Raw genomic sequence first — 87,347 nt, forward strand, 5'->3', positions numbered from 1 at the left:
CGGACCGCCGTGGCGTCCTTGGGGATGCCGGGCAGGACGAGGCTGCCCGCCGCGTCGGCGGCGGCGGCCAGCCAGTCGCCGCCCGTCTTGTCGTCCAGGGCCTGCACGGCGGCGCCCACCCGCCCGCTGCGCACGTTCACGTGCACGGTGAGGTCGGTCTGCTTCTCGTCGGTCAGCGTGGACAGCAGGACCGGGTCGCTGGAGTGCGGCGCGACGGTGACGCCCTCCCCCACCGTCGACTTCAGGACACCGTCCTTGCCGTAGAGCTCGATGTCGACGACGGCGGCCGAGTCGTCCGGGTTGGTCAGGTGGACGTAGTCGGTGCGGTCGGCGGCCGTGCTGGCGCCGGGGAACCAGAACTCCGTGTCCGGCGCGGTGCAGTTGACGCCCAGCAGACCGCGTCCGGTGCCCGCCGCGACCTCGGTGGTCTCCTGCACCGCCCAGCCGGGCGCGAACTTGCCCTCGGCGGTGCCGATCAGCGCGGGCGTGTCGGCACCGGAGGTGTCACCCGTGACCGGGGTGCCGGGCTCCTTGGGCGTGAGGACCGGCTTGGCGGCCGTCTTCTTGCCCTTGCCCTTCTTGTCCTTCGTGCCCTTGCCACCGCTCGTCGCGCCGTCCGACTGCTCGGTCGCGGCCTGGAGTTCGGCCTTGCCGTCGCCCGCCGTGCCCTTGGTGAGGGGCGTGTACGAGGTGTACGACGTGTCGGCTAGGTCGGAGGCGCTGGGCTCTGGGCACAGCAACGTGGTGCGCTCCACGGGCAGTTCGGCGGCCGCCTTGGCGGTGTGCGCGCCGGAGGCGCCCGGCGCGGTGAGCGAGGCGATGCCCGTGATGGCGGCGAGGGCGGCCGTGCCGGCGATCAGGGAGAGGGTGGTGCGGTTCACTGCTGGCTCCCGTCGGGGCGCTCAGGGGCGTGCGGATGCTGCTGCTGCGCCGGGTCGTACCCGGGGTCGTAGCCCTGCTGCTGATAGGCCGTCGGGTCGTACGTCTGGTCGTACGCGCCCTGGGAGTTGCCGTAGGCGTACGGGTCGTACTGGCCTGACTGGTACGGGTCCGCCTGGTACGTCTGGTCGTACTCGCCCGCCGGGTACTGCTGGGCGCCCTGGTACTGCTCGTTGCCATAGGGGTCGTACGCGGCGCCCTGGTAACTCGCCTGGTCCCAGTCCCCGTACGACTGCTGCTGCGGGACCGCGACCGGTGTCTCCTCCTCGGCAGGGGCCGGGAACTCCTCCTCCGGCGCGCCTTCCTCGGCCTCAGTCTGGGCGCGCAGGCGGCGGGCGCGGCGGCCCTCGCCCGCGACGGCCTGGGCGGGGATCGACGGCTCCTCGGGGAGGTCGTCGTCGACGTCGCGGCGCCGGCCGGGCAGGGCCATGATCACGAGGACGACGGCGAGGGAGCCCTGCGCCCACAGCCAGGCGGTGTGGGTGACCGGGTCGTCGTAGGTGACGTCCAGCCTGCCGCCGGAGGAGCGCAGTTCGAAGCCCTGGGCCCAGCCGTCGACGGTGGTGCGGGTCAGCGGCCTGCCGTCCAGGGTTGCCGTCCAGCCCTCGGCGGCGGTGTCGGCCAGCCGCAGGACGCGGCCGTCGGCGCCGGCCGGGACGGTGGTGTGGATGTCGACGGGGCCGGCGGCCACGGGCCGCGGGGTGCCGGAGCCCGAGGCGGTCACGATCGTCGCGCGGGCGACCTCGTGGTCGACCCGCCACAGGGCGCTGCCGTCCTGCTGGCTGAGGCGGGACAGGCCCGGGGTGGCGTCCAGGACGCGGGTGACCTCGCGCGGGGCGCCCTTGTGCACCAGGACGTAGCGCACGGCGAACTTGCCGAGCTGGTCGGACTGGTCGGCGCCGGAGCCGGCGACCAGGTTGGCGACGACCTTGTCGAGCGCGCTGTTCTCGCCGTCGGCCGCGGCGGCCTCGGCGTCGCCCAGACGGGCCCCGGAGCCGCGGACCAGGGTGTATCCGACGTGGGCGGCGGAGTCGCTGTCCAGGACGAGGGTGCGGGCCTGGTCGCTGGTACCGCTCTCCTCGGCGACGAACGCGGGCACCTGTGTGGGGTCGCGTCGCTCCACCGGTCCGTCGGCGCCGCGGATCATCCAGCCCGCGGCGACCAGCAGCGGGCCGGCGAGCGAGGCGAAGGCGATCAGCGCGGCCACCGGCTGGCGCCAGCCGAAGCTCTGCTCGGCCACACGCGCGCGTGCGCCGTCGGCGCCGAGTGCGGCGGCGGCGAGCAGGGCGATGCCGTAGACGAGGGTGGCCGGGCCGGCCCAGGTGGACCGGTTGGACAGCACGGCGAAGACCAGACCCACCAGGGCGACCGCCCAGGCCGCCCGGATCGCGGACTGGCGTTCCGAGCGCATCAGGGCGGCCAGCGCGGCCAGCACGACGCCGATGAGCATCAGCCCGTCGACCGTGCCGGGCCCGCCGGGGCTCATGCCGAGCAGGTCGAGCGCGGTGGCGGCCGAGGGGCCGTAGCCGAGCCCGGCCTCCTTGAAGAAGCCGAACGGCAGCAGCGTCAGGGACCAGGGCGCGAGCACCAGGAGGGGCGAGCCGAGCTGGGCCAGGAAGCGCAGGCCGTAGGCGGTGATGTCGGCGCGGCGCAGCACCAGTACCGCGATGCCGAGGATCAGCGCGATCGGCCACACGATCGGCGTGAAGGCCGTGGTGATGGTCAGCAGCAGTGCGTACGCCCAGGTGGCGCGCCAGCTGCCGCGGGCTCCCGAGGCGTTCGTGACACCGCTCGCGGCGACGCCCGCGCGCGCGATGAGCGGCAGCAGGACGGCGAGGACGGCGGTGCCGATGCGGCCGCCGGCGAGCGCGCCGGTGGCGGCGGGCAGGAAGGCGTAGACCACGGCCGCCCACGCGCGCAGCAGGCGCGACTCGACGAGCGGGCGGGAGGCGAAGTAGGCGGTGAAGCCCGCCAGGGGCACCGAGCCGACGAGCAGGACCGTCACCGCGAGTCCGGTCGAGCCGAACAGCACGGAGGCCAGCGCCGCCACGATCGCCAGGTACGGCGGCGCGGACGGGGTTCCACCGGCGCCGACGGCGTGCCAGGAGTCGGTGTAGCGCGACCACAGTTCACCGGCGTCGGCCGGGGCGGGCAGCAGGGCGCCGCCCGCGAGGGCGCCGCCGCCGAGCAGGGCGCGGCAGGCGACGAGGGAGACGAACAGCAGCACCAGGAAGAGCATCGGGCCGGGCTTGCGGGCGATGCGCTTGAGCCGGGCGAACTGCTCGATCTCCAGGAAGTCGGCGTCGTCCCCGCCCGGCCCGGACTCGACGGCGCCGCCGTGCCGTCCGGCGCCGGAGGTGGCGTCGGCGTCGGAGTCGCTGAAGAAGTTGCCGGCGACCTGTTCGATGGTGGCGCGCACGGTCGCGCCGGGCGGCGGGAACAGGGCGCGCAGTTCTCCCTTGTCGATCTGCGGGGCGCCGCGTCTGCGCCGGCCGGCGATGATCCGCTCGGGCCGCAGCAGGGTGCCCAGCAGGCCGCGGATCTCGTCGACGGCCTGTCCGGGGACCTTGCCGACGAGATAGGCGAGGGTGCGCAGGAGCGTGCCGAACACGACGCGCAGCAGCACCCACGGCAGGACGGCTGTGCGCGAGTTGACGAACAGGGTGTAGACGGCGCCGGCCTTGTCGACCATGTGCGGGGAGGCGGCGCTGCGGCCCACGCAGTCGACGGTGCGGCGTTCCCGGGAGGCGGCCTCGGCGTGCCGTACGACCGCCTCGGGGGCGATCAGGACGCGCTGCCCGGCGGCGGTGGCGCGCCAGCACAGGTCGACGTCGTCGCGCATCAGCGGCAGCCGCTTGTCGAAACCGCCGAGCCGCTCGAAGACATCGCGCCGGATCAGCATGCCGGCGGTGGACACCGACAGCACCGGGCGGACGTGGTCGTGCTGGCCCTGGTCCTGCTCGCGGCGGTCAAGGCCGGTCCAGCGGCGGCCGGAGTGGGCGATGGAGACACCGACCTCCAGCAGCTGCCTTCTGTCGTACCAGCCGCGCAGTTTGGGGCCGACGACCGCCACGTCGTCGCGGCCGAGCTCCAGTTCGTTCTCCACGACCCGCAGCAGCTGGGCCAGGGCGTCGGGGTCCGGGGCGCAGTCGTCGTGCAGCAGCCACAGCCACTGGACCGGCTCCCCGTGGGGCAGTTCCGGCATGTCGTAGGCGTCGTCGCGCCAGGTGCGCGTGACGGGGTCCCAGCCGCTCGGCCGCTTCAGGTACGGCAGCTCCTCCGGGGTCAGCACGGGCGCGGTCCGCACCGCCTCCTCGACGGCCTGGCCGAAGCCGGTGCGGCGGGCGAGGTGCAGCACGCGGTCGGCGCCGAGGGCCTCGGTGACCAGCTGGGCGGAGGCGTCCGCGCTGCCGGTGTCGGCCGCCACCACGTTCTGGACGGGGCGCTCCTGGCCGAGCAGCCCGGCGAGCGCGTCGGGCAGCCAGCGGGCGCCGTCGTGGGAGACGAGCACCGCCGTCACCACGTGACGCGGGAACTCTGGAGTGGCAGCGGAGTCGTGGGCTGCCGTGTGGCTGTGCACGGACATCGAGGTACGGGCCCCGGTTCGATGGACTGCGGTGGACGTCTGTGGCCCTTGGGGGCGGCGAGGCGTCTCGGACGAGCGACCACACTATCGGCTGGGCAGCAGGGCGGCCCGCCGCCTGTGGATAACCCACTTGCGACGGGCCGTTCGTTGGATGTGGAGCGGAGGGTTCGGGGTCAGACGGCCGCCTTCTTCAGCCTGCGCCGCTCGCGTTCGGACAGACCGCCCCAGATGCCGAAGCGCTCGTCGTTGGCGAGGGCGTACTCGAGGCACTCGGAGCGCACCTCGCAGGCGAGGCAGACCTTCTTGGCCTCCCGGGTGGAGCCGCCCTTCTCGGGGAAGAAGGACTCGGGGTCGGTCTGGGCGCACAGCGCGCGCTCCTGCCAGCCGAGTTCCTCGTCCGCGTCGTCGACCAGCAGTTGCTGCACCAGCTCGGTCATGTGCGCCCCTCGTCTGTCTTTCGCGTCCCCGTGATGTAGCCGTTACCGATTCCGGCTGAACGACACGAGTGAAATTACAAGTGTGCTGCTCCGGGCGAGTCAAGCCGAGATCTGCTATTGGGCCCCTTATTCACTCTGCGGAACCAAGGCCATGCGGAAAGTGTTCAAATCGGCATAAACCTTGACACGCGGACGAGGCCCGGGAGGGCCTTGGACCCATTGCGGAGCCTCTACGGGAAAGGACGCCCGGATGTTCGATCCCGTTCCACGCGCCCCACGAAGCAAACCGGATCACGTTCGGATCACGGGATCGCAACGAGGCCTGAGCGCGCGGTTGTGCGCCTTGTGTCCCGGTCCCCCTCTGAACAAACCTTTCATCACCCAGATGGACCGGATGAGGTGAAACCCGTCCCACATACCGGGTGTCGAGTTGACAGTGAAGGTGTGAACCGGTGTGCTTGTGGGCATGCTCGCGAACTTGGCACCGACCTCGATCCGCACCGCCGGGTCCCACGGTGCTGCCCGCGCTCGCTGTAGCTGTTGCTGTTCCAGCTGTTGAGCCTGCCCGATCGCTCCAGCTGAGACCGAGTCGCCCCCGCGGCTCGGTTTCGTGTTTCTCCCCCGCTGCTCGTTCCCTCTGACCTTCTTTCACCGAGGAACCACCGCACCCATGAACAGCGACAACGACCTCCAGATCGCCGGCGACATCCTCGAGGTCCCGCACCTGCTGCAGCCGCCGCGCGAGCACCCGGCCACCGTGGCCGAGTTCGTGGGTCTCGCCCGCTCCGTCGCCGCGGACCGCTCCGAGTGGGAGCACCTCGTCCGCTACGACGCCACGACCCGCTGGTACCACCGGCTGCGTACGGGCCCCGGCTACGAGGTGTGGCTGCTGTCCTGGGTGCCGGGCCAGGGCAGCGGACTGCACGACCACGGGCGTTCGTCGGGCGTGCTGACCGTGCTGGAGGGGACGCTGACCGAGCGGACCGAGCGGGGCACGCGCGCGCTGGCGGCCGGTGCGCAGCGCGTGTTCGCGCCGGGCTATGTGCACGAGGTCGTCAACGACACGCTGGAGCCGGCCATAAGCCTGCACATCTACTACCCCGGACTGACCGACATGCCGATGCACACGTCCCCGCACTGCGAGGCGCGGACCGAGCCGGCGGCGCGGACGCGTCCGGTGACTGCCTGACGCGTTGTCGTACCCGCCTGCAACACTGAGAGACATGCGCATCGTGGTTCTGGCAGGCGGCATCGGTGGTGCCCGGTTCCTGCGCGGTCTGAAGAAGGCCGCGCCGGACGCGGACATCACCGTCATCGGCAACACCGGGGACGACATCCACCTCTTCGGGCTGAAGGTCTGCCCGGACCTCGACACGGTGATGTACACGCTCGGCGGCGGCATCAACGAGGAGCAGGGCTGGGGACGGGCCGACGAGACCTTCCATCTGAAGGAGGAGCTCGGGGCGTACGGCGTCGGCCCGGAGTGGTTCGGGCTCGGCGACCGCGACTTCGCCACGCACATCGTGCGGACCCAGATGATCGGCGCCGGATATCCGCTCAGCGCGGTGACGCAGGCCCTGTGCGACCGGTGGAAGCCGGGCGTACGGCTGATCCCGATGACCGACGACCGCGTCGAGACGCACGTGGCCGTGGAGGTGGACGGGGAGCGCAAGGCGGTCCACTTCCAGGAGTACTGGGTGCGGCTGCGGGCCTCGGTGCCGGCCGAGGCGGTGGTGCCGGTGGGCGCCGAGCAGGCGAAGCCGGCGCCGGGTGTACTGGAGGCGATCGCCGAGGCGGACGTCGTGCTGTTCCCGCCGTCCAACCCGGTCGTGTCGGTGGGCACCATCCTCGCCGTGCCCGGCATCCGGGAGGCGATCGCCGACGCCGGGGTACCGGTCGTGGGCCTGTCCCCCATCGTCGGGGACGCGCCCGTGCGGGGCATGGCCGACAAGGTGCTCGCGGCCGTGGGAGTGGAGTCGAGTGCCGCGGCGGTGGCCGAGCACTACGGCTCCGGACTGCTCGACGGCTGGCTCGTCGACACCCGGGACGCGGACGCCGTGCAGCGCGTGGAGTCGGCGGGCATCCGGTGCCGCGCGGTGCCGCTGATGATGACCGACGTGGACGCGACCGCGCGGATGGCGCGGGAGGCGCTGACGCTGGCCGAGGAGGTGCGGGAGTCTTGAGCGCAGCGTCTGCCGACGGGTACCGCGTCTGGGCCGTGCCGGGACTGCCCGAGGTGCAGCGCGGGGACGACCTCGCCAAGCTGATCGCAGACACCGAGCCGGGGCTGGCCGACGGGGACGTGCTGCTGATCACCTCGAAGATCGTCTCCAAGGCCGAGGGGCGCCTCGTCGCGGCCGACGACCGGGAGGCGGCGATCGACGCCGAGACCGTGCGGGTCGTGGCGCGGCGCGGGGCGCTCCGGATCGTCGAGAACCGGCAGGGCCTGGTCATGGCCGCGGCCGGGGTCGACGCCTCCAACACCCCCGCGGGCACCGTGCTCCTGCTGCCCGAGGACCCCGACGCCTCCGCCCGAGCGATCCGCGACGGCCTGCGGGACGCCCTCGGCGTGCGGGTGGGCGTCGTCGTCACGGACACCTTCGGGCGGCCCTGGCGCTCCGGTCTCACCGATGTCGCGATCGGCACCGCCGGGGTGCGGGTGCTGGACGATCTGCGCGGGGGCACGGACGCGCACGGCAATCCGCTGGGCGCGACCGTCGTGGCCACGGCCGACGAACTCGCCGCCGCCGGCGACCTGGTCAAGGGCAAGGCGGCCGGCAGGCCGGTCGCCGTCGTGCGCGGGCTGCCGCATGTCGTGGCCGACGAGCACGGGGAGGGGGCGCGGGCCATGGTGCGCGGCGCGCGCGACGACATGTTCCGGCTGGGGACCTCGGAGGCGGTACGGGAGGCGGTGGCCCAGCGGCGTACCGTACGGGCCTTCACCGACGAGCCCGTCGACCCCGGGGCGGTGCGGCGGGCGGTCGCGCTGGCGGTCACCGCGCCGGCGCCGCATCACACAACGCCGTGGCGGTTCGTGCTGCTGGAGTCCGAGGAGTCACGGGTCCGGCTGCTGGACGCCATGCGGGAGGCGTGGATCAGTGATCTGCGGCGCGACGGCAAGAGCGAGGAGTCCATCGCCAAGCGGGTGCGGCGCGGCGACGTGCTGCGCAACGCGCCGTATCTGGTCGTGCCGTGCCTGGTGATGGACGGGTCGCACACGTACGGGGACGCGCGGCGGGACGCGGCCGAGCGGGAGATGTTCGTGGTCGCCGCGGGCGCCGGCGTGCAGAACTTCCTGGTCGCGCTGGCCGGGGAGCGGCTGGGTTCGGCATGGGTGTCGTCCACGATGTTCTGCCGGGACGTGGTGCGCGAGGTGCTGGGACTGCCCGAGGGCTGGGACCCGATGGGAGCGGTGGCGATCGGACATCCGGCGGAGGAACCGAGGCCCCGGCCGGCCCGGGAGGCGGACGCTTTCATCGAGGTGCGGTGAGGGGCGCGTGACTGCGCCTACCCTCGTGGGGACACCCAGGGACCTCTAGGACAACTTTCGTGGCAGGACGGTTTTCTCCGCGGCCCACTCGTACGACCGTGCGGGGCGGGCATGTCGGCGTGCCCGCGGGGGTGCCCCGGCAGGCCGAGGCGGGCGGACGGGTACGGACCGTGGTGCCCGACGGGCCGCTCGACCTCGGGCTGGTGCTGGGGCCGCTGCGGCGCGGGCCCGGCGATCCGACGTTCCGGGCCATGCCCGACGGGTCGGTGTGGCGGGCCACCCTCACGCCCCTCGGGCCCGGGACGCTGCGGGTCTCCGTGGCGGGCGGGGCCGTGCGCGGGGAGGCCTGGGGGTCCGGCGCCGAGTGGCTGCTGGACCGGTTGCCCGAGCTGCTGGGCGGTGCCGACGAGCCGGAGGCGTTCGTGCCCCGGCACCGGGTCGTGGCGTCGGCGTGGCACCGGCGGCGGGGGCTGCGGCTGACGCGGACCGGGCTGGTGCTCGAGTCGTTGATCCCGTCCGTGCTGGAGCAGAAGGTCACGACCGACGAGGCGTATCGGGCGTGGCGGTCGCTGGTGCGGAAGTTCGGGGAGCCGGCACCCGGGCCCGCGGCCGGGGGGCGGCTGTGGGTGATGCCGGCTCCGCGGACATGGGCGTTGATCCCGTCGTGGGAGTGGCATCGGGCGGGCGTCGACAACAAGAGGGCGTCGACCATCCTGCGCGCTGTTCGGGTCGCGGGACGGCTGGAGGAGGCCGTCGGGATGTCGCCCGAGAAGGCGCAGGCGCGGTTGGAGGTCGTGCCGGGGATCGGGCCGTGGACGTCGGCGGAGGTCGTGCAGCGCAGTCATGGGGCGGCGGATGCGGTGACCGTGGGGGATCTGCATCTGCCGGGGATCGTGGGGTGGGCGCTTGCCGGGGATCGGGATGCGGACGACGGCGTCATGCTGAAGCTGCTGGAGCCTTATGCCGGGCAGCGGCATCGGGCCGCTCGGTTGATTCTGCTGAGTGGGCGTACGCTGGCTCGGCGGGCGCCGAAGATGCCTCGCGGGGACATCGGGAAGTTGTGAGGGGCGGTGCCGTCAGCTCCAGGTCCAGGGGGCTCCGCCCCCTGGACCCCCGTCGGCCCTGAACGGGCCTGGTCCTCAAACGCCGGACGGGCTGAATCGGCGGGCCTGCGCCCAGCCCGGACCGTCGGATCACCTGAATGAGCGGGCCCGCACCCAGCCGCACCCGGACAAGCCGAGTCGCCTGGGCCGGCGCCCAGCCGGACCGCCGGACCGGGCAAGTGATGTGCGCACGCGCCAGCCGTGCCGCGCCGCAGCTACTGGTCCGATGAGAAGCGGAGCGCTCCTGCTGGGATTCGGGCGTCGCACCAGACTCGGACTCCGTCGCGGAGTTCGTTGTCGGGGCCGATGATCGCGCCGTCGCCGATGACCGTGCCGGTGAGGACGGAGCGTTCGCCCACGCGGGCGCGGGTGCCGATGAGGGAGTCGGTGATGACCGCGCCGGGTTCGATGACGGCGCCGGGCAGGATGGTCGAGCCGAAGACGCGGGCGCCCTCGGCGACGAAGGCGCCCTCGCCGACGACCGTGCCGCCGGTCAGCTTGGCGTCGGGGGCGACCCTGGCCGTGGGCAGGACGAGGCGGTCGCCGCAGCGGCCGGGGACGGCGGGCGACGGGGCGCGGCCGAGGACCAGGTCCGCCGAGCCCCGTACGAAGGCGGCCGGGGTGCCCAGGTCCAGCCAGTAGGTGGAGTCGACCATGCCCTGGAGGTGGGCTCCGGCGGACAGCAGACCGGGGAACGTCTCGCGCTCCACCGAGACGGGGCGGCCCGCCGGGATTGTGTCGATCACCGAGCGGCGGAAGACGTACGCCCCGGCGTTGATCTGGTCGGTGACGATCTCCTCGGGGGTCTGCGGCTTCTCCAGGAAGGCGAGGACGCGGCCGGTGTCGTCGGTGGGGACCAGGCCGTAGGCGCGCGGGTCCGTGACCTTCGTCAGGTGCAGGGAGACGTCCGCTCCGGAGGTCTCGTGGGTCCGCACCAGCCGGCGGATGTCCAGCCCGGTCAGGATGTCGCCGTTGAAGATCAGCACCGGGTCGTCCGGGCCGGAGTGGAGGCGGGCGGCGACGTTGCGGATGGCGCCGCCGGTGCCCAGAGGCTCTTCTTCGGTCACGTACTCGATGTGCAGGCCCAGCGAGGAGCCGTCGCCGAAGTACGGTTCGAAGACCTCGGCCAGGTAGGAGGTGGCGAGGACGATGTGCTCCACGCCCGCCGCTCTGGCTCTCGCCAGTTGGTGTGTGAGGAAGGGGACGCCCGCCGCCCGGACCATGGGCTTCGGCGTGTGCACCGTGAGCGGACGCAGCCGCGTTCCCTTGCCGCCGACCAGGAGGATCGCTTCTGTCACCTGTCGTCTCTGCTTCCTGCCGGGACCGGCCGAAATGTCCTTCGGCCGGCCAGTGTATGCAGATCGTCGTGCGACGCCTTCGACGGCTCGGCGGTGTTTCGTGGTTCCGCCCCTCGTCCCCCGACGGCGGTGAATGCGACCCTCTGGCCCCGCCTCACCTGCCCTGGTAGCGGGCGGCGGTCGTGCGGGCGGTGCCGAGCTTGCGGTAGAGCTGCCGGCCCGGGCAGTCCGTGGCGAAACCGTCACGATGCCCGGAGATCACATTCATGAGTACGTTCTTTCCCTTTCGGTAGAGATTGCCACCGCCCGACTTCAGATATGTCTTGCCGCGCGGGTTGGCTCCGTACAGACCGAGCTTCCAGGCGGTGAGCCGGGCGATGGCCTTGAGGGCCGCAGCCGGCGGCTTCGCGGAGCCGAAGGTTCCGAGGACCGCGATCCCCATGCTGTTGGTGTTGAAACCGCGGGTGTGCGCGCCCAGTACGGGCTTGGCCACACCCCCGGCGCGGCCCTCGTAGATGCTTCCGCACTTGTCGACGAGGAAGTTGTAGCCGATGTCCCGCCAGCCCATGCTCTTGACGTGGTAGCGGTAGATACCGCGGATGACCGAGGCAGCCTGTGAACAGCGGTACCCGTTGCCGGAGGCCGTGTGGTGCACGAAGGCCGCCTTGACCTTCTTCGTGTAGACGAACCCGCGCTCGCGCAGGCTCTCGTTGGCGCCCCAGCCGCGGCGCGTGATGATGCGCGGGCGCGGCCCGATGAAGGGGTTGGCCCGCTGGACCTCCGTCAACTCGGCACCCCGCAGGGTGCGTTGTTCGCTTTCCGTCGCGGCCCTGCCCAGCGCCGGGATCTCCGTGGCACCGAGCGGGGCGAGCTCGGCGTTGGCGGCGGAGGCGGTCAGCGACCCGGCGCCGAGGCCGCGGGCGCCGAAGGCGTCTGGGGTGTCGGCCTCGATGCCGCCCCGGGCGGGCGGGGGCACGGCGCGCGGCGCCGCCTGGGAGCCGGGGTCCACCAGTTCGAGGCGGAGTCCGGCGGGGAGCGCGGCGAAGGCGGTCACGGTGCGGGTGCCGCGGGCGGTCTCGTCCGTACGGCGTTCGCCCTCGGCGCGTACGCGGACGTCGACGCCGTCGGAATCGCCCACCCACAGCGGTGCGGTGGAGCCGCGGACGTGTCCGGAGGTGCGCTCGGCGGCGTCCGGGTCGGCGTCGTCGTCGTTGTGCGTCTGCAGGTCCTGCCAGCCGGACCAGGTGCCGGTGCCGGCCACACGGGTGCGGACCTGGACGCGGCCGTGCAGCGTGACGTCCGGGTCGTCCCAGACGACACCGACGAGCGAGAAGTGCCGTACGTGGTCGCGGGACAGGCCCTGTTCGGGGACGGCCGGGCCGATGACGCGGTCGCGGGTGAGGGGGGCGAGGGGAAGGGACTGGGTGCTGCCGGGGACGGAGGAGGTGTCCTGGGCGGCCTGTCGGACCGCCGGCGGCGCGGGTCTGGCTCCGCTGTTCGCTCCGCTCGGCGACGCCGCGACCGCGGGCGGGGCGAGCGGGAGGACGAGGGCGGCCGCGCAGGTGACGCCGATCGAGGAGGCGAGGGAGGAGGCAAGGAATCCACGCATGTCCCTGATGTTGGACATGGTCATATTTGTCTGTCCATTCGGGAGCTGACGGGCCGTCGGCTGCCGTTCCGCCGAACCGGTGGTGCCACCGCGCGCCGCGCGGGGTGGTGCCCGCGTACGCTTGCGCGGGTGAACGCCACCGATCGCACCCCCGCCGACCTGCTGTCTTCCGCGCTCGCCGCCGACCCCGGACGCCCCCTGGTCACCTTCTACGACGACGCCACGGGCGAGCGTGTCGAACTGTCCGTGGCCACCTTCGCCAATTGGGTGGCCAAGACCGCGAATCTCCTCCAGGGCGACCTCGCGGCCTCGCCGGGCGACCGGGTCGCCCTGCTGCTGCCGGCGCACTGGCAGACGGCCGTGTGGTTGCTGGCGTGCGCGTCGGTGGGGGTCGTGGCGGACATGGACGGGAACGCGGGCGCGGCCGACGTGGTGGTGAGCGGGCCCGACACGCTGGAGGCCGCGCGGGCGTGCCGGGGTGAGCGGGTCGCGCTCGCGCTCCGGCCGCTGGGCGGGCGGTTCCCGCGGACCCCGGACGGCTTCGTCGACTATGCCGTCGAGGTGCCGGGGCAGGGCGACCGGTTCGCGCCGTTCGCGCCGGTGGACCCCGCGGAGCCGGCGCTGATCGTGGCCGGGCGGGAGTTCAGCGCGGCCGAGGTCGTGGAGCGGGCCCGGGAGGAGGCGACGGGGCTGGGGCTCACCGGGCCCGGCTGCCGGATCCTGTCGGGGCTGTCGTACGACACCTGGGACGGGCTGAACGCCGGGCTGTACGGGCCGCTCGCCACCGGGGGGTCCGTGGTGCTGTGCCGGAACCTGGACCGGCTGGGCGAGGAGGCTCTGGCCAGGCGGATCGAGAGCGAGCGGGTGAGCGCGGTGCGACGGGCGGACGGCGGCTGACCGTCGAGGGGCGGCCGCGGGCCGTCCGTGGCCGGTGGCGCGGCTCCTCACACCCCTGAGGTGCCGCGCTCACCCGTTCGGATCAGCCGGGCCCGCCTCCCCCATCGCTTCCGGGGCATGGTCGTAACAGCACTACGTCCGTACGGCATGAGGGGTGGGCCGGCCCGTGAGCGACACCGCAGGCACGCTCGGGCCCGGCGCCGGCGCGTCCGCCACCGGCCGGGGGCTCGCCCGGCGGCGCCGGCGGCGGTGGCTGCGCGGCGGCGGACTCGGCCTCGCACTGGCGGTCCTGGCCGCCGCCGGGGCCGGGTGGGCGGTGTACGCGAAGCTGGACGGGAACATCACGGCCGACGACGCGGCCGCCGCCGAGCTGGCGCGGTACGAGAAGGAGCGGCCCACCGCGCTCGTCAAGGACGCGCAGAACATCCTGCTGATCGGGTCGGACTCACGGTCGGGGGACGGCAACTCGCGCTACGGGCGGGACTCCGGGACGGAGCGGTCCGACACGACGATCCTGCTGCATCTTGCGGCGGGGCGGCGGACCGTCACCGCCATGTCCCTCCCGCGCGACCTGATGGTGGACGTGCCCGCCTGTCTGCGACCCGACGGGACCCGCTCCGATCCGGCGTTCACGATGTTCAACTCCGCCTTCGCCACGGGGGGTTCGGCCTGCACCATCCGGACCGTGGAGCAGCTGACGGACATCCGCGTCGACCATCACGTGGTGGTCGACTTCCAGGGCTTCAAGGAGATGGTCGACGCCGTCGACGGGGTGCGGGTGTGCCTGGCGGAGCCGATCGACGACAAGGCCGCGAGGCTGAGGCTGCCGGCCGGGCGGGTGACGCTTGACGGGGAGCAGGCCCTGGGATACGTGCGGGCGCGCAAGTCGCTCGGGGACGGCAGCGACACCGAGCGGATGGACCGTCAGCAGCAGTTCCTCGGCGCGCTGGTCAACAAGGTGCGCGGCAACGACGTACTGCTGAACCCGGTCAAGCTCTATCCCCTGCTGGACGCCGCCACGTCGTCCCTGACGACCGATCCGGCCCTGGCGAGCCTGCGCGGGCTGTACGACCTCGTGCGCGGGCTGCGTGACGTCCCCGCGGAGAATGTGCGGTTCCTCACTGTCCCCCGCGAGCCGTACGCCTACGACTCCAACCGCGACCAACTGGTGGAGCCCGAGGCGCGGAAGCTGTTCGAACGGCTGCGCGCGGACCTGCCGGTCCAGGTTGCCGGAGACGTCCCGGCCAAAGCCCCGCAGGAACTCCCGCAGGAATCTCCCGCAAAAAGCGGCAATTCGACTACCGGGAGCGAGGCACCCCAAGACCCGTACGACTACGGGGAGTACGGAAGCCGCGACGGAAAGTCCGGCGGAAACGAACCCGGGTACCCGTCGAACGGAGTTTCACCCGCGCCCACGTTCCGGGGGAACTCGGCCGCCGAGGACGCCTGTAGGTAAAGCGATCGCCAAATCACCGCACTTATGTCCGAGAAAAAGGACGAATTGCCCCGCCCTTGGGCGTGGAATTTCTCACCGTCGTCACTGGGTGCTGAACAGGGCGGATAGTGTGAGCGGTCCGGTGCATCCCGCCGCGAGGTCCGTCCTGGCGTCGAGCACTGTGAGACCGAGACCGAGCGCCTTGAGGGGGGAAGGCGCCGCGCCCCGACGGAGGATTCGGACAATCGTGGACGCGACAGGCCGTGGGCGGGCGGGCGACATCGATCCCGCAGACCAGTGGGTGCTCAATCCGAACACCGGTGAATACGAACTGCGACTGAGCACTTCCGCTCCGCAGTCGGCAGTGCCCGGTCCGCGCCGGGCGGCCTCGCGTTCCGCGGGGGGTGCCGTGCGCAGTCGTACGGCCGCCCCCGAGCGCGCGCCGGGCCGTGACGTTCCGCCGCCGCGCCGTCGTCGCGGTGTGCCCGAGGAGCCGCCGCCGGGCCGGCGCGGGCGCCGGCCGGTGAAGAAGAACAAGGCGAAGAAGGTCCTGCTGTGGACGGGCGGCACGATGGCGTTCGTGCTGGTCGCCGCCGCCGGGGGCGCCTACCTCTACATCAAGCACCTCAACGACAACATCACGGCCGTCTCCGACGACGGCGCGAGCACCGGTGGCTTCAGCAAGGGCAAGGCGATCAACATCCTGCTGATCGGCACCGACAAGCGCACCGGCAAGGGCAACACGAAGTACGGCGACAAGGACAGCGTCGGGCACGCCGACACCACGATCCTGCTGCACGTCTCCAAGGACCGCTCGAACGCGACGGCGCTGAGCATCCCGCGCGACCTGATCACCGACATCCCGGACTGCCCGACCAAGCTGGACGACGGCAGCGAGAAGGTCATCACCGGCACGGACAACGTCCGCTTCAACACCAGCCTCGGCCAGGACGACCGCACGCCCAGCTGCACCGCGCGCACGGTCACGGAGCTGACCGGGATAACGCCGGACAACTTCATGGTCGCCGACTTCAACGCGGTCAAGACGCTGACCACCGCGGTCGGCGGCGTCGACGTCTGCCTCGGCAAGGACATCAACGACCCCGACTCGCACCTGAACCTGAAGAAGGGCATGCAGCACATACAGGGCGAGACCGCGCTGGCCTTCGTGCGCACCCGGCACGCGGTCGGCTTCGGCGGCGACCTGAGCCGGATCGCCCTGCAGCAGCAGTTCCTCAGCGCGCTGATGCGGAAGCTGAAGTCGAACGACACCCTCACCAACCCGTCGAAGATGCTCAAGATCGCCGAGGCGGGCACCAAGGCGCTGACGGTCGACTCCAACCTCGACAGCATCGGCAAGCTGAAGGACCTCGGCCTGGAGCTGGGCAAGCTCAACCCGAAGAACCTGACGTTCACCACCGTGCCGGTGATCGACAACCCGGCCGAGAAGGTGAAGGCAACGGTCGTGCTGAAGCCGGGCGCGGCGCAGCAGGTCTTCGACGCCATCAAGGACGACGTCTCCTTCACCGCCGTCAAGGCGCAGAAGAAGAAGGAGGCGGCCGCCGTCGCCGCCCGCCTCAAGGGCAGCAAGTCCGCCGCCTCCGAGGTGCGGGTGCGCATCCTCAACGGCGGGGCGGACGCGGGCAGCGCGCAGGCCGAACTCAGCTACCTGCAGAACGACGCGGGCGTGCTGAAGTCCGAGAACGCGGGCAACGCGGACGCCTCCCAGGCGAAGACCAGCCTCGAGTACGCCCCCGACCAGGCCGACCAGGCCCGCCGGCTGGCCGCCATCCTCGGTCTGTCCGGCTCGGCGATGAAGCCGGGCAAGAGCGTGACCAACGACCAGGGGCTGCCGACGATGACGCTGACCCTGGGCAAGGACTTCCCGGGGGCGGGGGAGAAGTTCACCGCGCCGTCCAAGGCGCCGGACGTCGACAAGACGACGGCCGACAAGGTTGAGTGCGCCAAGTGACCTGACGGGCCTGTCGTGCGTCTAACAGGACGCATGGCAGGCCCGTTTGACGGCGCAAGGGTGGGGAGGACGGGGAATGACGCAGAGCAGTGTGCGTGGGGAGGGAACGCGACCGGGGGTTCGGCCGGCTTTCGGCGGCCAGGAGACCGCCGAGGGCGCGGACGGCTCGGGCAGATCGGGGACGGGGGCCACGGGGGCGGGCGGGCACCGCAGGGGCGGGCCGCGGCGGGGACGGCGGGTGCTGCGCTGGTCGGCGGTCACCCTGTCGGTGCTGATACTCGGCACGGCCGGCGCCGGTTACCTGTACTACGAGCACCTCAACGGCAACATCCACAAGGGCGAGCGCAGCAGCGGCGACGCCAAGGCGCTGAAGGCCAAGGCGAACGCGGCCGGGCAGACACCGCTGAACATCCTGCTGATCGGTTCGGACAGCCGCAACTCCGACGAGAACGTCAAGCTGGGCGGCGCCAAGTACGACCGCGGCAGCCCGCCGCTGGGCGATGTGCAGATGCTGATCCACCTCTCCGCGGACCGCAAGAGCGCCGCGATGGTGAGCATCCCGCGGGACACCCGCGTCGACATCCCCAAGTGCACCGACCCCAAGACCGGCAAGGTCTACCCGCCGACCAACCGCATCATCAACGAGTCGCTGGCCCGCGGCGGCGCCGGCTGCACGCTGGCCACCTGGGAGAACCTCACCGGGGTCTACATCGACCACTGGATGACGATCGACTTCTCGGGCGTGGTGCGCATGGCCGACGCCATCGGCGGCGTCGACGTGTGCGTCAAGCAGAACGTGTGGGACCACCCGACGGCCGCGGTGCCCGGCGGTTCCGGACTGAAGCTGACGGAGGGCACCCACAAGGTCCAGGGCAAGCAGGCCCTGCAGTGGCTGCGCACCCGGCACGCCTGGGGCAGCGACCTGATGCGGGCCCGCGCCCAGCACATGTACCTGAACTCGATGATCCGCAAGCTGAAGGGCCAGAACGTCTTCACCGACACCGGCCGGCTGATGGACCTGGCCGAGGCGGCCACCAAGTCGCTGTCGGTGTCCGAGGAGATCGGCACCGTGAAGAAGCTGTACGACCTGGGCACGCAGCTGAAGTCGGTGCCCACCGACCGCATCACCTCGGTGACGATGCCCAACGTCCAGGACCCGCAGAACCCCGACCACGTGGTGCCGAGCGGCGCGAGCGCCGACCGGCTGTGGCAGATGCTCCGCGACGACGTGCCCCTCGACGACAAGGGCAAGGCGTCGGGCTCGAAGAAGCCGTCCGCCAAGTCCGAGGCCACCAAGGCCCCTTCGGCCCCCGACGCCCAGATCGGCGTTCTCGTGCAGAACGCCACCCGCAGCTCCACGCTGGGCCCGGTCAGCGGGCGCGCGGGCGTCATCGCCCAGGAGCTGGTGGCGAAAGGGTTCACCAGGGCGTCCAAGGACGCCTCGGCCGGCCTGGCCGAGGACGCCACCATCGTGCGCTACCCGAGCGCCGACCTGGAGGGCGACGCCCAGCGGGTCGCCAAGTCGCTGGGCATACCCCTGAGTTCGGTGAAGCGGTCCACGGACGTCTCCGGCGTCACCGTCGTCGTCGGCGCCGACTGGCGCACCGGCACGGCGTATCCGAAGCAGTCCGCGCCCAAGGCGGGTCAACTGCCCAGCGGCACCGACGCCATCAACGGCTCGGACAAGAGCCAGTGCATGGACGTGTACGCGCCCTACCGCTGGTAGCGGCCTCGGCTTCCGCGCCGAACCGGTTGAGGCCCCAGGGCAACCTCTCGGGCCCGTCGTATGTCTCCAGGACGTACGGCGGGCCCGTGCCGTGGGGACGGCGGGTGCGCCGACCGGGATTCACATGGTGACCCACAGCTGAAACCAAGCTGTCTGCAGAATGATGAGGCGCGCTCACGTCCGAGGGCCCGGGGCGCAGGGGTGGGAAAGGACAGGGAGTTGCCGCAGAGCAGCGTTCCCGCGGTCGAGGACACGATGTCCCTCGCGCCGCGGGGCACAGACGTACGTCCCGGAGGTCGCCACGACGGTGGTGGCCGCGGGCGCCGCAGACGCCGGATACTGCGCTGGTCGGCGACGGTCCTGGCGGTGGTGATAGTCGGCACGGCGGGCGCCGGCTACCTCTACTACCAGCACCTCAACGACAATCTCCGCAAGGACGACCTCAACATCGGGGACGAGAAGGACCGCGCGGCCGCGCCGAAGGCCAACTCCGCGGGACAGACCCCGCTGAACATCCTGCTGATCGGCTCCGACGCCCGCGACTCCAAGGAGAACCAGAAGCTCGGCGGCGCGAAGGACACGTACAACACCGCCCCGCGCGCGGACGTCCAGATGCTGCTGCATGTCTCCGCCGACCGCAGTGACATGTCGGTCGTGAGCATGCCCCGCGACACCCTGGTCGACATCCCCGAGTGCACCGACCCGGACACCGACAAGACGTACGCCGCGTCCACCTCGACGATGACCAACGCGTCCCTGGAACGCGGCGGCCCCGGCTGCACGGTGGCCACCTGGGAGAAGCTCACCGACATCCACATCGACCACTTCGTCATGGTCGACTTCGCGGGCGTGGTCTCCATGGCGGACGCCGTGGGCGGCGTCCCGGTCTGCGTGGACGCCGACATCTACTCGCACACCTCCTCCGGCCACGGCTCGGGCCTGAAGCTGAAGAAGGGCACCACGTCCGTCCAGGGCAGGCAGGCCCTGCAGTGGCTGCGCACCCGCTACGGCTTCGAGGACGGCAGCGACATCGCGCGCACCAAGGCCCAGCACATGTACATGAACTCGATGGTCCGCCAACTGCGCGCCAACGCCACGCTCAGCAACCCGGGCAAGCTGCGCGCGCTCGCCGAGACCGCCACCGAGGCGCTGACAGTGGACGACGGCCTCGGCAGCGTCGCCAAGCTCTACGACCTGAGCAAGGAGCTGAAGAAGGTCCCCACCGAGCGCATCACCATGACGACGATGCCCTGGGTGTACTCCTCCGACGGCAACCGGGTTCTGCCCAAGCCCACCGACGCGGCGAAGCTGTTCCGGCTGGTGCGCGAGGACATCGCGCTGGACGGCAAGGACAAGAAGAAGACCCCGACGGCCACGCCCACCGCGGAGCCCGCCGACACCGACGACAAGATCGCCGTACAGGTGCAGAACGGCACGCGCACCAGCACCCTCGCCCCGGTGAGCGGGCGGGCGGGCGCGGTCGCCGGGCTGCTCGTCGGCAAGGGCTTCGAGGAGGCCGTGGCGGACTCCTCCACGCTGACCGGCCGGGACGAGACGGTGATCCGCTACCCGAGCGCCGACCTGGAGGGCGACGCCCAGCGGGTCGCCAAGGCGCTCGGCATCCCGGCCGACCAGGTGAAGAAGTCCACGGACGTCGACGGCGTCACCCTGGTCGTCGGCGCCGACTGGCGCTCCGGCAGCAAATACACCCCGGCGGAGGACGACGACACGACCCCGGAGTCGGCGAGCGCCCTCAACGGCGCGGACACCAAGGCCTGTATGCACGTCGACCCGGACTACACCTGGTAGTCCGGGTCGCGGCAGGGCTCGCGGGGGTTCAGTCGGCGGTGAGCACCGCGGGCCGCCGTGACGCGATGACCTTCCTGGCCAGCGACTTCGGGCTGGTCAGGAAGCCCCAGCCCCAGCACATGTGCATGGTGGCGAGGGCCACCGGGATCTGCAGCCGGGCCTTCAGCGGCAGCCCCTTGCCCGCCGGAATCGACCCGAGGACGATCGCCGCGAGGTAGCCGCCGGGGACGACGAAGCCCCAGGGCGTCACCAGGGCGCCCACCAGGACGCCCGCCGCGATCGCGAGGACCGCTGTCGGCGGGGCCAGGTAGCGCAGGTTGATGGAGCCCTCGTGGTAGCGGGCGACGACGTGCCGCCAGCGGCCGTAGTCCTTGTACTGCTTGGCCAGCGCCTTCACGCTCGGCCGCGGTCGGTACGACACCCGCAGCTCCGGCGAGAACCAGATCAGCCCGCCGGCCTCCCGGATGCGGAAGTTCAGCTCCCAGTCCTGGGCCCGGATGAACTCCTCGTTGTATCCGCCCTGCCGCTCCAGCGCCTCGCGCCGGAAGACCCCGAGGTAGACCGTCTCGGCCTGCTGCGCCTCGCCGCCCGTGTGGAAGGCGGCGTTGCCGACGCCGATCTTCGAGGTCATCGCGGCGGCGACGGCGTGCTCCCAGTCGTTCTCGCCCTCGGCGTGCATGATGCCGCCGACGTTCTGCGCGCCGGTCTCCTGCAGCAGCCGTACGGCGGTGGCGATGTAGTTCGGCGAGAGCATGCCGTGGCCGTCGACACGGACCACGATCGGGTGCCGGGAGGCCTTGATCGCCGCGTTGAGGGCGGCGGGGGTGCGGCCGGTGGGATTGGGGACGGTGTGGACGCGCGGGTCCTCCCGTACGAGCTCGGCGGCGATCTCGTCCGTGCGGTCCGTGGACGGACCGAGGGCGATGACGACCTCCATCTCGCCGGCGTACTCCTGCGCGAGGATCGCTTGGACGGCTCCGCGCAGATGCCGTTCCTCGTCGAGGACGGGCATGATCACAGATACGGCGGGGAGCTGCACGTCGGAATTGGCGTTCATCGGTGCTCACGTTACCGCGAACGGGGGACAGCTCCGCGCCCCGCCGGGGCGGCGGACCGGGCCGCAGATCGTATCGGCCTACGGTGCTCACGATCCCACGTACGGCCGTAGCCCGGAGGTGTCCCCCATGCCCACGCAGCCCCGGTCCGCCGCCCCCGCCCGCCCGCAGCGCCGCACCCGGCCGCATCGCACCCCGCAGCAGCGCGGCGGCGGCGCACCGCGGCCCCCGGTGCGCCGCAAGAAGCCGCGCTGGGCCATGCGGGCAGTGACGACCCTCTCCGTCGTCGTCCTCGCCTCGGCCGGGATCGGGCACGCGGTGGTCACCAGCCTCGACGCGGACATCGCCCGCGTGGACCCCTTCAAGGACATGAAGAACCGCCCGCGGGCCGGAAACGGCATGAACGTCCTGCTGGTCGGCACGGACGGCCGCGACCGGATCACCACGCAGGAGAGGCAGCAGTACCACCTGGGCGGCGCGCCCTGCCACTGCACCGACACGATGATGATCGTGCACATCTCGGAGGACCGGGAGCGGGCGAGCGTGGTCAGCCTGCCGCGCGACTCCTACGCGCAGGTGCCGAACGCCCACGGCAGGGGGACCCACCCGATCAAGCTCAACGCGGCGTACGCGGAGGGCGGCCCCAACCTCACCGTGCGGACCGTCGAGAACATGACCCACGTGAAGATCGACCACTACCTGGAGGTCGACTTCACCAGCTTCATGAGGACGGTCGACGTCCTGGGCGGGGTCAAGGTCTGCACCACCGCACCCCTCAAGGACACCTACACCGGCCTCGACCTGCCCGCCGGCACCCACACCCTGAGGGGCGGCCAGGCCCTGCAGTACGTCCGCGCCCGGCACGTCGACGGCGCCTCCGACCTGGGCCGCATGAAGCGTCAGCAGCGTTTCCTGGCCGCCCTCGTCGAACGGGCCACGTCCTCCGGGATCCTGCTGAACCCCATGAAGTTCCGGGACGTGACCCGGGCCGTGCTGGGCTCCGTACGGGCGGACAAGGGCTTCGGCACCGACGAACTCCTCGACCTCGGCCGCGCGATGCGCGACTTCTCCCCCTCCTCCTCGGAGTTCACCACGGTCCCCATCGGGCAGATGGGATACGCCGTCAAGGGCATCGGCTCGACCTTGAAGTGGGACACCGCCAAGGCCGACGCCCTGTTCGCCGACCTCCGTGACGACAAGCCCCTGACCGTGCACCGCGCCGGCGGCCCCAAGGTGGTCCGCGTGGAGATCGCGCCCCGGCAGATCCGGGTACAGGTCGAGAACGGCACCGCCACCGGAGGCCTCGGGCGGCGCGTGGACGCCGCCCTGGCCGGCGCCGGCTTCAGCACGACCCACGTGCCGGCGAACGCGGCCGACCGCAAGGTCGCCCGCACGGTCGTCGCCTACGACCCCCGGTGGGACCGCTCCGCCAGGTCACTGGCGGCCGCGCTGCCCGGCAGCGAACTGCGGGCCGTCAAGGGACTGGGACCGACGCTGAAGGTGATCGCCGGGGCCGACTTCAAGGGCGTGCGGAAGGTACGGGCGGAGGACGCGACCCAGGGCCGCTTCGAGACCGTGACCGGGGACCAGGTGGTGTGCTCGTAGCCGGGCCCGGCCCGCGGATCAGTCGTCCAGGCCCTCCGCCGCCCGCTTCTCCCGCAGCTCCATGATCGCCCGGCGGCGGGCGAGCCGGTGGGTGCGGCGGATCTGGGCCTCCTGGTAGCGGCGTCTGTCCTTCTCCGTCTCCGGGAGGACCTGCGGCACCCGGCGGGGCTTGCCGTCGGAGTCGACGGCGGCGAAGACGAGGTAGGCGGAACCGACCTGGGTGGGCGGGGTGGACTCGTTCCAGCGCTCGGCGAGGACGCGGACGCCGACCTCCATGGAGGTCCGGCCGGTCCAGTTGACCTGCGCCTTGACGTGCACCAGGTCGCCGACGCGGACCGGCTCCAGGAACGCCATCTCGTCCATGGACGCGGTCACCGCGGGCCCGCCGCTGTGCCGGCCGGCCACGGCACCCGCCGCGTCGTCGACGAGCTTCATGATCACACCGCCGTGCACCGTGCCCAGCAGGTTGGTGTCGTTGTGGGTCATGATGTGGCTGAGCGTGGTCCGGGACGCCGAGGTGGGCTTGCCCGGGATACCCGCGGTGTCCGATTCCGTGGCCGTGGCCTGGTCTGTCATGGCGTCCACCTTATGCCGACGTGACATTCGCGGACTTTGTGTTGGGTTCGCAACAGCAGTGCCCTGATTTTTCGACGACCCTTGTAAAGGGCATGCCCACTGCCTGCACACTGGGGCCCATGAACGAGTGGCCTCAGGGTTGGTCCGACGACAACCGCGACAACCGCGACAACCGGTACGGACGCGGCAGCGCCAGCGCACAGCCCGAGGGCGCGCGGGTGATGCGGCAGGTCCGGCGACCGGCCCCGGGCGCGTACGGGGGCTCCGGCCCGTCCGCGCCGCCGTACGGCGGCGGGGTGCCCCAGCAGCCGTCGTACGTGAACGGCCAGGGCCACGGCGGCTACGCCGACGATCCGGCGGCCGGCGACTACGACGGCTACAACACCGGGCAGGTGTACGGCGGGGGCGGCCACGGCGGTCCCGGCGGACCGGGTGAGGGCCGGCCGCGGCCGAACTGGCGGCGCCGTATCAAGTGGACGGCGATCACCGTCGTGACCGTGCTCGTGGTGACGTCCGTCGCCACGTACTTCTGGGCCGACTCCAAGCTGCACCGGGACGTCGACCTGTCCAAGGTCATCGACAGACCGGCGACGGGCGACGGCACGAACTACCTGATCGTCGGCTCCGACAGCCGCGCCGGGATGTCCGCCGAGGACAAGAAGAAGCTCCACACCGGCTCGGCCGAGGGCAAGCGCACGGACTCGATGATGATCCTGCACGTCGGCTCCAACGGCGACACGCTGATCTCCCTGCCGCGCGACTCGAACGTGGCGATCCCCTCGTACAAGGGATCGACCTCCGGCAAGACCTACCCGAACACGGGCCGGCAGACCAAGCTGAACGCCGCCTACGCGGAGGACGGGCCGACGCTGCTGGTCCGCACCATCGAGTACAACATGGGCCTGCACATCGACCACTACGTGGAGATCGGCTTCGCCGGCTTCGCGAAGATCGTGGACGCGGTGGGCGGCGTGACGATCGACATCGACAAGGGCTTCAAGGACAAGTACTCGGGCGCCGACTTCAAGGCGGGCAAGCAGACACTCAACGGCGAGCAGGCCCTCGCCTTCGTCCGCACACGGCACGCCTTCGCCGCCTCCGACCTGCAGCGCACCAAGAACCAGCAGAAGTTCCTGTCGGCCCTGGCCCACCAGGTGGCGACCCCGTCGACGGTCCTCAACCCCTTCAAGTTCTATCCGACGATGGGCGCGGGCCTGGACTCCCTCACCGTCGACAAGGACATGAGCCTGTGGGACCTGGCGTCCATGTTCTGGGCGATGAAGGGTGTCAGCGGCGGTGACGGCACGTCGATGAACATGCCGATCTCCGGCTCCACCGGCGGCAACCTGGTCTGGGACAAGGCGAAGGTGAAGACGCTGGTGAACGAGTTGAACAACGACCAGAAGGTCACGGTGTCGGGTGACTGACGGCAGCAACGGCAGACCGCCCCTCGGGGCGGTTCTGTGCGATGTGGACAATGTGGTCCGCTCCTTCGACTCCTCGCGCCTGCAGGCCCTGGAGCGGGCCGCGGGGATCGCCGAGGGGTCCACCAAGAAGGTGGCGTTCGCGCCGGAGACGGTCGCGCCGCTGGTGCTGGGCGAGATCACCTCGCAGGAGTGGGCGGAGTCGATCGCGGCGGGCCTCGCCGGACTGGTGCCCGACTCCGATCCGCAGACGGCGTACGAACTGGCCCTGGCGCTGCTGGAGTCGCCCTTCCACGCCGACGACGAGGTGGTGGCCCTGCTGCGCCGCGCCCGTATCCGGGTGCCGGTCGTCCTCGTCTCCAACGCGGCCCTGGAGCTGGAGGCCGACCTCGACTCCCTCGGCCTGGGCGACCTCGCCGACCACGTCGTCAACAGCGCCCGGGTGGGCCTGGCCAAGCCGGACCCCCGCATCTACCGCCTGGCTGCGGACCTGGCGGGCGTCCACCCGAGCGCTGCCTGTTCGTCGACGACAGCGAGGAGAACGTCGGCGCGGCGGCCGCCCTGGGCATGAACGCGGTGCACTACCGCGACCCGGCGGACCTGGAGCGGGCGCTGGAGCCCCTGTTCGCCTGACGCGGCGGGGGCACCCGTGGCGGGTGCCCCCTGTCACGCTCCGGTGAGGGTCACATCGTGGCGCCCGCCATGGTCCGGCACATCTGCGCGCAGCGGCGACACGCCTCGGCGCAGCGCATCATCTGGGGATCGTCCGGCATGGACATACACGCCTCGGCGCACATGTCGCAGGCCTTGGCGCACATCGCGCACATCTCGGCCGACATGGGCGAGCGGCGCATCATCATGTCCGCGCACATGCGGGTCATCTCGGAGCAGTCGATGAGCGCGCGCATGATCTGCATCTGGGCCTGACCGCCCATCTGCATGCAGGAGCTCATGGTCTCCTCGCACATGCTGTGGCACGACATGCACGCCTCGACGCAGTCCTGCATCTCCTTGGACATGGCGGCCGCGGGTCCGGTCTGGGTCATGGCTCCTCCTGGGAGGGAGAGGGGCCCGGGGCGGGCCCCGTGTGGTACCCGTCCTACGCCCGCCGGGCGCGACGCGCCATCGGGCGGACACGAACAATCCGCTACGAATCGCCCCACGGGGATGACAGAAGCCCCCGGATTCCCTCCGGGGGCTTCGTGCCGCTACGCCGATCGGCGCGAGCCGCCGGGCGTCACGGCAGGTTGCGCGCCATGACGATGCGCTGGACCTGGTTGGTGCCCTCGTAGATCTGGGTGATCTTGGCGTCGCGCATCATGCGCTCGACCGGGTAGTCGCGGGTGTAGCCGTAGCCGCCGAGGAGCTGTACCGCGTCCGTGGTGACCTCCATGGCGACGTCCGAGGCGAAGCACTTGGCCGCCGCGCCCTGGAAGGTCAGGTCGGCATCGCCGCGCTCGGAGGCGGCCGCTGCCTGGTAGGTCAGGGCGCGGGCCGCGGCGATCTTCATGGCCATGTCGGCGAGCATGAACTGGATGCCCTGGAAGTCGGCGATCGGCTTGCCGAACTGCTTGCGCTCCTGGACGTAGCCCTTGGCGTAGTCGAGGGCGCCCTGGGCGACACCGAGGGCCTGGGCGGCGATGGTGATGCGGGTGTGGTCGAGGGTCTTCATCGCCGTGGCGAAGCCGGTGCCCTCCTCGCCGATCATGCGGTCGGCGGGGATGCGGACGTTGTCGAAGTAGACCTCGCGGGTCGGGGAGCCCTTGATGCCGAGCTTCTTCTCCGGGGCGCCGAAGGAGACGCCCTCGTCGGAGCGCTCGACGACGAAGGCGGAGATGCCCTTGGAGCGCTTGGCGGGGTCGGTGACCGCCATGACCGTGTAGTACTCGGAGACGCCAGCGTTGGTGATCCAGCGCTTGACGCCGTTGAGCACCCAGTGGTCGCCGTCGCGGACGGCCTTGGTCTTCATGCCGGCCGCGTCCGAGCCCGCCTCCGGCTCGGAGAGGCAGTACGAGAACATCGCGTCGCCCTTGGCGAGCGGGCCCAGGTATTTCTTCTTCAGCTCCTCGGAGCCGGAGAGGATGACCGGCAGGGAGCCGAGCTTGTTCACGGCCGGGATGAGGGAGGAGGAGACGCAGACACGGGCGACCTCCTCGATCACGATGACCGTGGCGAGGGCGTCGGCGCCGGCGCCGCCGTACTCCTCGGGCACGTGGACGGCGGCCAGCTCGTTGGCGACGAGCGCATCGAGGGCCTCCTGCGGGAAGCGGGCCTCCTCGTCCACCGCCGCGGCGTACGGTGCGATCTTCGCCTCGGCCAGGGAGCGGACGGCGTCACGGAGCATGTCGTGCTCCTCGGACGGGCGGTACAGGTCGAAGTCAGCCGATCCGGCCAAGGTCTCTCACGCTCCAAAACGCTGCGATTGCCGACGCTAATTACCGTTAAGTAACTCAAATTTTAGAGGGCGGCTCACCGGACTGATACGTGAGCTTGGCGACAGCGGGAAAACTGCCCGGCGATCAGCCCGACTATGCTCGGCTCCGCATCGCCCACGTCCCCACTCTGGAGCATCCCATGGCCCTCAGGATCACCGTGATCGGCACCGGCTATCTCGGCGCGACGCATGCCGCCGCCATGGCGGAGCTGGGTTTCGAGGTGCTGGGGCTGGACGTGGTGCCGGAGAAGATCGCGAAGCTGGAGCGGGGCGAGGCGCCCATGTTCGAGCCCGGCCTCGAAGAACTGCTGCGCAAGCACGTCGCCGGGATCGAGGGCTCCACCGGGCGACTGCGCTTCACCATGGACTGGGCCGAGGTCGGCGCCTTCGGCGACGTGCACTTCCTGTGCATCAACACCCCGCAGAAGCACGGCGAGTACGCCTGCGACATGTCGTACGTGGAGTCCGCGTTCGCCTCTCTCGCCCCGCATCTGGCCGGTCCCGCGCTGGTCGTCGGCAAGTCGACCGTGCCGGTGGGGTCCGCCGACCGGCTGGCCCGCTACCTCGCCGAGCACGCCCCCGCCGGACAGGACGCCGAGCTGGCCTGGAACCCCGAGTTCCTGCGCGAGGGCTTCGCCGTCGAGGACACCCTGCGTCCGGACCGGATCGTGGCCGGCGTGCGCAGCGATCGGGCCGAGAAGCTGCTGCGCGAGGTGTACGCGACGCCCATCGCCGAGGGGACGCCGTTCGTCGTGACGGACTTCCCGACGGCCGAGCTGGTGAAGACCTCCGCGAACTCCTTCCTGGCCACCAAGATCTCCTTCATCAACGCGATGGCCGAGATGTGCGAGGCCTCCGGCGGCGACGTGGCCAAGCTGGCCGAGGCCATCGGGTACGACGACCGGATCGGCAAGAAGTTCCTGCGGGCGGGGATCGGGTTCGGCGGCGGCTGTCTGCCCAAGGACATCCGGGCGTTCATGGCGCGCGCCGGTGAGCTGGGCGCCGACCAGGCGCTGACGTTCCTGCGGGAGATCGACTCCATCAACATGCGCCAGCGCGGGCAGATGGTGGAGCTGGCCCGGCAGGCGCTGGGCGGCGGCCCGTTCCTGGGCAAGCGGGTCGCGGTGCTCGGCGCGACGTTCAAGCCGGACTCGGACGACGTACGCGACTCCCCCGCGCTGAACGTGGCGGGGCAGATCCACCTCCAGGGCGGCCAGGTGACCGTCTACGACCCGAAGGGCATGGACAACGCCCGCAAGGTCTTCCCCACCCTCGGTTACGCGGATTCTGCGACCGAGGCGGTGCGGGGCGCGGACGTCGTCCTGCACCTGACGGAGTGGCGGGAGTTCCGCGAGCTGGACCCGGCGGCGCTGGGCGAGGTGGCGACGGCCCGGGTGATCCTGGACGGGCGCAACGCCCTCGATCCGGCGCTGTGGCGCAAGGCGGGGTGGACGTACCGGGCGATGGGCCGGCCCACCGCGTAACCGCGCGGACGACGCCGGTTCGGCCGAGGCTCAGTCGGCCGAACCGGCGTCTTGTTGCATTCTGCCCCACCGGTGCGGGTGGTGGCCGGGGAACTACCTGGCCCGGTAGCGGCGCATCTTGGCGCGGGCCCCGCAGACCTGCATCGAGCACCAGCGGCCGCGTCCGGCGGGGCTGCGGTCGTAGTACGCCCAGTGGCAGGTGTCGGCCTCGCAGGCCTTCAGGCGCAGCCAGGTGCCCGCGATGAGGGATTCGGCCACGGCGGCGGCGACACGGGAGAGCAGCGGGCGTCCGTCGGCGGGGGTGAGGGCGGCGGAGCCGTCGGTGGCGTCGACGGTGACCCGCAGCGGGGCGGCCGCCAGCAGCTCGTCCAGGGGGACGACGCGGGTGTGCGGCGGGTGGCCGGCGTGGGCGAGCAGTGCCGCGCGCAGGGACTCGCGCAGCTCGCGGGCGGCCGGCACCTGGTCCTGGGTGAGTCCGAAGCGCGCCCGGCCGTCCTCGGTGTCGAGGGCGTCGGCTCCCGACGCGATGTCCAGCGTGTTGACCAGGGACTCGACCAGTGCGAGGCCCCCGGGCGCGGCCGATCTCTCCGTCATGACTGCACGCTACCTCCGGGAATTCCTCTTGCGACGTTACCGCCAATGGGGGAGCATGCGGTAACGGTTACTCCTTGACCGCATCTACAGGTAACACAGGAGGAAGTCATGGCCATCGCCAAGCTGGGCGCCGTCGTCCTGGACTGTCCCGACCCGAGCGCGCTCGCCGGTTTCTACGCCGAGGTGCTGGGCGGCACGGTCGAGGGGGAGGGCGACTGGGTGGACCTCACGACCCCCGACGGCCGGGCACTGGCCTTCCAGGCCTCCCCCGGCTTCGTCGCCCCCGAGTGGCCCTCGCCGGACCGCTCGCAGCAGTTCCATCTCGACCTGACCGTCGAGGACCTGGACACGGCCGAGGCCGGCGTCCTGGCGCTCGGCGCGAAGCCGCTGGACGCGGACGACCGTTCGCGCACCTTCCGTGTGTACGCCGACCCGGCAGGGCACCCGTTCTGCCTCTGTGCCTGCTGATCAGGAGGACACCATGGCCGTGGCCCGTTTCCGTTCCGTCGTGGTCGACTGCCCCGACCCGCACGCGCTGGCCGACTTCTACGCACAGGTCGTCGGCGGCACCCCGCGGGCCGAGGACGACGACTGGGTCGTCCTGCGCGTCCCGGACGGGCCGCGGCTCGCCTTCCAGCGGGCGGAGGGTTTCACTCCGCCCGAGTGGCCGCGCGCGGACCGCAACTCGCAGCAGTTCCACCTCGACTTCGACGCCGGTTCGACGTGGGAGGAGATGGACGCGGCGCACGAGCGGGTGCTGGCGCTGGGGGCGACGCCGCTGGACCTGGAGGACCGCAAGGAGAAGGACTTCCAGGTGTACGCCGACCCGGCGGGGCATCCCTTCTGCCTGTGCCGGATCGACGAGCCTTAGGCCCTGTCGGCGCCTCCGGGCAGGCGGGAATTTGACGCCAGGGCCTAAGACCCGACCTTCGCAGGACCCCCTCCGTCACCCGTCCAGGTCGGCGATCTTCGCCGTCGACGGCTCGCGGCGCTGCTGGGCGGCGCGGGCCGTGAAGTCGGCGTTGCGCAGCACGCGCTGGACGTTGCCCCAGGTCAGCAGCGCCACGTCGGGTTCGGCCCAGCCGCGGTGCAGGAGCTCGGCGATCAGCAGCGGGTAGCAGGAGGCGTCGGCGAGGTCCTGGGGGTGGGCGGTGCCGGCGTCGTAGGTGCCGGACAGGCCGACGCACTCGGGCCCGGCGATCTCGCGGACGTGATCGAGGTGGTCGGCGACGTCCCGGATCGACGGACCGGCCTGCTCCGCCGTCAGCGGCACCATGCACAGGCCCCTGGCGCCGCCGAGCTCGGCCAGCAGGTCGTCGGGGAGGTTGGCCGGGTGGGGGCGCAGGGCGCGGGCCGCGGAGCGGGTGAACAGCACCGGCGCCTTGGAGACGGCGAAGGCGCGGCGGATGGTGTCGGCGGAGGCGCCGGAGAGGTCGGCGAGCACGCCGAGCCGGTTCATCTCCCGCACGACCTCCTCGCCGAACCGCGTCAGCCCGGCCTCGCTGGCCCAGGACGCGCCCGTCAGGGTGAGGACGCGCAGCCCGAGGGAGCGCAGGGAGCGCAGGATGCCGAGGGAGTCGCCGAGGGCGGCGGCGCCCGCGGGGCCGAGCAGGACGGCGACGCGGCCGCAGTTGCGGGCGTCGGTGACCTGTCCGGCCGCGCCGGCCAGCCGCAGGCCCTCGGGGTGGGCGTGGACGACCGTCTTCACCAGGTCCAGCTGCTCCATGGTGGCTCCGACGGCCCGGTCGCCGGCCAGCCCCTCCGGCAGGTGCAGCGACCAGAACAGCGCGCCGACGTGGCCTTCCCGCAGCCGCGGCACGTCGGTGTCCACGGCGCTCTCGCCGAGCTCCAGGTCGTACCAGGGCAGATGCCTGAGCGCCCAGGGCAGACCGCTGTAGCCGTCCGCGACGGGATGCGCGGCGAGGATGGCGTGGGCCCGCTCCAGCGGAGCGCCGTCCGGGTCGGAGACGGGGGTGTACGGCTCCGCGGTCTCGAAGGGGTCCGGCAGGCCGTCGAGCTCGCCGACCTCGGTCGTCGTGTCCAGTTCGTCCTGGAGATCTGCCATGGCGGGCTCCGTACGTCATGATCGTCCCGAAGGATCCCGAAGATGTACGGTCACCGTCGCACGGAGCCGGTGGGGCTTCCTGGTGGGTGGGGCGTTCGGGGGTCGGCCGGTCCAGCGACCCCCGCCGCCGCGCCGCTTCAGCCGTCCAGTTCCCCGATCGTGGCGTTCGACGGCCCCCGCGTCCCCTGGAGCTCCCGCGCCGCGTCCTCCGCGGCGCCCAGCACCCGTACCGCGTTCTGCCAGGTCAGCTTGGCCAGGTCGGACCTGGACCAGCCGCGGTCGAGGAGCTCGGCGATCAGGTTCGGGTAGCCGGAGACGTCGTGCAACCCGTCCGGGGTGAAGGCCGTGCCGTCGTAGTCGCCGCCGATGCCGAGGTGGTCGACGCCCGCGACCTCGCGCATGTGGTCCAGGTGGTCGGCGACCGTGGAGACCGTCGCGACCGGGCGCGGGGTGCGTTCCTCGAAGGCCCGGTGGATCTTCATCGCCTCCGGGCTGGTGTCGAGGTGGTGCAGGCCGTGGGCGCGCATGTTCTCGTCGGCCGCGGCCGTCCAGTCGACGGCGGCCTGGAGGACGAACTTCGGCACGAAGGTCACCATGGCCATGCCGCCGTTGCCGGGCAGGCGTTCCAGGACGTCGTCCGGGATGTTGCGCGGATGGTCGCACACGGCCCGCGACGAGGAGTGGGAGAAGATCACCGGCGCGCTCGTGGTGTCGAGCGCGTCCCGCATCGTCGTCGCCGCCACGTGCGAGAGGTCGACGAGCATGCCGAGCCGGTTCATCTCCCGCACGACCTCACGGCCGAAGGCCGACAGCCCGCCGACGTTCGGCTCGTCGGTCGCCGAGTCCGCCCAGTCGTTGTTGTCGTTGTGGGTGAGCGTCATGTAGCGCACGCCCAGCGCGTACAACCCCCTCAGCGTGCCGAGGGAGTTGGCGATGGAGTGGCCGCCCTCGGCGCCCATCAGGGAGGCGATACGGCCCTCCCGCCGGGCCGCCTCCATGTCCGCGGCGGTCAGCGCTGGCGCCAGGTCCGCCGGGTGCCGCGCCAGCAACTGCCGTACGCAGTCGATCTGTTCCAGCGTCGCCGGCACCGCGTCCGGCAGGTCCGAGCGCACGTACACCGACCAGTACTGCGCGCCGACCCCGCCCTCGCGCAGCCGCGGGATGTCGGTGTGCAGATGCGCGTTCTGGTGTACGGCGATGTCGCGGGCGGCGAGGTCGTAGCGGACCTGCTCGCGCAGGGCCCAGGGCAGGTCGTTGTGGCCGTCGACGACCGGGAACTCGGCGAGGAGCTCCCGGGCCTGCTCCAGTGAGCTCACGGGCGTCACTTCCCGAAGCCGAAGCCGCCACCGTTGCCGTCGACCTTGGCGCGCAGGCGCTTGCCCTTCTCGGCGGCCTGGTCGTTCAGGTCCTGCTGGAAGTCGCGCATCTTCTGCAGCAGGTCCTCGTCGTGGGCGGCGAGGATGCGGGCCGCGAGCAGGCCGGCGTTGCGGGCGCCGGCGACGGAGACGGTCGCGACGGGGACACCGGCCGGCATCTGCACGATCGACAGCAGCGAGTCCATGCCGTCGAGGTACTTCAGCGGCACGGGGACGCCGATGACCGGCAGCGGGGTGACGGAGGCGAGCATGCCGGGGAGGTGGGCCGCGCCCCCGGCGCCCGCGATGATCACCTTCAGGCCCCGCTCGGCCGCCTGCTCGCCGTACGTGATCATCTCGCGCGGCATGCGGTGCGCGGAGACGACGTCGACCTCGTATGCGATCTCGAACTCGTCCAGGGCCTTGGCGGCGGCCTCCATGACGGGCCAGTCGCTGTCCGAACCCATGACGATGCCTACAACGGGGCTCATTCGGTGATCGTGCCTCTCAGGTAGCCGGCTGCGTGACGCGCGCGCTCGAGAACGTCGTCCAGGTCGTCGCCGTAGGTGTTGACGTGGCCGACCTTGCGGCCGGGCTTCACGTCCTTGCCGTACATGTGGATCTTCAGCTGGGGGTCGCGGGCCATGCAATGCAGGTACGCGGAGTACATGTCCGGGTAGTCGCCGCCGAGGACGTTGACCATGACCGTCCACTTCGCGCGCGGGCGCGGGTCGCCGAGCGGGAGGTCGAGGACGGCGCGGACGTGGTTGGCGAACTGGGAGGTGATCGCGCCGTCCTGGGTCCAGTGGCCCGAGTTGTGCGGGCGCATCGCCAGTTCGTTGACGAGGACGCGGCCGTCGCGGGTCTGGAACAGCTCCACGGCGAGATGGCCGACGACACCGAGCTCCTTGGCGATGGTCAGGGCCATCTCCTCGGCCCTGAGCGCGAGGGCCTCGTCGAGGTCGGGGGCGGGTGCGATGACCGTGTCGCAGACGCCGGCCACCTGATGGGACTCGACCACCGGGTAGGCGACGGCCTGGCCGTGCGGGGACCGGACGACGTTGGCGGCGAGCTCGCGGACGTAGTCCACCTTCTCCTCGGCCAGCACGGGGACGCCGGCGCGGAAGGGGTCCTCGGCCTCCTCCGCGCTGTCCACGACCCACACGCCCTTGCCGTCGTAACCGCCGCGGACGGTCTTGAGGACGACGGGGAAGCCGTCGCCCTCCGCCGCGAACGCGGCCACGTCGGCCGGGTCGCTGACGATCCTGTGCCGCGGGCACGGGATGCCGAGCGCGTCGAGCCTCGCGCGCATCACCCCCTTGTCCTGGGCGTGCACGAGCGCGTCGGGGCCGGGGCGCACGGGGATGCCGTCCGCCTCCAGGGCCCGCAGGTGCTCGGTGGGCACGTGCTCGTGATCGAAGGTGATCACGTCACAGCCCTGCGCAAAGGCACGCAGCGTGTCCAGGTCGCGGTAGTCGCCGACGACGACGTCGCCGACGACCTGGGCCGCGGAGTCCTGGGGAGTGTCACTGAGGAGCTTGAACCTGATGCCGAGCGGGATGCCTGACTCGTGTGTCATACGAGCGAGCTGGCCTCCGCCGACCATGCCGACTACCGGGAACGTCACGCCCCTAGGGTATCGGCCGCGCCGCGGGGACCGATTTCCGGCCGTTTCCGGAGGCTCTTACCGGGCTCTTCCCGGACTTTTCCCTCGTCTCCCCCGCTCTTGGCGACCTCTTTCCGACCTGTTTCCGACCTGTGAGCTCATGCACGGGCTATCGCCACGGGCGGTGGTTAGCATGGCTGGGTTGGCGAAAACGACGAAATACGACGGCGAGACCTACCGGATGGGAGCCTTAAGGACCATGGAACAGGGTTCCTCCGGGCTGCGAAGGCTCACTCAGGAGATCGCCAAGTTCGGGGCGGTGGGTGCGCTCGGCACCGTCGTGAACTTCGGCGTCTCCAACCTGCTGTGGCATGTGACCAGCCTGCAGGCGGTGCGCGCCAACGTGATCGCGACCGTCGTCGCCATCGGGGTCAACTATCTGGGCTTCCGCTATTTCACCTACCGCGACCGCGACAAGAGCGCCAGGGCCAGGGAACTGACGCTTTTCCTCGCGTTCAGCCTGGTGGGTCTGGTGATCGAGAACGGCGTCCTGTACGCCGCCATCTACGGTTTCGGCTGGGACAGCTCGTTGCAGCGGAACATCTTCAAGGTCGTCGGTATCGGGCTCGGGACGCTGTTCCGGTTCTGGTCGTACCGCACATGGGTGTTCAAGGCGCTGCCGGCCCGGGAGGCCGTCGCGGACGCGGAGGCCTTTCTGGAGGCCGAGGCGCAGGCGGCCTCGGCCCAGCTGGGGCGACGCAAGGCGCGACAGCGGGTCGGCTGACCCCGACTGACGGCCGCCGGGGAGCCGCACGGCACCCCAGGACTCAGCGGACCGTCGGCTCGTCGTCCGTCTGGTGCCGCTTCAGGTGCGGAGTCCGGGACAGGAACAGACCGAAGACCGGCGGCTTCGTCTGGAGCATCTCCAGGCGACCGCCGTCCGCCTCCGCGAGGTCGCGGGCCACGGCCAGGCCGATGCCGGTCGAGTTGCGGCCGCTGATGGTCCGCTCGAAGATGCGCGCGCCGAGGTCGGCGGGGACGCCCGGGCCCTCGTCCGTCACCTCCACCACCGCCTGGTTGCCGGTGACCCGCGTGCGCAGGGCCACCGTGCCCCCGCCGTGCATCAGCGAGTTCTCGATCAGGGCCGCCAGGACCTGGGCCACGGCGCCGGGGGTGCCCACGGCCTGCAGGTGCCGCTTGCCGGAGCTGACGATCGCCCGCCCGGCGCTGCGGTAGGCGGGCCGCCACTCCGCCAGCTGCTGCTGGATGACCTCGTCGAGGTCGAAGGAGACGGCGTTGGCGGTGCGGGGGTCGCGGGAGTTGGTGAGCAGACGTTCCACCACGTCCGTCAGGCGCTCGACCTGGGTCAGGGCGACGTTGGCCTCCTCCTTCACCGTGTCCGGGTCGTCGGTGAGGGTGATCTCCTCCAGCCGCATCGACAACGCGGTCAGCGGTGTACGGAGCTGGTGGGAGGCGTCGGCGGCCAGGCGCCGTTCGGCGGTGAGCATCCGGGCGATGCGCTCGGCGGAGGAGTCCAGGACGTCCGCGACGCGGTCCAGCTCGGGGACCCCGTACCGCTTGTGGCGGGGGCGCGGGTCACCCGACCCCAGCCGCTCGGCGGTCTCCGCGAGGTCGGTGAGCGGGGAGGCGAGGCGGTTGGCCTGTCGGATCGCGAGGAGTACGGCGGCCACGACCGCGAGCAGCGCGACCAGGCCGATGATCAGCAGCGTCCGGCCGACCTCCCGGCTGACGGTCGAGCGGGGCTCCTCCACGACGACCGTCTCGCCCTCCTCGCCGGCGGCATGGCCCCGGATGACCTCGCCGTCGGGCTTGGTGCCGAGAGTGAAAGAGGACTGCCCGGGGATCGTGACCACGGCGTAGCGGTCACCGGTGACCTGACCGTGCAGCACGTCCGGGTTGACCGCGCCGGCCCCGATCAGCCGGCTGTCCACGATGCTGGCCAGCCGCTGCGCCTCGGAACTCACCCTTTCCTGGGCGCTGTTGCTGATGGTCCGCGTCTCGACGATGACGAGGGAGACGCCGAAGACGGCGATGACCACCAGCACGACGGCGAGGGTGGACTGAATGAGACGACGACGCACGGGGCCCTCCGAGCCAACGGTTCTACAACGCCCTCAGGGGCACGGGGAACTGCGCGACCGGCCCCCGCACGCCCGCGGCCGCACTACTCGGCGACACCGCCCCTGCGCAACGCGCGTAGCCGGGCTAGCTCTTCTCGAAGCGGAAGCCGACACCCCGCACCGTCGCGATGTACCGGGGGTTCGCCGCGTCGTCGCCCAGCTTCTTGCGCAGCCAGGAGATGTGCATGTCGAGCGTCTTCGTGGACGACCACCAGGTGGTGTCCCACACCTCGCGCATCAGCTGGTCGCGGGTGACGACCCGTCCCGCGTCCCGCACCAGCACCCGCAGCAGGTCGAACTCCTTGGCGGTCAACTGGAGTTCCTCGTCGCCCATCCACGCCCGGTGCGACTCCACGTCGATCCGCACGCCGTGCGTGGCGGGCGGCTGCGCCGGCTCGGCGGCGCCGCGCCGCAGCAGGGCCCGCACCCGGGCGAGCAGTTCGGCGAGCCGGAAGGGCTTGGTGACGTAGTCGTCGGCGCCCGCGTCGAGTCCGACGACGGTGTCCACCTCGTCGGCCCGCGCGGTCAGGATGAGGATCGGCACGGTGTGGCCTTCGGCACGCAGTCGGCGGGCCACCTCGAGGCCGTCCATGCCGGGCAGACCGAGGTCCAGCACGACCAGGTCGACGCCGCCCTGCATTCCGGCGTCGAGCGCGGTGGGTCCGTCCTCGCGCACCTCGACCTCGTAACCTTCCCGGCGCAGTGCGCGGGCCAGCGGCTCCGAGATGGACGCGTCGTCCTCGGCGAGCAGTACACGGGTCATGAGGTGATGGTAGTCCGCTCCCGACAGGTGCTGGGGTGTGATCGACGCGCATGATTCTTACCTTCGTACGCACCGAAACGAACCTGTGTATCAATGGGGCGATCTTGTAAAGGACCTTGGAAAGCGGGTGTACGGTTCCTTGGTCACCTGTGATTCGCGTCTCAAGTCCCTCCATTTCCGGCACTACTCTGCCGTATGGTGAAAAAACAACGCCTGTAGCACTGCGGGGACCTTTGGCGGCACCGACGCCGAAGGTCTCTTTTGTGTGCGGTAACCCCCACCAGCAAGGAACGACCATGGCGTCCAGCCTGACGAAGGACTCGGTCCGCCCGGAGACCCCCGGCACCGGGAAGACCTTCTTCGGCCACCCCCGCGGACTGGCCACTCTGTTCATGACCGAGATGTGGGAGCGCTTCTCCTACTACGGCATGAAGGCCCTGCTCCCGCTGTACCTGGTGGCCCCGGGCGGCCTGCACCTGAGCGCGGCGACCGCGACCGCGATCTACTCGGTGTACCTGTCGCTCGTGTACCTGCTCGCCCTCCCCGGCGGCTGGTTCGCGGACCGGGTCCTCGGCCCCCGCAAGACCGTCGCCGTCGCCGGCGCGGTCATCATGCTCGGCCACCTCACCCTGGCCCTGCCGAGCGCCGGCACCTTCTACGCGGGCCTCGGCCTGGTGGCCATCGGTTCCGGCCTGCTCAAGGCCAACATCTCCACGATGGTCGGCCACCTCTACGACGGCCCCGAGGACCCGCGCCGGGACGGCGGCTTCACCGTCTTCTACATCGGCATCAACCTCGGCGCGTTCGCCGCGCCGCTGGTCATCGGCACCGTCGGTGAGAACGTCAACTGGCACCTTGGCTTCGCGCTCGCCGCGGTCGGCATGGCGCTGGGCCTGGCCCAGTTTCTGCTCGGCAGCCGTCATCTGGACGCCCGCTCGAACGTCGTCCCGACCCCGCTGTCGGCCGAAGAGAAGGCCAGGACGCTGCGCAAGTCGGCCTTCTGGGCCGCCGTGGCCGTCGTCTTCTACGCGATCGTCGGCTTCTCCGGCCACTACACCCTGAACTGGCTGCTGGTCCCGATCACGATCGCCGGCCTGCTCATCCCGGTGATGGTCATCGCCCGCATCAAGCGCGACCGGGAGCTGAACCGGGTCGAGCAGTCGAAGATGTCCGCGTACATCTGGTTCTTCGTCGCCGCCGCCGTGTTCTGGATGATCTACGACCAGGGCGGTTCGACGGTGTCGCTGTTCGCCGAGTCCTCGGCGAAGAACACGGTCTTCGGCTGGGACTTCCCGGTCTCCTGGTACCAGTCGGTCAACCCGGTCATGATCATGGCGTTCGCGCCGGTCTTCGCCTGGATGTGGCTGGCCCTGGCCCGGCGCGGCAAGGAGCCGAGCACGGCCGTGAAGTTCGCAATGGGCCTGGTGCTGATCGGCGCCTCGTTCTTCCTGTTCCTCGCGCCGCTGGGCATCGCGGACGGCGGGCACAAGGCCGCGGCGATGTGGCTGGTCGGCATCTACTTCGTGCAGACCGTGGGTGAGCTGACGCTCTCGCCGGTCGGCCTGTCGGTCACCACGAAGATGGCCCCGGCGAAGTACGCCTCGCAGATGATGGGCGTCTGGTTCCTGGCCGTCACCGCCGGTGACGCCACGACCGGCCTGCTCTCCATCGCCGGTGTCGACCTCAACAAGACGGGCATCGTCGGCCTCCAGGCGGTCCTCGCCGTCCTCGCGGGCGCCGCGGTGTGGATGTACCGCAGGAAGGTCAAGGAGCTCATGGGCGACGTCCACTGACGCCCGGACACACGAGAGAAGAGCCACCTCGTCCTGCGGGGCGAGGTGGCTCTTTCTCGTTCCCGCGTGTCACCGGGTGCGTCGGCCCGGCATGAACGTGAAGACCGCCGCGCCCAGGAGGACCGAGGTGCCCGCCACCAGGCCGAGGGCCTTCAGGGCGCCGTGGTCGCTCGAGCCCGTTTCCGCCAGGCCGCCGCCGGACGACGAGGACGTGCCGCCGGACGACGAGGTGCCGCCCGAGGCGCCGCTCGCCTGCTGGGTGGTGTCCAGGGTCAGGGAGACCGCCGTCCTGTCCGGCTTGCAGGTGGTGGTCGTGCCCAGGGCGTTGATCGTCAGGACGCCCGGGGAGAGGGTCGAACTGCCGCTGGCGCCGGGCTTGTAGGTGCCCGTCAGGTCCGGGATCTCGATCGGGTCGCCCGACTTGATGGCCTTGGAGTTGGTCGGCCCCTCCACATGCACCGTGCCCTTGTCGGCGCCGCCGAGGACGACCTCCATGGAGGGCTTGACCGATCCCGCCGGGATGTCGGCGGGGCTCTCCATCACCGACTTCTTGAACTGCACGGTGAGGCCGAAACTGCCGCCGTCCTTCTTAGCGTTGATCTGGATGGGCGAGGTGGCCTTCTTCTCGCCGATCGGGGACTGGCAGGTGTAGGGGATGTCGACCTCCTTGCCGGTGAAGTCGGTCTGGCCGTCACCGGTGCCGTCGCTCGGGGACGCGGAGGCGGAGGCCGAGTCGGTCGCGGACGGCGTGTCCGTGGGAGTCGCCGAGGAGGTGTCCGTCGGCGTCGCGGACGTCGTACCCCCGTCGCCCGGCGCCACCTCGATCGTGGCCGCCTTCTGCACCGTCTCCTTCGGCGTGCACTTGGTGTCCGTCGACATGGCGTTGACCGTGTACGCGTCCGGCGTCAGCGTCACCTCGCCGGTCGTCGTCAGCTTCAGGGTGCCCTTCATGTCGGACAGCACCATGTTGCCGCCCTTGGGGATCGCCGGGTTCTCCCGCGGCCCCTGCATCGCGATGTCCGCGGTCTGCGCACCGGCCGCCTTCAGGGTGCCGGACGGCTGCACGGAGTTGGCGGGCAGGTCGATGATGTCCGGGTTCTTGGAGGCGGCCTGGACGAACTTCCACACGACGTTCACGGTGTCGCCGACCTTCGCGGTGGCCGGCGCGGTGATCTCGACCTTGGTGGTGCCGTCGACGGGATCGATGCCGGCGGGCGGCACGCAGTGCGTCGCGAACGACACCTCCGCGGCCTGCGCGGACCCGGCGGCCAGCCCCAGCAGGGCCCCGGCGCCGCCGACCACCAGCGCGACACCCGCCGCGAGCGGCCTCCCTCTGCCGGCCGGTGTGACTCTCCTTCGCTTGCTCACGTCGTTCCCTTCCTGGTGGGAGTCGTGGGACTCGTCGGACTGTCGTCGTGCGGTGCGGAGAGCCGACCGGCCGTGTTCGGATCGGAGTCCGGGGTGAACCACGGCAGGGTCGAAGGGGTCGGGGGCGCCGCGTGGGCGCCCGGCTTCTGGTTGCCCAGACCCGGCAGGCGCAGGGCCAGTTCGGGCAGGCGCAGCCCGCGGTGCCGCAGGCCCCCGGCACGGCGGGGCCGCACCCGGTCCACGATCGCCATCCCGGCGCGGAAGAGCGCCGCCGGCACCACCAGGCAGACCAGGACCCAGAACAGGGTCACGCCCCAGGGCCGGCCCACGCCCCAGGGCTTCTCGGCGAGGACCTTCCCGCCGTACCTCAGGGAGACCGTGTAGTCGCCGTGCGCGCCCGCCGCGAGTTCGACGGGCAGCTTGATCTGCGCCTTCTTCCCGGAGCCGAGGGTGCCGCGCCACTCCTGGTCCTCCCACTGGGGCGCGAACACGCCGTGGGAGGTGCCCACCTGGAAGACCGGGTTCCTGATCGGGGAGGTGCCGACGTTGCCGACGGTGAAGACGAGGGTGCGCGAGGGCGGTGCGCCGAACCAGGTGAGCAGGCCGCTGGAACCCTCGAGCCGGGTGTCGGTCAGGATCGACAGGCGCCCGCCGGAGGGCTGGGCCGGCAAGGGCTCCACGGCGTGCCCGGCCACCTTCAGGACGGCGTCCGCCTGCGCCTTCGCGCCCTCCACGGTCGCCACGTGCACCACGCACGGGCAGGGCACCGGCGGCTCGGCGACGGGCAGTTTCCTGGTGAAGCCGCCCTTGGCGTCGGTGGTGACGGCCCGCCCGTCGCCGTTGGCACAGGAGTTGGTGCCGCCGATCACACCGCGCGAGGGCGTGGACTGTCCGCAGACCAGCATCATCAGCAGCGCGTGCGGCCGCCAGCCGCTGCCGCCGACGGTGACCGAACCCCCGGTCCCGGCCTGGGACTTGGAGAGCTTCACGCTCGGTCCGTCCGCCGCCGCCGTCCCCGCCGTCAGCGGCAGCAGGAGCAGCGCGAACACCGCCAGCAGCGCGACCGTCCTCACCTTGCCGTTCACGTCACCGCTCCCGTCAACTCGACATGCGCGTGCGGGCGTTCGGGGGCTTCCTCGGCCGGACGACGCCTGCGCCGCAGCAGTCGTACGAGGAGCAGCGCGCCGCCCGCCGTCACGCCGCCCGCGGCCCCCGCCACCCCGCTCCAGGGCACGAACCGGGCCGACGCGGCGGCCGAGCCCTTCGCGCCGCCGGGTGCCGTCGCCGTCACCCGGACGTCGACCGCGTCCAGGGCGGGGTGGTCGCGCCAGGGCTCGGTCAGGCGCAGCCGGCGGCCGGGCGCGAGGCGGACCGGCAGGGTGCGCGGAGCACGGTCGAGGACCGGGCCGAGCAGGCCGTCCGCGTGCACGGCGAGGGTCGGTACCAGGGTGGTCGTACCCCGGTTGACCAGGTCGTACGTGATGCGGTCGGCGTGCACGGCGACATGCTCGACGGTCACCGCGGACAGCCGCGGTCCGCCCGCCCGCAGGCGGAGCGCGGCCGTGACCGTGCGGCCGTCCTGGTCGCGGGCGACGATCTCGCCGCTGCGGTCGCCGCGCGCGCTGACGGTGAAGGGGATGTCGGCGCGGGTGCGGGCGGGCACGCGGACGCGGCTCCACGCGAACACGGCCCGGACACCCCGGCCGCTGAGCCGCACGGTGACCGGCCGCCCGCTGCGGTTGGTCACCGACACCGTGTCCTGCAGGACCGCGCCGGGCGCGCCCTCGGCGTAGAAGGAGGGCCGCGAGCCCCCGCCGGGCGCGAGCGACCACCCGTCCGCCGCGCTCGCGACGGGAGCGGCCGTCAGCAGGACCAGCAACGGCAGGCCCAGGACGGCCGGAACACGGACGGGTGAGGGCATCGGGCGGCTCCAACGACGGTCCGGATGCGAAAGGCGAGGCGCTCGGCGGTTCGGGGTCGGCGCCGGTGCCGTGGCCGTCGGCGAGCGCCGTACCGCCGGCCGCGGCCCGCTCAGCGGCGTGCGCGGGCCGTCTGGTTCCTGCGGGTGATCCACAGCGCGCCCGCCGCTCCGGCGAGGAGCACCGTGCCGCCGAGGGTCCCCAGGGCGATCGCGGAGTCGTCGGGTCCGGTCTGCGGGAGGGAGCCGCCGGAGTCGGAGCCGGTCGTGCCGGAGGAGCCGGTCCCGCCGGAGGAGCCGCCTCCGCCCGCCGCCGTGACGTCGAGGGTCAGCGCCGGTCCGGGACTGTTGGAGGGCGTGCACGTGGTCGTCGTACCGAGCGCCTTGATGGTGAGGACGCCGGGTGTGAAGGTCACGCTGCCCGTCTTCTTCGGCGTGTACGTGCCCGTCAGGTCACTGATCTTGATGGGGGTGTTGGCGGGGATCGCTTCCTGGTTGGCGGGCCCGCTGACGTTCATCGTGCCGCTGTCGGCGCCGCCCAGCTTGATGGTGGCGCTGGGGTTCATCGCGCCCTTGCCCAGCTCCACCGGGCTGGACGAGACGCCCTTCTGCCAGGACATGGTGATCTTGTAGCCGCTGCCGCTCTTGACGCCGGTGATGTCGATGGGCGAGACGGCGCTCTTGTCGCCGATGGGCGTCTTGCACTGGTAGTTGACGTCGACGACCTTGGCCTGGGCTGCGGGGGCGGCCATCAGCACCGCCGAGCCCGCCAGGGCCGCGACGGACGCGAGCACGGCGGTTCGATTCCGGTACGACACGATTTCCGCTCCCTCTCGGTTTCCTGACGGCACATCAGATGGGCCGTCAAGGTACGCCCGGGCCCTTGAGGAGGGAAGAGAAGGTGCGCGCCGGAGTTGTGCGGATCCGGCGCGCGCGAAAGGGGGGCCGAGTGGAGGGAGTGACCCTCGGTAACCCCAGCCGGGCTAGGCGGGAGCGCCCAGTTCCGCCCAGACCGTCTTGCCCGCCACACCCGGGGTCCGTACGACACCCCAGTCCAGGCACAGGCGCTGCACGATGAACATGCCGTGGCCGCCGGGGCGGCCCGCGCGGTGCGGGGTGCGGGGTGCCGGCTCGCCGGTGCCGCGGTCGGACACCTCCAGGCGGATCACCTTGTTGTCGAGGGCTATCCACAGTTCGCTGGGACCCTCGGCGTGCAGGCAGGCGTTGGTGACCAGCTCGGAGACGACGAGCAGCACGTCCTCGGCGGCGGCCCGCTGGTCGGCGCCGGCGGCCGGCAGCCAGCCCCACGCGTACAACGCCTGGCGGGTGAAGTCGCGGGCGAGCGGGACGACACCGCTGGCCCCGTCGAAGCTCAGTCTGCGGACCTGGCGCCCCTGAGACGACGCGGCATCCCCCTCGGCGGACGCCCCGGTCGCGGGCGCGCCCCCCTCGGACGCCCCGGAAGCGCCGCTTGGCTCCGGGCCGCGGTCGCCCGGCGGGTAAGGCCGGGTGGTGCTCATCAGCGCTTCACCTCACCGATTCACCAGTTCACGTTTCAAGAGTCTGTACGTGGCTCGACGGCTCTCTCTGTCGGCTTGCCGTCTTTTTCTTTCGTGTTCCATCGTTCGCTCACCGTCCCCCGTGCTCGCCGTGCCGCCGACAGGCTCAGGATGTCTCCTGCCCGACCGAACCGGCAGAACACCCCCTGTTTCGGCACGGAAAGCGTGACATCCGGAAAGTGCCGGTCACACGGGGGCGGGCGGGACGGCCCGGCGCCATGCCGGGCCGCCCTGCCGGGGTCAGCCGGTCTGGTCGGCCAGGGCCGCCTCGAGCGTGTCGTGGACGGTGAAGACCGCCTCCGCTCCCGTGATCTCGAAGACCCGGGCCACCACCGGAAGCATCCCGGCGAGGTGGACACCGCCGCCAGCGGCCTCCGCCTTCAGCCGGGCGCCCAGCAGCACGTTGAGGCCCGTGGAGTCGCAGAACTCCAGTCGTGAGCAGTCCACGACCAGCCGCTTGAATCCCTTGGCGAGGCAGTCCTCGAGGGGCTCGCGCAACAGATCGGCCGTGTGGTGATCCAACTCACCTGCTGGCGTCACGACTGCGCTCGAGCCCTCTTCCCTGACCTCCACCAGAAGCCGGCCAGACTGTGCGCTGCCGACCGTCCCGCGGTCCATGCCGTCTCTCTCTCCCGACGTCGTGACTGCTGACGTACGCCCTCGAACACTACGCCTTCCTCACACTTCCCGACACCCGAACAACCCCCCGCAAACGGACATAACCGCACGTTACGCACTTGCGGCGGGTGTGGAAAAGCGGGTAGGGCTAGTAGGGATACGCAACCGACACGGCCGGCTTTGGAGGCGCCGCACACCGCAGTGCACGCACTGGCTTCGGCAGCCATATGCCGAGAACGATGGAGGACATCATGTCACCCCGGCTCGACGCACCGCATACCCGGCAGGCGACGTCGACACCCCCTCCGGAACATCTTGCTCCCATCGAGAGCATCGAGAGCACCGAGAACGACGACACCGTCGGCACGGACGCACTCGCCGGACTCCCGGAGATCCCGCCCTACGACGAGGTGGGTCCGGTCGACGCGAGAGCGCTGTCCAAGACCCTCTTCGAGCGACTGGAGTCACTCGAGGAAGGCACCCACCAGTACTCGTACGTCCGCAACACCCTCGTCGAACTCAACCTCGCACTGGTCAAGTTCGCCGCCTCCCGATTCCGTTCACGCAGTGAGCCGATGGAGGACATCATCCAGGTCGGCACCATCGGCCTGATCAAGGCGATCGACCGCTTCGAGCTCTCTCGGGGGGTGGAGTTCCCCACGTTCGCGATGCCAACCATCGTGGGTGAGATCAAGCGCTTCTTCCGCGACACCTCGTGGTCCGTGCGCGTCCCGCGCCGGCTGCAGGAGCTGCGGCTCGACCTGGCCAAGGCCGGGGACGAGCTGGCCCAGCAGCTGGACCGGGCACCGACCGTCGCCGAGCTCGCGGAGCGCCTGGGCCTCACCAGGGACGAGGTCGTCGAGGGCATGGCGGCGTCGAACGCCTACACCGCCTCCTCGCTGGACGCCCAGCCGGAGGAGGATGACGCGGAGGGCGCCCTCGCGGACCGGATCGGCTACGAGGACCACGGCATCGAGGGCATCGAGTACGTCGAGTCCCTCAAGCCGCTGATCGCCGAGCTCCCCGCCAGGGACCGGAAGATCCTTTCGCTGCGCTTCGTGGCGGGCATGACCCAGTCGGAGATCGGCGACGAACTCGGCATCTCCCAGATGCACGTCTCCCGGCTGCTGTCGCGGACGCTGGTGCGGCTGCGCAAGGGGCTGACGCTGGAGGAGTAGCACCCTTCGAGTACCGTTCGCCGCCCCGCCATGGGTTACCCACAGAAACCCTTTCCCCAGAGCTTCACTTCCACCACTATGGGCCCCCTACCTGCCGGTAGCCGGATATCGACGGTCCGCGGCGGGGTTGTGGAAGGGGGCCTGGAGATGGCCGGGGCCTACGGGACCGACAACGGCGTCGCGACCGAGGGCGGTGTGTACGCGGACGTGCCCGACGCGCGGCTGACCGAGCTGCTGCGGGCCCGTACCGCAACCGTCTACCCGGCTCTGCGGGAGCTCCGCGCCCGTCACCAGCCGGCCGTGCTCGCCTACGCGCGCCTGTGCACGGCGAGCGAGTCCGCGGCCCGCCAGCTGGCCTCGCAGGCGTTCACGCTGGCGGCCCGGCAGACGGCGCGCGGCACCGAGCCGTCGGTCCCGCTGCGGCATGAGCTGCTGCTCCTGACCGGCAGGCTGGCCGCCTCCTGGGCCGGCGACGAACGGGCCGCGGGCCTCGACCCCGGCCTGCTGTTCGCCCTGAGCACGCCGGGCCCGGACACGGTCGCCGACCCGCCGATGCTCGCCGCGTTCCGGTGTCTGCCGTCCCGAGCGCAGGGGCTGGTCTGGTACGGCGTGGTGGAACGCGAGGCGGAGCGACGCACTGCCCTTCTGCTCGGCCTGACCCGCGAGGACGTCGCCCACGAGACGCCGGCGGCCCTCCAGGCCATGGCCCAGGCCTGCCTCCGCTCCCGGCTCGCCGCCTCCGGCGACCCGCGCTGCGGCAACTTCGGCCGGCTGATCGAGGAGTCGGTACGCCCGGACAGCCCGCGCGAGAGCGCCGACCTGCGGGCCCACATGGTCCACTGCGCCCACTGCACGGCGGCGTACACGGACCTCTCCGCCCTGCGCGACTCCCCCCGCACCGCCCTGGCGGAGGGCCTGCTGCCGTGGTCCGGCACGGCCTACGCCACCCGCGAGGACCTCGCTCACCGGCCACCCGGCGCCCCCACCACCCGCCCCGGCACCGGCCGACGGCGGTCGAAGGGCGGGGGACGGTCCTGGTTCGGGGGGCGGGCAGGGGCCGGGGGACGGTCCTGGTTCGCAGGACGGTCGGCGTCCGGAGGACAGCCGGAGTCCGGGACACGGTCGGCGTCCGGAGGACAGCCGGAGTTCGGGGCACGGTCGGCGTCCGGAGGGCGGGCAGGGGCCGGGAGACGTTCGAGGTCCGGAGGGCGGGCGGATGTCCACCGTCGGTCCGGGTCTGTCGGACGGCCCGGGGTGCTCGCACAGGTCGGGGTTCCGGTCCGGGCGCGGTTCCTGCTCGGGCCGGTCGCCTGGCCCGTGTCACGGCGGTTGCTGTTGACCTCCGTCGCTCTCGGCGTGGCGCTGACGCCGTTGCTGGTGTTGGTGCTCTCGCGAGGCGACGGGTCGCCGTCCTCGGCGCCGGGAGGGCAGCCGGGCTCCGTGGACACGCCGACGGCTCCCCCGGAGGTGACGGTGACGGCGACGGTCTCCGCCACGCCGTCCCCCTCCCCCAGCGCCAAGTCACCCTCCCCGACGAAGAGTTCCACCCCGTCCAGGTCGGCGAAGCCCAGCGCTGCCCCGACCCACGCCCCCAACGGCACCTACGCCCAGATCGTCAACGTATCGACGGGCCGCTGCCTGGACATCGACGGCGGCCTGAGCAACGGCACGGCCGTCGTCACGGCGCCCTGCTCCGGCGCCTCGACCCAGCGCTGGCGGGTCGACGCGGCGCGCGGGATCGTGCAGTCGTACGCCGACTCGGACTTCTGCCTCGACAGCCGGGGCTCGGTGGACCGGGGCGTCGGCATCTGGGACTGCGGTTCGGTGGACGGCGACCACGGACAGAACCTGCGGTTCACGGTGGACTCCGACGGCGTGATCCGCCCCGCCATCGCCATCGAGACGGCCGTCACGCCGGGTGGCGGCGACGGAGTGTCGCTGCGGCCCCTGAGCGGGGGCCGGGATCAGCGCTGGCGGGCGGGCGCTTCCTGACCTGGCCGCGTCAGCCTTGGCGGACGCCCCGCCGCCACACGTCGGTGACCAGCGGCACGCCCGGGCGGTAGGCCAGGTGGACGTGGCTCGGGGCGTCGAGGACGATCAGGTCGGCGTAGGCGCCCGGGGTGAGCCGGCCGATGTCCGTGCGGCGGAGCGCCGCCGCGCCGCCCGCCGTGGCCGACCAGACCGCCTCGTCCGGGGTCATGCCCATGTCCCGTACGGCGAGGGCGATGCAGAAGGGCACGGAGGACGTGAAGGACGAGCCCGGGTTGCAGTCGGTGGAGAGGGCGACGGTGACGCCCGCGTCCAGCAGGCGGCGGGCGTCCGGCCACTCGGCGCGGGTGGAGAACTCGGCGCCGGGCAGCAGCGTGGCGACCGTGTCGCCGTTCGCCAGGGCGTCGACGTCCGCGTCGGTGAGGTGGGTGCAGTGGTCGGCGCTGGCCGCGTCGAGTTCGACGGCCAACTGGACGCCGGGGCCGTGGGAGAGCTGGTTGGCGTGGATGCGCGGGTGCAGGCCCCGGGCCCTGCCCGCGGTGAGGATGGCCCGGGCCTGGTCGCCGTCGAAGGCGCCCTTCTCGCAGAAGACGTCGATCCAACGGGCGTGCGGCGCGCAGGCGTCGAGCATCTCGCCGGTGACGAGGGAGACGTAGGCGGCCGGGTCGTCGGCGTAGTCGGGCGACACGATGTGGGCGCCGAGGTAGGTGACCTCCTCGGTGTGCGCGCCGGCGATCCGCAGGGCGCGGGCCTCGTCGGCGACGGTGAGGCCGTAACCGGACTTGGTCTCGAAGGTGGTGGTGCCCTGCCGAAGGGCCTCGGCGAGGTAGCGGGTGAGGTTCGCCTCCAGCTCCTCGTCGGTGGCCGCGCGGGTGGCGGCGACGGTGGTGCGGATGCCGCCCGCGGTGTAGGAGCGCCCGGACATGCGGGCGTTGAACTCCTGGGTCCGGTCGCCCGCGAAGACCAGATGGGAGTGGGAGTCGACGAAGCCCGGCAGGACCGCGCGGCCACCGGCGTCGACCCGGTTGTCAGTGGCGGGTGCTTTGCTTGATTCACCGGTCCACACGACGCGGTCGCCCTCGATGACGACGGCCGCGTCCTGGATGAGACCGAGAGGAGAACCGTCACCCAGGGAGGGGGAGTTGGTGACCAGCGTGGCGATGTTGGTGATGGCGGTGCTGCTGCTCATGGCGTCCTCGTGGGTGGTCGTCAGGCGCGGAGGGCTTCGATCGCCCGCGCGAGGTCTTGCGGCACGTCCGGTACGAGGGTGTGCGCCCCGTCGCGTACGACGTGCCGCCCGCCCACGATCGTGTGCCGTACGTCCGCTGCTGTCGCGGCGAATACGGCCGTCTCGGCGCCGAGCCTCGGCAGCGGCCCGGCCGTCCTGACCGAGTCGAGCGCGATCGTCGTCAGGTCGGCGAGGGCCCCCGCCTCGATGGTGCCCGCCTCCTCCCAGCCGAGGGCCGCGTGGCCGTCGGCACAGGCCGCGCGCAGCAGTGCCGCCGCGGTCCAGTGGCCCCGGCTGCGGGTGCGCAGCCGCTCGTTCAGCTCCATCGCGCGGGCCTCTTCGAACAGGTCGATGACGGCGTGGCTGTCGGAGCCGAGGCAGAGCGGGGAGCCTGCCGCCTGCAGGGCGGGGGCGGGGCCGATGCCGTCGGCGAGGTCGCGTTCGGTGGTCGGGCACATGCAGGTGCCGGTTCCGGTGCCGCCGAGGAGGGCGATGTCCTCGTCGGTGAGGTGCGTGTTGTGGACGCCGGTGGTGCGGCGGCCGAGGACGCCGTGGTCGGCGAGCAGACGGGTCGGGGTGCACCCGTGGGCGGCCTGGCAGGCGTCGTTCTCGGCGGTCTGCTCGGACAGGTGCACATGGAGCGGGGCCCGCCGCTCCTCGGCCCACCGCGCGACCGTCGCCAACTGGGCGGCTGGCACGGCTCGTACGGAGTGGACGGCCGCCCCGATCCGCGCGTGGTCCCGTTCCTTGAGAACTGAACAGCGTTCGGCCCAGGCCTCGGCGGTGCCGTCGGAGAAGCGCAGCTGGTGGGTGTCGGGCGCCTCGCCGAAGCCGGAGGAGAGGTAGGCGGTGTCGAGGAGGGTGATGCGGATGCCGGCCTCCGCGGCGGCCGCGATGAGCGCCTCGCCCATGGCGTTGGGGTCGGCGTAGGGGGTGCCGCCGGGGGCGTGGTGCAGGTAGTGGAACTCGCCGACGGAGGTGATGCCGGCGAGGGCCATCTCGGCGTACACGGCGCGGGCGAGGGCGTGGTAGCTGTCCGGGGTCAGCTTGTCGGCCGTGGCGTACATGATCTCGCGCCAGGTCCAGAAGGTGCCGGAGCCGACCTGGACGGTGGAGCGCAGGGCGCGGTGGAAGGCGTGCGAGTGGGCGTCGGCGAGGCCGGGGAGGGTCAGTCCGCGCAGGATCTCGGCGCCGGGCGGCGGGCCGTCGGCGCCCGTGCGGACGGCGGTGATGCGGCCGTCCTCGATGCTCAGGGCGACGCCCGGCTCGACGTGGGTGCCGAGCCAGGCGTGCTCCAGCCAATAGGTCCGCGTGGTCACCTGCAGGCCAGTCCTTCCAGTACGTCGGCGAGGGCGAGCACCCCGGCCACGCAGTCGTCCTCGGCGGCGTGCTCGGCCGGGGAGTGCGAGACGCCCGTGGGGTTGCGCACGAACAGCATGGCGGTCGGGATGCGCCCGGAGAGGATTCCGGCGTCGTGTCCGGCGCCGGTACCCAGCACCGGGACGCTGATGTCGGTGTCCTTGCCGAGGATGCGGGCCAGTTCGTCGCGCAGGGCGTGGTCGAACTCGACGACGGGCGTGAAGGACTCCCGGACGACGTCGAGGTCGACGCCGTGGGCGGCGGCGTACTCGCGGGCGGCCTTCTCGACGCCGGTGACCACGACGTCGAGGGTCCGCTGGTCGGCGGCGCGGGAGTCGAGCCAGCCGCGCACCAGGGACGGGATGGCGTTGACGCCGTTCGGCTCGACGGCGATCTTGCCGAAGGTGGCGACCGCACCGGCGAGTTCGGCCTCACGGCGGGCGGCGAGCACGGTCTCCGCGTACGACAGCATCGGGTCGCGCCGGTCCACCAGGCGGGTGGTGCCGGCGTGGTTGGCCTCGCCCCGGAAGTCGAACCGCCAGCGCCCGTGCGGCCAGATGGCGCTCGCGATGCCGACCCGGTCGCCGGACAGGTCCAGCGCCCGGCCCTGTTCGACGTGCAGTTCGACGAAGGCCCCGATCCGGGCGAGCCGCTCGGGGTCGGCGCCGATGGCGTCGGGGTCGTACCCCGCGGCCTCCATGGCCCGCGGGAGGCTGACGCCGTCCCCGTCGGTCAGCCGGTGCGCCTGCTCGACGGTGAGCTCCCCCGCGGTCAGCCGGGAGCCGACGCAGGCGAGACCGAAGCGGGCGCCCTCCTCGTCGCCGAAGTTGACGATGGCAAGCGGCTTGGTGAACTGCGCTCCCCTGAAGCGGAGTTCGTCGAGGGCGGCGAAGGAGGACACAACGCCGAGGGGCCCGTCGAAGGCACCGCCGTCGGGCACGGAGTCGAGGTGGGACCCCGTGACGACGGCGTCCCCGGCGGTGGGGTCGCCGAGCCAGGCCCACTGGTTGCCGTTCCCGTCGACCTCGTGGGCGAGCCCCCGCGCCTCGGCCTGCTCCCTGAACCAGGCCCGGCACTCGGCGTCGGCACCGGTCCAGGCGAACCGGCGGTAGCCCCGGGAGCCGGCATACCGCCCGACGGGCAGCAGCTCACGCCACATCTCGTGGAAGGAACCACCGGCCCGCCCAGGCTGCGGGAGGTCGTTGCGCACGGCGGAAGTGTCCGTCACGCGGAGTCACCCTCGCGCATCGGCACCCGCACGCCCCGCTCGTCGGCGACCGACTCCGCGATGTCGTAGCCCGCGTCCACGTGGCGGACGACGCCCATGCCGGGGTCGTTCGTCAGCACACGGCGGATCTTCTCGCCGCCCAGCTTCGTGCCGTCGGCCACCGTCACCTGCCCGGCGTGGATGGACCGTCCCATGCCCACGCCGCCGCCGTGGTGGATGGACACCCAGGAGGCGCCGGAGGCGACGTTGACCATGGCGTTCAGCAGCGGCCAGTCGGCGATCGCGTCGGAGCCGTCGAGCATGGCCTCCGTCTCGCGATAGGGGGAGGCCACGGAGCCGCAGTCCAGGTGGTCGCGCCCGATCGCCAGCGGAGCCGCCAGCTCGCCGCTCGCCACCATGTCGTTGAACCGCTCGCCGGCCCTGTCCCGCTCGCCGTAGCCGAGCCAGCAGATGCGCGCGGGCAGGCCCTGGAAGTGGACCCGCTCGCCGGCCATCTTGATCCAGCGGGCGAGGGACTCGTTCTCGGGGAACAGGTCGAGGATCGCCTTGTCGGTCTTGGCGATGTCGGACGCCTCGCCCGACAGCGCGGCCCAGCGGAAGGGGCCCTTGCCCTCGCAGAACAGCGGGCGGATGTAGGCGGGGACGAAGCCGGGGAAGGCGAACGCCCGCTCGTACCCGGCGAGTTGCGCCTCGCCGCGGATGGAGTTGCCGTAGTCGAAGACCTCCGCGCCGGCGTCCATGAAGCCGACCATCGCCTCGACGTGCCTCGCCATCGACTCACGGGCGCGCGTGGTGAACCCGGCCGGGTCCTTGGCCGCCGCGTCCGCCATGTCGTCGAAGTCGACGCCGAGCGGCAGGTACGCCAGCGGGTCGTGGGCCGAGGTCTGGTCGGTGACGATGTCGATGGGGGCGCCCATGGCGAGCAGCTGCGGGACCAGTTCGGCGGCGTTGCCGAGGACGCCGATGGACAGCGGGCGGCGGGCGTCGCGGGCCTCGGTGGCCAGCTGGAGGGCGTGGTCGAGGGAGTCGGCCTTCACGTCCAGGTAGCGGTGCTCGATGCGGCGCTCGATGGCGCGCGGGTCGCAGTCGATGCAGATCGCGACGCCGTCGTTCATGGTGACGGCAAGGGGCTGGGCGCCGCCCATGCCGCCGAGGCCGGCGGTGAGGGTGATCGTCCCGGCGAGGGTGCCGCCGAACTTCTTCGCGGCGACGGCGGCGAAGGTCTCGTAGGTGCCCTGGAGGATGCCCTGGGTGCCGATGTAGATCCAGGAGCCGGCGGTCATCTGGCCGTACATGGTCAGGCCGAGGGCCTCCAGGCGGCGGAACTCCTCCCAGTTGGCCCAGTCGCCGACGAGGTTGGAGTTGGCGATCAGGACGCGCGGGGCCCACTCGTGGGTCTGCATGACGCCGACCGGTCGGCCGGACTGGACCAGCATGGTCTCGTCCTGCTTCAGCCCCTTCAGCGTGCGCACCATGGCGTCGAAAGAGCGCCAGTCGCGGGCCGCCTTGCCCGTGCCGCCGTAGACGACGAGCTTGTCCGGGTGCTCGGCGACCTCGGGGTCGAGGTTGTTCTGCAGCATCCGCAGGGCGGCTTCCTGCTGCCATCCCAGGGCGCTCAGTTCCGTACCGCGCGGCGCTCGGACGGGGCGGGGTCCTGACATGGTCTGCCTCCTGAGTGGATTGCTCGCAGCGAACCGTTACTACGACTATTCACATCCTCGCGCTCTGAATAGGACTAGTCAATAGAACCGGCGGGCAGCGAGGATTCGTCCCAGATGTTTGGCTGGACGCATGGGCGAGGGCGACGACACGACGGGGGACGGTGTGGGCTACGACAACGGCGGGCGTACGGACGGCGCTGCGCGGCGCGACGACGCGGTGCGGGCGGCCGTGGAGCAGGGGCTCCTCGGACCGGACACCCCCATCCTCGGCCTTCTGGACGTCACGGGCATCCGCGAGTCGGCGGCCGAGCTGCGTGCGGCCTTCGACGCGGTGACGGCTCCCGGCACGCCCGTGCTGCACGCCTTCGCCGTGAAGGCGACCCCGCTGGTGCCCGTGGTGCGGCTGCTGCGCGAGGAGGGGCTCGGCGCCGAGGTCGCGAGCCCGGGCGAGCTGGCGCTGGCGCGGGCGGCGGGAGTGCCGCCGCGGCTGACCGTCCTGGACTCGCCCGCCAAGACGCCGGCCGAACTGCGCGAGGCACTGGCGCTGGGCATCGCCGTCAACGCCGACAACGCCCAGGAGCTGGCGCGGATCGACGCCCTGATGCGCTCGGCACACAGCGGCTCCCCCATCGGGATCCGGGTGAACCCGCAGGTCGGCGGGGGTTCCATCGGGGCGACCTCGACGGCCACGGCGACCTCGAAGTTCGGGGTGGCGCTGCGCGACGAGGGTGCGCGGGAGTGGGTCGTGCGGGCGTACCGGGAGCGGCCGTGGCTGACTCGGCTGCACGCGCACACCGGGTCGCAGGGCATCCCTCTGTCGCTGATGGCGCAGGGCGTGGCGGAGGTGTTCGCGCTCGCCGAGGAGATCAACCGGCGCCTCGGCCGGCCGCAGATCGACACGCTCGACATCGGCGGCGGCCTGCCGGTGAACTTCGGCTCGGACGAGTCGACGCCGACGTACGCGCAGTACGCACGCCTGCTGAGCGAGGCGGTGCCGGGACTGTTCGACGGGCGGTACGGCCTGGTGACCGAGTTCGGCCGGTCGCTGCTCGCCAAGCACGGGACCGTGGTGGCCCGGGTGGAGTACGCCAAGAGCGCCGGCGGGCGGCCGGTCGCCGTCACGCACGCCGGCGTGCAGGTGGCGGCGCGGACGGTGTACGTGCCGGGTTCGTGGCCGCTCAGGATCGCCGCCTACGACGCCAAGGGGCGCCCGAAGGAGGGCCCGCCGGTGGTGCAGGACGTCGCCGGACCGGCCTGTTTCGCGGGCGACCTGCTGGCCGAGGGACGCGCGCTGCCGCTGCTGGAGCAGGGGGACTACGCGGCGGCGCTGGACACGGGCGCGTACTACTTCGCGCACCACTACGCCTACAACTCGCTCGCCCGGCCCGGGATCTACGGCTTCGCGCCGGACGGGTCGGGAGAGGTGGCCTTCGCGACCGTGCGCGAGGCGCAGCAGCTCGACGAGATCGTGGCCGAGGCCGGAGGAGCGCACGCGGGCGCGCTCACCACCTTGCGCGCCCCCGACCGCCGTTGACGCGTGCCGGGGCATCTGCGGTTCAACTGCCCTGAATTCGAGGCGAGCCGACCCACCTTAGCCGTCCGGAGCATGTTCCACCGGAAAATGCCATATCCCTCACCCGTCGCGCACACGTTGCGTAGTTTCGGCGTCACTCAGCCGAACCCCAGGCGGGAGGGGAGCCACGGTGCCCGGAATCGACGAGTGTCTGCTGGAAGCCATGCGACTGCCCGGTGCCCGGGGCGCCGCGCTGATCGACTGGACCAGCGGGCTGGCCCTGGGCAGCGTCGGAGAGGCCCCTGGCGGGGACCAGGAGACCGCTGCGGCGGAGGCCGCCGAGATCGCCCGGCTGGCCGCAGAGCAGCACGCGTTCGCGCCGGACGACGATGCCGGGGCCGGACCGGCGGCGGACGCCGACCCGCCGGTCGAGGACCTCATCGTCAGCAACCGGGACAGCTACCACGTGCTGCGGTTCGTGGGGGCGACGTTCGACGGCAGCGTGTTCCTGCACCTGTGGCTGGCCCGCGCCGAGGGCAACCTGGCGATGGCCCGCATCCGGCTGGGCGAGATGGCCGAACGGCTGGTGCTCGCATGACCGCCGTCCACACCACCGAGCCCCCGCGGCTGCCGGTCCGCCAGAAGGTCGCCGCCGCCGAGCGCGGCTGGGGCGGCGTCTCGCCGATGCTGACCCGGCTGGCCGCCGAGCGGGCCACCGGCATCCTCTTCCGCGAGCACGGCACGCTCCACCTCGCCGACGGCCTGGTGGTGCACGCCGAGAGCCCTTGCGCGCCCGGCCTGGAGACGCTCCTGACGGCCCACGGCACGCTCGCCGTGGAGGCCTGGCGGCAGGCGCTCGGCGAGACGGACGACGACCACCAGGCCGGCCACCTCGCCGGTCTGCGCCTGGTCGACGCCGGCCTGCTCACCCTCGGGGCCTTCGAGCTGTGCCGGCTGACGGCGCTGTACGACGCCGCGTACTTCGTCCTCGCCCCCAGCTCCACCCCGGGCCGCTTCCGCTACGGCACCGCCCACGCCCCCGGGCACCGGGCCGCCGTGCGCCGGGTCCCCGTGGCCGCCCTGGAACGCGAGACGCTGCGCCGTCGCGACCTGCTGCACCGCATCTGGCCGGACCCGGTCACCGACGAGGCACCGCTGGCCCGCACGGAGCGTCCCGCGGCGCCCGCGCTCACCCGCCGCCAGCGAGCCGTGCTGGCCCACGCGGACGGCGTCCGTACGGCGCCGGACATCGCCCGGGCCCTGGGCCACCTGGCGTTCCACACGCTGGTCGACGTCCGCCGGCTGGCGGCGGCGGGAGTGCTCGCCCCGCTGCGCCCGGCCGTCCCCGAGCCGCCGGGCCCGGCGGACCCGGCGGGCGAGGGGTGGGCGGCCCCGGAACCGGCACCGCCGCCGGACCCCGGGCAACCGCCGCCCCTGCCGAGCCGCGGACGGCCGCCGTACGGCGCGGCGGGCCCGGGACCCGGACCGGCCCGGCCCGCAGCCGGTCACGGGATACCCGCCTTCACCGAACCGCTGCCGCCCGATCCCCACATCACCTTGCTGAAGAGGCTCAGAGATGCGCTGGAGGCCCTTTGACCGGTTCGAGAGGAGGCCCCGGATGGCCGTCGACCCCCATGTCCTCGACGAGTTGCGCCGGCTGAGGGCCCGTGTCCCGCAGCTCACCGGCGCGCTCGCCACGGGGGCGGACGGCGACGTCCTCGCCCAGGACACCCCCGGCGTCGACCCGCAGGACATGGCGGCGCTCAGCGCGACCGCGCACGCCGCCGCCGTGCGGCTGGCGGACGCGACGGGCCAGGGCGAGGTCCGCGAGCTGCTGGTGCACGGGGTCTACGGCTACGTCGCGACGTTCACCGCGGGCACCGCCTCCGCGACGGCCGTACTGACCCTGCTCGCCCAGGAGCGGGTGAACGTCGGCCGGCTCCTGCTGGAGGGCCGCCGGGCGGCCGCCCGGATCGCCGAACTCGTCGACGAGCACGCCCCGGCCGCCCAGCGCGCCAAGCAGACCAAGCCCGCCAGACCGCCGGCCAAGACGGCCGCCGTACGGACCAGAACCCCGCGCGCGCCACGTACCACGACCACCAACGCGCGCACCACCACGGAAAGTTGAAAGGGAACCGAGGAACACACTCATGGCCAACACCGAAACCTGTCTGAAGGAAGCCCTCGCCTCCATCGAGGGCGCGACCGGCGTCGCGCTCGTCGACTACACCAGCGGCATGGCGCTCGGCACGATGGGGGGCAGCAAGGGCTTCGACCTCAATGTCGCCGCCGCGGGCAACACCGACGTCGTCCGCGCCAAGATGCGCACCATGGAGCACCTCGGGCTCAAGGCCCAGATCGAGGACATCCTGATCACCCTGTCCGACCAGTACCACCTGATCCGCCTGATCAGCGGAAGGGGCGGCAACGGCCTGTTCCTCTACCTGGTGCTGGACGGCAAGCGGGCCAACCTGGCGATGGCCCGCCACCAGCTCAAGAGGATCGAGGAGGACCTGGAGGTCTAGCGGGCGCGTCAGCTCACACGAGTGCCGCGGTGCGGCGCCGCGCCCCGCCCGGGGCCGCGTCGCCCGCCGCGATACCCGTGCTGCGGTAGGCCCTGACCGCCTTGCCGGCCGGGCGGCCTCCGTTCGCGGAGAGCCAGTCGACCCGGACCCACAGCAGGGCGTCCTCGGTCCGTTCGCGCCGCCCCAGCCAGGCGGCCTTGAGCCGCAGCCCCGTGCCGGCACCGGCGAGGAGCATCCCGCCCGCGGCCGGCACGGCGAAGGAGGCGCCCAGCGCGGCCAGGAACGCGAGCAGCAGCCACCACCGGTGCCCGCGCCGCCAGTTGCGCACGCTCACGGCACGGTCCTGGAGCACGTCGTGCCGGCTCGCGCGGACGGCCGAGCGGGCCAGGGCCGTATAGCGACCGCGGCGGCCGTACGACACCACGGCCGCGGCGACGAGGAACAGCGCGGCCCCCGCCATCACCCCGATCCGGCGCCCGGTCACCCCCGGCACCAGCACCCCGACACCCGCCGCGAACACGCCGGCCCACCACAGTGGCGCGGCCCCGGCGCGTACGACGACGGCCACCCGGGCCAGACCCTGAGCCCTGCGATCTGCGCGTGCCACGTTCCGCCTCCTCGTCGTCCTGGCACAGTCCTGTGGGCCGGGAGGGTAGCGAGCGAAGGTGAGACGAGTCTGAAAAAACACGCGCCCCGCTGCCGGGCTCGAACAGCGCGCCCGCCTATTCGACGAACAGCCCCCGTGCCGCCGCCCGCGCGTCGAACTCCTCCAGCCGGGCCTGCGCGTCCGGCAGGTCGTCGCACATCGCCTCCAGCAGCACCCGGCCCAGCAGCATGGGCGCGCAGGCGGTGTCGAAGGCGAGGCCGGTGCCCACGGCGGCGGGCAGCAGCAGGTCCGACACCCTGGCGACGGGCGCGAACGCGGAGTCGGCGACGGTGACGACGGTCAGCCCGGCCTCCTTCGCGAAGGCCAGCGTGTCCACGACCTCGCGGGGGTGGCGGGGCAGCGCGAAGCACAGCAGGGCGCTCGCCCCGGCGCGTACGGCGCCCTCGATGCGGTCCTGGATCATCGTGCCGCCCTCGTGCAGCAGCCGTACGTCCGGATGGACCTTGGCGGCGAAGTAGGCGAAGCCGTAGGCCTGGGAGGCGGCGGCGCGCAGCCCGAGGACGGGCAGCGGGCGGGAGGCGGCGAGCAGCCGTCCGGCCCTGCGCACGGGGCGCGGGTCGGCGAGCAGTTCGGCCAGGTGGCGCAGGTTCTCGATCTCGGCCTCGACGGCCTGCTGGTAGGCGTTGTGCGAGGCGGCCTCGGCGGCCTGTTCCGCCGGCGCGACCTCGCGCAGGTGCCGGCGCAGCGCCGGGTAGCCGTCGAAGCCGAGGGCCACGGCGAAGCGGGTCACCGAGGGCTGGCTGACCCCGGCCAGTTCGGCCAGCTCCACGCTGGACAGGAAGGGCACGTCGGCGGCCCGGCGCACCATGCTGTGCGCGATGCGCCGCTGGGTCGGCGTCAGCCGGTGCCCCTCGAAGAGCGCCTGAAGGCGCCCCGCAGGACTGTCCATCACGCTCATGTCCCCTTCCAGGCTCATGACTCGGTCCCCCTCCAGATACCGGGGAACCGGTCCAGAGTTGCGGCCGCCGCCGTCACGTCGTCCGTGAGCGGCCGGTCGGCCTGGTCCTGTGCCAGTACGGATTCGGCGAGCCGAAGTGCACGGCCCACCGGAAGTTCCGGGTCGGGCCTGAAGTCGCGCTGACGCAACGCCCGTACGGCGGCGACGAGTTCGCAGCCGACGACGAGACGGTACGCGCGACAGGCGCGCAGTGTCTGGCGTGCGGCGAGCGAGGCGAAACTGGCCTGTTCCTCGACGCCCCGGGAGAGTACAGCGTGGCCGAGGGAGGCGGGGGCGGAGAAGGCGCGCAGGTCGCCGAGGGCGGCGCCGGCGGCGTACTCCAGGATCATCACGCCGGAGGCGGCCGGCTCGTGGTCGGCGAGGAAGGGGCGCAGGCGGGTGAAGGCGAGTTCGTTGAGGGTGGACAGGCGGGAGGTCGACAGCCGTGCCACCTGCATCAGCGAGAGCCTGAAGTGGTCCAGGGCGAGGGCGAGCTGGGCCTGGTAGAAGCCGCCGTGATGGTAGGCGGCCATGTCCTCGGGCGAGATCAGCGGGTTCTCGGCGGCCGCGTTGATCTCCACGTCCAGCACCTTCTCCAGCGCGTCGGCGGCGTCGTGCGCCGGGCCGTGGATCTGGGGCAGGCAGCGGAAGCCGTACGGGTCCTGGATACGGCCCAGGGGCGGGGTGGGCCGGTCCGCGGCGCCGATCAGCAGCCGCATGCGGCGGGCCACTTCGGCGCTGCCGCGGTGCGGGCGGGCGGCGTGCACGGGGGCGGCGTAGGCCTCGTGCGAGCCGTCCACGGCCAGCAGCGACAGCGCGGCGACCACCTGGGTCGCCTCCACCAGGGCGCGCAGTTCGTGCAGGGCGAGCGCGGACTGGCCGAGGGTGAGGGCGTTGCTGCTGATGAAGGCCAGGGCGTCGTTGTTGTCGAGGGGCTGGGCCGCGGGGGCGCCGGAGCCGTCACCGGCCGGCCGCCACGGATGCTCCCCCGCCAGCGCCAGCCCCACCTGGGCCAGTGCGGCGATGTCCCCGGTGCCGACCGACCCGAACTCGTTGACGACCGGATGCGCCCCCTTCGCCAGCGCCTCGCACAGGGCCGTCACCACCGTCGGCCGCAGTCCCGCACCGCCGGCCAGCAGCTGGTTGGCGCGTACGGCGAGCATGGCCCGGACCTGCCGGGCGGGCAGCTCGTCCCCTATGGCGCCCGCGTGGCTGCGCAGCAGCCGCAGCCCGTGCCCGGTGGCTGCCTCGGTGGGCACGGGCTCGTTGCGGTTGGCGCCGACGCCGGTGGAGCGGCCGTAGACGCGTCCCGTCGCGGCGATCCGGCGGGCCGCGTCCCAGGACTCGGTGACCCGCTTCATGGCGTCGGTCCCGGGCACCGGACGCGCGGAGCCGTCGGCGAGGCGGACGACGTCCTCGACGCCGAGCCCGATGCCGTCGAGGACGACCAGGCCGGTGTGCGTCACGCCCCCACTCCCCTCACCCGGACACGCCATATTCAGATTCTAGGAATGCTGCATGGCCCTATGCAGGCACAGCGTTCCCGATCGGGCGTGCCCCTCGCAAGATCGAGGCACCGTCCCGCCCGGCGAACCCCAGTCCGGACAGGGGGGCTATCCCCAGTGCGACGGGCGCCGCGGCTGCCTACCGTGGGATTCCATGACAGGCATGGGGACGGAGACGGCGATGGACGCGCGGGACGCGGAGCTCAAGAAGGAACTCAACGCCACGCTGCAGGCGCGCAGGGAGCTGGGCGAGGAGTACGAGTCCGCACTGGTCGACTCCTTCCTGGAGAAGGTCGACCAGCGCATCGACGGGGCGGTCGATCGGCGGGTGCGCCGGCAGATGGCCGAGCAGCAGATGGTGGTGGCCCGCGGCGCCCGCGGGCCGAAGCCGACGGACTCCTGGGGTGAGCGCTTCGGCTTCGGCATGGTCTCGATGGTCCTGGCGATCCCGCTGTCCGCGATCGGCGGCGGCATCGCCCACCTGCCCGGCCTCTTCGTCACCTGGGCCGGAATCGTCGGCGTCAACGCCTTCCAGGCGGCGCGCGCCAACCCCAGCCTGTTCGGCGCGCGGCGCCGGCGGGACAAGGACGGCGACCGCTGGGAGGACTGACCCTCACGCCTGCCGGGTCGGCAGCACCATGATCTGCCGCAGGTTGACGTGCCGGGGACGGCTGCTGACGTACGCCACGACGTCGGCGACCTCCTCCGAGGACAGGGCGCCCATCGTGTCCACCATCGCGTCGACGAACTCCCGCATCGTGTCGCTCTCGATGTGCGAGGCGAGCTCGGTCGCCGTCAGTCCCGGCTCGATGTTGGTGACCCGGACGTCGCGCGGCCCGAACTCGGTGCGCAGGGTGGCGGAGAGGTGGGTCAGCGCGGCCTTGGTCGCCCCGTACACCGCGTAGGAGGGGAAGGTGAGGTGGGCGCCGACCGACGAGATGTTCACCAGGTCCGCGGCCCGCCCCGCCGCGGCGGCGGCGAGCAGGTCCCCGGTGAAGGCGCGGATCATCCGCAGCACCCCGGTGACGTTCGTGTCGATCATCCGCTGCCACTCGTCGATGCGCCCGTCGTCCACGGGGTGGGGCAGCATCACACCCGCCGAGTTCACGACCAGGTCGACGGCTCCGTACTCCGCGTGGATCCGCTCGACGGCCGCGTCCACCGAGCCGTCGTCGGTCACGTCGGCGGCGACGGCGACGGCCTGCCCGCCGTCGGCCCTGATCTTCTCCACGACGGCGTCCAGCCGCTCCCGGCGCCGGGCCAGCAGCGCGACCCTCGCACCCTGCGCGGCCAGCAGCACGGCGACGGCCTCGCCGATCCCGCTCGCGGCCCCGGTGACGACGGCGGTACGGCCGTCCAGGTTCTCGTACGACATGGTGCACTCCCTGAGCGATCGGGCCGCCGGCGTGCCCGGCGGCGACCACCACCGTGCGCCGCCGGGCCGGTCCCACCCAGGGATGCGCTTTTCCTGGGTCTGCCAGAACCAGGCTGGAATCCCGCCCCTCCCCTACGATCGAACCCATGAACGGGGACCTCGGAGACTTCCTGCGCTCGCGCCGTGCCCGCATACAGCCCGAGGAGGTGGGGCTGGCCTCGTACGGCCGGCGCCGCGTGCCGGGCCTGCGCCGCGAGGAGGTGGCACAGCTCGCCGGCGTGAGCGTGGACTACTACATCCGGCTGGAGCAGGGGCGTGGACCGAGTGTGTCGGACGCCGTGCTGGACGCCGTCTCGCGCGTGCTGCGGCTGGACGAGGGGGAGCACGCCTACCTGTACGAGGTGGCCCGGCCGCACAAGAAGCGCGAGCGGCGGGCCGCGTCCCGGGTCCGCCCCGGCATCCGGGCGCTGCTCGACGGCATGACGCACACCCCGGCGTTCGTCCTCGGGCCCGCCATGGACGTACTGGCCTGGAACGCGCTCGCCGACGCGCTGAGCGGCTTCAGCCGTATGACGGCGGCCGGCCGCAGCGTGCCCCGGCAGGTGTTCCTTGACCCGGCGAGCCGTGAGCTGTACCCGGAGTGGTCCGCGGTGGCCGCCCAGACCGTCGCCAACCTGCGGATCTGCGCGGGCCGGTACGCCGACGACCCCGAACTGTGCGCGCTGGTCGGGGAACTGTCCGTCAAGAGCGAGGACTTCCGCCGCCTGTGGGCCGACCACCAGGTCAAGGAGTGCGCGTACGGCGTGAAGCGGATGCGGCACCCGGTGGCGGGCCTGCTGACCCTGCCGTACGAGACCCTGACGATCCCCACCGACCAGGACCAGACGCTCGTCGTCTACACGCCCGAGCCGGGCTCGGAGACGGCGGAGAGGCTGGCGCTGCTGGGCAGTTGGGCCGGCGCACGCGCGTAGAAGGAGGATGCGCGGGGACCGCCGCACCCCCGTTGCCGGGGGGCGGGACGACGGCGGTCCCCGCGAAGGACGCTGACCGGGTCAGGCCGGGCCTCGCGTCCGGCGTCCATGGAGGTCCGGGAGCCGCTCCGGAGGTCCTTGGACGATCGGCGCCGGCCTGGGCGGGGAGCCGCTCCCGCCCTGCCGACACCCACTAATCTGCCGGACGCGTGTTAAGCGTGTGCTGCGTGGACGTGACACCCTCGTACCACTTCCGCGAAGTCCGCGGAGATCGTCGAACGCCGCAAGACCCGCGCCGGCACCGGCCGTTCACCGGACGTTCGCCGTCACTTCCCGCCCTTGGCGAGGAAGGCCAGCAGGTCCTGCCGGCTGACCACGCCGGTCGGCTTGCCCTCGACGAGGACGATGGCCGCGTCGGCGGCGCCGAGCACGGACATCAGGTCGGCGACCGGCTCGCCGGAGCCGACCTGGGGCAGCGGGGCGGACATGTGCTTCTCCAGCGGGTCCTCCAGCGAGGCCCGCTGGGTGAACAGCGCGTCCAGCAGCTCGCGCTCGACGACCGAGCCGACGACCTCGGCTGCCATCACGTCCGGGTGGCCGGCGCCCGGCTTGACGATCGGCATCTGCGAGACGCCGTACTCGCGCAGCACCTCGATGGCCTGGCCGACGGTCTCGTCGGGGTGCATGTGGACGAGGGACGGGATGGCGCCGTGCTCCTTGTCGTTGAGGACGTCGCCGACGCGGGCGCTGGGGCCCTCGTCCTCCAGGAAGCCGTAGTCGGCCATCCACTCGTCGTTGAAGATCTTGCTGAGGTAGCCGCGGCCGCTGTCCGGCAGCAGGACGACCACGACGTCGTCCTCGGTGAGCCGCTCGGCGACCCGCAGCGCGGCCACGACCGCCATGCCGCAGGAGCCGCCGACCAGCAGGCCCTCCTCCTTGGCCAGGCGGCGGGTCATCTGGAAGGAGTCCTTGTCGGAGACGGCCACGATCTCGTCGGCCACGGTCCGGTCGTAGGCGGTGGGCCAGAAGTCCTCGCCCACGCCCTCCACCAGGTACGGCCGCCCGGACCCGCCGGAGTACACGGAACCCTCGGGGTCGGCGCCGACGACCTGCACCCGGCCGTCGCTGACGTCCTTCAGGTACCGGCCGGTGCCGGAGATGGTGCCGCCGGTGCCCACGCCCGCGACGAAGTGGGTGATCTTCCCCTCCGTCTGCTCCCACAGCTCGGGGCCGGTGGAGTGGTAGTGCGAGAGCGGGTTGTTGGGGTTGGAGTACTGGTCCGGCTTCCACGCGCCGGGCGTCTCGCGCACCAGCCGGTCGGAGACGTTGTAGTAGGAGTCCGGGTGCTCGGGGTCCACGGCGGTCGGGCAGACGACGACCTCGGCGCCGTACGCGCGCAGCACGTTGATCTTGTCAGTGCTCACCTTGTCGGGGCAGACGAAGATGCACTTGTACCCCTTCTGCTGGGCCACGATGGCCAGTCCCACGCCGGTGTTGCCGCTGGTGGGCTCCACGATCGTGCCGCCCGGCTTCAGCTCCCCGCTCTGCTCCGCCGCCTCGATCATGCGCAGCGCGATGCGGTCCTTCACCGAGCCGCCCGGGTTGAAGTACTCGACCTTGGCCAGGACGGTGGCCCTGATGCCCTTGGTAACGCTGTTGAGCCTCACCAGCGGGGTGTTGCCGACGAGGCTGATCATCGAGTCGTGGAATCGCACCGTTGTCTCCGGTCGCTTGCAAAAAAAGTGGTCCTGGTGGTCCGGCCAGCCTATGACCTGTGGACCGTCCACGACGGTCGTTCACTCCCCGTTGAGATTGGCGCACCGTCTGTACGGGGCAAGGAGTGGGTGTACGGCTAAGAGGAGGTGGCGGCGACGCATGACGAGCATGTCGAGGGCACGGGTGGCCCGGCGGATCGCGGCCGGCGCCGCGTACGGCGGCGGCGGGATCGGACTGGCCGGCGCGGCCGCCGTGGGTCTGCTGCTGGCGGAGGTGCAGCTGGCCAAGCGCCATGTGGGCAACGGCGGCAGCGGGCGGGTGCCGGTGGCGGACGGCCTGTACGGCACCGCGTACACCGTTCCCGACGAACCTCCCCTGCGCCTGACGATGCTCGGTGACTCCACGGCCGCCGGCCAGGGCGTGCACCGGGCGGGCCAGACACCGGGCGCGCTGCTGGCCTCCGGTCTGTCGGCGGTGGCGGAGCGTCCGGTGGAGCTGCACAACGTGGCCCTGCCGGGGGCCACGTCCGACGACCTGGACCGCCAGGTGGCCCTGGTGCTGGCGAACCCCGCCCGGATGCCGGACGTCTGCGTGATCATGATCGGCGCGAACGACGTCACGAACCGCATGCCGCCGACCCGCTCCGTCCGCCATCTGGCGGCGGCGGTCCGCCGGCTGCGCACGGCCGGCGCGGAGGTGGTGGTCGGCACCTGCCCCGACCTCGGCACGATCGAGCCGGTCCAGCAGCCGCTGCGCTGGCTGGCCCGCCGGGCCTCCCGTCAGCTGGCGGCGGCCCAGACGATCGGCGTGGTGGAGCAGGGCGGCCGTACCGTCTCGCTGGGCGACCTGCTGGGCCCGGAGTTCGAGGCCAACCCGCGCGAGCTGTTCGGCCCCGACAACTACCACCCCTCGGCGGAGGGGTACGCGACGGCGGCCATGGCCGTCCTCCCGACGGTCTGCGCCGCCCTGGCGCTGTGGCCGGCGGACGAGGACCGCCCGGACGCGGCGCGGCGCGAGGGCTTCCTGCCGGTGGCGCGGGCGGCCGCCGAGGCGGCGTCCGAGCCCGGCACGGAGGTCACGGCCGCGATGCCGACGGGCCCGCGCGGCCCCTGGGCCCTCCTCAAGCGCAGGCGCAGGCGGCGGGTGACAGAACCAACCCCCTCCGAACCCACCCCGACCCCCTCCAGCCCGTCCGGAGTCTGAGGTCCCCAGCCGATCCGGCATTCCAGGCCGGGCCCCGGACCACCGTCCGCCCTGTCCAGCCCGTCCGGCGTTCGAGGACGAGGCCCGCAGGACCGACAGGGGGTCTGGGGGCGCGGCCCCCGGGAACCCGCACCCCCATCCACCCGCACCCTCCAGACCACCCTCCACCCCTCCAGCCCGCCCGGCGTTCGAGGACGAGGCCCGCAGGACCGACAGGGGGTCTGGGGGCGCGGCCCCCGGGAACCCGCACCCCCATCCACCCGCACCGGCACCCGCCCACCCGCCGGAGGCCCAAGCAAGCGCTTAGAAAATTGCGGTCAGGGTCACACCGTCGCACCCGTGACCCCGACCATACGTACGGGTAACTTCCCAACCAGCCCTGCCCACGCACGTACGTACGCCAATGGAGCCGTGATGCCCGAAGCCGTGATCGTCTCGACCGCCCGCTCCCCCATCGGCCGCGCCTTCAAGGGCTCCCTGAAAGACCTGCGCCCCGACGACCTCGCCGCCACGATCATCCAGGCCGCCCTCGCCAAGGTCCCCGAGCTGGACCCGAAGGACATCGAGGACCTGATGCTCGGCTGTGGTCTGCCCGGCGGCGAGCAGGGCAACAACCTCGGCCGTATCGTCGCCGTGCAGATGGGCATGGACCACCTGCCGGGCTGCACCATCACCCGGTACTGCTCCTCCTCCCTGCAGACCTCCCGCATGGCCCTGCACGCCATCAAGGCCGGCGAGGGCGACGTCTTCATCTCGGCCGGCGTCGAGATGGTCTCCCGGTACGTGAAGGGGAACTCCGACAGCCTCCCCGACACGCACAACCCCCTCTTCGCCGAGGCCGAGGCCCGCACCGCCGAGGTCGCCGCGCAGGAGAACACCACCTGGCACGACCCGCGCGAGGACGGCCTGGTCCCCGACCCGTACATCGCGATGGGGCAGACCGCCGAGAACCTGGCCCGCCTCAAGGGCGTCACCCGCCAGGACATGGACGAGTTCGGCGTCCGTTCGCAGAACCTCGCGGAGGAAGCCATCAAGAACGGCTTCTGGGAGCGCGAGATCACCCCGGTGACCCTCCCCGACGGCACGGTCGTCTCCAAGGACGACGGCCCGCGCGCCGGTGTCACCCTGGACGGCGTCGCCGGCCTCAAGCCCGTCTTCCGTCCCGACGGCCTGGTCACCGCCGGCAACTGCTGCCCGCTGAACGACGGCGCCGCCGCGGTCGTCATCATGAGCGACACCAAGGCCCGCGAGCTCGGCCTCACCCCGCTCGCCCGCATCGTGTCGACCGGCGTCTCCGGTCTCTCCCCCGAGATCATGGGCCTCGGCCCGGTCGAGGCGAGCAAGCAGGCCCTGAGCCGCGCCGGCCTGACCATCGGCGACATCGACCTGGTCGAGATCAACGAGGCGTTCGCCGCCCAGGTGATCCCCTCCTACCGCGACCTCGGCATCCCGCTGGAGAAGCTGAACGTCAACGGCGGCGCCATCGCCGTCGGCCACCCCTTCGGCATGACCGGCGCCCGCATCACAGGCACGCTCATCAACTCCCTGCAGTTCCACGACAAGCAGTTCGGCCTGGAGACCATGTGCGTCGGCGGCGGCCAGGGCATGGCGATGGTCATCGAGCGTCTGAGCTGAGCCCTCCGTAACCACCGGGGCACACCTCGTGAGCCTCTGGCCCGGAGTCCGGGACACCCCTGGACTTCGGGCCGTTTTGTGATCCAATCTCCCCCAGGATGTGACCTATCTCCCTAACCGGAGAGATCCACGCAGGTCAGCGCCGTCACGGTGGGGGCCACGGGCCCAAAGTCCTGTCCTATTCGTGACGTTACGCACTGACAGCTGGTTAGTCCGCCCTTCAAGCTGATGTAGGAAGTCGGGGGTCGACTTTGAACCGGGAGTACGTCAGTGAGCGCCATGCCGATCGCCTTGCTGCTCATCACGGCCGCCACGGGCGCCGTGGGCGTCGCCGTCCTGCGCACCCTCATGGTGCTGCGCCGTGAGGTCGCCGCCCTGCACACGCAGCTCGCCGAACAGCGCGCCCCGCACGGTCTCGTGCCGGCGGCCCGCCTCTCCACCGAGGCCGACGAGATACGCGCCGCCGTCGCCGAGGCACTCGCCGAGGAACGCGAGCGCGAACTGGCCGAGGCGCGCGCCTTCTGGGCCGCCCAGGAGGCCCGTGACGTCTCCGACGCCCCCTCCCTGCTGGGTCTGCCGGACAGCGAGCTCTTCCTGCCCCGGCAGAGCGACTTCGTGGGGCTGGAGCCGCTGGAGTCGGTGACCGAGCCGTCCACGGACGGCGACGAGTTCGCCGCCGACTCCCCCGAACTGGCCGCGGCCCGTCGCCGCCACCCGTCCCACCCGGACTTCGTCCCCGTCCAGTCGCCCGTGGTGAACGACCATGAGCGCACGGTGGCCACCCTGGAGGAACTGGCCGCGTCCCGCGTCGAACTGGCCGACGTCCGCCCCGGCCCCCTCGGCACCCTCGACGTCTACGTCTTCGCCGACGGCACCACGCTGTGCATGACCCCGGGCCACCGCGAGACGGCCGAACGCCTGGCGGCGGCCCTGCGCGCGGGCGAGACCCCGGTCCTGCTGGGCGGCTCGGGCATCTCGGGCGCCTACACGCTGACGTTCGCGTGCGGCGAGGAGAACGTCTACATCCTCGCGGACCGGGTCATAGCGTCCCTGTAGCGATCAGACGCCGGCCCGTTGCTGGGCGTGCGTCACGAGCTCCACGGCCGCTTCCACCTGGTCCTCGTCCCGAAGGACGAGGGCCAAGTCGTGTGCGGCGACGGTGATTTGGTCCGCGGCCGCGAACATCCCCGCGTCCGGCATCTCCCTGAGCGGAGTGCCCGGCTCCTCAACGGCCTGCGTCCGACGGGCCAACTCCCTGGCCAGTTCCAGCGCCTCGGCGGCGGCCCCGCGCTGGAGCCGGCTCTGCGGCGCCGCCCTCAACCGGTCGGCGAAATGATCCACGGCACGTGTCAGGGGCGTCGTATCAACCACAGAAGGAGCGTACGCGGGACCTCCGGACTGTTGCCAACAGGCGAACGCTCAGGCACCGTGACCTGAAGGACCGGCTTATATCCCCTTTGCGTCCGGAGGCGCCGATGTCCCACGTCCTCTCCGAGGAGACCCACCGCAACATGCTCGCCCGCATCCCCCACTGCACCGGTCGTGAAGTGTCCGACTGGCTGCGCACCGTCGAAGAAGGCCCCGCCCTCTTCCGCTTCGAGGAAAAGGTCAGCTGGCTCCGCCACGAGCACAACCTCGCGTACGGCCACGCGAAGGCGATCGTCCACGAATACGACCTGAGGAGGGCAGCGCGCAAACTGCTCTAGGCGCGCACCACGACATGACGAAGGGCCCCGGTCAGGCGACCCGGGGCCCTTTGCCGTACGACCGGCGCAGGCTAGTCGTTGCTGTTGAGGATCGCGATGATCCGCAGGAACTCCATGTAGATCCACACCAGCGTCAGCGTGAGCCCGAAGGCCGCCAGCCACGCCTCGTTCTTCGGCGCGCCGTAGGCGATGCCGTCCTCGACCTGCTTGAAGTCCAGGGCGAGGAAGCACGCGCCGAGGATGATGCCGACGACGCCGAAGAAGACGCCGAGCGGGCCGCTGCGGAAGCCGAGTCCGTCACCGCCGCCGAAGACCGCGAACAGCAGGTTCACCATCATCAGCAGCACGAAGCCGATCGCGGCCGCCATCACGAAGCCGTAGAAGCGGCGGTTGACGCGGATCCAGCCGGCCTTGTAGGCCACCAGCACACCGGCGAACACCGCCATCGTGCCGATCACGGCCTGCATGGCCGCGCCGCTGGCGATGCGGTTGTCCACGACGCTCGACAGGACGCCGAGGAAGACGCCCTCGAACGCGGCGTAGGACAGGATCAGCGCCGGCGAGGCCGTGCGCTTGAAGGACTGCACGAACGCCAGGACCATGCCGACGATCATCGCGACGAAGCCGATGCCGTACGAGCGGTTGAGGTTGGCGTCGTCGACCGGCAGCAGCGCCCAGGCGAGCGCGGCCGTGACGATCAGGGTGCCGAGGGTGGACGCGGTGCGCAGGACGACGTCGTCCATGGTCATCCGGCCGGTGGTGGCCGGGGCCTGGGGCGGGGCGCCGTGCTGCAGGTCCTGCTGGGCGTAAGGGTTCTGCGCGTAGGGGTTGCCGTACTGCTGTCCGTACGGGTTGGCCTGCGTGCCGACAGCGGGCCCCCCGGCCTGCGGCGCGGTGTTGAAGCCCGCGTAGCCGTTGTCGCGGCTGAACCCCCGTCGCGAGAAGACCGGGTTTCTGCTCCTCATTTCACTCCTCCATGGCCACACGTCGCGGCCTTGGCTCAAGAGTAATGGGTAGGCAAAGAAATGCCTCTAGTGCTTGGGGAGGATCTTTCCCCCGCCATGCTGCGCAACACGCTACGCGGGTCCCTGATTCCCCTCACCGGAGGGGCCCACACGGCCGTCGTCCAGGGGAAAGCCGGTGTACCCCTCGGCCAGGTCGGTCTCGGCGGCCCGGGAGGTCGCGATCCGGTCCAGACGGGCGAGCTGGAGGCGGTCGTCGAAGGGCGCGGCACCGGGGGCCGGGTGCAGCATCGTCGTCATGTCGTACGAGAACCGCTCGGCCTGCCAGACGCGGCGCAGGCAGGTCTCGGAGTAGGCGTCGAGCAGCGCGTCCGACCCGGTCTCCGTCCGGTACGACAGCGCCCGCGCGAAGGTGACGACGTCGCCGACGGCCAGGTTGAGCCCCTTGGCGCCGGTCGGCGGAACGATGTGGGCGGCGTCGCCGGCCAGGAAGAGACGGCCGTGACGCATGGGTTCGTGGACGTAGGACCGCATCGGCGTCACCGACTTCTGGGTGATCGGTCCGCGCCCCAGGCGCCACCCGTCCTCGGTCTCGAAGCGGCGCTCCAGCTCGTCCCAGATCTCCTCGTCGGTCCAGTCCCCGGCGTCCGTGCCCTCGGGGACCTGGAGGTAGAGCCGGGACACCGACGGGGAGCGCATGGACAGCAGGGCGAAGCCGCGGTCGTGGCGGGCGTAGACGAGCTCGTCGTGGGAGGGCGGCACGTCGGCGAGGACACCGAGCCAGCCAAAGGGGTACGTGCGTTCGAAGACCCGGACGAGCTCGGCGGGGACGGCCTTCCTGGCCACTCCCCAGAACCCGTCGCAGCCGACGACGTACTCGCACTCCAGGACCTCCTCCCGGCCCTCGTGCCGGAAGCGGACGGACGGACTGTCGGTGTCCGCGCCCTCGACGGCCAGCGCCTCCGCCTCGAACAGCAGCGGGCCGCCCTCCTTGAGCTGGAGGGCGATGAGGTCCTTGCACACCTCGGTCTGGGCGTAGACCATCACCGACCGGCCGCCGGTGAGGGCGGGGAAGTCGACGCGATGGCGCTTCCTGTCGTACCGCAGCTCGATGCCGTCGTGCCGGAGCCCTTCCCGGTCCATCCGCTCCCCGGCGCCGGCCGCCCGCAGCACGTCCACCGTGCCCTGCTCGAGGATTCCGGCGCGCTGGCGCTGCTCGACGTAGGCGCGGTCGTGGCTCTCCAGGACGACCGAGTCGATCCCGGCGTTGTGAAGCAGCCGGGCGAGGAGCAGGCCGGCGGGGCCGGCTCCGATGATGCCGACGGTGGTACGCATCGGGCGTTCCCTTCGAGTAGCCGCGGGGTGAACATGCGTGCGTTCGTATAGTGAAGTTTTCTTCACCAGAAATCTGCACGTGAGTCTGCGCCCGCGGCCACCCGATGTCAATGGCCGACCGCCGTACCGCTGGGGGTCGGCACGGCGGTCGGAGTCCGACGGGTCAGGCGGCCGGCGGCCAGCCGTCCAGGTGCCGGTGGAGGGTGACGTCGGGCTGCACGTCGCCCTTCGGGGCGCCGGCCACGGCGTCCTTCAGGACCGCGTTGACCTCGGCGGCCAGCCCGTCGGCCTGCTTCTTCAGGTCGGCCGCGGAGACGGAGGACCTGGTCAGCGCGTCCAGGCGGCGGTGGATGTCGGCCAGCTTGCCCTGCGCCGCGGCGTCCAGGGTCAGGGGCCGGGGCGTGGAGACGACGAACTGGTAGGCGCCGGCCAGCGTCTGGCAGCCGGTGCACTCCTTGTTGGCGGCGTCACTGATGTTCACCGCCCGCAGGTGCGCGTGCTCTCCGGCGACGGTGACGATCTGGAAGGACAGCGCCACCGAACGGCAGGCGTCGTCTGCCGAGCAGCCGGCCGAGACGGCGTTGGCCTGGTTGCGCGCGCTGGCGGCGTTCACCGTTCCGAACTGGCGGATGGTGAACGAGTCGCGGGCCTGGGTGTGGTGCGCCCGGTCGACGTGGCTGAAGACGTGGTCCGAGACCACGGCGGCATGCGTCACCCCGGTCGCGGCCTGCGCCGGTACGGCCGTCGCGGCACCGGCGACGCCGGCGGCGAACAGGCCTATGCCGAGGGCCCGGCGGGTCAACGGGTTGTTGACTGGTCGTGCTTTTCGATGACTGCTCAAGGAACTGATCTCCTCGCTGGATGGATCGGGTACGGACTGTGTGAGACGGAGGCGGTGCCGATGAGGGACCTGCGGCGGGAGGGTGACGGGTCACGTCGTGGAAGCCGGTGCGGCGGCCCGTCCCCTGGCCACCGCACCGAACCGCCGTACGGGCCCCCGGCCCGACCACCCGACGCCCCGCGCGCCCCCGCCCGGACCGCCTGACGACACCTGGTCCCGGGCCGCGCGTGCCCCCGCCCGGAACCGTCGTGCCGGTGGTTTCGCCGCCGTGACCGGACAGGGACGTCCACCCCGCCGTGGCCACGGAGGCGAGCCTCAGGTCGCCGCCGGTGACGCGCTGGCCGCCGGCGACGAGGGGGCCTCGGTGGGTGAGGCAGGCACGCTCTCCGAGGGGGTCGGCGACGGCTGCGGACCGGACGGGCCGCCGCCCGGGTCGGGGGGCGTCGGGGTCGGCCCGGTCACCGGGCCGTCCGTCCTGGACGACGACGAGCTCCCGCCCGGCCGGGTCGACCTGGAGGCCGAGGCCGAGGCCGAGGCCGCGGCGGACGCGCTCCCCGACACCCCCGGCGAGGGACTGCCGTGCAGTCCGGACGCACCGGGCGACGCCGACGGCGACAGTGAGGCGCCGCTTCCGGAGGAGTCCTGGGAGTCGTCCTCCCCCGGCGTCGAGGCGTCCTGGGGACCCGGAGGCTCCGTGGACACGCCCGGCTGCAGGATGGGCGCGATCGGCGGCTGCTTCGGCAGCGGCTTCGGAGTCATCCCGGACACCCAGGCGTAGCTGAGCCCGGTCAGCCCGGCCAGCGCGAGCGCGCAGACCACGATCCGCAGGCGGGGCCGGCCGGCCGTGGAGCGCTTGGCGGCACGGAAGAGCCGGCCGCCCAGCTTCACGGACAGATAGACGACACCCGCCATGGGGCACAGCAGCATGACGCAGCCGATCACCCCTACGAACCCCTCGGCGATCCGCCCGTCCCCGAACGCGGCCCCCGTACCGATGATCTGCTCGGTCAGCGACCGCGTCATCGTCGCCAGGATGCGCGGCAGGTTCCACAGCGCGTACCCCAGCTCGCCGACGATCAGCGGCACCATCGTCAGCACCCACGTGGCGACGATGTGCCGGGCCGACTTCTTCAGCCCCGCGACCTCCTGGCGGGCCGCCCGGCCCTTGGCGCCCGGCAGCAGGCTCAGCAGGATCGGCTTGATCTTGCCGTAGAGGTCCGGCACCCCGGCGAGGTCGCCCAGGATGTAGTAGCCGTCCAGCCGGACGGCCGGCATCAGCTGCTCGAGGATCTCGAAGTGCCCGAGGTACACCGCGGCCAGGAAGAACTGCATCCCGGTCGCGAAGTACGCCCCGGCCATGGCGAGCATGAAGACGACGTTGAAGTACACCCCGCCCAGGTCGGTGCGGATGCGCCCGCCCCGCCCGATCCGGTAGACGTCCGTCACGTCGGTGTACATCGACGGCCAGATGAGGAACAGCCCGCAGCCGATGCAGCCGGGCCGGGCACCGCCGTACTTGCAGGCGGAGGCGTGGCCGAACTCGTGGAAGACGAGCGAGGCCACGGTCAGCACGAAGACGATGAGGATCAGTACCGGCTGGTCGAGGACCTGCAGGACCGGCTCGATCGCCCCGAAGAAGCCGAACAGCCACACGTCCATGGCCACCGCCGACAGCAGGACGGCCACGACGACGGCCGGCCGGTGCAGCCAGGCGAAGGCCGCGGCGATCCGCGCCGTCCGCTTCTCGTTGAAGATGACCCGGTGGCCCTTGAGGGCGAGCAGCAGGTCGGAGCGCGGGGCGTCGACCTCGTCGTCCTCCTGGCCGGCGGGCACCGTCACGCCGAGCGGCTGGAGCTTGTTCTCCACCAGGTAGCGGACGTTGTCGCCGCTGACCTCGCGGCCGAACCGCGCGCTGACCCGGTGGGCGATCGTCTCGGCGTCGCGGACGCCGTCGATGCTCGACGCCACCAGGTACAGCAGCCGGGACAGCTGCACGACCTGCCCGTCCCCCCGACGGGCGATGTACTTGGGGTCGGTGAAGCCCGATCCCTGGTACTCGCCGTGCAGTTGCAGCCCCGCGCTCAGCCGCGGGGCCGGTTCCGGCGGCTGTTCGACGACGGGCAGCTTGCCCGTCGCGACCTGCTCGTAGGTCACCGGCCAGCCGCCGGGTCCGGGCACCGGCCCGGTGTCGTACAGCGCCGTCGGACCATTGCCGAGCACTGTCATGCGTGGTCTCCCCCCAGAGTCCTCGGCGCCTTCCCCGGACCCGCCGCTTCCCCCCGGAAGCGCGGCGGGTTCCCCCCGGAACGCGCCGTGGGGGCGGACCGGGCCGTCAGGTGCTCACGGTCCGCCCCCTGGCCGCCTCGGTAGCGGGTGCCGCTACTGCTGGACGGTGATGTTCTGCGTCGCCTGCGACTGGGCGTCCGACCACGAGGAGTGGTCGTTCAGGGCCGCGGACTCGTTGTGCGCCGAGATGTGGGCGACGTGCTTGGTGACGTTGACCGTCTTGCCGAAGCTGAACTTCAGCCGACCCAGGGCCTCACGGCCCGGCAGCAGCTCGGCGCTCTCGGTGTCCAGCTCGCGCATGTCCATGCTCATGACGGATGTCCTTTCGGTGTTCTCGGGTTGGTGGTGAGGTGGAGCGCGAGCGTTACTGCTGGACGATGATGTTCTGGGCGGCACCGGAGTCGGCCACGGACCACGAGGAGTGGTCGTTGAGGGCCGCGGACTCGTTGTGCGCCGAGATGTGGGCGACGTGCTTGGTGACGTTGACCGTCTTGCCGAAGCTGAACTTCAGCCGACCCAGGGCCTCGCGACCCGGCAGCAGCTCCGCGGACTCGGCCTCAAGCTCGTGGGCGTCCATCATGATCAATTCCCCCTCAGGGATGGGCACTTCCGATCAGACAGCGTCAGGTTCCCCCCGGACTCTGTCCAATCTGGTCGGACGGGCTGTCCAACGAGATTGGACACTAGGGCCTCGCGGGGCCGATGCGCAACCCGTTCGGGGAATCACCCTTTCGGCGACCCCGGGACACGACCGTAGAATCGGCCCCGACATGGACGGTCCAGCCGACACAGCCAGCAGGAAGTGACCCACCCGTGGCCAACGCACTGCAGCAGTTGATCCGTGACCGCCTCGACCGCAAGGGCTGGTCCTACGGCGATGTCGCACGCCGCGGCGGCATCCCGCGCTCCACCGTCCACCACCTCGCCACCGCCGACCGCGTCGTCCGCATGCCCCAGTCGGCCACCCTGGAGGGACTGTCCAAGGGACTGGAACTCCCGTTGGACACCGTGCGCCGCGCCGCCGCCGAGGCCTGCGGCATCCACGTCTACGGCAGCCCCGGCGACGGCGACCCGGAGACCGCCGCCACCGATCCCGAGGTCGACCTGCTCATCGCCAGCCTCCAGAAGCTGTCGGCCGACGACCGCCGGCACGTGACCGCCCTCGTGGAGTCACTGCTCGACCGCTCGGCCCCTCGCGCACCGGAGAAGTGACCGCCGCCCGGGCCGACTTGTGCCACCCGGCGAGCACGGACCGGCCCCGTCCGGCCCCCGTACGCACCGAGTTCCGTCAACTCGGAAAAAGAATTCAACTCGCCCGAAAGCACAGAGATCCCCCGCTAGTCTCTCGTCCTGCCCGAGAAGCGTGAGCCGCCCCACGACCACGCCGGGCCCCTGGGGGGAAGTGTGTTGTTCGTGCATGGCGGACCGGCCACGGCCGTGGTCCGCGGACCCGCCGGCCAATCGGTCGTCCTGCTCTCGGGCGAACTGCCCGAGGTGCTCACGGAGGGAGCGGTGGCCGAACTCGTCGACCTGGCCGCCGCGATCCTGGACGCCGAGGAACTGGAACTGTTCCACAGCTGTCTGGAGAAGCTGCGCGGCGGACTGCGCCCCGGCCGCCGCATAGAGGTCGACGGCGCCGTCCTCACCGTGTACGAAGGCTGAGCCCTGCGCAAGGGCTGAGCCGTGCACGAAGGGTGACGGCCGGCCACGGAACGCTTCGTCCCGTGGGCGCGGTAGTGCCCGGAGCCGGACTTGAACCGGCACGCCCGCGAAGGGGCAGCGAGGTTTAAGCTCGCCGTGTCTGCATTCCACCATCCGGGCAGGCCATGGGCACCGCGTCGAGGGTCCCGAGCCTATCGGGATGCCTCCCCCGAACAGCGGACCCATGGACCGATGTTGTCTTATTTTATTGACGTCTGAGGGTGCATCAGCACCTGGTACACGCCATCCGCACTTGCCAATAGCCTTTCGTGCGGCGCTCGCCCGCGCATGCGGAATGACGGAATTTCACCGCCCGAACGAGGGTGCTCCACCGGTTCTCGACGCCGGCCCGCGCAAGCGCTTGCCCGCTTCTCGGTCGTCAGGGATCCCCGTCATCCCCAGGTATGACACCGCGGCACCGGGTCAGACCCGAGTCGCCCCCCGGAACCGGAACTGCGACTGACTACACGGGCCTGTACGGCGACGACGATGGAACACGTCCCTTCCTTCAAATCGTCCCGCGAGGAGCCCCTTCCCGTGACCACCACACCCGTCGCCGACCGGTCCACCGCGACCGTGGCCGCACGCGCCACGGATCTTTCGAAGATCTACGGACAGGGCGAGACCCAGGTGGTCGCCCTGGACCGCGTCTCCGTGGACTTCCGGCAGGCCGAGTTCACCGCGATCATGGGCCCCTCCGGGTCGGGCAAGTCCACGCTGATGCACTGCGTGGCCGGCCTCGACACCTTCTCCTCGGGATCCGTGCGCATCGGCGAGACCGAGTTGGGCTCGCTCAAGGACAAGCAGCTCACCAAGTTGCGCCGGGACAAGATCGGCTTCATCTTCCAGGCGTTCAACCTGCTGCCGACGCTCACGGCCCTGGAGAACATCACCCTTCCGATGGACATCGCGGGCCGCAAGCCGGACAAGCAGTGGCTGGAGCGGGTCATCGAGATGGTGGGCCTGCGCGACCGGCTCGGCCACCGCCCCTCCCAGCTCTCCGGCGGCCAGCAGCAGCGCGTGGCCGTCGCCCGGGCCCTCGCCTCCAGGCCGGACATCATCTTCGGCGACGAGCCGACCGGAAACCTCGACTCCCGCTCCGGCGCCGAGGTCCTGGGCTTCCTGCGCAACTCCGTTCGGGAGCTGGGGCAGACGGTCGTGATGGTGACCCACGACCCGGTGGCGGCGGCGTACGCGGACCGGGTGGTCTTCCTCGCGGACGGACGGATCGTCGACCACATGTACGGCCCCACCGCGGAGTCCGTCCTGGACTTCATGAAGCAGTTCGACGCGAAGGGCCGTACCAGCTGATGTTCCGCACCGCCCTGCGCGACGTGCTTGCGCACAAGGCCAGGCTGTTGATGACCGTGCTCGCCGTCATGCTCGGCGTCGCGTTCGTCTCCGGGACCCTGGTCTTCACCAACACCATCTCCGACGCCTACCAGAACAGTTCGGCCAAGGGCTTCGACCGGGTCGACGTCGCCGTGTCCGCCAAGTACCAGGAGGACAAGGGCAACACGATCAGCAAGACGCCCGAGCTGACCCAGGCCATGCTCGACCGGAGCGCGAAGGTGCCGGGCGCGGCCTCCGCGGTCGGCGTCGTGAACGGCTTCACCGCCATCGCCGACAAGCACGGCAAGCTCATCGGCGGCGGCTTCCAGTCGCAGGGCGGCAACTACTGGGGCGACAAGGACGCCCGGTACCCGCTCAAGTCCGGCAGCGCTCCGCACGGCGCGAACCAGGTCGCCATCGACGCGAAGACGGCCGAACGCGCCGGGTACAAGGTCGGCGACACGGTCCGCCTCTCCGTCGACGGCCCGGTCCTCACCCCGACGATCAGCGGCGTCTTCACCACCGACGACGGCAACGTCGCCGCCGGCGGCAGCCTCGCCCTGTTCGACACGGCCACCGCCCAGAAGCTGTTCGGCAAGCCCGGCACGTACGACGAGATCGACGTGAAGGCCGCCGCCGGCACCTCCCAGGCCGCGCTGAAGGCCGGGCTGGACAAGGCGCTGGGCACGGAGCGGGTGGAGACCACCACCGGCCAGAAGCTCGCCGACGACCAGGCCGAGCAGATCTCGTCCTCGATGAGCGGGCTGAAGCAGGGCCTGCTGGTCTTCGCGGGCATCGCGCTCTTCGTCGGCACGTTCATCATCGCCAACACCTTCACCATGCTGGTCGCCCAGCGCACCCGGGAACTCGCGCTGATGCGCGCGGTCGGCGCCTCGCGCCGCCAGGTCACCCGGTCGGTGCTGATCGAGGCGTTCGTGGTCGGCACGGTCGCGGGCGTCACGGGCCTGGTCGCGGGCATCGGCATCGGCGCCGGTCTGCGCTCGCTGATGGGCACCCTCGGCGCCACCGTCCCGGACGGGCCGCTGGTCATCACGCCGGGCACGGTCGCGAGCGCCCTCGTGGTCGGCATCGTCATCACCATGCTGGCGGCCTGGCTGCCCGGCCGCCGGGCCGCGAAGATCCCGCCGGTCGCCGCGATGAGCAGCATCCACGCCCAGGCGACGACCAAGTCACTGGTGCTGCGCAACACCCTGGGTGCGCTGTTCAGCGCCGCGGGCGTCGCGGTGGTGCTGGCCGCCACGACGATGGACGGCTCGGACGGTCAGGCCCCGATGGGTCTCGGCGCGGTCCTGCTGATCATCGGCGTCTTCATCCTCACGCCGCTGCTGTCGCGCCCGCTGATCGCGGCCGCCGCGCCGGCCTTGCGGATCTTCGGTGTCGCGGGCAAGCTGGCCCGCCAGAACTCGGTGCGCAACCCGCGCCGCACCGCGGCCACCGCGTCCGCGCTGATGATCGGACTCACCCTCATCACCGGCATGACGGTGATGGCGGGCAGCCTGCAGAAGTCGATCGACAAGATGGCCTCCGCCGCGATCAGGGCCGACTACGTGGTCTCCATGGCCAACGGCAACTACCTCTCGCCGGACGTCGACCGGAAACTGAACGCGACCGGTGGGGTGACCGCCACCAGCCCGCTGCGCAACGTCTACTCGCGCATCGACGGCACGGGCGAGTCCCTGACCGGGGTGAACGGCGCCGCGATCGGCGAGCTGACCGACCTCAAGGTCGACCAGGGCACCTTCAAGGTGGGCGGCACGCAGGTCGTCGTCGACGAGGACACCGCCAAGTCGCACGGCTGGAAGGCCGGTTCGGCCTTCACCGCGCACTACGAGGACGGCAGGTCCTCCCGCCTGACGGTCTCCGGGGTCTACGAGGGCAACGAGCTGATCAGGGGCATCCTGCTGGACAAGGCCGTGGTCACCCCGCACATGACCGACCCGGGCGACATGCAGGTCCTGGTCCGGACGGCCGACGGGGCGTCGAGCGCCACGAAGGACAAGCTGGAGAAGGCCCTCGGAACCAACCCGGCCATCAAGGTCCAGAGCAAGCAGGACCTGTCCAACGACATCGCGCAGATGTTCACGCTGATGCTGAACATGCTCTACGGCCTGCTGGCCATGGCGGTGATCGTGGCCGTCCTCGGCGTCATCAACACCCTGGCCATGTCGGTCTTCGAACGCTCGCAGGAGATCGGCATGCTCCGCGCGATCGGTCTCGACCGCAAGGGCATCAAGCGCATGGTGCGCCTGGAGTCCCTGGTCATCTCCCTGTTCGGCGGGGTGCTCGGCATCGGCCTGGGCGTCTTCTTCGGCTGGGCGGCCGGCGAGCTGCTCGGCACGAAGATGGCGACGTACGAACTGGTCCTGCCCTGGGCGAGGATGGCCGTCTTCCTCCTCCTCGCGGCGACGGTCGGCATCCTGGCGGCCCTGTGGCCGGCCCGGCGCGCCGCCCGCCTGAACATGCTGACGGCGATCAAGTCGGAGTAGCGGTACGCCACGAGGGGGCCCCGTCCGACGCTCGGACGGGCCCCCTCGTACGTACTCCCGGGCGCTTCTACGCGGGATCCGCACCCCACGTCCGGGCTCGCAGCGGCATCCCGGACCCGCCGTCCTCCGGCGTCCGTACGGCCAGCACCTGGTTGACGCCGATGCGGTTGTGCTCGAAGGCGAGGGCGCAGGCGGCCATGTACAGCCGCCACACTCTGGCCCGCCCGGGCCCGGCAAGCCGCATCGCGCGCGGCCACTGGGCCTCCAGATTGGTCACCCACCGGCGCAGGGTGAGCCCGTAGTGCTCGCGGATGGACTCGACGTCGCGCACCTCGAACCCGGCGCGTTCGAGCTGGGTGACGGTCGTGCCGAGGGGCGCGAGTTCGCCGTCGGGGAAGACGTACGCGTCGATGAACTCGTCGACGTCGTAGGCCGACTCGTCGCCCTGTGGCCGGCGGGCGATCTGGTGGTTGAGCAGCCGTCCGCCCGGCCGCAGCAGCCGGTGCAGGTTCTCGGCGTACTCCAGGTATCGGTCCGCGCCCACGTGTTCGGCCATCCCGATCGACGAGACGGCGTCGTACGGGCCGTCGGCGACGTCCCGGTAGTCCTGCACCCGGATCTCCACCCGGTCGGTCAGCCCCGCGTCGGCGACGCGCTTGCGGGCGTAGGCGGCCTGTTCGTGGGAGAGGGTGATGCCGACGACGTTCACCCCGTGCTCGCGCGACGCGTGGACGGCCATGGAGCCCCAGCCGCAGCCGACGTCGAGGAGCCGCTGTCCCTCCGTCAGACCGAGCTTGCGGCAGACGAGTTCGAGCTTGTCGTGCTGGGCCCGCTCCAGGGTGGCGTCCGGGGAGGGCCAGTAGGCGCACGAGTAGACCATCGAGGGGCCGAGGACGATCTCGTAGAAGTCGTTGCCGACGTCGTAGTGGTGGCTGATGGCCCGTTTGTCGGTGCGCCTTGTGTGCAGGTGCCGGACCTTGCGGACCTCCTCGCGGGGCGGCGCGGGCGGCAGCGGCAGCCCGGCGATCTTCACGAGGCCGCGTACGGCGGCCCGCACCTCGGGGTCCCGCAGCATCTGCGGCAGGCTCCGGGCGTCCTCCCCGCGCTCCCACACCAGCTCCGCCATGAGGTCGAGGGTGGCGTACAGGTCCCCCTCGATGTCGAGGTCCCCGGCGACCCAGGCCCGCGCGAGCCCCAGTTCTCCCGGCTTCCACAGCAGGCGGCGCACGGCGCGGCGGTTGCGCACGACCAGGGCCGGCGCGTCCGGCGGCCCCGCCTGCGAACCGTCCCAGGCGCGGATGCGCACCGGCAACGGCGCTCCCAGCAACTGTTCGACGAGGCTCTTCAGCCGCGACGCGGCGTCGGCCATGGCGCACACCTCCGTGACAGGCGATCCCGGAATGCCCAGCACCACGAAAACAAAACCCGGGCGACTGTGCAGTCCCCCGGCGGCGTCACGAATATGCAAAAAGGTGCAGAGACCATCTACTCGGGTCGCCCATTCGGAGTCCGGACCCGGAGCCCGGACCCGGAGCCCGAACGCCGAAGGACCTCCCGCACCACGGATGGCGGGAGGTCCTTCGGTTCGTTCGGCGACCGGGGTCCGGTCAGGAGGCCTTGGCCTCGGTCTTCTCCTGCTTCGCGGCCGCCGGGACGGGCTTGGCGGCCTCGTAGAACTCCTCGCGCGGGTTCTCCATGGCGCCCAGGGAGACGACCTCGCGCTTGAGGAACATGCCGAGGGTCCAGTCGGCGAAGACGCGGATCTTGCGGTTGAAGGTCGGCATCGCCATGCCGTGGTAACCGCGGTGCATGTACCAAGCGAGACGGCCCTTGAGCTTGATCTTCATCTTGCCCATGACGATCATCGCGACGCCCTTGTGGAGGCCGAGACCGGCCACCGCACCCTTGTTGGCGTGGCTGTAGTCCTTCTGCGGGAAGCCCCGCAGACCGGAGATCACGTTGTCGCCGAGGACCTTGGCCTGACGCAGGGCGTGCTGGGCGTTCGGCGGGCACCAGGCGTTCTCGTTGCCCGCCTTGCGGCCGGCGAGGTCCGGAACCTGGGCGTTGTCGCCGGCGGCCCAGATGTAGTCGGTGCCCTTGACCTGGAGGGTCGGCTCGCAGTCCACGTGGCCGCGGGGGCCGAGCGGCAGGCCGTAGCGGGCCAGCGCCGGGTTGGGCTTCACACCGGCGGTCCACACGACGGTGTTGGAGTCGACCTCGAGGCCGTTCTTCAGCACCACGTGGCCGTCGACGCAGGAGTCCATCGAGGTGGAGAGGTAGATCTCCACGCCGCGGCTCTCCAGGTGCTCCTTGCCGTAGGCGCCCAGCTTGGGGCCGACCTCGGGCAGGATCTTGTCGGCGGCGTCGACGAGGATGAAGCGCATGTCCTCGCGGGACACGTTCTTGTAGTACTTGGCCGCGTCGCGGGCCATGTCCTCGACCTCACCGATGGTCTCCGCACCGGCGAAGCCGCCGCCGACGAAGACGAAGGTGAGGGCCTTGCGCCGGATCTCCTCGTCCGTGGTGGAGTCGGCCTTGTCGAGCTGCTCCAGCACGTGGTTGCGCAGGCCGATGGCCTCCTCGATGCCCTTCATACCGATGCCCTGTTCGGCGAGGCCGGGGATCGGGAAGGTGCGGGAGACCGCGCCGAGCGCGATCACCAGGTAGTCGAAGGGCAGCTCGTACGCCTCACCGACCAGCGGGGAGATCGTGGCCACCTTGCGGTCCTGGTCGATGGTGGTGACGCGGCCGGTGAGGACCTCCGCCTTCGGCAGCACGCGTCGCAACGGGACGACGACGTGGCGCGGGGAGATGTTGCCGGCTGCGGTTTCGGGGAGGAAGGGCTGGTAGGTCATGTACGACCGGGGGTCGACGACCGTGACGGTCGCCTCGCCGTAGCGCATCTTCTTGAGGATGCGCCGAGCTGCGTACAGGCCTACGTACCCACCGCCTACTACGAGGATCCTGGGACGCTCCGTGGTGCTCATGGCATCGAGTATCCACCCGTCTCAGGGGGGTAGCTCGTGCGCCCCTTCACAAGCTCCGACAAGGTGTGTGTTATCCTCCGCGACCCGCGTGACCAAGGTCCTGGCGCGGACCCTCGGGCCAGGTCCGTTACGACCCGTTGTCAATGCCGCGTGAGCTGCCTCTCTGGGCCTCCGGAGGTGCGGTGAGTCCTCCGAAACACCTCTCCTCGAGGGCCTCCGGGACCCCCTTCATACCATGATTCTGAACATGTTCAAGGGGCCGTTGGACCCTCGAAAGGCCCAACCGGGACCGTTTCACGGATCTCGGGGGCGGAATTCCTTGTGAAGAACTTCACGAACTTTCCCGACGACACATAACGGAGGGGCCCGCGAAGGCCCCTCCGGTGCGCTCATACGCTATCCGACCTGCTCGTCAGAGAGCTACCTATCGGTAACAAACGAGACCTACGCCACCGACCACGCGATGCCGTCGAGGATGTCGTGCTCGCTGACGACGACCTCCTCGGCGCCCGTCCGCTCCATGATCGACAGCAGGACGAGGGCCCCGGCGGCGATGACGTCCACGCGTCCCGGGTGCATGGACGGCACGGCCGCCCGCTCGGCGTGGGTGGAGCGCAGCAGCCGGTCGGTGATCTCGCGGACGCGCTCGCGCGAGACGCGGGAGTGGTGGATGCGCGCGGAGTCGTACTCGGGCAGCTCCTGGGCGATGGCCGACACGGTGGTCACCGATCCGGCGAGCCCGACCAGCGTCCGCGCCTCGCCGAGCGGCACCGTCTCCTCCGCGAGGTCCAGGGCCCGCTCGATGTCGGCCCGCATGGCCGCGATCTGCTCCTCGGAGGGCGGGTCGGTGACCGCGCCGTCGACCACGAGGTGCCGCTCGGTCATCCGCACACAGCCGACGTCCACCGAGCGGGCCGCCCGCACGTGGTCGTCCCCCACGACGAACTCGGTCGACCCGCCTCCGATGTCCACGACCAGGTAGGGCCGGGCGAGGTCGTCGCGGCCCTTGAGTTCCTTGGTCGCCCCCGTGAAGGAGAACTCCGCCTCCTGCTCACCGGAGATCACCTCGGGCTCGACGCCGAGGATGTCGACGACGCCCTGCACGAAGTCGTCCCGGTTGGAGGCGTCCCGGGAGGCCGAGGTGGCCACGAAACGGACCTTCTCGGCGCCCAGGTCGCGGATCACCTCCGCGTACTCCCGGCAGGCCGCGAAGGTGCGCTCCAGCGCCTCCGGGGCCAGCCGGCCGGTGCGGTCCACGTCCTGGCCGAGCCGAACGATCGTCATGCGCCGGTCCAGCTCCAGCAGTTCGCCGGTGCCGGGGTTGACGTCGGCGACCAGCAGCCGGATGGAGTTGGTGCCGCAGTCGACCGCGGCGACCCGGCTGAAGCCCCTGGGCGTCATCGGCCGGGCCGAGAAGAAGCCGCTGCGGACCACGGTCGGGTCCTCCTCGGCCTCCTCGCCGGGGAACTCGTCCGCCGGGTCCGGTGCCGCCAGCGGCTGCACGCACGGGCCCTTGAGCCACCACTCGGGGAGCATCGCGATGGCCTCGTCGCCCAGGGGGTTGACGCCCGGGCCCGCGGCCAGGGAGTGGCCCACGAGCACGTGCAGGCACTTCACCCGGTCCGGCATGCCGCCCGCGCTCGGGAAGCCCTCCAGCACCTCGATCTCGTCGCGCCGCCGGATGTAGTCCTCGTGCGCGGCACGGTACGCGGCGGCCAGCTCCGGGTCGGTCCGCAGCCGCTCCGTCATCTCCTTCATGACGCCGTTCGCCTCCAGCGTGCCGATCGCCGAGGCGGCGCGCGGGCACGTCAGGTAGTACGTCGTCGGGAAGGGCGTGCCGTCCGGCAGCCGGGGCGCCGTCTCCACGACGTCCGGTTGTCCGCACGGGCAGCGGTGGGCGATCGCGCGCAGCCCGCGCGGCGGCCGCCCGAGCTGCTGCTTGAAGGCCTCGACGTCGGCGTCGGTGGGCTCGGTGCGCGGGGTGGGCGGCGGAGGCGTTTCCACTGAGAACTGTCTTTCTGGTCAGGTCACTGGTCGGAGGCGTCGGACTTGTCGACCCCGTCCCAGACGTTCGCGTACCACGGGCGGTCGGCGGCGTCCCGTTCGGCGCGCGACCGCTTGGCGCGGTCCGGGTCGACGACGACGTATCCCGTCTCGCCCGGCATCACGTAGTGCAGGCGCTGCCGGATCTGCTGCTCGGCGTAGGAGTCGTCCTGCCAGCGTGCCTTGAGGTCGCGCAGCTGCTCGACCCGCTCCTTGGCCTGCTGCTCCTGGCGCTGCAGGTCGGAGATCTCGGCGCGCTGGGAGACGTACTGCCTTATCGGGTAGGCGAGGGCCACGACGAGGGTGCACAGCACCAGGGCGAGCAGCGCGGCGCGGCCCGTCAGCCGGGAGCGGTGGGCCTGCCGTTTGGTCTGGGAGCGGTAGACCCGGGCCGCCGTCTGCTCGCCGAGCAGTCTGAGCCTGGTCGCGGTGGAGAACCGGTCCCGGTCCTTCACGGCCATGTCCCCGCCTCCCGTTCATGCCGTTCACACGTGCGTACGTCCCCGCACACGGTACGGGACCGGTGCGGGGACGTACGTACGACTGGCTCAGGATTGACCCTTTGCGGCTCAGCCCTTGAAGCGCGGGAAGGCGCTGCGGCCCGCGTACACCGCGGCGTCGTCGAGGATCTCCTCGATGCGCAGCAGCTGGTTGTACTTGGCGACGCGCTCGGAGCGGGCCGGGGCGCCGGTCTTGATCTGGCCGCAGTTGGTGGCGACGGCGAGGTCGGCGATGGTGACGTCCTCGGTCTCGCCGGAGCGGTGGGACATCATGCACTTGAAGCCGTTGCGCTGGGCCAACTCGACGGCGTCCAGGGTCTCGGTCAGCGAGCCGATCTGGTTGACCTTGACCAGCAGGGCGTTGGCGGTGCCCTCCTCGATGCCGCGGGCCAGGCGCTCGGGGTTGGTGACGAACAGGTCGTCGCCGACGATCTGCACCTTGTCGCCGAGCTTGTCCGTGAGGACCTTCCAGCCGGCCCAGTCGTCTTCGAACAGCGGGTCCTCGATGGAGACGAGCGGGTAGGCCGCCACGAGCTCCTCGTAGTACTCCGTCATCTCGGCGGCCGAGCGGTCCTTGCCCTCGAACTGGTACTTGCCGTCCTTGTAGAACTCGGAGGCGGCGACGTCGAGCGCGAGGGCGATCTGCTCGCCGGGACGTACCCGGCCTGCTTGATGGCCTCGAGGATCAGGTCGAGGGCGTCACGGTTGGAGCCCAGGTTCGGGGCGAAGCCGCCCTCGTCGCCGAGGCCGGTGGCCAGGCCCTTGGACTTCAGCACGGACTTGAGGGTGTGGTAGACCTCGGCGCCCCAGCGCAGGGCCTCGGAGAAGGTCTCCGCGCCGATCGGGGCGATCATGAACTCCTGGATGTCCACGTTGGAGTCGGCGTGCGAGCCGCCGTTCAGGATGTTCATCATCGGCACCGGCAGCAGGTGCGCGTTCGGGCCGCCCAGGTAGCGGAAGAGGGGGAGGTCGCTGGCCTCGGAGGCGGCGTGGGCGACGGCGAGCGAGACGCCGAGGATGGCGTTGGCGCCGAGCGAGCCCTTGTTGTCGGTGGCGTCCAGGTCGAACATGGCCTGGTCGATCAGGCGCTGCTCGGTGGCGTCGTAGCCGACCAGCTCCGGGCCGATCTGCTCGATGACGGCGAGGACGGCCTTCTCGACACCCTTGCCCTTGTAGCGGTTGGGGTCGCCGTCGCGGAGCTCGATGGCCTCGAAGGCGCCCGTGGAGGCGCCGGACGGGACGGCGGCACGACCCGTGCTGCCGTCGTCGAGGCCGACCTCGACCTCGACCGTGGGGTGCCTCGGGAGTCCAGGATTTCCCGGGCTACGACGACGTCGATGGACGCACGAGCATCTCCTTCTTGGATGTGACGCTGGTTGTGCGGGGCACATGGGCCTTTCCAGGCCCCACCTCAGCCTTGCGACTAGAGCCTAACCGCCCCGGGGCCATCGGCCAGCCGACCGACCGTCCGTGGACAAGGACAGACGTTACCTATTGTTCACCCACGGAACAAAGACGGGTGAACACAGCATGTATCCCGGGCGACGACGGACGGGCGACGGGCCTACGCCGGACAGAGAAAAGCCCCGCTCCGGTGCGTACGGGGGAAGACGCACCGGAGCGGGGAGCCCATGGGGACGGGGGTGGCCCTCACGTGCCCCCACTGTGGGGGACACGGATGTGCGGGGCCTGTGGTTCGGCTGTGCCTTACTTCAGGTGCAGCTTGCTGACGGGTAGAAGGGTTGTGCGTCCTCGACGATGCCCTTGTTCAGGTCGAACAGCTTCTTCCAGCCGCCCT

Annotated in this window: 76 protein-coding genes, 1 tRNA gene and 2 pseudogenes (1 of these 79 cut by a window edge); 34 read left to right on the forward strand and 45 right to left on the reverse strand. The window is 71.6% G+C overall.

Going from position 1 to position 87,347, the window contains the following annotated elements; genetic code table 11:
- The 3 genes from FBY22_RS37175 to FBY22_RS37185 all read right to left on the reverse strand — a co-directional run.
- On the reverse strand, positions 1 to 881 hold the 5' portion of the coding sequence (locus tag FBY22_RS37175; protein ID WP_142152343.1) for a DUF5719 family protein. The gene continues 640 nt to the left of window position 1, outside the view; the window shows 881 of its 1,521 coding nt (coding positions 1–881); it begins with the start codon at positions 879 to 881; the stop codon falls past the left edge of the window.
- On the reverse strand, positions 878 to 4,525 hold the full coding sequence (locus tag FBY22_RS37180) for a glycosyltransferase (RefSeq protein WP_142152344.1): 3,648 nt from the start codon (positions 4,523 to 4,525) through the stop codon (positions 878 to 880). The genes FBY22_RS37175 and FBY22_RS37180 overlap by 4 nt, the downstream gene beginning before the upstream one ends.
- 173 nt (positions 4,526 to 4,698) lie before the next feature.
- Complete coding sequence (locus tag FBY22_RS37185; RefSeq protein ID WP_003975777.1) at positions 4,699 to 4,962, reverse strand: WhiB family transcriptional regulator; 264 nt, start codon at positions 4,960 to 4,962, stop codon at positions 4,699 to 4,701.
- 670 nt (positions 4,963 to 5,632) lie between these two features.
- Between FBY22_RS37185 and FBY22_RS37195 the strand changes: the two genes are divergently transcribed.
- The 4 genes from FBY22_RS37195 to FBY22_RS37210 are packed head-to-tail and all read left to right on the forward strand — an operon-like array spanning position 5,633 to position 9,516.
- Positions 5,633 to 6,151, forward strand: coding sequence for a cysteine dioxygenase family protein (locus tag FBY22_RS37195; RefSeq protein WP_142152346.1), 519 nt, complete (start codon positions 5,633 to 5,635; stop codon positions 6,149 to 6,151).
- 34 nt (positions 6,152 to 6,185) lie between these two features.
- Positions 6,186 to 7,145, forward strand: coding sequence for a 2-phospho-L-lactate transferase (gene cofD / locus FBY22_RS37200; protein ID WP_142152347.1), 960 nt, complete (start codon positions 6,186 to 6,188; stop codon positions 7,143 to 7,145).
- Complete coding sequence (locus FBY22_RS37205) at positions 7,142 to 8,452, forward strand: coenzyme F420-0:L-glutamate ligase (RefSeq protein ID WP_142152348.1); 1,311 nt, start codon at positions 7,142 to 7,144, stop codon at positions 8,450 to 8,452. Before cofD ends, FBY22_RS37205 begins: the two co-directional genes overlap by 4 nt.
- Before the next feature lie 59 nt (positions 8,453 to 8,511).
- Positions 8,512 to 9,516: a DNA-3-methyladenine glycosylase gene (locus FBY22_RS37210; protein ID WP_142152349.1), complete on the forward strand. Its 1,005-nt coding sequence runs from the start codon at positions 8,512 to 8,514 to the stop codon at positions 9,514 to 9,516.
- A 254-nt stretch (positions 9,517 to 9,770) separates the two neighbouring features.
- Here the strand turns inward: FBY22_RS37210 and FBY22_RS37220 are convergent, their stop codons facing one another.
- Positions 9,771 to 10,853, reverse strand: coding sequence for a sugar phosphate nucleotidyltransferase (locus tag FBY22_RS37220; RefSeq protein ID WP_142152351.1), 1,083 nt, complete (start codon positions 10,851 to 10,853; stop codon positions 9,771 to 9,773).
- Positions 10,854 to 11,007: 154 nt separating this feature from the next.
- On the reverse strand, positions 11,008 to 12,462 hold the full coding sequence (locus tag FBY22_RS37225; protein ID WP_142152352.1) for a peptidoglycan recognition protein: 1,455 nt from the start codon (positions 12,460 to 12,462) through the stop codon (positions 11,008 to 11,010).
- 129 nt (positions 12,463 to 12,591) lie between these two features.
- On the opposite strand from FBY22_RS37225, the gene FBY22_RS37230 reads away from it, so the two are divergent.
- From FBY22_RS37230 to FBY22_RS37250, 5 genes are all read left to right on the forward strand, one after another.
- Entirely contained in the window at positions 12,592 to 13,359 is a 768-nt protein-coding gene (locus FBY22_RS37230) for a TIGR03089 family protein (RefSeq protein ID WP_142152353.1), read from the forward strand.
- 166 nt (positions 13,360 to 13,525) lie between these two features.
- Complete coding sequence (locus FBY22_RS37235; protein WP_142152354.1) at positions 13,526 to 14,815, forward strand: LCP family protein; 1,290 nt, start codon at positions 13,526 to 13,528, stop codon at positions 14,813 to 14,815.
- 226 nt (positions 14,816 to 15,041) lie between these two features.
- Positions 15,042 to 16,766: an LCP family protein gene (locus FBY22_RS37240; RefSeq protein WP_142152355.1), complete on the forward strand. Its 1,725-nt coding sequence runs from the start codon at positions 15,042 to 15,044 to the stop codon at positions 16,764 to 16,766.
- Positions 16,767 to 16,842: 76 nt separating this feature from the next.
- Positions 16,843 to 18,492: an LCP family protein gene (locus FBY22_RS37245; protein ID WP_142152356.1), complete on the forward strand. Its 1,650-nt coding sequence runs from the start codon at positions 16,843 to 16,845 to the stop codon at positions 18,490 to 18,492.
- 255 nt (positions 18,493 to 18,747) lie between these two features.
- Entirely contained in the window at positions 18,748 to 20,301 is a 1,554-nt protein-coding gene (locus FBY22_RS37250) for an LCP family protein (RefSeq protein WP_142152649.1), read from the forward strand.
- A gap of 28 nt (positions 20,302 to 20,329) precedes the next feature.
- Here FBY22_RS37250 and FBY22_RS37255 read toward each other — a convergent pair whose 3' ends face one another.
- Complete coding sequence (locus tag FBY22_RS37255; RefSeq protein WP_142152357.1) at positions 20,330 to 21,358, reverse strand: glycosyltransferase family 2 protein; 1,029 nt, start codon at positions 21,356 to 21,358, stop codon at positions 20,330 to 20,332.
- Between the two features lie 127 nt (positions 21,359 to 21,485).
- On the opposite strand from FBY22_RS37255, the gene FBY22_RS37260 reads away from it, so the two are divergent.
- A complete protein-coding gene (locus FBY22_RS37260) occupies positions 21,486 to 22,961 on the forward strand; it encodes an LCP family protein (RefSeq protein WP_142152358.1) in 1,476 nt (491 codons plus the stop codon).
- 18 nt (positions 22,962 to 22,979) lie between these two features.
- Here FBY22_RS37260 and FBY22_RS37265 read toward each other — a convergent pair whose 3' ends face one another.
- Positions 22,980 to 23,537, reverse strand: coding sequence for an acyl-CoA thioesterase (locus FBY22_RS37265; RefSeq protein ID WP_260845297.1), 558 nt, complete (start codon positions 23,535 to 23,537; stop codon positions 22,980 to 22,982).
- 119 nt (positions 23,538 to 23,656) lie between these two features.
- Between FBY22_RS37265 and FBY22_RS37270 the strand changes: the two genes are divergently transcribed.
- Positions 23,657 to 24,964, forward strand: a complete 1,308-nt coding sequence (locus tag FBY22_RS37270; RefSeq protein ID WP_174267351.1) for an LCP family protein — start codon at positions 23,657 to 23,659, stop codon at positions 24,962 to 24,964.
- On the forward strand, positions 24,957 to 25,532 hold the full coding sequence (locus FBY22_RS37275) for an HAD family hydrolase (protein WP_399212500.1): 576 nt from the start codon (positions 24,957 to 24,959) through the stop codon (positions 25,530 to 25,532). Before FBY22_RS37270 ends, FBY22_RS37275 begins: the two co-directional genes overlap by 8 nt.
- A gap of 112 nt (positions 25,533 to 25,644) precedes the next feature.
- On the opposite strand, the gene FBY22_RS37280 is transcribed toward FBY22_RS37275, so the two are convergent.
- Together FBY22_RS37280 and FBY22_RS37285 are read right to left on the reverse strand one after the other, a co-directional pair.
- A complete protein-coding gene (locus FBY22_RS37280) occupies positions 25,645 to 26,007 on the reverse strand; it encodes a four-helix bundle copper-binding protein (protein ID WP_142152360.1) in 363 nt (120 codons plus the stop codon).
- A gap of 191 nt (positions 26,008 to 26,198) precedes the next feature.
- Positions 26,199 to 27,356, reverse strand: a complete 1,158-nt coding sequence (locus FBY22_RS37285; RefSeq protein WP_142152361.1) for an acyl-CoA dehydrogenase — start codon at positions 27,354 to 27,356, stop codon at positions 26,199 to 26,201.
- A 179-nt stretch (positions 27,357 to 27,535) separates the two neighbouring features.
- Between FBY22_RS37285 and FBY22_RS37290 the strand changes: the two genes are divergently transcribed.
- A complete protein-coding gene (locus tag FBY22_RS37290) occupies positions 27,536 to 28,879 on the forward strand; it encodes a UDP-glucose/GDP-mannose dehydrogenase family protein (protein ID WP_142152362.1) in 1,344 nt (447 codons plus the stop codon).
- A gap of 93 nt (positions 28,880 to 28,972) precedes the next feature.
- Here FBY22_RS37290 and FBY22_RS37295 read toward each other — a convergent pair whose 3' ends face one another.
- Positions 28,973 to 29,473: a CGNR zinc finger domain-containing protein gene (locus tag FBY22_RS37295; protein WP_142152363.1), complete on the reverse strand. Its 501-nt coding sequence runs from the start codon at positions 29,471 to 29,473 to the stop codon at positions 28,973 to 28,975.
- A 108-nt stretch (positions 29,474 to 29,581) separates the two neighbouring features.
- On the opposite strand from FBY22_RS37295, the gene FBY22_RS37300 reads away from it, so the two are divergent.
- Positions 29,582 to 29,941 (forward strand): VOC family protein, encoded by a 360-nt coding sequence (locus tag FBY22_RS37300; protein WP_142152364.1) that lies wholly within the window; start codon positions 29,582 to 29,584, stop codon positions 29,939 to 29,941.
- A gap of 13 nt (positions 29,942 to 29,954) precedes the next feature.
- Entirely contained in the window at positions 29,955 to 30,344 is a 390-nt protein-coding gene (locus FBY22_RS37305) for a VOC family protein (protein ID WP_142152365.1), read from the forward strand.
- 75 nt (positions 30,345 to 30,419) lie between these two features.
- Here the strand turns inward: FBY22_RS37305 and FBY22_RS37310 are convergent, their stop codons facing one another.
- The 4 genes from FBY22_RS37310 to FBY22_RS37325 form a co-directional block, all read right to left on the reverse strand.
- On the reverse strand, positions 30,420 to 31,538 hold the full coding sequence (locus FBY22_RS37310; RefSeq protein WP_142152366.1) for a dipeptidase: 1,119 nt from the start codon (positions 31,536 to 31,538) through the stop codon (positions 30,420 to 30,422).
- 137 nt (positions 31,539 to 31,675) lie between these two features.
- Complete coding sequence (locus tag FBY22_RS37315) at positions 31,676 to 32,854, reverse strand: dipeptidase (protein WP_174267353.1); 1,179 nt, start codon at positions 32,852 to 32,854, stop codon at positions 31,676 to 31,678.
- A gap of 5 nt (positions 32,855 to 32,859) precedes the next feature.
- The gene (purE, locus tag FBY22_RS37320; protein ID WP_142152368.1) at positions 32,860 to 33,384 is read right to left on the reverse strand and encodes a 5-(carboxyamino)imidazole ribonucleotide mutase; all 525 of its coding nucleotides are present in this window, start codon (positions 33,382 to 33,384) and stop codon (positions 32,860 to 32,862) included.
- Entirely contained in the window at positions 33,381 to 34,520 is a 1,140-nt protein-coding gene (locus FBY22_RS37325; RefSeq protein WP_142152369.1) for a 5-(carboxyamino)imidazole ribonucleotide synthase, read from the reverse strand. The genes purE and FBY22_RS37325 overlap by 4 nt, the downstream gene beginning before the upstream one ends.
- Before the next feature lie 238 nt (positions 34,521 to 34,758).
- On the opposite strand from FBY22_RS37325, the gene FBY22_RS37330 reads away from it, so the two are divergent.
- Positions 34,759 to 35,283, forward strand: coding sequence for a GtrA family protein (locus FBY22_RS37330; protein ID WP_142152651.1), 525 nt, complete (start codon positions 34,759 to 34,761; stop codon positions 35,281 to 35,283).
- Between the two features lie 43 nt (positions 35,284 to 35,326).
- On the opposite strand, the gene FBY22_RS37335 is transcribed toward FBY22_RS37330, so the two are convergent.
- Positions 35,327 to 36,601, reverse strand: coding sequence for an ATP-binding protein (locus tag FBY22_RS37335; RefSeq protein WP_142152370.1), 1,275 nt, complete (start codon positions 36,599 to 36,601; stop codon positions 35,327 to 35,329).
- Positions 36,602 to 36,725: 124 nt separating this feature from the next.
- Positions 36,726 to 37,403 (reverse strand): response regulator transcription factor, encoded by a 678-nt coding sequence (locus FBY22_RS37340; RefSeq protein ID WP_058928367.1) that lies wholly within the window; start codon positions 37,401 to 37,403, stop codon positions 36,726 to 36,728.
- 296 nt (positions 37,404 to 37,699) lie between these two features.
- Here FBY22_RS37340 and FBY22_RS37345 point away from each other — a divergent pair, with 296 nt between their 5' ends.
- Positions 37,700 to 39,196, forward strand: a complete 1,497-nt coding sequence (locus FBY22_RS37345; protein ID WP_142152371.1) for an oligopeptide:H+ symporter — start codon at positions 37,700 to 37,702, stop codon at positions 39,194 to 39,196.
- A gap of 69 nt (positions 39,197 to 39,265) precedes the next feature.
- On the opposite strand, the gene FBY22_RS37350 is transcribed toward FBY22_RS37345, so the two are convergent.
- From FBY22_RS37350 to FBY22_RS37375, 6 genes are all read right to left on the reverse strand, one after another.
- Positions 39,266 to 40,564, reverse strand: a complete 1,299-nt coding sequence (locus FBY22_RS37350; protein ID WP_142152372.1) for a hypothetical protein — start codon at positions 40,562 to 40,564, stop codon at positions 39,266 to 39,268.
- The gene (locus tag FBY22_RS37355) at positions 40,561 to 41,649 is read right to left on the reverse strand and encodes a hypothetical protein (RefSeq protein WP_142152373.1); all 1,089 of its coding nucleotides are present in this window, start codon (positions 41,647 to 41,649) and stop codon (positions 40,561 to 40,563) included. Before FBY22_RS37355 ends, FBY22_RS37350 begins: the two co-directional genes overlap by 4 nt.
- Positions 41,646 to 42,485, reverse strand: a complete 840-nt coding sequence (locus tag FBY22_RS37360; protein ID WP_142152374.1) for a hypothetical protein — start codon at positions 42,483 to 42,485, stop codon at positions 41,646 to 41,648. Before FBY22_RS37360 ends, FBY22_RS37355 begins: the two co-directional genes overlap by 4 nt.
- Before the next feature lie 110 nt (positions 42,486 to 42,595).
- On the reverse strand, positions 42,596 to 43,300 hold the full coding sequence (locus FBY22_RS37365) for an LPXTG cell wall anchor domain-containing protein (protein ID WP_142152375.1): 705 nt from the start codon (positions 43,298 to 43,300) through the stop codon (positions 42,596 to 42,598).
- A 165-nt stretch (positions 43,301 to 43,465) separates the two neighbouring features.
- Positions 43,466 to 44,002, reverse strand: coding sequence for an ATP-binding protein (locus tag FBY22_RS37370; protein WP_142152376.1), 537 nt, complete (start codon positions 44,000 to 44,002; stop codon positions 43,466 to 43,468).
- Between the two features lie 279 nt (positions 44,003 to 44,281).
- Positions 44,282 to 44,659, reverse strand: coding sequence for an STAS domain-containing protein (locus FBY22_RS37375; RefSeq protein ID WP_142152377.1), 378 nt, complete (start codon positions 44,657 to 44,659; stop codon positions 44,282 to 44,284).
- Positions 44,660 to 44,910: 251 nt separating this feature from the next.
- On the opposite strand from FBY22_RS37375, the gene FBY22_RS37380 reads away from it, so the two are divergent.
- A complete protein-coding gene (locus FBY22_RS37380; RefSeq protein WP_142152378.1) occupies positions 44,911 to 45,837 on the forward strand; it encodes an RNA polymerase sigma factor SigF in 927 nt (308 codons plus the stop codon).
- A 147-nt stretch (positions 45,838 to 45,984) separates the two neighbouring features.
- Positions 45,985 to 47,829, forward strand: coding sequence for an RICIN domain-containing protein (locus FBY22_RS45550; RefSeq protein WP_260845300.1), 1,845 nt, complete (start codon positions 45,985 to 45,987; stop codon positions 47,827 to 47,829).
- A 10-nt stretch (positions 47,830 to 47,839) separates the two neighbouring features.
- Here FBY22_RS45550 and hutI read toward each other — a convergent pair whose 3' ends face one another.
- From hutI to hutU, 4 genes are all read right to left on the reverse strand, one after another.
- Positions 47,840 to 49,015, reverse strand: a complete 1,176-nt coding sequence (hutI, locus tag FBY22_RS37390; protein ID WP_142152379.1) for an imidazolonepropionase — start codon at positions 49,013 to 49,015, stop codon at positions 47,840 to 47,842.
- 20 nt (positions 49,016 to 49,035) lie between these two features.
- A complete protein-coding gene (locus tag FBY22_RS37395; RefSeq protein ID WP_142152380.1) occupies positions 49,036 to 50,379 on the reverse strand; it encodes a formimidoylglutamate deiminase in 1,344 nt (447 codons plus the stop codon).
- Positions 50,370 to 51,572, reverse strand: coding sequence for an allantoate amidohydrolase (locus tag FBY22_RS37400; protein WP_174267396.1), 1,203 nt, complete (start codon positions 51,570 to 51,572; stop codon positions 50,370 to 50,372). The genes FBY22_RS37395 and FBY22_RS37400 overlap by 10 nt, the downstream gene beginning before the upstream one ends.
- A gap of 65 nt (positions 51,573 to 51,637) precedes the next feature.
- The gene (gene hutU / locus FBY22_RS37405; RefSeq protein WP_142152382.1) at positions 51,638 to 53,302 is read right to left on the reverse strand and encodes a urocanate hydratase; all 1,665 of its coding nucleotides are present in this window, start codon (positions 53,300 to 53,302) and stop codon (positions 51,638 to 51,640) included.
- A gap of 130 nt (positions 53,303 to 53,432) precedes the next feature.
- Here hutU and FBY22_RS37410 point away from each other — a divergent pair, with 130 nt between their 5' ends.
- The 5 genes from FBY22_RS37410 to FBY22_RS37430 all read left to right on the forward strand — a co-directional run bounded on the left by FBY22_RS37410 (position 53,433) and on the right by FBY22_RS37430 (position 57,340).
- Entirely contained in the window at positions 53,433 to 54,836 is a 1,404-nt protein-coding gene (locus FBY22_RS37410; protein ID WP_142152383.1) for a diaminopimelate decarboxylase, read from the forward strand.
- Positions 54,837 to 55,005: 169 nt separating this feature from the next.
- Positions 55,006 to 55,413 (forward strand): hypothetical protein, encoded by a 408-nt coding sequence (locus FBY22_RS37415; RefSeq protein ID WP_142152384.1) that lies wholly within the window; start codon positions 55,006 to 55,008, stop codon positions 55,411 to 55,413.
- Positions 55,410 to 56,411: a transcriptional regulator gene (locus FBY22_RS37420; RefSeq protein ID WP_142152385.1), complete on the forward strand. Its 1,002-nt coding sequence runs from the start codon at positions 55,410 to 55,412 to the stop codon at positions 56,409 to 56,411. The genes FBY22_RS37415 and FBY22_RS37420 overlap by 4 nt, the downstream gene beginning before the upstream one ends.
- 22 nt (positions 56,412 to 56,433) lie before the next feature.
- Entirely contained in the window at positions 56,434 to 56,943 is a 510-nt protein-coding gene (locus tag FBY22_RS37425; protein WP_142152386.1) for a roadblock/LC7 domain-containing protein, read from the forward strand.
- 22 nt (positions 56,944 to 56,965) lie between these two features.
- Positions 56,966 to 57,340, forward strand: coding sequence for a hypothetical protein (locus FBY22_RS37430; RefSeq protein ID WP_142152387.1), 375 nt, complete (start codon positions 56,966 to 56,968; stop codon positions 57,338 to 57,340).
- Positions 57,341 to 57,353: 13 nt separating this feature from the next.
- Here FBY22_RS37430 and FBY22_RS37435 read toward each other — a convergent pair whose 3' ends face one another.
- From FBY22_RS37435 to FBY22_RS37445, 3 genes are all read right to left on the reverse strand, one after another.
- The gene (locus FBY22_RS37435; RefSeq protein WP_260845301.1) at positions 57,354 to 57,947 is read right to left on the reverse strand and encodes a hypothetical protein; all 594 of its coding nucleotides are present in this window, start codon (positions 57,945 to 57,947) and stop codon (positions 57,354 to 57,356) included.
- A gap of 115 nt (positions 57,948 to 58,062) precedes the next feature.
- Positions 58,063 to 58,923: a MurR/RpiR family transcriptional regulator gene (locus FBY22_RS37440; protein WP_142152388.1), complete on the reverse strand. Its 861-nt coding sequence runs from the start codon at positions 58,921 to 58,923 to the stop codon at positions 58,063 to 58,065.
- A complete protein-coding gene (locus tag FBY22_RS37445; protein ID WP_260845302.1) occupies positions 58,920 to 60,410 on the reverse strand; it encodes an aromatic amino acid ammonia-lyase in 1,491 nt (496 codons plus the stop codon). The genes FBY22_RS37440 and FBY22_RS37445 overlap by 4 nt, the downstream gene beginning before the upstream one ends.
- A 220-nt stretch (positions 60,411 to 60,630) precedes the next feature.
- On the opposite strand from FBY22_RS37445, the gene FBY22_RS37450 reads away from it, so the two are divergent.
- Complete coding sequence (locus tag FBY22_RS37450; RefSeq protein WP_174267397.1) at positions 60,631 to 61,059, forward strand: hypothetical protein; 429 nt, start codon at positions 60,631 to 60,633, stop codon at positions 61,057 to 61,059.
- A gap of 3 nt (positions 61,060 to 61,062) precedes the next feature.
- On the opposite strand, the gene FBY22_RS37455 is transcribed toward FBY22_RS37450, so the two are convergent.
- Positions 61,063 to 61,824, reverse strand: a complete 762-nt coding sequence (locus tag FBY22_RS37455) for an SDR family oxidoreductase (protein WP_142152391.1) — start codon at positions 61,822 to 61,824, stop codon at positions 61,063 to 61,065.
- Between the two features lie 146 nt (positions 61,825 to 61,970).
- On the opposite strand from FBY22_RS37455, the gene FBY22_RS37460 reads away from it, so the two are divergent.
- Complete coding sequence (locus FBY22_RS37460; RefSeq protein WP_142152392.1) at positions 61,971 to 62,795, forward strand: helix-turn-helix transcriptional regulator; 825 nt, start codon at positions 61,971 to 61,973, stop codon at positions 62,793 to 62,795.
- A 326-nt stretch (positions 62,796 to 63,121) separates the two neighbouring features.
- Here FBY22_RS37460 and FBY22_RS37465 read toward each other — a convergent pair whose 3' ends face one another.
- Positions 63,122 to 64,510 carry a cystathionine beta-synthase gene (locus FBY22_RS37465; RefSeq protein WP_142152393.1) on the reverse strand — a complete coding sequence of 463 codons (1,389 nt, stop codon included), beginning with the start codon at positions 64,508 to 64,510 and terminating at the stop codon, positions 63,122 to 63,124.
- A 160-nt stretch (positions 64,511 to 64,670) separates the two neighbouring features.
- On the opposite strand from FBY22_RS37465, the gene FBY22_RS37470 reads away from it, so the two are divergent.
- The 3 genes from FBY22_RS37470 (at position 64,671) to FBY22_RS37480 (ending at position 68,405) form a co-directional block, all read left to right on the forward strand.
- Positions 64,671 to 65,714: an SGNH/GDSL hydrolase family protein gene (locus FBY22_RS37470; RefSeq protein ID WP_174267355.1), complete on the forward strand. Its 1,044-nt coding sequence runs from the start codon at positions 64,671 to 64,673 to the stop codon at positions 65,712 to 65,714.
- Between the two features lie 414 nt (positions 65,715 to 66,128).
- Entirely contained in the window at positions 66,129 to 67,349 is a 1,221-nt protein-coding gene (locus FBY22_RS37475) for an acetyl-CoA C-acetyltransferase (RefSeq protein ID WP_142152394.1), read from the forward strand.
- 279 nt (positions 67,350 to 67,628) lie between these two features.
- Positions 67,629 to 68,405, forward strand: a complete 777-nt coding sequence (locus FBY22_RS37480; protein WP_174267398.1) for a hypothetical protein — start codon at positions 67,629 to 67,631, stop codon at positions 68,403 to 68,405.
- Positions 68,406 to 68,408: 3 nt separating this feature from the next.
- Here FBY22_RS37480 and FBY22_RS37485 read toward each other — a convergent pair whose 3' ends face one another.
- Positions 68,409 to 68,720 (reverse strand): hypothetical protein, encoded by a 312-nt coding sequence (locus FBY22_RS37485; RefSeq protein WP_174267356.1) that lies wholly within the window; start codon positions 68,718 to 68,720, stop codon positions 68,409 to 68,411.
- A gap of 104 nt (positions 68,721 to 68,824) precedes the next feature.
- On the opposite strand from FBY22_RS37485, the gene FBY22_RS37490 reads away from it, so the two are divergent.
- A complete protein-coding gene (locus FBY22_RS37490) occupies positions 68,825 to 69,055 on the forward strand; it encodes a DUF4287 domain-containing protein (RefSeq protein WP_058924900.1) in 231 nt (76 codons plus the stop codon).
- Between the two features lie 71 nt (positions 69,056 to 69,126).
- Here FBY22_RS37490 and FBY22_RS37495 read toward each other — a convergent pair whose 3' ends face one another.
- The 6 genes from FBY22_RS37495 to FBY22_RS37520 all read right to left on the reverse strand — a co-directional run bounded on the left by FBY22_RS37495 (position 69,127) and on the right by FBY22_RS37520 (position 75,059).
- A complete protein-coding gene (locus FBY22_RS37495; protein ID WP_142152396.1) occupies positions 69,127 to 70,020 on the reverse strand; it encodes a Bax inhibitor-1/YccA family protein in 894 nt (297 codons plus the stop codon).
- Positions 70,021 to 70,131: 111 nt separating this feature from the next.
- Positions 70,132 to 71,352 carry a 4-hydroxybenzoate 3-monooxygenase gene (locus FBY22_RS37500; protein WP_142152397.1) on the reverse strand — a complete coding sequence of 407 codons (1,221 nt, stop codon included), beginning with the start codon at positions 71,350 to 71,352 and terminating at the stop codon, positions 70,132 to 70,134.
- A 163-nt stretch (positions 71,353 to 71,515) separates the two neighbouring features.
- On the reverse strand, positions 71,516 to 72,193 hold the full coding sequence (locus tag FBY22_RS37505) for a hypothetical protein (RefSeq protein ID WP_142152398.1): 678 nt from the start codon (positions 72,191 to 72,193) through the stop codon (positions 71,516 to 71,518).
- Positions 72,194 to 72,508: 315 nt separating this feature from the next.
- The gene (locus FBY22_RS37510) at positions 72,509 to 74,419 is read right to left on the reverse strand and encodes a hypothetical protein (RefSeq protein ID WP_142152399.1); all 1,911 of its coding nucleotides are present in this window, start codon (positions 74,417 to 74,419) and stop codon (positions 72,509 to 72,511) included.
- A 153-nt stretch (positions 74,420 to 74,572) separates the two neighbouring features.
- The gene (locus FBY22_RS37515; protein ID WP_142152400.1) at positions 74,573 to 74,791 is read right to left on the reverse strand and encodes a hypothetical protein; all 219 of its coding nucleotides are present in this window, start codon (positions 74,789 to 74,791) and stop codon (positions 74,573 to 74,575) included.
- A 52-nt stretch (positions 74,792 to 74,843) separates the two neighbouring features.
- The gene (locus FBY22_RS37520; protein ID WP_174267357.1) at positions 74,844 to 75,059 is read right to left on the reverse strand and encodes a hypothetical protein; all 216 of its coding nucleotides are present in this window, start codon (positions 75,057 to 75,059) and stop codon (positions 74,844 to 74,846) included.
- Between the two features lie 233 nt (positions 75,060 to 75,292).
- Here FBY22_RS37520 and FBY22_RS37525 point away from each other — a divergent pair, with 233 nt between their 5' ends.
- Together FBY22_RS37525 and FBY22_RS37530 are read left to right on the forward strand one after the other, a co-directional pair.
- Complete coding sequence (locus FBY22_RS37525; protein ID WP_142152401.1) at positions 75,293 to 75,691, forward strand: helix-turn-helix transcriptional regulator; 399 nt, start codon at positions 75,293 to 75,295, stop codon at positions 75,689 to 75,691.
- A 201-nt stretch (positions 75,692 to 75,892) separates the two neighbouring features.
- Entirely contained in the window at positions 75,893 to 76,141 is a 249-nt protein-coding gene (locus FBY22_RS37530; RefSeq protein ID WP_239015294.1) for a hypothetical protein, read from the forward strand.
- Positions 76,142 to 76,216: 75 nt separating this feature from the next.
- On the opposite strand, the gene FBY22_RS37535 is transcribed toward FBY22_RS37530, so the two are convergent.
- Positions 76,217 to 76,300, reverse strand: a tRNA-Leu gene (locus FBY22_RS37535).
- Positions 76,301 to 76,717: 417 nt separating this feature from the next.
- Here FBY22_RS37535 and FBY22_RS37540 point away from each other — a divergent pair.
- Positions 76,718 to 77,491: an ABC transporter ATP-binding protein gene (locus FBY22_RS37540; protein WP_142152402.1), complete on the forward strand. Its 774-nt coding sequence runs from the start codon at positions 76,718 to 76,720 to the stop codon at positions 77,489 to 77,491.
- Positions 77,491 to 80,019, forward strand: coding sequence for an ABC transporter permease (locus tag FBY22_RS37545; protein ID WP_142152403.1), 2,529 nt, complete (start codon positions 77,491 to 77,493; stop codon positions 80,017 to 80,019). Before FBY22_RS37540 ends, FBY22_RS37545 begins: the two co-directional genes overlap by 1 nt.
- Positions 80,020 to 80,086: 67 nt before the next feature.
- Here the strand turns inward: FBY22_RS37545 and FBY22_RS37550 are convergent, their stop codons facing one another.
- The 6 genes and pseudogenes from FBY22_RS37550 to eno all read right to left on the reverse strand — a co-directional run bounded on the left by FBY22_RS37550 (position 80,087) and on the right by eno (position 86,915).
- Positions 80,087 to 81,388, reverse strand: coding sequence for a cyclopropane-fatty-acyl-phospholipid synthase family protein (locus FBY22_RS37550; RefSeq protein WP_142152404.1), 1,302 nt, complete (start codon positions 81,386 to 81,388; stop codon positions 80,087 to 80,089).
- Positions 81,389 to 81,626: 238 nt separating this feature from the next.
- Positions 81,627 to 83,006 carry an NAD(P)/FAD-dependent oxidoreductase gene (locus FBY22_RS37555; RefSeq protein WP_142152405.1) on the reverse strand — a complete coding sequence of 460 codons (1,380 nt, stop codon included), beginning with the start codon at positions 83,004 to 83,006 and terminating at the stop codon, positions 81,627 to 81,629.
- A gap of 444 nt (positions 83,007 to 83,450) precedes the next feature.
- Positions 83,451 to 84,407: a Ppx/GppA phosphatase family protein gene (locus tag FBY22_RS45555; protein WP_260845346.1), complete on the reverse strand. Its 957-nt coding sequence runs from the start codon at positions 84,405 to 84,407 to the stop codon at positions 83,451 to 83,453.
- A 153-nt stretch (positions 84,408 to 84,560) separates the two neighbouring features.
- A pseudogene (locus FBY22_RS45825) lies at positions 84,561 to 85,010 on the reverse strand (DUF501 domain-containing protein); the annotation flags it as partial.
- Positions 85,011 to 85,033: 23 nt separating this feature from the next.
- Positions 85,034 to 85,510: a septum formation initiator family protein gene (locus tag FBY22_RS37565; RefSeq protein ID WP_142152407.1), complete on the reverse strand. Its 477-nt coding sequence runs from the start codon at positions 85,508 to 85,510 to the stop codon at positions 85,034 to 85,036.
- A 108-nt stretch (positions 85,511 to 85,618) separates the two neighbouring features.
- Positions 85,619 to 86,915, reverse strand: a pseudogene (eno, locus tag FBY22_RS37570) (phosphopyruvate hydratase).
- Positions 86,916 to 87,347 lie beyond the last annotated feature (432 nt).

Source organism: Streptomyces sp. SLBN-31, assembly GCF_006715395.1.
Lineage (GTDB): Bacteria > Actinomycetota > Actinomycetes > Streptomycetales > Streptomycetaceae > Streptomyces.

What these genes read in the sequence shown, in the direction of transcription:
- FBY22_RS37520 (WP_174267357.1), bottom strand. Translation starts at nt 75,059, where the DNA reads ATGATGGACGCCCACGAGCTTGAGGCCGAGTCCGCGGAGCTGCTGCCG.
- FBY22_RS37260 (WP_142152358.1), top strand. Translation starts at nt 21,486, where the DNA reads ATGCCCACGCAGCCCCGGTCCGCCGCCCCCGCCCGCCCGCAGCGCCGC.
- FBY22_RS37330 (WP_142152651.1), top strand. Translation starts at nt 34,759, where the DNA reads ATGGAACAGGGTTCCTCCGGGCTGCGAAGGCTCACTCAGGAGATCGCC.
- FBY22_RS37225 (WP_142152352.1), bottom strand. Translation starts at nt 12,462, where the DNA reads ATGCGTGGATTCCTTGCCTCCTCCCTCGCCTCCTCGATCGGCGTCACC.
- hutI (WP_142152379.1), bottom strand. Translation starts at nt 49,015, where the DNA reads ATGAGCAGCAGCACCGCCATCACCAACATCGCCACGCTGGTCACCAAC.
- FBY22_RS37470 (WP_174267355.1), top strand. Translation starts at nt 64,671, where the DNA reads ATGACGAGCATGTCGAGGGCACGGGTGGCCCGGCGGATCGCGGCCGGC.
- hutU (WP_142152382.1), bottom strand. Translation starts at nt 53,302, where the DNA reads ATGTCAGGACCCCGCCCCGTCCGAGCGCCGCGCGGTACGGAACTGAGC.
- FBY22_RS37410 (WP_142152383.1), top strand. Translation starts at nt 53,433, where the DNA reads ATGGGCGAGGGCGACGACACGACGGGGGACGGTGTGGGCTACGACAAC.
- FBY22_RS37440 (WP_142152388.1), bottom strand. Translation starts at nt 58,923, where the DNA reads ATGAGCCTGGAAGGGGACATGAGCGTGATGGACAGTCCTGCGGGGCGC.
- FBY22_RS37245 (WP_142152356.1), top strand. Translation starts at nt 16,843, where the DNA reads ATGACGCAGAGCAGTGTGCGTGGGGAGGGAACGCGACCGGGGGTTCGG.
- FBY22_RS37180 (WP_142152344.1), bottom strand. Translation starts at nt 4,525, where the DNA reads ATGTCCGTGCACAGCCACACGGCAGCCCACGACTCCGCTGCCACTCCA.
- FBY22_RS37490 (WP_058924900.1), top strand. Translation starts at nt 68,825, where the DNA reads ATGTCCCACGTCCTCTCCGAGGAGACCCACCGCAACATGCTCGCCCGC.
- FBY22_RS37340 (WP_058928367.1), bottom strand. Translation starts at nt 37,403, where the DNA reads ATGACCCGTGTACTGCTCGCCGAGGACGACGCGTCCATCTCGGAGCCG.
- FBY22_RS37460 (WP_142152392.1), top strand. Translation starts at nt 61,971, where the DNA reads ATGAACGGGGACCTCGGAGACTTCCTGCGCTCGCGCCGTGCCCGCATA.
- FBY22_RS37420 (WP_142152385.1), top strand. Translation starts at nt 55,410, where the DNA reads ATGACCGCCGTCCACACCACCGAGCCCCCGCGGCTGCCGGTCCGCCAG.
- FBY22_RS37280 (WP_142152360.1), bottom strand. Translation starts at nt 26,007, where the DNA reads ATGACCCAGACCGGACCCGCGGCCGCCATGTCCAAGGAGATGCAGGAC.
- FBY22_RS37450 (WP_174267397.1), top strand. Translation starts at nt 60,631, where the DNA reads ATGGACGCGCGGGACGCGGAGCTCAAGAAGGAACTCAACGCCACGCTG.
- FBY22_RS37270 (WP_174267351.1), top strand. Translation starts at nt 23,657, where the DNA reads ATGAACGAGTGGCCTCAGGGTTGGTCCGACGACAACCGCGACAACCGC.
- FBY22_RS37550 (WP_142152404.1), bottom strand. Translation starts at nt 81,388, where the DNA reads ATGGCCGACGCCGCGTCGCGGCTGAAGAGCCTCGTCGAACAGTTGCTG.
- FBY22_RS37545 (WP_142152403.1), top strand. Translation starts at nt 77,491, where the DNA reads ATGTTCCGCACCGCCCTGCGCGACGTGCTTGCGCACAAGGCCAGGCTG.
- FBY22_RS37290 (WP_142152362.1), top strand. Translation starts at nt 27,536, where the DNA reads ATGGCCCTCAGGATCACCGTGATCGGCACCGGCTATCTCGGCGCGACG.
- FBY22_RS37480 (WP_174267398.1), top strand. Translation starts at nt 67,629, where the DNA reads ATGCCGATCGCCTTGCTGCTCATCACGGCCGCCACGGGCGCCGTGGGC.
- FBY22_RS37295 (WP_142152363.1), bottom strand. Translation starts at nt 29,473, where the DNA reads ATGACGGAGAGATCGGCCGCGCCCGGGGGCCTCGCACTGGTCGAGTCC.
- FBY22_RS37370 (WP_142152376.1), bottom strand. Translation starts at nt 44,002, where the DNA reads ATGAGCACCACCCGGCCTTACCCGCCGGGCGACCGCGGCCCGGAGCCA.
- FBY22_RS37475 (WP_142152394.1), top strand. Translation starts at nt 66,129, where the DNA reads ATGCCCGAAGCCGTGATCGTCTCGACCGCCCGCTCCCCCATCGGCCGC.
- FBY22_RS37305 (WP_142152365.1), top strand. Translation starts at nt 29,955, where the DNA reads ATGGCCGTGGCCCGTTTCCGTTCCGTCGTGGTCGACTGCCCCGACCCG.
- FBY22_RS37250 (WP_142152649.1), top strand. Translation starts at nt 18,748, where the DNA reads ATGTCCCTCGCGCCGCGGGGCACAGACGTACGTCCCGGAGGTCGCCAC.
- FBY22_RS37430 (WP_142152387.1), top strand. Translation starts at nt 56,966, where the DNA reads ATGGCCAACACCGAAACCTGTCTGAAGGAAGCCCTCGCCTCCATCGAG.
- cofD (WP_142152347.1), top strand. Translation starts at nt 6,186, where the DNA reads ATGCGCATCGTGGTTCTGGCAGGCGGCATCGGTGGTGCCCGGTTCCTG.
- FBY22_RS37310 (WP_142152366.1), bottom strand. Translation starts at nt 31,538, where the DNA reads ATGGCAGATCTCCAGGACGAACTGGACACGACGACCGAGGTCGGCGAG.
- FBY22_RS37510 (WP_142152399.1), bottom strand. Translation starts at nt 74,419, where the DNA reads ATGACAGTGCTCGGCAATGGTCCGACGGCGCTGTACGACACCGGGCCG.
- FBY22_RS37185 (WP_003975777.1), bottom strand. Translation starts at nt 4,962, where the DNA reads ATGACCGAGCTGGTGCAGCAACTGCTGGTCGACGACGCGGACGAGGAA.
- FBY22_RS37255 (WP_142152357.1), bottom strand. Translation starts at nt 21,358, where the DNA reads ATGAACGCCAATTCCGACGTGCAGCTCCCCGCCGTATCTGTGATCATG.
- purE (WP_142152368.1), bottom strand. Translation starts at nt 33,384, where the DNA reads ATGAGCCCCGTTGTAGGCATCGTCATGGGTTCGGACAGCGACTGGCCC.
- FBY22_RS37345 (WP_142152371.1), top strand. Translation starts at nt 37,700, where the DNA reads ATGGCGTCCAGCCTGACGAAGGACTCGGTCCGCCCGGAGACCCCCGGC.
- FBY22_RS37265 (WP_260845297.1), bottom strand. Translation starts at nt 23,537, where the DNA reads ATGACAGACCAGGCCACGGCCACGGAATCGGACACCGCGGGTATCCCG.
- FBY22_RS37425 (WP_142152386.1), top strand. Translation starts at nt 56,434, where the DNA reads ATGGCCGTCGACCCCCATGTCCTCGACGAGTTGCGCCGGCTGAGGGCC.
- FBY22_RS37500 (WP_142152397.1), bottom strand. Translation starts at nt 71,352, where the DNA reads ATGCGTACCACCGTCGGCATCATCGGAGCCGGCCCCGCCGGCCTGCTC.
- FBY22_RS37195 (WP_142152346.1), top strand. Translation starts at nt 5,633, where the DNA reads ATGAACAGCGACAACGACCTCCAGATCGCCGGCGACATCCTCGAGGTC.
- FBY22_RS37400 (WP_174267396.1), bottom strand. Translation starts at nt 51,572, where the DNA reads ATGTGGCGTGAGCTGCTGCCCGTCGGGCGGTATGCCGGCTCCCGGGGC.
- FBY22_RS37515 (WP_142152400.1), bottom strand. Translation starts at nt 74,791, where the DNA reads ATGAGCATGGACATGCGCGAGCTGGACACCGAGAGCGCCGAGCTGCTG.
- FBY22_RS37375 (WP_142152377.1), bottom strand. Translation starts at nt 44,659, where the DNA reads ATGGACCGCGGGACGGTCGGCAGCGCACAGTCTGGCCGGCTTCTGGTG.
- FBY22_RS37455 (WP_142152391.1), bottom strand. Translation starts at nt 61,824, where the DNA reads ATGTCGTACGAGAACCTGGACGGCCGTACCGCCGTCGTCACCGGGGCC.
- FBY22_RS37555 (WP_142152405.1), bottom strand. Translation starts at nt 83,006, where the DNA reads ATGAGCACCACGGAGCGTCCCAGGATCCTCGTAGTAGGCGGTGGGTAC.
- FBY22_RS37300 (WP_142152364.1), top strand. Translation starts at nt 29,582, where the DNA reads ATGGCCATCGCCAAGCTGGGCGCCGTCGTCCTGGACTGTCCCGACCCG.
- FBY22_RS45555 (WP_260845346.1), bottom strand. Translation starts at nt 84,407, where the DNA reads ATGACGCCCAGGGGCTTCAGCCGGGTCGCCGCGGTCGACTGCGGCACC.
- FBY22_RS37360 (WP_142152374.1), bottom strand. Translation starts at nt 42,485, where the DNA reads ATGCCCTCACCCGTCCGTGTTCCGGCCGTCCTGGGCCTGCCGTTGCTG.
- FBY22_RS37565 (WP_142152407.1), bottom strand. Translation starts at nt 85,510, where the DNA reads ATGGCCGTGAAGGACCGGGACCGGTTCTCCACCGCGACCAGGCTCAGA.
- FBY22_RS37380 (WP_142152378.1), top strand. Translation starts at nt 44,911, where the DNA reads ATGTCACCCCGGCTCGACGCACCGCATACCCGGCAGGCGACGTCGACA.
- FBY22_RS37495 (WP_142152396.1), bottom strand. Translation starts at nt 70,020, where the DNA reads ATGAGGAGCAGAAACCCGGTCTTCTCGCGACGGGGGTTCAGCCGCGAC.
- FBY22_RS45550 (WP_260845300.1), top strand. Translation starts at nt 45,985, where the DNA reads ATGGCCGGGGCCTACGGGACCGACAACGGCGTCGCGACCGAGGGCGGT.